General features: G+C 60.5%; 59 protein-coding genes and 1 pseudogene. 41 read left to right on the plus strand and 19 right to left on the minus strand.

The features are described from left to right. Positions 1-508: 508 nt before the first annotated feature. Entirely contained in the window at positions 509-1,675 is a 1,167-nt protein-coding gene (locus Q0G85_RS01750; protein WP_297154146.1) for a toxic anion resistance protein, read from the minus strand. Between the two features lie 61 nt (positions 1,676-1,736). Continuing rightward, positions 1,737-2,888 (minus strand): 5-bromo-4-chloroindolyl phosphate hydrolysis family protein, encoded by a 1,152-nt coding sequence (locus Q0G85_RS01755; RefSeq protein ID WP_297154147.1) that lies wholly within the window; start codon positions 2,886-2,888, stop codon positions 1,737-1,739. Positions 2,889-3,095: 207 nt separating this feature from the next. Here Q0G85_RS01755 and Q0G85_RS01760 point away from each other — a divergent pair, with 207 nt between their 5' ends. Next, complete coding sequence (locus tag Q0G85_RS01760) at positions 3,096-4,403, plus strand: amidohydrolase family protein (RefSeq protein ID WP_297154148.1); 1,308 nt, start codon at positions 3,096-3,098, stop codon at positions 4,401-4,403. Positions 4,404-4,571: 168 nt separating this feature from the next. Further along, positions 4,572-13,556 (plus strand): leucine-rich repeat protein, encoded by an 8,985-nt coding sequence (locus Q0G85_RS01765; RefSeq protein WP_297154150.1) that lies wholly within the window; start codon positions 4,572-4,574, stop codon positions 13,554-13,556. A 203-nt stretch (positions 13,557-13,759) separates the two neighbouring features. Here Q0G85_RS01765 and Q0G85_RS01770 read toward each other — a convergent pair whose 3' ends face one another. The 5 genes from Q0G85_RS01770 to Q0G85_RS01790 all read right to left on the minus strand — a co-directional run bounded on the left by Q0G85_RS01770 (position 13,760) and on the right by Q0G85_RS01790 (position 19,555). After that, positions 13,760-14,518 carry a hypothetical protein gene (locus tag Q0G85_RS01770; protein WP_297154152.1) on the minus strand — a complete coding sequence of 253 codons (759 nt, stop codon included), beginning with the start codon at positions 14,516-14,518 and terminating at the stop codon, positions 13,760-13,762. Between the two features lie 38 nt (positions 14,519-14,556). Continuing rightward, the gene (locus Q0G85_RS01775) at positions 14,557-15,402 is read right to left on the minus strand and encodes a DUF4405 domain-containing protein (protein WP_297154154.1); all 846 of its coding nucleotides are present in this window, start codon (positions 15,400-15,402) and stop codon (positions 14,557-14,559) included. A 39-nt stretch (positions 15,403-15,441) separates the two neighbouring features. After that, the gene (locus Q0G85_RS01780; protein ID WP_297154156.1) at positions 15,442-16,161 is read right to left on the minus strand and encodes a molecular chaperone; all 720 of its coding nucleotides are present in this window, start codon (positions 16,159-16,161) and stop codon (positions 15,442-15,444) included. A 95-nt stretch (positions 16,162-16,256) separates the two neighbouring features. Beyond that, positions 16,257-16,964 carry a 4Fe-4S dicluster domain-containing protein gene (locus Q0G85_RS01785; RefSeq protein WP_297154158.1) on the minus strand — a complete coding sequence of 236 codons (708 nt, stop codon included), beginning with the start codon at positions 16,962-16,964 and terminating at the stop codon, positions 16,257-16,259. Continuing rightward, positions 16,964-19,555, minus strand: coding sequence for a molybdopterin-dependent oxidoreductase (locus Q0G85_RS01790; protein ID WP_297154160.1), 2,592 nt, complete (start codon positions 19,553-19,555; stop codon positions 16,964-16,966). Before Q0G85_RS01790 ends, Q0G85_RS01785 begins: the two co-directional genes overlap by 1 nt. A gap of 322 nt (positions 19,556-19,877) precedes the next feature. Between Q0G85_RS01790 and Q0G85_RS01795 the strand changes: the two genes are divergently transcribed. From Q0G85_RS01795 to Q0G85_RS01850, 12 genes are all read left to right on the plus strand, one after another. Continuing rightward, entirely contained in the window at positions 19,878-20,687 is an 810-nt protein-coding gene (locus tag Q0G85_RS01795; RefSeq protein WP_297154162.1) for an MIP/aquaporin family protein, read from the plus strand. An 82-nt stretch (positions 20,688-20,769) separates the two neighbouring features. Then, positions 20,770-21,783 (plus strand): methyltransferase domain-containing protein, encoded by a 1,014-nt coding sequence (locus Q0G85_RS01800; protein WP_297154164.1) that lies wholly within the window; start codon positions 20,770-20,772, stop codon positions 21,781-21,783. A 269-nt stretch (positions 21,784-22,052) separates the two neighbouring features. After that, the gene (locus Q0G85_RS01805) at positions 22,053-22,634 is read left to right on the plus strand and encodes a hypothetical protein (RefSeq protein ID WP_297154166.1); all 582 of its coding nucleotides are present in this window, start codon (positions 22,053-22,055) and stop codon (positions 22,632-22,634) included. 3 nt (positions 22,635-22,637) lie between these two features. Further along, complete coding sequence (recQ, locus tag Q0G85_RS01810) at positions 22,638-24,572, plus strand: DNA helicase RecQ (protein ID WP_297154168.1); 1,935 nt, start codon at positions 22,638-22,640, stop codon at positions 24,570-24,572. A 441-nt stretch (positions 24,573-25,013) separates the two neighbouring features. Continuing rightward, entirely contained in the window at positions 25,014-26,345 is a 1,332-nt protein-coding gene (locus Q0G85_RS01815; RefSeq protein WP_297154171.1) for an MFS transporter, read from the plus strand. A gap of 251 nt (positions 26,346-26,596) precedes the next feature. Beyond that, positions 26,597-26,908: an Asp-tRNA(Asn)/Glu-tRNA(Gln) amidotransferase subunit GatC gene (gene gatC / locus Q0G85_RS01820; protein WP_294378822.1), complete on the plus strand. Its 312-nt coding sequence runs from the start codon at positions 26,597-26,599 to the stop codon at positions 26,906-26,908. After that, positions 26,908-28,398 (plus strand): Asp-tRNA(Asn)/Glu-tRNA(Gln) amidotransferase subunit GatA, encoded by a 1,491-nt coding sequence (gene gatA / locus Q0G85_RS01825; protein WP_297154173.1) that lies wholly within the window; start codon positions 26,908-26,910, stop codon positions 28,396-28,398. Before gatC ends, gatA begins: the two co-directional genes overlap by 1 nt. A 1-nt stretch (position 28,399) precedes the next feature. Further along, the gene (gene gatB, locus Q0G85_RS01830) at positions 28,400-29,977 is read left to right on the plus strand and encodes an Asp-tRNA(Asn)/Glu-tRNA(Gln) amidotransferase subunit GatB (RefSeq protein WP_297154175.1); all 1,578 of its coding nucleotides are present in this window, start codon (positions 28,400-28,402) and stop codon (positions 29,975-29,977) included. Positions 29,978-30,070: 93 nt separating this feature from the next. Further along, positions 30,071-31,780 carry a phospho-sugar mutase gene (locus Q0G85_RS01835; RefSeq protein ID WP_297154177.1) on the plus strand — a complete coding sequence of 570 codons (1,710 nt, stop codon included), beginning with the start codon at positions 30,071-30,073 and terminating at the stop codon, positions 31,778-31,780. 711 nt (positions 31,781-32,491) lie between these two features. Then, on the plus strand, positions 32,492-33,589 hold the full coding sequence (locus tag Q0G85_RS01840; RefSeq protein WP_297154179.1) for an ATP-binding protein: 1,098 nt from the start codon (positions 32,492-32,494) through the stop codon (positions 33,587-33,589). A 191-nt stretch (positions 33,590-33,780) separates the two neighbouring features. Continuing rightward, positions 33,781-35,295, plus strand: coding sequence for a sodium:alanine symporter family protein (locus Q0G85_RS01845; protein ID WP_297154180.1), 1,515 nt, complete (start codon positions 33,781-33,783; stop codon positions 35,293-35,295). 216 nt (positions 35,296-35,511) lie between these two features. Then, complete coding sequence (locus Q0G85_RS01850; protein ID WP_297154181.1) at positions 35,512-35,745, plus strand: hypothetical protein; 234 nt, start codon at positions 35,512-35,514, stop codon at positions 35,743-35,745. A gap of 166 nt (positions 35,746-35,911) precedes the next feature. Here Q0G85_RS01850 and Q0G85_RS01855 read toward each other — a convergent pair whose 3' ends face one another. Beyond that, positions 35,912-36,775 (minus strand): hypothetical protein, encoded by an 864-nt coding sequence (locus Q0G85_RS01855; RefSeq protein WP_297154183.1) that lies wholly within the window; start codon positions 36,773-36,775, stop codon positions 35,912-35,914. A 274-nt stretch (positions 36,776-37,049) separates the two neighbouring features. Here Q0G85_RS01855 and Q0G85_RS01860 point away from each other — a divergent pair, with 274 nt between their 5' ends. Then, entirely contained in the window at positions 37,050-39,734 is a 2,685-nt protein-coding gene (locus tag Q0G85_RS01860; protein WP_297154185.1) for a hypothetical protein, read from the plus strand. A gap of 35 nt (positions 39,735-39,769) precedes the next feature. Here Q0G85_RS01860 and Q0G85_RS01865 read toward each other — a convergent pair whose 3' ends face one another. The 7 genes from Q0G85_RS01865 to Q0G85_RS01895 all read right to left on the minus strand — a co-directional run bounded on the left by Q0G85_RS01865 (position 39,770) and on the right by Q0G85_RS01895 (position 46,528). After that, positions 39,770-40,108: a hypothetical protein gene (locus tag Q0G85_RS01865; RefSeq protein ID WP_297154187.1), complete on the minus strand. Its 339-nt coding sequence runs from the start codon at positions 40,106-40,108 to the stop codon at positions 39,770-39,772. Between the two features lie 58 nt (positions 40,109-40,166). Continuing rightward, a complete protein-coding gene (locus Q0G85_RS01870; protein ID WP_297154189.1) occupies positions 40,167-41,792 on the minus strand; it encodes a protein kinase domain-containing protein in 1,626 nt (541 codons plus the stop codon). Positions 41,793-41,842: 50 nt separating this feature from the next. Continuing rightward, entirely contained in the window at positions 41,843-43,126 is a 1,284-nt protein-coding gene (locus Q0G85_RS01875; RefSeq protein ID WP_297154191.1) for an OmpA family protein, read from the minus strand. Between the two features lie 10 nt (positions 43,127-43,136). Beyond that, a complete protein-coding gene (locus tag Q0G85_RS01880; RefSeq protein ID WP_297154193.1) occupies positions 43,137-44,090 on the minus strand; it encodes a hypothetical protein in 954 nt (317 codons plus the stop codon). Further along, positions 44,091-44,513 carry a hypothetical protein gene (locus Q0G85_RS01885; protein ID WP_297154195.1) on the minus strand — a complete coding sequence of 141 codons (423 nt, stop codon included), beginning with the start codon at positions 44,511-44,513 and terminating at the stop codon, positions 44,091-44,093. Between the two features lie 3 nt (positions 44,514-44,516). Further along, positions 44,517-45,239: a hypothetical protein gene (locus tag Q0G85_RS01890; RefSeq protein ID WP_297154197.1), complete on the minus strand. Its 723-nt coding sequence runs from the start codon at positions 45,237-45,239 to the stop codon at positions 44,517-44,519. A 125-nt stretch (positions 45,240-45,364) separates the two neighbouring features. Then, entirely contained in the window at positions 45,365-46,528 is a 1,164-nt protein-coding gene (locus tag Q0G85_RS01895; protein ID WP_297154198.1) for a hypothetical protein, read from the minus strand. 281 nt (positions 46,529-46,809) lie between these two features. Here Q0G85_RS01895 and Q0G85_RS01900 point away from each other — a divergent pair, with 281 nt between their 5' ends. The 18 genes and pseudogenes from Q0G85_RS01900 (at position 46,810) to hisI (ending at position 67,357) form a co-directional block, all read left to right on the plus strand. Beyond that, complete coding sequence (locus Q0G85_RS01900) at positions 46,810-49,308, plus strand: molybdopterin-dependent oxidoreductase (protein ID WP_297154200.1); 2,499 nt, start codon at positions 46,810-46,812, stop codon at positions 49,306-49,308. Between the two features lie 2 nt (positions 49,309-49,310). Beyond that, positions 49,311-50,057 (plus strand): 4Fe-4S dicluster domain-containing protein, encoded by a 747-nt coding sequence (locus Q0G85_RS01905; RefSeq protein ID WP_297154201.1) that lies wholly within the window; start codon positions 49,311-49,313, stop codon positions 50,055-50,057. Between the two features lie 108 nt (positions 50,058-50,165). Next, entirely contained in the window at positions 50,166-50,627 is a 462-nt protein-coding gene (locus Q0G85_RS01910) for a VOC family protein (RefSeq protein WP_297154203.1), read from the plus strand. A gap of 158 nt (positions 50,628-50,785) precedes the next feature. After that, positions 50,786-51,973, plus strand: coding sequence for a CynX/NimT family MFS transporter (locus Q0G85_RS01915; protein ID WP_297154205.1), 1,188 nt, complete (start codon positions 50,786-50,788; stop codon positions 51,971-51,973). Between the two features lie 557 nt (positions 51,974-52,530). Next, positions 52,531-53,115, plus strand: coding sequence for a zinc ribbon domain-containing protein (locus tag Q0G85_RS01920; protein ID WP_297154207.1), 585 nt, complete (start codon positions 52,531-52,533; stop codon positions 53,113-53,115). 205 nt (positions 53,116-53,320) lie between these two features. Then, positions 53,321-53,386 (plus strand): annotated as a pseudogene (locus tag Q0G85_RS10320) (zinc-ribbon domain-containing protein); the annotation flags it as partial. A 111-nt stretch (positions 53,387-53,497) separates the two neighbouring features. Continuing rightward, entirely contained in the window at positions 53,498-53,965 is a 468-nt protein-coding gene (locus Q0G85_RS01925; RefSeq protein ID WP_297154209.1) for a hypothetical protein, read from the plus strand. A gap of 33 nt (positions 53,966-53,998) precedes the next feature. Next, a complete protein-coding gene (locus Q0G85_RS01930) occupies positions 53,999-55,807 on the plus strand; it encodes a zinc-ribbon domain-containing protein (RefSeq protein ID WP_297154211.1) in 1,809 nt (602 codons plus the stop codon). Between the two features lie 56 nt (positions 55,808-55,863). Further along, positions 55,864-56,631, plus strand: coding sequence for a zinc ribbon domain-containing protein (locus Q0G85_RS01935; RefSeq protein WP_297154213.1), 768 nt, complete (start codon positions 55,864-55,866; stop codon positions 56,629-56,631). Positions 56,632-56,687: 56 nt separating this feature from the next. Further along, positions 56,688-59,483 carry an ATP-binding cassette domain-containing protein gene (locus Q0G85_RS01940; protein WP_297154215.1) on the plus strand — a complete coding sequence of 932 codons (2,796 nt, stop codon included), beginning with the start codon at positions 56,688-56,690 and terminating at the stop codon, positions 59,481-59,483. A 367-nt stretch (positions 59,484-59,850) separates the two neighbouring features. Further along, the gene (gene hisZ, locus Q0G85_RS01945) at positions 59,851-61,548 is read left to right on the plus strand and encodes an ATP phosphoribosyltransferase regulatory subunit (RefSeq protein ID WP_297154217.1); all 1,698 of its coding nucleotides are present in this window, start codon (positions 59,851-59,853) and stop codon (positions 61,546-61,548) included. 48 nt (positions 61,549-61,596) lie between these two features. Beyond that, a complete protein-coding gene (gene hisD / locus Q0G85_RS01950) occupies positions 61,597-62,922 on the plus strand; it encodes a histidinol dehydrogenase (protein WP_297154219.1) in 1,326 nt (441 codons plus the stop codon). 1 nt (position 62,923) lies between these two features. After that, positions 62,924-63,982: a histidinol-phosphate transaminase gene (hisC, locus tag Q0G85_RS01955; RefSeq protein WP_297154221.1), complete on the plus strand. Its 1,059-nt coding sequence runs from the start codon at positions 62,924-62,926 to the stop codon at positions 63,980-63,982. 12 nt (positions 63,983-63,994) lie between these two features. After that, positions 63,995-64,588: an imidazoleglycerol-phosphate dehydratase HisB gene (gene hisB, locus Q0G85_RS01960; RefSeq protein WP_297154223.1), complete on the plus strand. Its 594-nt coding sequence runs from the start codon at positions 63,995-63,997 to the stop codon at positions 64,586-64,588. 9 nt (positions 64,589-64,597) lie between these two features. Further along, a complete protein-coding gene (locus Q0G85_RS01965; protein WP_297154224.1) occupies positions 64,598-65,440 on the plus strand; it encodes an imidazole glycerol phosphate synthase subunit HisH in 843 nt (280 codons plus the stop codon). Between the two features lie 33 nt (positions 65,441-65,473). After that, positions 65,474-66,211, plus strand: a complete 738-nt coding sequence (gene hisA, locus Q0G85_RS01970; RefSeq protein WP_297154226.1) for a 1-(5-phosphoribosyl)-5-[(5-phosphoribosylamino)methylideneamino]imidazole-4-carboxamide isomerase — start codon at positions 65,474-65,476, stop codon at positions 66,209-66,211. A gap of 3 nt (positions 66,212-66,214) precedes the next feature. Continuing rightward, the gene (hisF, locus tag Q0G85_RS01975) at positions 66,215-66,979 is read left to right on the plus strand and encodes an imidazole glycerol phosphate synthase subunit HisF (protein ID WP_297154228.1); all 765 of its coding nucleotides are present in this window, start codon (positions 66,215-66,217) and stop codon (positions 66,977-66,979) included. A 48-nt stretch (positions 66,980-67,027) separates the two neighbouring features. Next, positions 67,028-67,357: a phosphoribosyl-AMP cyclohydrolase gene (hisI, locus tag Q0G85_RS01980; protein ID WP_297154230.1), complete on the plus strand. Its 330-nt coding sequence runs from the start codon at positions 67,028-67,030 to the stop codon at positions 67,355-67,357. A 103-nt stretch (positions 67,358-67,460) separates the two neighbouring features. Here hisI and Q0G85_RS01985 read toward each other — a convergent pair whose 3' ends face one another. After that, positions 67,461-67,622, minus strand: a complete 162-nt coding sequence (locus tag Q0G85_RS01985) for a hypothetical protein (RefSeq protein WP_297154232.1) — start codon at positions 67,620-67,622, stop codon at positions 67,461-67,463. Here Q0G85_RS01985 and Q0G85_RS01990 point away from each other — a divergent pair. The 8 genes from Q0G85_RS01990 (at position 67,621) to Q0G85_RS02025 (ending at position 75,398) form a co-directional block, all read left to right on the plus strand. Further along, positions 67,621-68,586: an undecaprenyl-diphosphate phosphatase gene (locus Q0G85_RS01990; RefSeq protein ID WP_297154234.1), complete on the plus strand. Its 966-nt coding sequence runs from the start codon at positions 67,621-67,623 to the stop codon at positions 68,584-68,586. The genes Q0G85_RS01985 and Q0G85_RS01990 overlap by 2 nt on opposite strands. 66 nt (positions 68,587-68,652) lie before the next feature. Further along, on the plus strand, positions 68,653-68,922 hold the full coding sequence (locus Q0G85_RS01995; RefSeq protein WP_297154236.1) for a hypothetical protein: 270 nt from the start codon (positions 68,653-68,655) through the stop codon (positions 68,920-68,922). Positions 68,923-69,526: 604 nt separating this feature from the next. Next, positions 69,527-70,414 carry a radical SAM protein gene (locus Q0G85_RS02000; RefSeq protein ID WP_297154239.1) on the plus strand — a complete coding sequence of 296 codons (888 nt, stop codon included), beginning with the start codon at positions 69,527-69,529 and terminating at the stop codon, positions 70,412-70,414. A 375-nt stretch (positions 70,415-70,789) separates the two neighbouring features. Next, on the plus strand, positions 70,790-71,071 hold the full coding sequence (locus tag Q0G85_RS02005; RefSeq protein WP_297154240.1) for a chorismate mutase: 282 nt from the start codon (positions 70,790-70,792) through the stop codon (positions 71,069-71,071). Continuing rightward, entirely contained in the window at positions 71,068-71,874 is an 807-nt protein-coding gene (gene aroF / locus Q0G85_RS02010; protein WP_297154242.1) for a 3-deoxy-7-phosphoheptulonate synthase, read from the plus strand. Before Q0G85_RS02005 ends, aroF begins: the two co-directional genes overlap by 4 nt. 244 nt (positions 71,875-72,118) lie before the next feature. Next, complete coding sequence (locus tag Q0G85_RS02015) at positions 72,119-73,486, plus strand: chloride channel protein (protein WP_297154244.1); 1,368 nt, start codon at positions 72,119-72,121, stop codon at positions 73,484-73,486. Continuing rightward, positions 73,483-73,905, plus strand: a complete 423-nt coding sequence (locus Q0G85_RS02020; RefSeq protein WP_297154246.1) for a potassium channel family protein — start codon at positions 73,483-73,485, stop codon at positions 73,903-73,905. Before Q0G85_RS02015 ends, Q0G85_RS02020 begins: the two co-directional genes overlap by 4 nt. A gap of 272 nt (positions 73,906-74,177) precedes the next feature. Next, the gene (locus Q0G85_RS02025; protein WP_297154248.1) at positions 74,178-75,398 is read left to right on the plus strand and encodes an LL-diaminopimelate aminotransferase; all 1,221 of its coding nucleotides are present in this window, start codon (positions 74,178-74,180) and stop codon (positions 75,396-75,398) included. 235 nt (positions 75,399-75,633) lie between these two features. Here Q0G85_RS02025 and Q0G85_RS02030 read toward each other — a convergent pair whose 3' ends face one another. From Q0G85_RS02030 to Q0G85_RS02040, 3 genes are all read right to left on the minus strand, one after another. Next, a complete protein-coding gene (locus tag Q0G85_RS02030; RefSeq protein ID WP_297154250.1) occupies positions 75,634-76,656 on the minus strand; it encodes a DUF262 domain-containing protein in 1,023 nt (340 codons plus the stop codon). Between the two features lie 325 nt (positions 76,657-76,981). Next, positions 76,982-78,763, minus strand: coding sequence for an allophanate hydrolase (locus Q0G85_RS02035; RefSeq protein WP_297154252.1), 1,782 nt, complete (start codon positions 78,761-78,763; stop codon positions 76,982-76,984). 73 nt (positions 78,764-78,836) lie between these two features. Continuing rightward, the coding region (locus Q0G85_RS02040; protein ID WP_297154253.1) for a 5-oxoprolinase/urea amidolyase family protein at positions 78,837-81,188 on the minus strand (2,352 nt) is incomplete at its 5' end.

The following is an 81,188-nucleotide window of genomic DNA, read 5'->3' on the forward strand; positions in this document are numbered from 1 at the left end:
GGTAGCATTCGCCTGGCAAGGGTGGCCGGCGGTTCCGGCGATGGCCCTTGATACACCACAAATCGGGACGCGATCTGTCAACGGTGGTTTAACATAGAGATCGGGGTGGCGTGGACAAAAATCGTTGATATGTGAGCCATTCTGAGGCGGAAAAAGCCATCGGCGGACTTGCCGTGCGCATTTCCGCAGGTCAGAAATTACAGCATGAAGTTTGCCGCCTGCAACTCCTCACATATCGAACGAATTTGTCCACGGCGAGCTGAAATCGAGAAAGAACGCCCGATGCGAATCGGTCGTTCTTGCCGGCTATGCTATTCGACTGGTTGTAGATCGCAAGCGTTGGTAGCATGGCGGATTCCGACGGCCATGCCAACCGCGCCCCTCGCCAGCAAGCTTCTTACCGCGAGGACGCGGGCAACGCAAGTCGCCTGCGCACGCCACCAACAAACTTCCTGCTGCGAGGGGCGGGAAACACGCGCTACCCGCGCCCCCTCGCATAGCCCTGACGTTACACGCGCGGGATTTCGAGCATCTTCTGCTTGAGCTCGACTTCCATCTCGCGCATTGCCGCTTCGGCCTCGGCGCGCTTCTGGCGGCCTTCCGCCTGAATCTGCATGACCTCGTCGAAGGTCTTGATGAGCGTTTCGTTGGTGTTCTTGAGCGTCTCGATGTCGACGATGCCGCGCTCGGACTCACGGGCGATCTCGACAGTCGAGGTGTGCAGCATCTCCGCGTTCTTCTTGAGCAGGTCGTTTGTCATGTTCGTGACAGCGCTCTGCGCGCGGGCGGCTTCGGCCTCGTTCGCAATGCCGAGCGCAAGCACCATCTGGCTTTTCCACAGGGGGATGGTGTTCACGATGGTGGTCTGGATTTTCTCGACAAGTGTGATCTCGTTGTTTTGCACAAGGCGGATCTGCGGCGCTGTCTGCATGGCAATGGTGCGGGTGAGGTCCAAATCGCCAAGCTTCTTCTCGAAGCGCGTGCACATGGCATCGAGGTCCTGCGCTGCCTGGGCATCCTCGGCGCGACCGGTGGCGCGGGCATGCTCAACAAGCTCCACCAGCTCGCCTTCGCGAACCTGCGCGAGCTTTTTCTTGCCCGCAAGCAGATACATCGTGAGCTCCTTGAAGTACGTGAGGTTCAGCTCGTACATCTTGTCGAGCGTCGCCGCGTCCTTCACGAGCGTCATCTGGTGGTCTTTGAGCTGATCAACGATCTTGTTCACGTTCGCCTCGGCCTTATCGTAGCGAGTGCGAAGCGACTGCACCTTGTCGACGCCGCGCTTGAAGAAACCGAAAAGCCCCTTTTCCTCGGTGGCGTTGAAGCCGCGCAGCTCGTTGACGACGCCGGTGATGAGGTCGCCAACTTCGCCTAAATCGTTCGTGCGCACGCGCTCAAGCGCCGACTCGGAGAAATCGGCCATCTTCTTTTGCGCCCCGGCGCCGTACTGCATGATTGCGGCGGAGTCGCGCACGTTGATCTGCTCGGAGAACGACTCGACCATCTTCTTCTCGTCATCGGAGAGCATGGAGTCGTCGAGGGCGAGATTGCCTTCGCTTTTCGCCAGCTCATCTACCGGTTGGGCGGAAAGAACAGGAGCGGGCGCATCGTCGAGCTCGGGAGTAAGCGTGAGCGTGAGCTCGGGCGTTGCCTTCGATTCGGTGCTGTTTTCCATGACGATACCTTTCTTTGGTTCCTAACGGACGTATGCTCGCCCGTTTTCGGTAATGATGCGGCTATCGCGCCTTGTCAAACGGGCTCTCGGTGAGCCCTTCCTGCGCAAGCACGGTGTTGAGCACGGTAATATCGGACGACACGTCGGTCGCCACATCGCGGAAGAGCGAGTCGAGCAGCTTCTCGAACGCGGTGCTCAAGCTGTCGAGCGCCTTCTCGATTTCGCGCTTCGATTCGAGGATGTTATCGCTTTGGATGGGTTGGGAATCAAGCTCGCGGTAGGTTTCGAGCAGCTTCACCGTGGTGGGCAGGTAGTAGTCGAGAAGTCTGTCGAGGTCATCGATAAGGGCGGGGTTGTCGGCCGCGGCGTCGAGGATGGCCGTGACCACGTGCTCGATCTGATCGAGCGTGCGCGAAGTCTCTTCGTCGGGGATGGCCTCGTTGCCCTCGCGGATGAGTGCGATGAACGCTTTGCCGCGGTCGAGCAGGTGCTGCTGCTCAGTTGTGAGCGGGGCGCTTTCCTTCGAGCTGGCAGATTGCACGAGCGCTTGCTGGCGTTCGGTGCGGCGCGCTTCGGCGAGCTTTTGCTCGTGGCTTTCGTACGCCTCGGGAGTCATGAGGAGCAGCCCCGATCCCTCGTCGAGCGTCGCCTGCTTGAACATGCCCTTCGCAAGCATCTTCCTCACGTTTTTCTGCACGTTCTCAACGCTCTCGGAGCTGCGCTGTGCAAGCTCCTTCACGCTGTATGACTCGCGCAGGCCGATGGTTTTGCGGTAGCGATCGAAGGCGCCTGCGAAGCGAATCTTGCGAGTGCCGGAGAATACCAGCGCCGCGCCGCATACGGCACCTGCGGCGATGAAGGGCACCGCGACCCCGACGTTGAGAAGAAGCATGATCAGCCCGATGAGGACAAGCGGAACGGCCACGACAACGCCCGCCACGACAAGCGCCACGCCACCGCCGCGCTGCGTCGTAGGGCTTGCATAGCGCAGGTTCATCAGCTCCTCTTGGCGCTTGCGCTCTTGAATGAGCGCATATTGTTCCTGACCTCGTCGAATGCCGTCGGAAGCCTGCGCGATCCCGCGGCCGATGCTTTCGGCGGCAACACCGGCAACGCGCTCGATGGTCGATTGGAGGTCGCTGAAATCGCTCGACTTCACGGCATTTTGCGCAGCGTTTGCAACTTGGTCGGCAATGTTATCTGAAGAAGCCATAGGGCTGCCTTTCCGTGAATCACTGTGTCGTTTCGATTGTACCCGAACGCCCGTGCTAAATACGGCACAGGTCAAGCCGTAAAACCATATTTTACCGAGCTGTAGGAAAGCGACGTAGAGGAAATATTCAACGAATGGGGTGAATTCGAGACGGCGCACGATACAATAGATATAACCTTAATTAAGCGCTCTCTTAAGGAGAATCTCATGGCCTACGTTTTCACCCACGCAACCGTCCTTGACGGCACCGCCGACATGGAGCCGCGTCCCAATTCCACTGTTGTCGTCAGCGACGAGGGCCGCATCACGGCGGTCGGTGCGGCAGAGGAAATCGTGCCACCTGCGAATGCGCAGGAAATCGATCTTAGGGGAGCTTACCTTGCGCCCGGCCTTGTGAACCTGCACGTGCATTTTTGCGGGTCCGGCAAGCCGACGAGCGCAGGTGCGGCGGGCGATCTTATCGACAAGGTGGTGGGAAACCCCATCGGCATGTGGTATCTGCGACGCATCATCAAGAAGCACGCACAGCAGCAGCTCGCAAGCGGCGTGACTACCGTGCGTTCGGTGGGCGACCCGGGCTTTGCCGACGTCGATGTGCGCGATGCGATAAATGCGGGCAAGTACCCCGGTCCGCGCCTTCTCACCTCGGGTGTGGGCGTCACGGTGCCGGGCGGCCACGGTGCCGGGCTGTTCGCGCATATCGCAGAGACGCCCGAACAGGCGCGCGAGATCGTCCGTGAATGCTTCGCGCGAAAGTGCGACTTGGTGAAGCTGTTCATCACGGGCGGCGTCTTCGATGCCGAAAAGGAAGGCGAGCCGGGCGTTTTGCGCATGTCGCCTGAAATCGCAGCCGCGGCAGTCGACGAGGCGCACAAGCTTGGCATGGCGACCGCTGCCCACATCGAGAGCGCAGAAGGCGTGCGCGTGGGACTCGAGGCGGGCGTCGACACCATCGAGCACGGCGCAGACCTTACGCCCGAGCTCATAGCTCTCTTCAAAGAAAACGGCGTCGGCCGGAAATCCTCGCTGACCTGCACGGTTTCGCCTGCGCTTCCCTTCGTCGAGCTTGACCCTGAAAAGACGCACTCGACCGAGATTCAGAAGGTCAACGGCAACATCGTCTACCAGGGAATCGTCCGCGCGGCACAGGCGGCGCTTAAGGCGGGTATTCCCGTGGGGCTTGGCACCGATTCGGCCTGCCCCTACGTCACGCACTACGACATGTGGCGCGAGGTCGTGTACTTCGAGCGCATCGTCGGGGCGCCGCGAAAGCTCGCGCTACACACGGCCACACTCGGCAATGCGCGCATCTTGGGGCTGGGTGAAGAAACGGGGTCGATCGAGGTGGGCAAGGCCGCCGATCTTATTGTGCTCGATGAGAACCCGCTCGACAACTTAGAGGCATTGCGCCAGGTGAAGATGGTCATGGCGCGCGGCAAGCTCGTAAGCGGGCTTTCCGTGAAGCATCTGCCCGAGCTCGACCGCGAACTCGACACGTTCCTACCGCGAGGTTAAGAGAAGATTGCCAGGGCAACGCCGTTTAGCTGCGCCAGAAAGTCCTGTTGCAAGACATTGCAAGTTGGTTTCGCGGGCTTCATTCGTTCGATAGCGTCCTGTACAATTAAAGCCGTGTATCACCGAGTGCCCTCCGTCCGCTGCGTGAAGGGTCGGGAAGAGGAGCCCATGAAAAAGAGCGCCCGCGGTTCTGGTATTTTCTTGCGTGTGTTTTTGTCTCTCGCGCTCGTAGTGTCGTTCGTCCCTATTACACGCGATGCGTCGTATGCTGCGGAGGATTACGCTGCGCCCATCGAGACCGTGAATGCCGATGCCTCGACCAGGGGCGACGCCGACCACTTCGAAGCTGATACCGCTGGTGGTGAAAGTGATGCGGGCGCATCCGATGGCTCAACAGCCGTGAGCTCACCGTACGGCGCCGCGCAAGCTCGTCCCATATGCGAATACGGCAAGCTTATGCCAGACGGCTCTGTGTACGAATGCGACGAATCGGGCAATCTCAAGGAGCCGATTGATAAATTGGACCCCGAGTCGCATTCCGTTAATCCAGGGGAAGTCAAAAACCTTATCGTCGATTCTCAAACGACTTCGATTCCCGAGAGATTGTGCTATAGCTCCACCTATCTTCAATCTGTGCAGTTTGAGGGGGTGGCCCTCAAATCTATTGGCGAGTACGCTTTCTTCAATTGCGAGAACTTTTCGTCGATAAGCCTGTCGGGTATGCATATCGAATCTATCGACAGGGACGCTTTTTCTTATTGCGAGAAGCTGGCTAGCCTTAACATCGAAGAGCCTGCGACCATTGAGTCAATCGGTTCCAATTGCTTTTACGGGAGCGGTCTTATCTCGACGGGCTTGGACCGTGTGGAGGGATTGAAGAGCATCCCCGTCGGCGCATATCAGGAGTGCCACGACCTCGTCGATACCGGTCTTGCTGGAAATCGCTCAGTTGAATCTGTCGGGGACTCCGCTTTCGCGCATTGTTATGATCTCGTCGACACCGGTTTTGGGGCGAATACGCATGTTACGTCTGTCGGTGAGTATGCTTTCATGAGGTGCGAAAAGCTGAACCAAACGGGACTTGCGACAAATACCCGAATCGCCTCCATTGGCGCCTACGCGTTCTTGGGCTGCAAGAGTCTTCGTCTTTCGGGACTTGAAACCAACACAACCGTTTCGAGCTTGGGGGAGCACTGCTTCGAAGAAGCCGACATGAGCGGCGGGCTTGTTTTGCCGCGTGGCTCCAAGATCACCATGCTTCCGAAATACGCGTTCGCCGAAACCAAGCTCAGCTTTGTGTACTTTCAGTGCGACCATGCGGTGCTTGTCGATTCCCAGACGTTTCCGAATGGCTTTATAAAAGTTCTCGTTCCTGCACGTTCGCTCGATTTGTATCAAGAGAGCGAAGTTCAACGTGATTGGGAAGCATGCAATTACGACTTGCCCTACGATGCTTCGAACTATCTGTCTATCAGCGTCGTAAGCGATCCAAACAGGCTTGTGTACCAAAAAGGGGACGCTGTTTCCCTTGACGGCATGCAAGTAAAGTTCAACTATGACGGTACGCAGCGCACTTTCGACTACGCCGACCTCGCGAGCAATTATGCGTTCAGCCAATTCTTCTCTTTCAGCCCCGATAACGGGTCAATCTTCCAGACTTCCGACAACGGCGCTCCCGTGCGCGTAACCTACAACGACGGCGACCATCTCCTTAGTGCCTATTCATCAGGCCTTTTGCAAGAAGAGGGGAACACGGCGTTTTCCGTGTACGTGGAGAGTCCGACCGCTCAGCTGGGGGAAACGGTGACGGGCGGCGGCCAGTTTGCTTTAGGCGATACATGCACGGTGAGCGCCGCAACGACGCTCGACGGCAGGCTCTTCGCTTATTGGGCTGATGAGGAGGGCAACGTTCTTTCCGAGAAGGAAACGTACGAGTTTTCCGTTGAGCGCTCTACCGTGCTCACTGCCGTGTTCGCCGACGAGATCGTGGTTTCCCCGAAGGCGCGGCTCAATCTCGCGAATGGGAGCGAAGTCGAAAACGTGACGTTCTCTATCGTTGCCGACAATTGCAATTATGGAGAAACGTTCGTCACATATCCCGGCAAGGTGGTGACGATCACATGCAACTACGATCCCTCGAAATGGTCAGTCGATCATTGGGTTTATTCAGATGGCGCTTACTGGATCGTCGGGAGCGAGAACTCCGCGACCGTTTCGTATGCCGTGGAGGGAAAGGGCGATCCCGTTGCTATCCTCAGGGAAAAGGAGCAGCCTGACCCCGACCCCGGCAAGCCTATCGACCCGGTAGTTGCGGTGCATGTCGATTACTCGCAGACGATCGATTTAGGTGGGAGAGCGCTTATGGAGGGCGTTGAGGTTCCGAGCGTTTCGGGTTCGAGGTTCCTCTTCGCTGGCCAATTCGTCGCGCTCGACGCCGAACGGCTCGGCATGATCGATGACGACATCGAGTTCCTGGGCTGGTATGACAAGGAAACGGGCGCGTGCTTGAGCGAGCGGCGCGTGTGCCTTTTCAAGCCGGAGATGAATATGAGCGTCGAGGCGCGTTTCACGCTGAAAGACGTTGCGGTTCGCATCAATCCGGCGCAATCGACCGACCGCTCCGAGGCCTACGCACATGTGATCCCGACGGTTGGCAACTGCTATCGCGACGCGGGCGAGACGGTAGCGCTTTCCGCTACCACCGACAACGCGCAATTCCGTGGCTGGTACGAAGGCCCCTCGGGTGCGCAAACCCTCATCAGCAGCGATCTTGCCTGCAATTACGAGGTTCCTAACTCGAATGGCGAAGCTTCTCAGGTTGAAGTCACGCCTTGGTATTGCGCCTGCCAGGCGAGCGTCGTTCTAGATGTCGACGGCACGACTGAAGACGGCAGCCCGCAAGGCTCTTTCATCAGCACGGGCCTCTACGGCGTCGGTTCGAGCGTTACGGTCGTTGCCATTCCCGCGCCGTATTACGCGCTCGACTACGTCACCGACGCGGCGGGCAACAAGGTTGACGTTGCCGAAAACGGTACCTACACCTTCACGCTTAAGGGAGATACCCAGCTCACAGCACATTTCCGCGCTGTTTCAGACAGCAAGGAGGCGTTCGAGATACTGCAGGCTGCCCTTATCACGGCGTTGGGCGTGGCGATAATAGCCGCGACCGCGTCCGGCATAGGGGAATTCGTCGACCCAATCGCCGTCCCGGCTATCGTCGAAGTCGGGGAAGCCGAAACCATCGAGGACCTCGTGGAGGTCGGCGGCAAAGCCCTCAAGGAAATCGAGGAGATATTCGAGCACCACAAGCACGATCGCGACCCCGATAAGCCCAAGGGCGATCATACGGCCACCATTATCGCCACTGCGCAGCCTGAAGCGGGCGGCATCGTAAAAGGCGGCGGCGTCCATTTCGAAGGCACCGTCTGCGAGCTCGATGCTATCCCGAATCCGGGATATCGCTTCGTCTGCTGGAAAGAAGACGGCGTCGAGCGCTCGACGTTGCCGCATCTGCAGATGGCGATCACCGATGTCACGCCCGACATCGTGAAGTTGACCGCCGTGTTCGAGAAGGACGTGGCGATCACCACCTCGATCAACGTTGAAGGGGCGGCCGCCGACGCGGTGACCGGGTGCAACGCCACACCTGATCGGCAAGTCATCAAAACGGGTGCAGAGGCGACGGTCATCGCCGTTGCGGGCGATGGCTACGAGTTCGCCGGTTGGTACGACGGCGTGGCCGAAGTGTCGAAGTCATCGACCTACTCCTTCCTCGCTGAAAACGATCGGCACCTCGTCGCGAAGTTCCAGCGCACCTGCAAGGTTGCGGTGACGGTGGAGCCTGCGAGCGCGCTTGCGGGTAAGTGCACGATCGCAGGCGACGGCACCTGCGTTGTTGGCAAGCCGACGGTGCTCTCCGCACACCTTGACGAGAGCGTGCGAGAGAAATACACCTTCAAAGGCTGGTACCGCGCCGGCGCTACGGGCGATGTGCTTATGGGCACCGACGAGACGCACTTGGAATTCATTCCCGAAGGCGACACCCATATTCGCGCGGAATACGTCGCGAAGATGTACACAATCAAAGTCGAGGTCGACGGCTTGCTTTCGGGCATCAACCCGCCTGGCGAAGTCTCGATCGTGGGCGATCCCGGCAAGGACTGGGTCGAGCTGCCCTACGGACGACATGTCACCATCAAGGCGAAGGCCGACGACAAGCATTGGTTCGCCTATTGGCAAGATAGCTCCGGCAAGCACTACACTGACGCCGAGCTGCGCGTATGCGTGACGAAGGACGAAACCTACACGGCGGTGTTCAAGAAGGGCCCCGAGGTTGTCATCGCCGCCGATTCGTGGTGGGGCGGAACGGTGACCTGCAACGGCACCGAGGTGAAGCCCGACACCGATCAATTCAAACTGGGGGAAACGCTTAACCTGAAGGCTGAGAACAATCCCGGCTGGCTTTTCTGGGGTTGGTACGAAAATGGGCTGCTCGTGAGCACTGAAAAGGAATGCACTCTGGTCGCGAAGAGCTCGAAGCTCAATTCCTATTACTGCACGATCACCGCTGCGTTCAAGCCGCTCGATGTGGTGTGTCTGCCGGTGGCGAGCCCCGCCGAAGGCGGCTCGGTTACGGCGAGCCGCATCTTGGCCGATCGCGGTGCCGTCGTCGAGCTGAAGGCGACGCCCGCGCCGGGCTACGCGTTCGTTGGCTGGTACACGTTTGAGGGCAAGCTCGTGTCGACAGAGCCCGAGTTCACCGACAGAGAGGCTCGAAGCCACGTCTACGTCGCGCATTTCAAGGAATGCTCCTACTCTGTTGCGGCGGCGGTGGCGGAGCTTGCGCCTCCGGGCGAGCTCGTGGAAAACGCAGGCGCGGGCTGGGTGGAAGGCGCGGGAACCTACGGCGCGAACTACCCGGCGACGCTTTCGGCCCACGCGGCGGAAGGCTACACGTTCAAGTACTGGGTCGATGATACGGGCACGCCGGTCAGCATGAGCGCCGAGTACCGCTTCATTCCCAATGAGAACGCGTCGCTTCGCGCGGTGTTCGAGGCGAAGCAGTTTACGGTGAACACCACGACTGCCGAAGGCTACGGTACGGTTTCGGGCGCGGGCACGTATGCGGCGGGGCAAACGGCTACCGTCACTGCAACGCCTGCAGAAAACGCGACGTTCATCGGCTGGTATAACGAGGGCGTATGCGTGAGTACGAGCGCCGAGTACCGCTTCACTGTGCGCGGCGACACCGACTTGATAGCCGTATTCGGGGCGGGGGAGTACACGGTGAGCGCCGTCGCCTCACCTGTCGAGGCGGGCTATACGAGCGGTTTCGGCTCATTTGCGCAGGGCGACCGCACGACGCTTTCCGCCTCGGCGAAGCCGGGCTTCACCTTCGATTGCTGGAAGGATGCTGAAGGCAACGTGGTGAGCGCTCTTCCCGAATACACGGTTGCGGTAACAGAGAGCGTCGCCTACGTGGCGTGCTTCACGCGCAATTCCTACTACGTGGAGCTCGACGCGAACCAGGAAGGTGCGGGCGTGCTTACAGGTGGGGGAACGTATTCGTTTGGCGACACGATCGAGCTGAACGCTCAGCAAACGACCGACAAGCGCTTCGTCTCCTGGCAGCTTGTGGGCGAAGGCGGTGAGAAGACGCTTCTCTCCACCGACGCGCACTGCTGGCTTGCCCTTGACGAGGAATTCATAAGCTCCCTTACCGATAACGTCGTCTCCATCGAGGCTCAGTTCGCCGATCCGTATGAGGTGTCGGTGTCGGCGAAAGTCGTCGTTGCGGGCAAGGTGGGCGCGCGCGGATGCAAGGTGAAAGGAGCAGGTACCTTCCAATCGGGGGATAAAGCTACGCTGCAGGCGGTTGCAGGTGAAGGCTACCGCTTCGTTGGCTGGAGCCTTGACGAGGGCGGGTTCAGCGTCGCGGAGACCTACGACGTGCTTTCCTTCGAGGCGTCGTCCGACATCACTTATTATGCGCAGTTCGAACCCGACCCCGCAAGCAAGGTCGACGTGGCGGTGACGCAGAGCTCGATATTCAGGGGTCTTGCATTTATCGCCGGTGCGTCGGGTGCGGGAACCTCGCTTTCGTGCAACAAGGGCGATGCGTTCGTCGCCATGGCCGTTGCCTATCCGGGAATGCGCTTCTCGCACTGGATCAACGATGCGGGCGCGATTGTGAGCTACAACGCCATCCATGCGGGTATTGCGCACGAGAACATGCGCCTGACCGCGGTGTTCTATGCGACGGGCTTCGACGCGCAGGTGGCGACGTACCCTGAGGGCGCGGGTTTCAGCATGGTCATCCCCGGAACGGGTTCGAGCTATATGTCGCCGTCGGCGATGATAACCATCCCGTACCCGGGATGGAAGTTCGATCGCTGGGTTGATGAAAACGGCGCGACCGTCGGGAAGAGCCCACTTCTCGTGCGCCCGGCGTATGCCAACCGCACCTTCACCGCGTATTACGTGCGTGATGCGATCGATGTTGTCGCCATCGATCCGCGCGAAGGCGGATACGTCGAGGGGTCGACCTTCTACGGCGATAGCGGCTACGCCGTGCAGAAGACGATAGAGGCGGGCGAAAGAGTCACGCTCGTTGCCGTGCCCGATGAGGGTTTCGACTTTGCGGGCTGGTACAAGTGCAACGATGAAGGCACGGTGGACGACGCGGAGCCGGTGAGCACCGACGTGAGTTGGACGTTTGCTCCCACGACGGACACGAAGGTGATCGCGCACTTTACCGAGAAGGCAAAGCTTCAAGTGAGCGCCACAGCGGAAAACGGCGCCGTTGAGCCTTCGTCGGTTGAGGTGACGCCCGGCGGGGATGCTGCGTTCGTGGCAACACCCGACAGCGGTTGCTATTTGGATTACGTAAGCGCGACGGAAACGGCCAACGAGGGCGGAAACGCGGTTTCGCACAACCTCGACATTTCCGATTATTCCGGCGGAAGCTATACCTTGACTTTGGAAAACATTGAGACATCGCAAGCGCTTTCGTTTTCGTTCGCAAAGGCGGGCACACCTGTCGTGACCGCACAACCGCAAAGTGCGACGGTTCACGAAGGCGATCCGGCCACGCTGTCGGTTGCGGCGGATGCAGCCTCTGACGTGCTCGCACATGAGGACGAATCGAGCGGAGCGGCGGCAAGCCACGAGCTTGCCTACCAGTGGTATCGCGTCGGCGCTGATGGCGATGGCGCTGCGATCGAGGATGCCACGTCGAGCTCGCTTTCCATTTCCAAGGCGAGCGAAAACGATGAGGGAACGTATTACTGCCGCGTTACGCAGAGGTATCTGGGTACGGAGATGAGCATCGATACCGAGCCTGCCGCTATCTCGCTTGTGCAGCCTGAGGAGCTTGTGTTCAACGCGTCCGAGTTGCCCCTTGCTACAGCGTGGCACGCCTATAGTGCGAGCATCGCGTCTGCGACGGGTGGCGAGCCGCCGTATACCTACACGCTTGCCGAGGGAAGCGCGCTTCCAGAGGGCGTTGCGGTTAAGGGGCTTGGCGGGAGCAACGAGCCGCTTTCGGTTGTGGGCGAGCCGCAGAAAACGGGCGTGTTCGGCTTCGACATCGTGTGCACCGACAGCAAGGGCACTGCGAAAACCGCGCATTTCGCCCTTATCGTGAAACCGCAGGTGGCGGAGCTTTCGTTCTCCAAACTGTATCGCGTGTACAACGGAGAGCCGCAAATGCCTGTGCTGGCGGGCGTGCCCGAGGGCCTTGCGGACGTGGTTGCCTATACCTACACGGGGATGGGCGATACGCATTATTCAGGTACCAAGGCGCCTGTCGATGCCGGCACCTACCGCGTGGTGGCGACGCTTCGCAGCAACGGCTACGTCGGTCGCGCAGAGACGGATTATCGAATCCTCGAAAAACCCGTGTACATCGCGCTTACCGCCGAAAACGCGACGTATGACGGCGAGCCACATGCCGCGACGGTAAGCGTGCCGAGTTTGGAGCCTTCCGATTACACGGTTGTCTACACGGGCGTCGATGGCACGGATTTTGGCCCCACGTCGACCGCCCCGTGCGACGCTGGCAGCTACTGCGTTGAGGTAACGGTGACCAAGCCGAACTACCAGGGGCGGAAGTCCAGGGAATTCACGATTTCGCCGGCGCCGCAAGAAATCACGGGCACGACTGAATACTCTGCTACCTACGGCGATGCCGGGTTCGCATTCGACAACACGGCCAAAACCCCGGTCACCTTTGAAGTTGTGCCGAGCAGTGAGGGCACACTAGCCCCGATTTCGGTACAGGGGTGCTATGCATCGATCGTGTCGGCGGGCACGGCGCGCGTCGTCGCTCATGCGGCGGCGTCTCGCAACTACCTTGCCGCCGCCGATGTGGAGCTCGTAGTTACTGTTTCGCCAGCTCAGATGCTCGTCATCGTGCATGATGCCGAACGATTCGAAGGGGAAGCGAACCCTGTATTCTCATCCGATTTGATTAGCCCTGCAGACACGAAGGGCGTGGCCGTTGTGTACTCGTGCGAGGCGGACGCGTCGTCGCCAGCGGGTGAGTACGCAATCAATGCAAGCGTTTCGGACTCGAATTTCACAACGACGGTGGAACCCGGTACGTTAACGGTGAAAGCGAAGTCGGTGCCTGACCCTGGCCCCGCTCCGGATCCGGGCCCTGACCCCAGTCCGGTCGACCCGGACAACCCACCGAAGCCGGATGATCTCGACCAGCCTGGCGGTCCCGATGAACCTGACAATCCCGATGAGCCGAGCCGACCGGATAACCCCAGCGACCCTGATGCGCCGAGCGATCCAGGCAATCCCAACAGCCCCGATTCATCTGATCAACCGAACGATTCGGATCAGCTTGATGAACCCGGCAACGCGAACGACCAGAACGCTTCAGGCGCGTCGTTGCCATCGGGCAACTCAAATGGCGTCGCCGTTGCAGCTGGTTCTTCGGCTGACAATGCTCGCATGCTCTCTGGGCAAAATGAAACGACCACTGAGGATTCGCAAGATGGGCAGGATAGAAGCGCGGCCTCCGCCTTGCTGCCCGACGAGGATGCTTCATCTTGGGTGAAGATACTCGTGCTGGGGACGGCGTTCATTGTCCTCATTGGCACCGTGGCGGGCGGCGTGATCGTGCATCGTCGTCGTCGAAAATAGGACCCAGCAAGGAAATGCGAGGGGGCAGCGCCGATTCTGCCTCGTATTTGGGATCGCCCCCTCGCTTCTGTAATTCTGCATAAAGGGGTAACATCCGTGCCTGGGGAATGACGCGAACCGGTTGACCTCTTCCACTCGATCGATTCGCAGGCGCACATTTGCCAGGCAAACCTTAAAGTCGCGCCACGGTTGCTTTGCAAGAGCTAGTCGTCGCTCAAATCTTCGTCCTGGTTGACCTCAATCGGGTCGTCCTCAATGTCCATGCCCTGCGTGTCGTTAGTCGTCACTTTGGTCTGCGCGTTTTCCTCCGTTGCGGTCTTCGTGCCGTCGGAAGACGTGGTCGCGTCAGCCGCTTGCTGCTCTTCGGTTGCCTTCAGGTCCTCTTCGAGCTTTTCCAGTCGGCGCTTCTCCTCTTCCTCCTCGGCCTTGTCGCGCGCGGCAGCGGTGGGATCTTCCAAGTTGTAGTAATACGTCTGCAAATCGAGCGTGGAAATCATGCGATTCGCGCTTTTGCCCTGGTAGGTGACATACCCGATCTTCCCATTCAGAAGAAGCGTCGCCGCGCTGAACTCCTCAAGATCGAGATGGTGCAGCACGCTTACGCCGCCATCGCCGAAAACCACCTTTAGATCGATGACGTATGTTCCGTCTTCGGTTGCCTGCTTGGGGACATAAACGATAGCATCCTCACCATCTTTCAGGTGCGCATCCGAGCTCATAAGGTTTGCGGAGAAGGACTCGTCGCCAGGGAGCTTCACTGACATGCTCACAACCGACTTCCCCGAGCTGTTCGAGAGCGCGACCGAATAGACGTCGCCTGCGTTCTCGCCGATTTCAAGGGTTTGCGGCTGCGCCTGCGCGACCGGCTCGTCAGTTGCGCAACCGGCAAGGCAAAGCGCAAGAAAGGCGCAAAGCGCAAACACGGTAAGGCGGCGCATGGTAGGTGAGGCAAGGTTTTGCATGGGAATCCTTCGCTGCGGTTGGGTCGAAAACGGGAAAGCTACGAGGCGATAAGCCCCGCGATATAGGGCTTGTCGCATTGCGGGTCGGAAAGCGGGCAGTGCTTGTGACACAGGGGGCAAAGCGATTCGGCATCGCCTTCCGAAGATTCGGCTTCTCCATCCCCGCTGTCGGCCTGGGCTTTTGCGGATTGCGCGTCGGCGGACGCACCCGACGCCGCGGCTTCGCCCCGAGACGCACCCGCACTCGACTGGCCGCCAGCCGCAGAAGGGGAAGAGGAACCGGACGCAGAGCCCCCCTTCGCGTCTTCCCGTGCGTCGTCGCCCGCACCCTCGCCAGCTCCTGCAAACAGCTCGAGGGAATTGAACCCGACGACGCCGAGAGCCACGACGCCGACGCAGGAGGCCGCCTTCACCCCCATACCGATCGCCTTGCGCCTGCTCGGGTCGAAGGGGATGTTCAGCTGCTTTAAGATGCTTGCCCAATGCATCGCAAGGTGCACGACGGCGAGAATGCACAATACAAACGCGCACACCTTGTGGACATCAAGCCACATGCTGCTCATGACCTTGGGCGCAAGTCCCACCTGATAGAGCAGGCGGCTGATCGGCACGGAACTTATGATAAGCGCCGCGCAGGTAATGCCTAGGAGCACCGCCACCACGAATAGCGCGAGCTGGCCTTCCTTTGCCTGCGCGTTCTCGACAAGGCCCGCGACCGTCTTCATCCACCAAAACGAGTTTACGAGATGCACAATGACAGCAAGCAGGAACACGACACCGATGATCTCGTGCGCAATCACGCCAGTGAGCTGTGCGAGCATCGATGCGATAAGCAATAGGGTCAGGGCACCATCGAGTGCCATGCGGGCTGATCGGCTCTTCATTACCTTCCTCGGTTCATCGCTTGCAACCATCCGTCGACTCTACACCGATGCCAACGTGAAGTCGACGAGCGCGGGGTAGAAGGCGTATTCCGTGTAGGTGTGGACCTTCTCGGAGAACTCGGCGCTCCAGCTGTCGAGGAATTCATGCTTGAAATCCTCGTACGCAAGCGCCATATCCTTGTTGCCCGTCTGCTCATAGGTGCGCGCGAGGAGCGCCATGAACACGAGCAGGTAGCGGATATGGTCGGGCATGTCGTGCTCGTCGGATTTGATTTCAAGCCCGAACTGGGCATAGAGGCCCTCAACCGCGACGGCGGTCGGCCCGAAGATCTGGTCTGCACCATCAACATAGTATGACGCGTAGGGCGGGGCATACATCTTGAACGACCCGATGAACAGGCGCGTATAGTCGAGCTGCGAGAGGTGAGCGCCCACGACTGTCTCCGTCGATTTCTCATAAGCGAAAAGCGCATCCTCAAGTTTGCCGAGTTCATCGGCGTATTCCCGAAGCTTCGGCTCCTGTTTCATGCGTGCAAGCTCTGCGCTTATGGAATCGCCGTTTTTGGGATATTCCCACAGGTGGGCAAGCCCCTCGAGAAGCGCTGAGGGTGCCACGTGGGGAAGGGGGCGCGCCGCGTAGGCTGCCTCGTCTTCCATATCGGGAACGCTTGCGGGCGCTTGGCATTCTACAGCCATACGCGCAGCCTCCTCGGGTGCGTCGTCGGCAAGCTCGTCGATTGCAGCGATGTCGATGCTCATGGGCCTTGTCCCTCCTGTGAGTCTGGACGATTTCGTGCAAAGGAGGCAAGAGCGCGAACGCCCCTGCCTCCTCACGGTAAGTGCAATGGTGCGGCTTACCAGGTTTTATGGAACTCGCGCATGTAGTACACGGCGGGCTCGGTGCCTTCCTCAGGCAAAAGCGTGTCCATCTTATAGGACTGCATCAGATCGTAGAGCGTGGAGTCGTACACGTTCTCCACATCGCCGAACACGCGGGCGCCCGCGGGGCAGGCGTCCACGCAATAGGGATTGTCGCCATTGTAGACGAGCTGCTTGCACATCTGGCACTTAAGCGGCGCGCCGACTTCGACCATCGGCAGATCGTAGTCGTCCAAGATGGGGTCGTGGCACGGATAAGCCGCGCCGACAGCTTCCTTCAACTCGGCGCCCGAAGCCGTGCACCCCTCGATCGCCGGCTCGACATCCGCGATATCGGACGCCGCGGTGTTCTCCGGCGCCGGCGTGATCTGCCCGTAGGGGCAGGCCGTCGCACACAGCCCGCAGCGGATGCACTTGTCGTAGTCGACCACGGTCAGCCCGTACTCGTCTTTGTGCATGGCGCCCGTCGCGCACGCCTCGACGCACGGCGCGTTCGTGCAGTGGTTGCACATCGTGATCTTGTAGGAGTACTTCGTCTTCGGGAACTTGCCCGTCGTGGAAGCGATATGATGGGTGAGGAACACTCCGATAGGAACCTCGTTATGCATCTTGCACGCAATCTCGCATGCGGCACAGCCAACGCATTTGTGCTGGTCGATGATCATGATATAGCGTGTCTTCATTACGCTTCCACCTTCTTAATGCTCACGCGGGTAAGGCCGCCATGACGGGCGGTCGATCCGCTCAAGCGCTCCCAGTCGCAGGGGAGGATTTCGTTGTTGTTGCCGCCGCGGGGCTTGTAGTTCTTGAAGTCGGCGGCCGCAACATGACCGAAGGCCCAATGTCCCTGGCCGTATGCCTTGATGACGACGCCCGGGCGCGTGCCCTCCCACGCCTTCGCATGGACGATGATGGAACCTTGCGGGGAAGTCACCTCAACGGTGTCCCCGGTCTTAAGCCCCAAGTCTTCCATGTCGGACGGGTTGATCTTGATGACGTCGTCCCAGGCCACGTCACCCGGGTCGGTGTCCTTGAATTCCTGATAGCCCACGCAGTTCGCGCTTCGGCCCTCAAGGTTTAAGCGCGCACGGTGCTCCTCGAAGATGTAGGGGTAGGTCTTCTCGTCGCCATAGCGAACGGGGGTCTCGTAGTGCGGCACGAAGGCCAGGCCGTCGCGCGCCTCGAAGCCCATGGACTCCACGACGGAGTTCACGTCGCACTTGTACTGGGTCGCCACCTGCTCGAGCAGCGTCTTCAAGCTTTCGGAGAAGAACTCGAACTTGCCGGTATCGTGGCCCAAGCTGCCCCAATGCTTCTTGTAGCCCATCTTCTTGGAATTGAAGCAGCCCTTCGAGCAGAAGTTGCGCCAGCTGCCGAGGTCGGTGCCCTGTTTGGCGTTCTTGCCGTTCCATGCGGGCGCCGTCATGATCTTCACCGCGATCTCGGCGAATTCGGACGCGCTCGTGGGGCAATTGCCCGTCTCGGGGTCGCAGAAGGCCTTCGAATAGTAGTTGTAGATGTTCGCGAAACCGCGCTCCTTGAGCTTCACGGCAAGCTCCCACGCGATTTCCGTCTCGTCGGTCTTGGTGTCCCACAGAGGCGTGATCACGGGCTGCTGTACCGAAATGTAGGAGTAGAGGCCCTGGCTTGCCTTCATGAAGCCCCAGCGCTCGAACATGTAGTGCTTGGCCGGCAGGAGGATGTCGGCGAACATGGCGGACTCGGACGGCATCGTCGTGATGTTCACATAGAACGGTACCTTCGCGTATGCCTTGTCGAAGCGTTGCGCGCCGGTGGAGCTGAAGCAATAGTTGCACCAGTAGCTGATGAGCATCTTGATCTCGTAGCTGCCGTCTTCGTAGTGCCCGTCTTCCTGCAAGATAACGTCGGCAAGTCGGCTCGAGGTCTCATTGGAGTGGATCGCCTTGCCGTTGTAGTTTAAGAAGTCCTTGCGGATACGCCCGTCGATCGCCTTCATCTTGGCGGCCTTGCGAGCGTTGCTATCGCGGAAATGGTTGTGATCGGGCAGGCTCGCCGTCGAGGCGGAAGCGCTTCTAAACACGCCGCCCTTCGTTTCGATGGAGCCGACCAGGCCGTTGAGCGCGTTCGCCGCCATGGCACCGTACACGCCTCGGACCTGCATATTCGTGCCCGGGGATTGCCACGAGCAGCTCGCGTCGCCGTACTTGCCGAACTGCGTGGCGACCTCGGTGATGTCCTTCGCCTCGATGCCGCAGATGTCGGCCGCCCATTCGGGTGTGGCGTCCTTGAGCGCCAAGTTCCACCAACGCACAAGGCCATAGCCCTGGTTGTGCTCGAACTTGGACTCGTCGACGGTTTCGCCCGCCTTGAACAGGTTCGCCTTGTTGTTGTAGTTGTCGGTGAGCTCGTAGTTCCAAGGGCCCTGCTTGAAGTCGCCCACGAACTTCTTGTTCCAGAGTCCCTTCGTCAGGATAACGTGCGCAATCGCGCAGGCAAGCGCGCCGTCGGTGCCGGGGATGATCGGCAGCCATTTGTCGGCCTTCGCTGCGGTTGCGGACAGGCGCGGGTCGATCACGTAGATCTTCGCACCGTCCATGACCTTGCCCCACACGCTCGATGCCCAGCCTGACATGCGGTTCGACGAGATGGGGTCGGTCGACCACATGAGGAAGCACTTCGTGTTGGTAAGGTCGTAGTTGTGGTACGAGAAGGTACCTTCGGTCGCCCAGTTCGCCATCTTCTCGGCTTCGGCGCAGATGTCGCCGTGACCGAAGTAGTTCGGGGTGCCGAACAGGATGTTGAACTTCTTGTAAAGGACGTCGCCGACGCCGGTGGAGCGGCCCTTCTGGAAGGCGAGCTTCTTCGTTTCGCCGTTCTTCTTGAGCTCCATGAGCTTATCGGCGATGGTGTTAAGCGCCTCGTCCCAGCTGATCGGGACAAAACCAGGGTCGACGCCGCGCCCCTTCTCGGGGTTGGTGCGCTTCATCGGGGTTTTGATTCGATCGGGGTCGTATACTTGCTGAATCGCGAGATGCGGCTTCGGGCAGATCTTGCCACCTGTCGCTGTGCAGTTCCAGTTGCCCGTGATGCGGAGGATACGCTTGTTTTGCGTATAGACCTTCACGGGGCAAGAGGCAGTGCACCCTTGACAGGTGGTTGCGGTCCACTTGCCGGTTTGGTTCGGCTTGTGGGACTCATCGGCTACGGCGGTAAACGGCGTCACCCCCGTCGCTGCCACCGCAGCCAACCCCAAGGCGCTCGCCTTGAGGAATGAGCGTCTATTAATGTTCACTTCTATTTACCCTCTCTCTAGGGCTTCGATTCCCTGCATACCAATGCAACAGCATCGTTTCCCCTGCTACTGCTGTCATTTGAGGGATTAAGCAGTAGAAAACGAGAGAATGCGTATGGAATTATAGCGACGTTTTGGTAAAAGTCACGTAAAGTCAAGCATATATTCGACGAGGTGCAATAATTTCTTGTGCCTAATTAATTTATTGGCTAATACTTGACTTCGTCATATACTTGCTCAACAATACGCACCCGAGGGATTGCGCCCAAAGTGGGCGTTGCTGTCAGGATTGCATTCAAATAAGACGAAAGAGAAGAAACTCATGAAATTCGCAAGGCAATTCACCGGTGAGCTCATCGGTACCTTCCTTATGTGCTTCCTCGGTATCGGCGCTGTTGCCGTGGCAACGCTGTTCGGCGCGCTTACCGGCCCAGGTCAAGTTGGACTTGTATGGGGCCTCGCCATCGCGATCGGCATCTACGTGACACGCAACCTCTCCGATGCGCACTTCAACCCGGCGGTTTCGATCTCGATGATCCTCGCCGGCAAGATGAAGGTTCGCGACCTTCCCGCCTACCTGCTCGGCCAGTGCGCCGGCGCCTTCCTCGCTGCAGGTTCCCTCTGGGTCCTCTTCGGCGATTCCGTGGCGAAGAACCTTTCCAACAACGGACTCACCATGTCCACCAACTCCATCGGCAGCGCGGCCACCATCTGGTGCGAAGTGTTCCCGAACACCGCGAACGGCACCGTGCCCATGATGGTCGGCGCCTTCGCCGAGGGTTTCGGCGTCTTCCTTCTCTGCCTTGTCATCCTGAGCCTGACCTCCGATGAGAACAAGGGCAAGCCGAGCTCGCTTATCGCGCCGCTGTTCATCGGTCTCACCATCACCGTGCTCATCAACGTCATCGGCCCGCTGACCGATGCTGGCCTGAATCCTGCTCGCGACATCATGCCTCGTCTGTGGGCTGCCTGCGTGGGTTGGGGCTCCATCTGCTTTGGCAACAACATCATGGACACCATCTGCGTGTACGTTATTGGCCCGTTCGTTGGCGGCATCGTCGCGGCTCTCGTTTACCGCTACATCTTGAAGCCGATGCACATCAAGAAGAACGACGACGAAGTCGAGGCATAAGTCATTCGACGAGCCCACGGCCGCAGCAGCTACGCGACTCGCTGCGACCTTTTTGTAAACACGCCAAGAGAAGGGACGCGCAATGAACGAGATCATTCAAACGATCCGCGACTATTACGCAGAGAAGAAACTGGGCGACATCATTTCCGTCGAGGGGCTTGCTCCTTCCGACGAGGCGGCCGAGGCGCTCGCGCTTCTCCCCGAGGATATGCGCGAGAACAAGATGCTTCTGGGCTATCCGTTCCCGCCGATGCTTGAGGGCTGCACCGTGCTGGTGCTCGGCGCTCGCAACGGGCGCGACGCTTTCGTCGCCTCGAAGCTTGTAGGCGAGTCTGGCAAGGTCATCGCAATCGAGGGCTGCGCACACGGCGTTGAGAAGGCCGATGGCGTCAAAGAGGAAATCGCCCAAGCGTTCGGCTATGCGAAGTCGAACGTCCATTTCGTGAACGCGGGCATTGAGGACCTTTATGCGGCAGGCATCGCCGACGACTCGATCGATGTCGTCATCGCCAACTGCGCCGTATCGCATAGCCCCTTCAAACTCGAAGTGCTCTCGGAGGTCTACCGCGCGCTAAAGGAGGGCGGCGAATTCTATGAGTTCGACGTTTTCTGCAACCGCCGCCTCGATCCCGAGCAGAAGGCCGATCCCGCCATCGCGGGCGGTCTTTTGGCCGAAACTGGCTATGATCAGGATTTCCGCCGCACTATGCGCAAGGCTGGCTGGGAAGACTTCCGCCATATGAGCTTCCATGCAGTCGAGGTGACCGACGAGGCGGCGGCGAAGGCGAAAGGCGAGGGCACCACCTACGAAGGACGCTATGTTCGCGCGGTTAAAAGCCAGGTCATCGAAGATATCTGCGAGCAGTACGGCCAGTATGCCACCTACGACGGTCAGATCGCGGGCTGTCCAGACTATTTCGATTTGGACGACCATCATCGCTTCTTCACCAATGAGCCGATGAGCGTCTGCAGCAACTCCTGCAGCATGGTCGCCGATACCCGCTATGGGACCCACTTCAAGGTAGATGGCAACCTGCGCCACCACTACGGCGCATTCGGCAAATGCGGTAACGTCGAGCGCATCGTCGAGGAATAGCGGGCTCACCACCCGTTTTCCGAAAGCCCCTTGCAGTTCACACCTGAACTGCAAGGGGCTTTTGCTGCTCTAAGATTATCCTCGGGCGTAGGGTGAGCGCGATGTGGGGGTCTTCCGCTCGTCCTATCTTTGGCTCCAGGGAGATCACCGACCGCCCGTTACACCCCGTAAACAAAACACACGCGGGCGGGGAAATACCTGCTATCATGCCCAAAGGCTCCCATTGTGGGGCCTTTCTTGATGGACTTCGTTTACGGGAAGGTGGGTTCGTGAGACGGCTTGTTAACTTTGCAATCGCAGTGTGCCTTGTGTGCTGCGCGTTGCCCCTCGTCTCATGCAAGGCGCCCGCCCTTTCCGATTGCGACCTGCAGCTTTTCCAAAACGCCTCGGGCACAGGCGATACGCGCGACATCGTCTCGGGCGTGGTGAGTCTGGGCGGCGTGTACCGACAAGGGGACACGGCGGGGCGCGTGGTCTGCCTCAACATCGGCATGAGCGAGACGAGTCCCTGCGATTCGATTTCGATCGAGTCGCTCACCGACGGCGTCCGCGTGGGGAAATCGAGCGGCTCCTGGGAAGACACCGCCAATTACCAGCTTGGCGAAATCGCAAGCGGGGGATACGTGTATTTCGCCGTGCCCGTCGAGCAGGGCGCCGACGAGACGGCTGACGTGGCGGCGTATCGCGCGTTCGGCGGCGTCGAGTTCTGCGTCACGTTCCACAACGGAGAAGACCAGATGAGCTACACGTACCGCATCGTGCCGACCGATAGCTACCTCACATGGGTGAAAGACCCGAAGGGCAACACTTTCGACGGCGCGCGCTTCGAAGTGACGCGGACGGGGGAGTAGGCCGTGGACGAGGATACCGGTTACACCCCACCAAGCGTCCCCGACGCCTTGCCGGCGCCGACGCTCGATGACGCCCGCCGCGCGCTGAGGGACTGCTTCGGCTACGAGGACTTCAGGCTGGGGCAGAAAAGCGTGATCGAGGCGATTCTCGCCGGACGCGATACGCTCGCCGTCATGCCGACGGGCGCAGGAAAGTCGCTGTGCTACCAAATCCCCAGCATCGTCTTGCCCGGGGTCGCGATCGTCGTCTCGCCGCTCGTGTCGCTTATGGGCGATCAAGTCCGTGCGCTCGTGCAGGCAGGAGTGCATGCGGCGTACCTCAACTCGACACTTTCGCCTGCGGCCCAGGGCCGCGTGATCGAGCGCGCGCGAGCAGGCGAGTTCGACATCGTATATGTAGCACCCGAACGGCTCGAAGATGTGCGCTTCGTCGATTTTGCGAGCCACGCACGCATAGCGCTCATCGCCGTCGATGAGGCCCATTGCGTGTCGCAGTGGGGCCAAGACTTCCGCCCTTCGTATCTGCAAATCGGCGCCTTCATCGCGAAGCTGTCGGCGCGCCCCGCCGTCTGCGCGCTCACGGCGAGGGCGACCGAGCGCGTTCGCGATGACATCGTGCGCCTGCTCGGGCTGTCCGACCCCTACCGTATCGTCACCGGGTTCGACCGTCCGAACCTGCATTTCGCTGTCGAGCGCGCGGAGCCCAAGCGCAAGCTCGCGAGGATCGCCGCCTACGCCTTAGAGCACGCAAGCGATTCGGGCATCGTGTACTGCTCGACCCGGAAGGACACCGAGGTCGTATGCGATGCACTCGTGTCGGCAGGCGTGCGCGCAACGCGCTACCATGCCGGGCTCCCCGCTGCCGAGCGCGCAGCAAACCAGCAGGCATTCATCTGCGACGATGCGCCCGTCATGGTCGCAACAAACGCGTTTGGCATGGGCATCGACAAGTCGAATGTGCGCTACGTGCTCCATCACAACATGCCCGCCTCGATCGAGGCGTATTACCAGGAAGCCGGCCGCGCGGGACGCGACGGTCTGCCCTCGGAGTGCCTGCTCTTCTGGAGCGAGAAGGACCTTTCCACCTGCCGCTTCTTCATCGAGCAGGAATCGGCCAATGAGGATCTTTCGCCAGAAGAGGCCGAGGCCGTGCGCCAGACGCGCCGGCGCATGCTCGCAGCGATGGAGGGCTACTGCATGACCTGCGGCTGCCTGCGCGAGTACCTGCTTCACTACTTCGGGGAAGAAAGCGAGGCGGACGGCTCTGTGAGCTGTGGCAACTGCGGCAACTGCGAAGGCGGATTCGAGCGCGTCGACGTGACGGATGAGGCCCGCGCGATCATGCGCTGCGTGCAGGAGCTTCGCGGCGAATGGGGCAAGGGAATGGTCGCCGATGTGCTGCGCGGCTCAAAAAGCGAGAAGGTATTGTCGTTCGGGCTCGATCGCGCGAACGCCTACGGCACGCTTTCCCACGCGTCCGCAGCGCATGTGAAAGACGTGATAGAGCTGCTCGTCGCAGGCAGGTACCTCGACATCTCGGAGGGGAAGTTCCCCAAGGTGGGGTTCGGCCCGAACTTTCGCGCGGCGGCGGCGCCCGAGTTCTCCCTCTTCATGAAGCGCACGGCACGGAAGAGCGGGCGGGCTAGCGCAGGCGGCGGGCATGCGTTCGGCTCGAGCGGCACAAGGAGCACAGGCACTGCGGCGGACAGCGGGTCCAGCGAGCTTTTCGAGCGCCTGCGCGCGCTGCGCAAGCAAATCGCGAACGAGCGGGGATGCGCGCCCTACATGGTCTTCTCCGACGCCGCGCTGCGCGACATGTGCGCCCGCCTTCCGCAGACCGAGGACGAATTCCTCGAGGTGAACGGGGTGGGGCAGACGAAGCTTCTGCGCTACGGGGAGGCGTTCCTCGCCGAAATCGCCGCCTTCGAGAACCGCTAGGCCGCAAGCCCTCTCGGCATTCACCGCACTCGAAAAGTGAAGGGTCTGTGACGAAAAGGGTCCATGCATTGACTCTTGGGCGAGTTGGACGATGATAGATGCCGCTGGCGAGCCAAAGGGGCGCGCAGCAAGCGGGCATCAAGGGATGTCCCAACAAAGGAGATACGTTGACCAGCACGAACATGCATACCATTCGAATTATGAGCCTGATTATCTAGGGCTCGGGTTGCTTGTTTGTTAGCTGCCCGAACCCAAATCGGGCAGCTGATGGTGCATTGAAGCCGGAGGCTGTTTGAGAAAACGCCTCCGGTTTTTTATTTACTCCGCAGATGCTCATCATTCGCACCCTTGCGATTTTCTACCGTCGTTTTCCCAAACAGCCGCCCGCTTTCAAGCAATTTGCGTATCAAGGACATGCGAGAGAAAGCGAGCGAGCAGATCATGTCAAGCACGGCAACGGCGAGCGCTCTGCCCTTCGGGGCAAAGCCTCAGGAGAAAAAGAAGAACTCGACGGCGGAGGTCGTCGCGGCGTCGATGGTCGGCACCGCAATCGAGTTCTACGATAACTACTGCTATTCCATTGCGGCGGCGAGCTATTTCGGCCTCATCTTCTTCACCGACGTCGCGAAGTCGAACCCCGTCTTAGCGACGCTGCTCGCCTTCGTTACCTTCGCTGTGTCGTTTCTGGCGCGTCCGTTCGGCTCGCTTTTGTTCGGTCACTTCGGCGACAAGCTCGGACGCAAGAAAACCCTGGTCGCAGCACTTATGATGATGGGCATCGCGACGTTTGTCGTCGGCCTTTTGCCAGGGTATGACGTCCTTGGTCCCGCATCAGTCGTCCTTTTGTGCGCCTGCCGCGCGTTCCAGGGCGTTGGGCTTGCCGGCGAGTGGTCGGGCGCGGCGCTCGTGGCGACGGAGAACGCGCCGAAGAGCAAGCGCGCGCTCTACGGCAGCTTCCCGAACCTCGGCGCTCCGATCGGATTCTTCTGCGCTTACGGCGTGAACCTCGTGCTCGACACCGTGCTCACGACCGATCAGATGGTCGCGTTCGGCTGGCGCATCCCGTTTTTGCTTTCCATCTTCCTCGTCATCGTCGGCCTCGTCGTGCGCCTGCGCATGGCCGAGACGCCCGTCTTCCAGAAGGCGGCCGCCGAGGACCGCGTCTCGAAGACCCCGCTGCTCGACCTTCGCCACCATTGGAAGCGCGTCGTTTTGGGCACCTGCGCGGTGAGCATCACCTACACGCTGTTCTACCTGCTCGGCACCTGGTCGCTTTCTTACGGCGTCTCCACGCTCGGCTTCTCTCAGCCGCAGTACCTCGGCTTCGAGCTTATCGCTGTGTTCTTCTTCGCCGCGTTCATCGTGGTGGGATGCCTGTGCGCCGACCGCCGCGGCCGCAAGCCGGTGCTCGTGGTCGCAACCGCAGCAACGCTTATGTTCTGCCTGGTGAGCCCGCTGCTTCTCGGAAGCGGCACCGTTGCGGGCGTCATGGCGTTTCTCTGCGTCGGCTTCGTGTGCATGGGCGCGGTGTTCGGCCCGTGCGGGTCGTATCTGCCCGAACTGTTCCCCGCGAACGTGCGCTACTCGGGCGCCGGCCTTTCCTACAACCTCGCCGCGATCGTGGGCGGCGCGTTCGCCCCGACCATCGCAAGCGCGCTCGTCATGAACTTCGGCCTGGGCGCCGTGGGCCTCTACCTCGCCGGCATGGCAGTGGTCTCGCTCGTCGCGCTCGCATTCTTCAAGGAAAGCCGCAACATGGACTACGAGCGCTAGGGAATCCCGAGTGGGGCAGCGCAGTCGCAGGGTGTTGCAGCCGCGTTGCCCCACCGCTTACCGCACGGGTAATTCACCGCTTGCACCCCGGTGGGCAGCGCCCCTCGACGAGGCGTCCTGCCCGCCAAACGAGACGACAGGCGCCCCTTGACCGCCGCGGCTGTTAAGAACGGGTGACTTCGCGTTCTTGCCAGCCGCAACGGGGCTGTCCTTTGCTATCATTTCGGAGATATGCACGAAAGGACGCTTTCATGACCCAACATCTTACCGAACGCGATGTGCGCGATATCGCCACCTACGCGCGCATCGGGCTGACCGACGATGAGCTTGTTCAGATGACAACCGACCTGAACAACATCATCGACACCTTGAAGCCCATCACCGAATTCGACCTCGACGGCGTTAAGCCCACCTTCCACCCGATTGGAAGCCTCTCGAACGTCATGCGCGAAGACGTCGAGCGCGAAAGCTTCACGCAGGAAGTCGCGCTGGAAAACGCACCCAAGCAACAGGACGGCAGCTTTCTCATCCCGTCCATCTTGGGCGAAGGGGGCGATCGCTAATGGGCTTCACCACCGACATGGGCATCGCCGAGATTCAGGCAGGCCTGCGCGCGGGCGACTTCACGGCACGCGAGGTCGCAGAGGCAGCACTTGCGCACGTGAAGGCCGCCGACGAAAAGATCCACGCGTTTCTCGAGCTCACCGAAGAGGCCGCATTCGCCGCAGCCGAGCGCGTCGACGCTGCGATTGCCGCGGGCACCTTCGACGAACTCGGGCCGCTCGCCGGCATTCCGTGCGGCTTCAAGGACAACATGAACCAGGAGGGCACGCACACCACCTGCGCTTCCCACATGCTCGAAAACTACGTGTCCCCTTATACGGCCACGTGCGTGCAGCGCGCGATCGACGCGGGTTGCATCCCCTTGGGCAAGCTCAACATGGACGAGTTCGCCTTCGGCAGCTCCACCGAGTCCTCTGCTTTCGGCCCCACCCACAACCCGTGGGATCTGGAACGCGTGCCGGGCGGCTCCTCGGGTGGCTCGGCTGCGGCGGTCGCTGCGGGCATGACCTGCGTGGCGCTTGGTTCTGACACGGGCGGATCGATCCGCCAGCCCGCAAGTTTCTGCGGCATCGTCGGCGTGAAGCCCACCTACGGCATGGTCTCGCGCTACGGGGTGGTGGCCTTCGGCAGCTCACTCGACCAGGTGGGGCCCTTCGCGCGCAGCGTGGAGGACGCGGCGGCGGTCATGGACGCCATCTGCGGCCACGACGAGCTTGACTGCACCTCGCAGCAGGTGAAAGCCGATTTCCGCGCCGCCTGCAAGCAGGGTATCGAGGGCATGCGCATAGGCATCGTGAAAGAGTTCATGGAAGCGGACGGCCTCACGGCTGAAGTCCGCGAGCGCACGCTCGAAGCCGCCGCCAAGCTCGAAGCCGCCGGCGCTGAGCTTGTCGAGGTCGAGCTTCCGCACGTCGACGCCGCTATCAGCGCCTATTACGTGCTCGGCCCCTGCGAGGCGTTCTCCAACCTGGCTCGCTTCGACTCGGTGCGCTACGGCCTGTGCGACGAGGGCCACAAGGATTTGGGCGGCCAATACGAGTCGAGCCGCGCGAAGGGCTTCGGAGCCGAGGCGAAGCGCCGCATCATGTTAGGCAGCTATCTGCTTTCCGCGGGCGTGTACGAGAAGTACTACTATCCCGCGCAGCAGGTGCGCACGCTGATCACGCAAGACTACACGCGCACCTACGAGAAATGCGACGTCATCTTGGCGCCCGCAAGCCCGCGCACGGCATTCAAGTTCGGCGAGATTTCCGACCCGACGACGATGTATCTCTCCGACGTGTTCACCATCTCGCTCAACATCGCTGGCAACGGCGGCATGAGCATGCCTTGCGGACTCGGTCGCGAAACCGGCCTGCCCATTGGCGTTCAGCTGATGTCTCCCCAGTTCAAGGATGAGAACATGTTCCGCATCGCGATGGCACTTGAGAAGGAATATGGCACCGCCCCCGTGGCGCCCGCGTTCGCGAACGGAAAGGCAGGGGAGTAACGTGAAGAAACTCGAGCAAGTACTGCAAGATTGGGAAGCGGTCATCGGCCTGGAAATCCACACCGAGCTCACCACCCTTACCACGAAGATGTTCTGCGGCTGCAAGCTGGAGTTCGGCGCCGCGCCCAACACGCACACCTGCCCCGTGTGCCTGGGCCTGCCGGGCGCCCTTCCCGTGCCGAACAAGGCAGCCATCGAGTCGATCGTGCTCGCAGGCCTGGCCACAAACTGCGACATCGAGAAGCACTCCATGTTCTACCGCAAGAACTACATGTACCCCGACATGGCGAAGAACTTCCAGACCACACAGGGTCCCGTGGCATTCTGCATGCGCGGCCATCTCGACCTCGACGTCGATGGCCCGGCGGCGAAAGAGCGCACCGACATCGCGGGCCTTGGCGCTGGTGACACTTATGAGAACGTCACCGTGACCGACACCGGCTACACGGCGCACGTGGGTATCACGCGCATCCACATGGAAGAAGACGCGGGCAAGATGATCCACATCGGCGGTGACGAGGGCCGCATCGCGGGCGCCACGCATTCCCTTGTCGACTACAACCGCGCGGGCACGCCGCTCATCGAGCTCGTCACCGAGCCCGACCTGCGCACGCCCGAGGAGGCGCGCCTGTTCATGCAGAAGCTGCGCCAGATCTTCCTTGCCATCGGTATCTCCGACTGCTCGATGGAGGAAGGCTCCATGCGCTGCGACGGCAACGTCAGCCTGCGCCGCCGCGGTTCGACCAAACTCGGCGTGAAGACCGAGCTCAAGAACATGAACTCCTTCAAAAACCTCCACGATGGGCTTGCATACGAGATTTGCCGCCAGGCGGAAGTGCTCGAAGAGGGCGGGCAGATTTACCAGGAAACGCGCCACTGGGACCCCACGATGAAGCACACCATCGTCATGCGCGTGAAGGAGACGGCGGACGACTACCGCCTGTTCCCCGAGCCTGATTTGGCACCTTACGACCTCTCCGATGAGTTTATCGAGGGCGTTCGCGCCAAGCTGCCCGAACTGCCCGACCAGAAGGCGGCGCGCTTCGCCGAGCAGTTCGGCCTGTCGTCCTACGATGCCCGTCAACTGGTGGAAGGCGATGAGACCGCCGACTTCTTCGAGAAGTGCATGGAGGTCGCGGGCGAGGACGCCGACAAGCTCGCCAAGCCTGTCGCCAACCTGGTCATCAACGACATCGCTGGCTGGCAAAACGCAAACGAGAACGCCAATCTCACCGAAAGTCCGCTTTCACCTGCGCGCGCCGTCGAACTCGTTAGGCTGCTCGCCGAGGACACCATTTCCTCCAAGCAGGCCAAGGAGGTTTTCGCAGCCGTCATGGACGAGGACAAGGATCCTGCGGCCATCGTGGAAGAGCGCGGTATGAAGCAGGTGTCCGACACCGGCGCGATCGAGGCGGTCGTCGAGGCGGTTATCGCCGCGAACCCTGACGAGGTCGCGCGCTACAAAGACGGCAACACCAAAGTCATCGGGTTTTTCGTCGGCCAATGCATGAAACAGATGCGCGGCCAGGGCAATCCGAAGGTCATCAACCAGCTTCTCGCGAAGAAGCTCGCTGAATAAAGCCTCCGACCAGGGGCTTTCTAGAAGAACACATTGATTCGCCGCGCCCAGGGGCTTTCTCCTCGGGCGAGACACGTACTAAAAGGAGCAAACGTGAACGCGCGCGATATGCATGCCGAAATGGCGCGATGGATAGAAAATGTGACGGAGCCCGAGCTTGCCGCCGAGCTCTCGCGCATGGCGGCGGCGGCAAAGGCGGGGGATGAGTCCGCGCTCACCGACGCCTTCTTCCAGGACCTCTCCTTCGGCACCGCGGGCCTTCGTGGGACGCTCGGCGCCGGCACGAACCGTATGAACGTCTACACGGTGGGTCGCGCGACGCAGGGTTTCGCCGATTACCTGAACGCGCATTTCGAGAACCCGAGCGTCGCCATCGCGCGCGACAGCCGCAACAACGGGGAGCTCTTCGTGCGCACGGCGGCCGCGATCTTTGCGGCAAATGGCGTGCACGCTTACGTGTATCCGCGCATTTCCCCAGTTCCCACGCTTTCGTGGGCCGTGCGCGATTTGGGCTGCTCAGGTGGCGTGTGTGTCACGGCGAGCCACAATCCCGCAGCCTACAACGGCTACAAGGCCTATGGGCCCGACGGTTGCCAGATTACGAGTGAGGCCGCCGCGGCTATCTCAGCTGCGATCGAGGGCACTGACATCTTCTCTGAGGTGAAGTCCGTCGACTTCGATGCGGCTCTTGCGGCGGGCGACATCACGTGGATTGATGACGCGGTCCTCGAGCGCTACTTCGACGCGGTTCTTTCGAAATCGGTAAGCAACCTAAGCGCCGACGAGGTCGCGAAAGCGCCCTTGAAGCTTGTATACACCCCGCTCAACGGCACGGGGCTCGTTCCCGTGACAACGGTGCTTAAACGCGCGGGCATCACCGACATCACCGTCGTGCCCGAACAGCGCGAGCCCGACGGGAATTTTCCGACCTGCCCGTATCCCAACCCTGAGATCCGAGAGGCCATGCAGAAGGGGATCGAACTTTGCGAGCGCGTGCACCCCGACCTATTGCTCGCGACCGACCCCGACGCCGACCGCGTGGGCGTCGCCGTGAAGGATGGCGAGGACTACCTGCTGCTCACCGGTAACGAGATGGGTGTCCTGCTGCTCGATTACATCTGCCGCATGCGTGCTGAGCGCGGCGAGGACCTTTCCCAAAAGGTGGCCGTCACCACGATCGTTTCGTCCGCCATGGTCGATGCGCTTGCTGCAAAATACGGCTTTGAACTGCGCCGTTGCTTGACCGGCTTCAAGTACATCGGCGACATCATCACCGAACTCGCCGACGCGGGGCAGGCCGACCGCTTCATCTTCGGCTTCGAGGAGAGCTACGGGTATCTTTCAGGCGACCATGTGCGCGACAAGGATGCGGTGAACGCGAGCTTGCTTATCTGCCAGATGGCGCAGGATTACAAGCTGCAGGGGAAAAACCTCGCGGATGCGATGCGCGACCTGTACGCCGAGCACGGGTATTGGCTTAATCGTACCGTTTCGGTGTCGTATCCCGGTGCCGAGGGGGCAGCTGCTATGGCGGCGATCATGGAGCGCTTGCGCGCGGAGGAGCCGGGCGAGATTGCCGGCCTTATGGTAGAGGGCGTCGTCGACTACCAAGATGCGGGTACGGGGCTTCCGCCCGCGAACGTCGTCGAATTCCGCCTGGCGGGCGGTAACAAGGCCATCGTGCGCCCGAGCGGCACCGAACCCAAGATCAAGCTTTACGTGTTCGCGAAAGACACGACCCGCGAAGGGGCTGAAGCACTGCTCGACAGCATCGAAGCTTCAGGCCGCAAGCTGCTTGCATAAGGCCGCAGCAGGGAAGGCGCGATGCAAGCTCGCACGGGGCCGAAGCGGGGAAGGCGCGGAGCCGCAAATTGCTTCACTGCGGCCCTATGCAGCGACAGAGAACAAGCTGCTCGCACGGGGCCGCAGTGAAGAGGAGACGCGGAGCTTCCCAGTCCGGAGCACGCTTGCCACAAGGGCTGCTGCCCCTGCGATCGCTTCGTTTTGGGGACGCCATCGGGCTCTCTCCCTTCAGCCCATCTCGCCGAAAACGAGCCCGTCGTGGACAAATATTGTCGATATGCGAGGAGTTTCCTACTACTAACTTTCTTCCATCAATTCCGACCTGGGCAAACGTAGGGCGAAGAGAGAAGGGTCCTCCCCGCCGTCAGATTTCGACTCACATATCGACGCTTTTTGTCCCCGACAAGACGTTTTCAGCGAGACTTGCATGGGGAATCGCTCCCCGGCACCGCGTCTCAAAAATTTTCGGAGGCCCATGCCGTGCGCGAGGAGAATAACACCGATTGCGCTGCACCTCCGTACGCTCGACTTTAGGCATATTCCTCAATAAGCTAAGTCGAATCTCCTCTTTTCATTTTTGATAGGTAAGGCTATCATTTTTGCTAGATTTAGCTAGCAAAAATGATAGATAGGATGAATATGTTCAGGAGAGAGCTATCGCGAACACTCGAAGAACGACTCCGCGAGCCTCGCTCGTTCATCCAAGTCGTTATGGGGCCTCGGCAGACCGGCAAAACCACGGCAATCAAGCAGGCCGTCAAAGCGACGGGATTGCCTGTTCGAGTTGCGAGCGCGGACAGCGCAATCGAGCTAGGAGCCGATTGGATCGAACTGGAATGGCGCCAAGCGAGAAACATGGCAGAGCGTGGCACAAAAGCGGTACTCGTCCTTGACGAAATACAGAAAGTCGCCCAGTGGTCGCAAACCGTCAAGCGGCTGTGGGATGAGGATAGCTGGAACGATGCTCCGCTTTTGGTGATTCTATCAGGCTCATCGAGCTTGCTTATCGGCAGTGGTCTTTCCGAGTCGCTGGCAGGAAGATATGAGCTTCTGCGTTCAACGCATTGGAGCCTGTCCGAAATGTCCGAAGCGTTCGGCTACAACCTTTCCGACTATCTCGAATTCGGCGGATACCCTGGTGCCGCGATCCTTAAGAGCGACGAAGACCGCTGGCGCGAATACATGCGAGACTCCATCGTCGAGTCGACGATTTCGCGAGACGTTTTACAGATGGAAAACGTAAGAAAGCCTGCGTTGATGCGCGCGCTTTTCGAGCTCGGAGCGCAATACTCTGCGCAAGAGCTGTCGTATCGAAAGATACTCGGCCAGCTCGACGACAAGGGCAACACCGACACCATCAAGCACTACCTCGACCTTCTGTCAGGAGCAGGAATGATAAGTGGCCTACAGAAGTTTGACGACAAGCCTATAAAAGCAAAAGCCTCTTCACCACGGTTGATGGTTCACGACCCCGCGCTCATGACCTCGATGTGGCACGGAAAAGGGAGTCTTCTCGAAGACCCGGATCTCTACGGACATCTCGTTGAAACGGCGGTCGGCGCATACCTTATCGCACGCTCGGCGATAGACGGCTTCGACCTTTACTGGTGGCGCGATGGTGACTTGGAAGTTGATTTCGTCCTAAGGCGAGCGCGAGATATCACCGCAATAGAGGTGAAAAGCGGGCGCGTAAGCAAAAGCGGCATGGGCGCATTCTGCAAAGCCTATCCGAAGGCGAGCCCGATAATTGTTGGCGATCGGAATACTCCCCTCGAAGACTTTCTGCGGGGGAAAGTGCCTCTCTTTTAAGGTTGAATCGCAGGAGCAAAGCCCGCAGGTGCCTTGCGCACAATCCGCGCGTTGCGCCTATTCGCTGTCGCAAAACACCTGACGTCGTCGCATACTTTCGCGTGAAATTGCAGTATTATGTAAATTTGCATTGCGCGGCGGCAACCAAGCCCGCGCGATAACTTGGTTGGGATTTCAGGGGAAAGGCACCTATGGACTTCAACGCTTGGCTCATTAAAGCCAGTGGGCAGATTGACGGTTTTCTGTACACCTACATCTTGCTCGCCCTGCTCGTCATCGTGGGCATCTACTACACCATCCGCACCAAGGCGGTGCAAATTCGCTACATCAAAGACATGTTCACACAGATCACCGAGAAGAAACATGTCGAAGGGAAGCGCTCCATCTCGTCGTTCCAGGCGCTCATGGTGTCGACCGCGAGTCGCGTGGGCACGGGTAACATCGCAGGCGTCGCCACCGCGCTTGCCACTGGCGGCCCGGGCGCCGTGTTCTGGATGGGGCTTATGGCCATCGTGGGCGCGGCTTCCGCGTTCATCGAGTCTACGCTCGCGCAGATTTGGAAGGTTCGCGGCAAGGACGGCGAATTCCGCGGCGGCCCCGCATACTACATCCATCAGGCGCTCGGCAGCCGCAAGCTCGGCGTGCTGTTCTCCGTGCTCTTAATCTTGTGCTTTGCTTTCGGCTTCAACGGCTTGCAGGCCTTCAACGCCACAAGCGCGCTTGAGTACTACCTGCCCGGCGAGGCTATGCCGAAGGCGGCGATCGCGTCGGGAATCGTGCTCGCAGTGATGACCGCCGCTGTCATCTTCGGCGGAACGAAGCGCATCAGCGTCATCACGTCAATCGTGGTTCCCATCATGGCCATCGCCTACATCGCCATCGCGCTCTGGACGACCATCACCAACATCACGTGGTTGCCCCAGGTCTTCGCGCTCGTCTTCTCCTCGGCGTTTGACTTCCAGTCGATTTTCGGCGGCTTCACGGGCTCGGTCGTCATGCTCGGCATCAAGCGCGGCCTGTACTCCAACGAGGCCGGCATGGGCTCCGCGCCGAACGCCGCCGCCACCGCAAGCGTTTCCCACCCGGTCAAGCAGGGCCTCGTGCAGAGCCTTTCGGTCTACATCGACACGCTGCTCATCTGCACCTGTTCGGCTATGATGGTGCTCGTATTCTACGTGCAAGACCCTGCCGCGGCGGCAGACCTCAACGGCATGCCGCTCGTGCAGATGGCCGTGAACAACTCCGTCGGCGAGGCGGGCATCCACTTCATCACATTCGCCATCTTCGCGTTCGCGTATTCGAGCCTCATCGGCAACTACTTCTACGCCGAAAGCAACCTGCGCTTCATTAAGGGCGACAGCAAGATGCTACTCACGGTGTTCCGCATCGTGTGCCTGCTCGTCATCTTCTACGGCGCGACGAACAACTTCGATCTCGCGTGGAACTTGGCCGACATCTTCATGGGACTTATGGCAATCATGAACCTCGTCGCCATCCTGTTGCTCGGCAAATGGGCGCTCGCTGCACTCGACGATTACTCCGCACAGCGCAAGGCCGGCAAGGACCCCGTATTCGTCGCCGACGACATTCCCGGCATGCCCAAAACCGACTGCTGGCATCTTGAGGAGGTGCGCGACTTCGGCGAGCCGCCCGTGAAGGAATACCTCGACGAGGCAATCGAGACCGACTACGTGGGCCTGAAGTAGAAGGCGGGAAAGAGGCAGAACCAGAGGCTGAGGCCAACATCGAAAGAGTAGCCGAGACGGAAGTCGCTGCCGTGGCAGCGGCAGAAGCCGAGCCAGAACCCGAACCAGTAGGTTGTTCCCGAACTACGGTTATACAGAAACATCCTTAAAGGAAAGAGCGGAAGTTCCTATAATTTAAGGCACATATTGCTCGCGCCGTATCAAGGGAGGCTGACAATGGATCGTGCAGAATTCATGGCTCTGGAATCCTCGAAAAAGGCCGATGTGCTCAACGCGCTTATCGACGAGGGGAAAAGCCAAAAAGAGGCCATGGGCGCCGTCGGCGTCACCATCAAGGACCTCATGGTAACGCAGGTTTTCTTCTCGAAGACGGAAGGTCGCTTCAACGCGAACGCCGTGGGCGGTTACTCGAATTTCCACAGCGACTCGACGGGCGAAGCTGCAAAGTAGCTCATCGCACGGTACAATCTCATTCAGACCGAAAGCGGAGGCTGCCGCACGATGTGACAGCCTCCGCTTTGCATATTGAGCGAGAAACCATGGGTCTTCCAGAACGGGAAGGGGACGGGGATGCTGCACGAGCTGCGGCGTCCCGGGCGCCAGCTTGCAGCCAAGGCTAGATTGCAAGCTGCATATAACTCATGCACAAAGGCTCCACGCCGAAGGTGATTTCGCGCGCGATGTAGGGTGCGATATCGCAAACGAGCGCGGCGGTAGCCCCAATGGCTGCGCCCCATAATGGTCCGGTAAGTATGCGCGTGCAGGCGACGTTCTCGTCTTCGCAGTCGCTTACCAGGGACGACACAACCGTGAGGGCTGCCCCCGCGCCAATACCAAGCAGGGCCCCGGTTATGATGTGCACGAAAACGTCGGCATCCGAGCCATGAACCGTACCTGCAGTAATGATCTCTATAAGGGCAGGCAGGCACGCGATCACGACCGCTGACAGGGCGTTGGCGGGGCATCTCTCGGAAACCGCGCAAACAACGAGCACGGCAAGCGACACGGCGAAAGCAAGCGCGTTGAGCTCGCAGAGCGCGTCCGCGTCGACGAACACCGCGCCGATAACGCGCGTGCAGACAAGGAGCGCAATTGTAACCGCAGTAAAGTTGGCGCACCCCATCGAGCGCGACATGAGCATCCCGAACAGGGCTTCGGTTGCATGCGAGAGGCGGGCCTCAATAGCATTCAGGCCCCTGAAAAAACGCTCCATCTCAACGTCGATTTCGTCATCGCGTTCGTCGTAATCATCGTCGAAGAGGCTATCGAATATGCTGCCGCGAGAATGGTAGCGGGTGCCGCCCATGCCACCCGCACCACTGCGACGTCTCCCGTCACGTTCGTGTTCGTCCTTGGCGGGGTTGCCATCATCGCGAAATGCCTCATCACTGCAAGTTTCGTTGCCCGTGCCGCCGCCCTCATTGCGAAATGCGCCATCGCTGTAAGATTTGTCGCAGGTGCCGTTTCTGAAATCGCTCATAGCTTTCCTTTCGTTTTCGGGGCTTCTGCCAAACACATGGAAAACAAGCGAGGGTTTTTCTGGAAAACGAAGGGCGGGACGGCTAGGGGAAATGCACTGACGAGCAAGTCGTGTCGTAACGAGGGAATGACCTGATGAGTGCAGGGGCATCGTGAAGAAACGCCTCTTTTCAGCGACGTGTCATGGCGCGAGGCGAAAACGTGCGCCATTCCGCCCTTCGCGCAACGTACAATGAGCCATGCGATAGTGAGGGCTTTGCGGGAAAGGTACTGCCGTGCCAACAGATGAGTTCGCCGAGCGCGAATGCGACGTTAACGACGGAGGTGCTGCTGGCGAAAGCGCCGCCGATGAAGCCAAGGCTCGACGCCGTGCTGAGCGGGCGGCTCTTCGCGCCCAGCGCAAACAGCAGAGCGTGCGACGGGGACGCCAGGACGCCGAATGGGATGGCTTGCCTTACTCGGATGCGTTGCTGCAAGAGGGCCTTAATCATGCGCGCACAATCGCCGAGAAGCGAATCAAGGGTGAGCCCCGTGGCGCTAACGACTGGCTCGACAACGACACAGAAGTGAAGCTTGCGCTGCTCGCCAAGGCGGGAAAGCTCGCGCGGGAGTGCCTCATCGAGGCGCATCTCGACGCCGCGTATGCCGCCACCAGGGGATACAAACGGCTATTCGAAGCGCATGATTTGGGCGCCGAGTATCATCATGCAGTGCGACTCGCCGTGGAGGACTCGATCGACAAGTTCAACCTGACGCAAGATCACGTGCTGAACAGCTGGGTCTCGACGAACAAAAAGCCTGTGGAGCGCCGCTTGTGCGAGTGCTATGCGCAGAAGACGGCGCTTCGAAGCGAACATGAGGCGCGGAAATACTTCGCGATCGTCAAGGCATATCGAAAGCTCGAGGATTCGCTGCAGGGCGCGCGCAAGCCAACTGAAGAGGAGCTGCTCGGTGCCCTTGCGGCGCATACCGCAACGAGGGGGATGGACCGCGAAACCATGCTCGATATCCTCGACCGAGGCTCGGATGGGGTGCACAGGGTGACGTTTTCCGCCGCAGCACCGCGCGGGTGCGAGGAAGGTGCCCCGAGAAAGCGCGCGGGCGTTGTTCCCTTGGCGAAGCTTGCGGCGAGTGATTCGGGTGCTGCGCGCGTCATCGATGTTGCAAGCGCCACGAATCCGGCGAGCTCCGCAGCGCTCGAAAGCCCCACGGGCGCGACAAGTACTGCGAGCTGCGCAAACGATGCGCGCGACGCGTCAACCGCAGCTAGGGTGTCGCCCGTAGCTGGAGCATCGCCCGCCGACAAGGCCGCCGCCCGCGATCCCGAGGCGCTTCTCTTCCGAAATGGTGTCGAGCAGGACATGACGCCCGTCGAGCGCGCCGTGTACCGGGCGCGCATAGCCCCCATTATCGACGCCGACGCTCGCGCGCAAACCCTTGCGAAAACGGCCGAGCAAATCCGCTTGTCATGTGGGCTTCCGATGATGCAGGCCGATCGCGTGCGTCGCATCGAGCTGCGCCTGCGAGAGCGATTCGTGCTCGGCGGCGAGCTCGGCGTGTACTCGGGCGCTGAAACTTCCACCTGGTTGCGCCAAGAGCGTTCGCGCTTCCATAGCGATTACTGGCTTTTGGACCTGCTCGCGCTACGTCTCGCCGAGGTGCTTCCCAAGCATTCATCAGGCCCCAAAGCAAAAAGCGGGGAGGAATCGACACCAGACAAACGCGCCAGGGGCGTCACGCGCGACGACTGCTACAGCATGCTGCTTGCTGCGACCGTGAAGACGGACGACTTGTCGGGCAAAATCACAAACGGCTACGCAAAGGCGCTTCGGGAGAACAGGAAGCTCTCGGAGGATGCGGCGAGAAAGGAAGGCCGACTTCGAGCATACGAGGAATACCTTTCCGACCCGCTCGCCGTCGTGCGCGGCAGCATACTCACTCAGGTTCCTAAGGATGCATTCCCCGACGATGACCCCTGGCGGGCGTTTCTGTGGTATTTCTTCTTCGACGAGGCGACCGATATCGAAATTGAAGAATTCGCAACAGCGCTGAAAGATGCGCTCATCCACGATGCTGCCGTCACTGGCGCAAGCGAGTATGTCGCCTCGACGGCGCGCGCGTACGTGGCGAAAAGGCTGCTCACATCGGCGGCATCGCGCGGTGACGGATGGGCTCGCACGCTCGAGCACGCGTTTGACCTCATGCTGTGTTGGATGCTCGACATCGATCGCGCCGACGATGAATCGGTGGCGCTTGCCCACGACGGCCTGCTCACGGGCGGCGGCGAGGCGCCCTTGCCAAAGAAGCCGAAAGCGGGTCGGGTGCTTTCGTTCGATGCGTACCTTGCAGACGGCGTGGTGAACTCCGAGATCGAAGAGGGCCGCGAGCTGCGCGTTCATCCGTGGCTTCGCCCTCGCATCGGCATCGGGCACGCGTTCGAGAAGAACGAATGCCGCCAACTAGGGTGCCACCGCGAAGAGTTCGCAGGAGAAGAAGCCTGGGGCGTCATGAACCTCCCAGGGCAGCAGGAAAGCAAGGCGCACGGTGCCGACGGGCGCGCACAAGACCCCGTTTCCCGGGAACACTCCTTGTTGCTGTACGCGGGAAGCGAATCGCGAGCAAGAGAAAACAGGTGGCTCGCCTTCGACCTGGCATCTTCGAACGGCACGCTTATCGTGCGCTCGAATGCCAATGGAAGCGTCACCAACGTGATCGTCGGCTTCGGGGCGAACAACTACCGCGATGCGCGAGCGCTTTCGTTCGGCGCAACGTGTTCGGATGACGAACAGCTTCTGCGCGAGACGGCCAAGCGGACAGGTGCTGCGATCCAGATGCAGGGTGCGCCTATCATGCCTGGTGATATGCTTGTTTTCGGCTTTGCCATCCTCGAAGACCCCAGCGGCGCGGTTTCGTTCGGCGCGAGAAACGGCGCGCTGTGCCTGCGCGTCCGCGATGCCTAACGTGTGCAAGGCCTCGCAAGCGCACGATCGGCACGCTAGCGAATCGAAACGTTTACCCAGCCCGAATGCGGCGAGAGCGCGATGCGGCTTCCTTCGACGAGCGCGCAACTGAGGCCCGGGCGCAGCTCAAACACGTTCGTGGTCGAAAAGCTCGGTTGCTGCACGTAGAGCGAGCGCTTACCTCGGTTCGTCGCGATCCAGCGATCGCGGTCGCTTTCGTCGGGACGCACGTCAAGGCTGCCGAGCGCACGGTGATCGCAGGTGCGGGCATCGTGCGCGTCAATGCGCGTCTCTGCATTGCAGGTATAGAGAATGAGGCAATTTGCGCATGTGGGGGCACCGCCTGCACGAGGCGTGTTGCTGACGTATTTCATAATAGCTTCCTAAGCTTTTTCTGCGAGGCTGTTGACTGGCGAAGGGCTGCGCCGCCGTTTATGCAAAGCCGTTTTCCCGAAGCCATACCTTGGCAGGTGGAAAACCTTCCTTCTGGCGTGTCTCGTCCCTTTCAGCAGATTTCCTGATGAAGGAAAGCCCAAGCTCGCGGTTTTCCTCGACGCGATGAATCGTACCCTGCGCGACATACGACCCGGAGTACAGAGCACGCCCCAAGAAGAACTGCGCCACCACAGCGCCCTTCGCCGCCGCCTCGCCCATGAACAACATGACGTCGACTTCCGAATACTTGATCGAGCTGCCGCCGAGATTGTCGCGCGCGCAAATGGCCAGGTAGTACAGCGCGCTCACGCAGCCTTGGCGTGCGAGGCGCTCGAAGACGCCGACGGCCTGCGCGTAACGTCCGGAGTTGAAGTCATCGAGCGCTTGCGCGAGCGTGCCGCCCTCAAACGACGGCGCATCCTGCGCGAGAATCCGCCCGCCACCGAGCGCCGCATTCAGTCCCAGCAGATGGAGCTCACGGTGATACGAAGCCCTATCGCGCGGCAGAGCGTTTTGCAGCTGCGAGGTGGTCGGACGCCGCGAGGCGTCGATCGCCAAACACGCGCCGAGTGTCACGCGAAGCTTCGCGTCGAACGCGTCGAACGCCGCACGCACCGCCTTTTCAATCGCGGCAGGGGGCTCCTCGACACCATAGGTGGAGCGCAGCGTTTCGGCGATGTCCCTTTTCAGGAAGGCAACTGTCTCGGTATCGTGCGAAAAGTCGTTTAACGCGTCTTCGGCGAGGTAGATGCCCAGCTCGCGCCCCTTCTCGATAAAGCCAGGGGACGGCACGACCGACTGCTCGTGTGCCGTGCGCTCGCGCTCGTCGGTCCAAGCAGGGTCGTAGCGAAGCGTGCCGTCGCTTTGGGCAACCGCACCATACGCAGGCGGCTTGTTCTCGCCAGCAAGAAGCGCGAGCAGCGTGGCCGCAAGCGAATACGCGTCACCACCCGGGCCGGCGTCCCGACTCATCGGAAAGCAGCTTTCCGGAGACGAGAATCCCTGCGTGCCCCATCCGAGATGCGCCTGGCCACGCGAGCTTTGCGCGATGCCGAAGTCGATGAGCCGCGTGTTTCCCGTCGAATCGAGGAGAATGTTGCTTGGCTTGACATCGCGGTGAACGACGCCCTCGCGAAGCTCCGACTCGGCCGTGGCAAGAAAGCCGACAATAGGAGAGAGGGTCGAAAGCGCTTCTTCAACCGTCATTTTCCTTCCCATGCGGCGAAGCTTTTTCGCGAGGGTGTCACCCTCGAGCCACTCTTCGACGATGCAGCTTTTCTCGCAGGTGCCGAAGGGGGACGGGGTGCAAACGGTGCCGTGCGCGAGCGCCTGGGGAAGCACGCGGAAGTTCGAGAATCGCGCAAGGGTTCGCCATTCGAGGTCGCATTCCTCGCTGTTTTCGAACACCTTCACCGCAACGGGAATCCCGTCAGGCGTACGCGCCTTCACGATGGTTGCTTGTCCGCCGCGGCTTGTCACCTCCTCGAACGCGAGGTTTTGCGGAGCTTGTCGAATGTCGTTGCGCTCGGGAGGCGCTGGGGTGAAGAGCAGCCCGGATGAGGGGTCGATACGGGATTCCGACTCGGCGGCAGCGCCCGTTCCGGTGAGAAGTTCTTGGCTCATGGTCAACCCCTTTTGCGCGCGGCCTGCCCTCGTTTTCGGCAGCTTTCTTACTACGCTAAGGATAGCGTAACTACCACGCGACGGTCGTTCTTGGCGGCGCTTTCGGAAAAGACGCCCGTATCCATGGAGGTCGCGCCCTCATCGCCGTGGCCGATCGCCTCGATGAAACTGGGGCTGACGCCCGCCGCGACCAAAGCCTCGCGCACGGCTTCGGCGCGACGCTGGCTCAGGTCGACGAGCTCATCGCTTGAGAAGGCGGGGGATGCGGCGGTGTACCCCTCGACAAGCACGGTGGCGCCGTGGTTGTCCATGATGGTGCTCGCGAGTTCGGCAAGCGTCGCCGTTGCTTTGTCGGGGTCAATGAACTCGGCGGAGTCGCCCACAAAGGCAAGCACCGTCTCGTTGAGCACGACCTGGGCACTTTGGTTGTGCTCAAGGTGCGGGAAGGTGAGCGAATCCTGCGCAAAGTCGACGGTCAAAACGTTAGGCAGCTCGGAGTCGCAGTTAAGACGCGTGAGCACGTCGGGCTCGACGATGGCCACGCCGCCGCCTGCTTCAACGAGGGTGGGGTAGAGGCTTTGGAGCTTCGCCGCGACGGAATTCGGGATAACCTGCTCGCCGCTCGATTGGCCAAGCCCATAGAAGTGCACCGTGATGTCGGCGAAGTTCGCAAGAGCGCCCATGTTTGCCAGCTGGCTCGCGATGTCGTTGGCATCAGCGTTCACAAGGTCGCTCGATCCCACCAAAAGTCCTGTGGAATTCAAGCCCGAGCTGACCACGTTGATGACCATCTTCGAGCCGTTGTTGTGGGCGCGCAACTCATTGGCAGCATTGTTGAGCGCGGAAAGCAGGTCGACCTCACCAGTTTGGGCGCGGGACGCGCACACGCTTGTGAAGTAGTCGGCCAAGAAGGAATCGATCTCTTTCTCCTGTCCTGCCTGGGAGTTCTTCGTCGTGGCAAAGGTCTTGCCACGTGGGGTGGAACCAGCATCGCACGTGAGATACCCTGCGTAATTTCCCTGTTCAATAGCTGCCTTCGGGTAGGCGAGGCACGTTGCGGGAATGCGGAAGGCGCTGTTTTGGCTCGCGGAGGTGACGACCATGCAGCTCACCGGTTCCGCGATGGCGGACGCATCGACCCCCGCAGGATCGATCGCATAGCTTCCAGGAACGCTGCTCTGAGCGCCGGTTGAGCTTTCGGATGCGCAGCCCGTAGCGAAGGTTGCGATGAGGAATGCGAGCAAAAGCGATGCTGCGATGACTGCCGCGCGGGCGGGGAAGGTGCTCGCGATGTTGGTGGCGCTCTTTGCGTTCGTACTGTTCGTGGTGATCATGGCTTCTCCTTTACGCTGCTTTGGCCTGATTGGAAAGGGGGTTTACTGGGTTAGTCGCGCCCTCGTCGGGGGCTTCGGCGCGCTCGGCGCTCGCAACGCCGTCAGCGGCAGGGCCGACATCAACGCGGTCCGCGACGTCGGTTCCCGCACCAGGAGTCGCGACGCCAGCCCCCTCGTCAAGGGTCGCACCCGCCGCCTCACCCGCCGCAAAGGCCTTCTGCCCAGCGACAACTGCACCAGGGAACTTCTCACCGATGCGCGCCTCGAAGCTGTGGGAAAGCGCGGCGAACTTGTCGCGCTCGGCCTCGCGCTGGACCTCGATTTCGTCCACGAAGCCAATAAAGCTGTTGTAGCTGTCGTCGGATTTCGCGACGAGCTGCTGAAACACCTGCTCGCACGACTCCTTCGCCGCCGCAATGCTCTGGTGTCCGGCAGCGAGCGCGGCGCGGGCGGCTGCGGAAATGGCTTCATCGATGTGATTCTCAATGATGTACATGCGCTCGATTTCCGCCTGCAACGCTTCGGCTTCCGCACGAATGCCAAGGCTCTTGATGAGAAATGCCGCGATTGCCTCGCCAAGCGCGATACCTGCCATGATCAGGACGAACGCCATGCCGTCGATCGAGAGGCCGGAAACAACTTCCCCCGAGACGCTCGTTGTGGTCGAAGCGGCCTCGGTGGTCGCGCGCAAAAAGGCGCCAGCCAGAGCGACGAAGAGCGAGCCTGCCAGAGCGCACGCGGTGGCGCCCTTCTCGCCGGCAGCAAGCTTCTCAGACGCCACCCAGGGGAGAATGATAAGCAAAAGGCTTTGGGCAACGGCGACAAGTCCCGCAAAGAAGTTGTTCGGCGTGAAGGTGCCGAACGGGTCCACATCGAGGAACACGCACACAGCCGAATAGTCGAGGCCCGCATTGGCCAGCGCTAGCATAAGGAGAAGCGCCGTGCTCGTAATCTTGTTCACCATCTACTCCTTCTCGGGGTTCTTGCGCGATACGCGCGGTGCACGCGTCCCTCGGGACGCACGCTTCGGGGAAATGCGCTCCAAGCGCTGCTCAGCCTGGATAATCTGGCAACGAAGGGCCGCGCGGTAGGTCGATTCCATCGTTTCGGCGTAGCGCGTGAGGGCCTCTTCGATTTCCGCGAGGTGCCTCTCGGCGGTGCAGGCCGTTTCGTGGCAGAAAAGCCCCTCGCCAGTCTTGAAGAAGGTGGCGTAGCTATCGGAACATGCCAGCTGGCGGCCGCGCTGCTCGTCGTAGTCGGGCGCATCGGGAATGACAAGGCCGATGCTTGCGGCCGGGTCGCCGATTTCCTTCTTCGAAGCGGACGGGGAGACCGACATGCGAGCGGGGCCTTCTGGCAGCGTGGTCTTCTCCTTGAACAGGCTCATCTCTTAGCCCTCCTTCTCGGTGACGTCGATGTTTCGCGTGCCTAAAACGCCGACGAGGTTGTAGGGCGGCTGGAGGTTGCCGCGGCGGGCTGCCCACTTGATGTGCGTGTCGCTGAGCACTTCGTAATTGCAGGCGGTGAAGGCATGGCGCGCTTCGAGGGCTTCCGACGTGCGGTTCACCATGCGATCTGCACGCGTCTTCATGGAGCGCCAAACCGACAGCTCGCCCTCGGCACGGCGTGCGACCGCTTCGCGTTTTGCCAGCTGAATGGCCTTATCGTGCTGTTTGATCGCCTCGCGATCGGCTTCGGAGAGCGAGGAGATATTGCGATCGTCGACGTGGACGGGCGCATCGATCGCCGCGCGGGCTTCACCGACAGCGCCGTCGAGGCGGGCACACATCTCCTCGCATACCGCCTGCACCTCTTTCGCCGTGTTCATCACGCGGCTTAACTGGATTTCTTGAAGATTCTGGTCGCTGCGCGCGGATCCTTCGAGCTTCGAGAGAAAGGGCGAATTGCAAACGTGGTCGGATGCTTTCTGTCTGACCTGCTTCGACCACAGAATGCCGCTGATGGCTGTGGTCCACTTCTTCGGCGAGAAGATCGCCCTGTTCGTGATGCGAATGTTGCGGTCGAGCTTGTCGAGCTCCACATCGATCCACTCCAAAGCCTCCTCGCACTCTTTGATTGTCGTGATCGACGTCGGCTTTTTGACTTTGCCCATAGCGTGCTCCTTCCAGTAAGGGCGCTTGTCGAATGAGCCGCTTTCGCGTCTCGCCCTTAACATGGAAAACGAGCACAAGTTTTTCTGGAAAGTTGGGAAGGGTGGGGAGGATATCGCCCCGAGAGCTATTCGTCGGCCTCCGAAGCAACTTCGCCCATCTTCTCCAGGCTTTCCACGAAATCCGCGATGAGCGCGGCGGACTGATCGCACACAAAGACGCGCTCGCGGTTGTCGATGGCAACTTCCTTTACGATGCCCGCCTTGACCAGCTGGCGCATCGCCTCGTTCGTGGCGCCGTAGCTCTTCCCGATGCAGCTGGCAGCATGCCGCGTGGCCAGCTGGGGAATAGCCAAGAACAGATCGAGCAGCTTGTCGGTCGCCGAGTTTGCGGGAATCTTGAGCCCGCACGACCTCCAGTTTTCGCGCAGCTTGCTCACCTTAGAGAGAAACATGTTGGCGATGACGACGCCCATCGAGGTGTTGCGCGCGTTGTAGGCGGCCCACTGCTCCTTGTACACCTTGTGGCTCTCGCTTGTGAGCTCCTTGCGGCTTGCGTCCTTTAAGGTCCTACGGTATTCCCGTTCCAAAGAGGCGCCCCAGCAGATGGGGACCATAAGCTCGTTCGCGAAGAGGCCGCGCCTGAACATGGGCATGAACGCGAATAGCAAGCCGGTTCGGTCGATCATGGCGTCGAACGGCACGATGCGCTCGAAGGCATGGTGAATCACCGACGCTTGGCCTAAGGGGGAGAAGTAATCGCCGTTGCAGAAGTCGCACAGCTTCTTGATCTCGCGGGGAATCTCAAGGGGGACCGACCCTTTCTTGTACGGCAGGTAGGTCTTCCGGAAACCGTGGCCGTGCTCCTCGGAGTTGATGCCGTAAAGCAGAATCTCGTTGAGCCTCACGATCGTTTCCGGGGTTGCAGCAAAACCCGGTTTCGAGATGCGTGAAATCCACTCCAAGGCCTGCATATAGTGGAGCGCCTCAATGGTCGCCTCGCCCATTTCCTCGGGCAGGCGCAGCATCGATCGAGTTGTGGCGAGGCACCGCTCGACATCGTTTTCGTACCTCCACTCCGCAACGCTGGAAAGAACGATCAGCGGAACGGGAGGAAGCGAAACGTCGTGCGCCATGCGAACGGCGAACACTGCATCGATCGCAAGCAACGTGTTCTTCAGAAACTCGGCATGCGGCAGCTGCGCGGCGCGTTCCCCAAAACGGATCATCTCCGCTTCGGCGTTGAAGAACGCCGCCTGAGTATCAGCCGAAAATGGCTTTAAGTAGTCCATGATTTCCCCCCTCGAAATCATGTATATCCCCTGTGGAATTACTATAACAGCTAGCGCATGCGACGTGGGGAAATTAGTACTTGCTGTCTCAAATGAGGGACATGATTGTCCTGAATTCCCAATATTCAGAACTATTCCACGACCGAAAAGCATCCGCCTTCGCGATAAACGGAAACACTCTAGGCACTTCACCGACAAGCCATGCAGAATCGTCTTGGGAGCCGCGCATTGAGGACGCGGCAGCTCCAAGCGAGCTAGTTTCCTATGGAGAAGGAGGGGCCATGTCAAGAGATTCGTTAGTCGAGAAGTACAGCGAGCGTCACGAGGGTGTCGAATACTTCTACACCACGTGCCACAACAACGGCTGCTGGGATGCCACGTGCTTGATCAAGTGCGGCATCAAAGACGGCAAGGTTGTCTCGATCGAGCCCGATGATTCCGTGAACGCGGGCATCGCGCGCGAAGACGATGACGAGAACGCCGTCCAGACCGGTATGCTGCAGGCCCGCGCGTGCCCGATGGGCCATGCGTGGCGCCAAGAGCTCTACTCCGAGAACCGCCTGCTCTATCCCATGAAGCGCGTGGGCGAGAAGGGCAGCGGGCGCGGCCACTTCGAGCGCATTTCCTGGGACGAGGCGCTCGACACCATCGCCGAGAAGATGCGCGTCATGGCGAAGGAGAACCCCGACCATCCCTGGCTGTACTACTGCTACTACGTCGCGTTCGAGAGCTCCGACTTCCCGTTCGCGTCGTATATGCCTGGCACCATCACCGGCTGGGGCGACCACTCCACCTCCGGCAGCGCCGCCGCAGAAGACTTCCATCTGGGCGTTCGCCTGACGGACTGCCTGATCAAGGGCACTTCCGACGCTTACCCGGGCTTTGAGGCGCCTGACCTTTTGAACTCCAAGCTCGTGGTCCTGTGGGGCTTCGACCCGATGGTCTCCTGGTTCGGCATGGTTCCGTTCTACATGAAGCTCGCGCAGGAGCGCGGCACTAAATTCATCCTCATCGACCCCGTATACAACGTAAGTGCCGAGGTCTTGGGCGCCCAGTGGATTCCCATCCGCCCCGGCACCGACACCGCGTTCGGCCTGGCCGTGGCTCACGTTCTCTACACCGAGGACCTCTACGACCACGACTACGTCGCCAAGTGGGTCGAGCCTGACGGCTTCGAGGAGTGGCGCAAGTACATCGTCGGCGAGGTCGATGGCATCGTGCACGATCCCGAGTGGGCAGAGCCCATCACCGGCATCCCCGCCGAGACCATCCGCGAATTTGCGCGCTACTACGCGAAGATGAAGCCCGTCCATCTCCACCAGATGTACGGCGTCTCCAAGCGCAACCTGGGCGACTACGCCGCAGCGGTCGCGATGCTGCTCCAGGCGATGACCGGCAACCTGTCCATCCCCGGCGGTTGCGAAGGCGGCGGCGCCAACCTGGTTACCCAGCCGCGCATCTTCGCACCTGTCCCCAATACGGGTCATATCCCGGGTGATGTCGTCAACCCGATCACGAACAACAACAACAAGGTGACCGAGCTTATGCATTGCCAGAAGCTCTACGCGGCCGGCGAGATCGCCGAAGACGAGTTCCGCCGTCGCATCGGCTGCCCGCCCGACAGCCCGCTGCCGTGCCTGAAGATGGCCATCATCCCCAACAACTACATCAACAACCAGCACAACGTCTCCAAACGCATGAAGGGCTTCGCCAACATGGAATTCTCCTGGGGTTGGCAGTACTTCAACGATCAGCCGTCCATGGAGTTCCTCGACATCGTGCTGCCCTCGCCGATCATCCAGTTCGAGTCGACCGATATGCACTTCTTCGGCATCAACCGCTTCTGGGGTTCTCCGTCCGGCATGATGAACTACTTCCTGTTCGCCGGCAAGGGCGTGAACCCTCCGGGAGAGATCCGCTCGAAGGACTGGGTCTGGATGGAGCTGGCGCGCCGCCTTGGCTTCGCGGACAAGTACAACCCCAAGATGCTCGACGTCACGGATTGGCGCGAATGGGACGAGCAGGTCATTGAACGCATCTACAAGCCCGCCTACGAGGAGTGGGCGAAAGACGAGACGGGTATTCTCGCCTACAACGGCATCGAGCCGCGCCCGTGGGAGGAGTTCGTGAAGCTGCCGATCGTGCGCGTTCCCGGCGAGCCCGGCGAATGGTTCTATCCCTTCAAGAACACCGTTGAGTGGGATCGCTCGCCGTTCAAGACGCCGTCCGGCAAGATCGAGTTCGAGAGCTCGTATGTCAAGAACAACGACCTCACCAAGACGCGCTACGGCGGACTCTACGACGCCTACCCGCGTTGGCAGCCGACCTACCAGGACCTTCCCGCCAACGACAGCTACTATCACCCCTGGACGCAGAACTACCCGCTGTCCATGGTCACGCCGGTTTCCACGTATCGTCAGCACTCCGCCAACGACCAGAACCCCTGGCTTAAGGGCGACTGCTACGAGCACATGGTCCGCATGTCCCCGGCAGACGCCGCCGATCGCGGCATCAAGACGGGCGACCGCGTGCTGGTCTACAACCAGTTCGGCGAGGTCGAGATCACGGCATACGTTTCCTCCAAGCTGCTTCCCGGCACGGTTTCCATCGCCCATGGCGAGTGGTCCAAGTTCGACCACGTCCGCAAGACGAAGCTCATGCCCTACGGCATCGACACCGCGGGCAACTGCAACTTGCTCATCGGCGACACCCATCTGCCGCACATCGTCGGCGCACTGCTGACGGCCGGCTTGGTTGAGATCAGAAAGGTAGGGGAATAACTATGACCCAGTACGGATTCTTCTTTGACCAGAGTCGCTGCTATGGCTGCAAGGCATGCTCCGTCGCATGTAAGGACTGGTACGACATCGCGCCCGGCCCCGAGAAGTGGATGAGCGTGTACATGTGGGAGAAGGGGCGCTTCCCCAATCCCTCGATCGGCATCCTCGCTTTCAACTGCGGCCACTGCGACAACCCCGTTTGCGCTGCGGCATGCGACAACGGTGCAATCTTTAAGGAAGACAAGTACGGCGCCGTGCTGGTCGACCAGGATAAGTGCAAAGGCGATCGCCACTGCTTCGAAGCCTGCCCCTACGGCGCGCCCAAGTTCGCGAGCGACGAGCCGGGCACGAAGATGAGCAAGTGCACCATGTGCATCGACCGCTTGGAGAACGACCAGCTGCCGCTCTGCGTGGCATCGTGCCCCATGCGCGCTCTTGACTTCGGCCCGATCGATGAGCTTCGCGAGAAGTACGGCAACGTGAGCCAGATCGAGACCATGCCGAGCCCGACTGCGACCAAACCGAACTGGGTCGCAAAGGCCAATCCGCCCAAGGAGCAGCTCATTCCTTACGACGCTGTGAAGGCCATCGAGCTGACGAAGCCGCGCAACAGCACTGACGACGTGTTCGAGGGCGATCTCGCAAGCGTCACCGAGTTCGATGCCGACGTCGCGTGCATCTCCGAGCTGCGCATGAAGAACGCCACAGTTGCCGAGGTCATGGCAGCCACCTCCAGCGACCAGGGTTAGTCCCCCTTAAACAGCGGCGGGGTGCGCCTCGGGGCGTTCAGGGCGCACTCCCAAGCCGCCGATCGATTGCCGCCCGCCTTAACTTCGGGCGGCGGAATGGAGTTAAAGATGGAACTGACACTCCAACATGCAGGCATCTACTGTCGCGACATCGACGAGTCGATCGCCTTTTACGAGGACGTCCTCGGCTGCAAACTGCTTTTCAGATCCGATGCCATGGAAGGCGACAAACCGCTCAAGATGGCATGGATGAAGGGCATGGGCACCGCGTTCGAGCTGCTCGAGTGCGAGGACAAAACAACCTGTGACAAGGCCGCTGAATGCCTGAACCACCTGGCGCTTCGCGTTGCGGACATGGACGAGTTCGTCGCTTTCCTGGGCGAGAAGGGCATAAGCATCGAAGCCGGCCCGTTCGACCCACCGCTCGAATTCGACCGACCACTCGGCGCAGATGACGACAGCCTGTTCACCGTGTACGGCGATGCCGGCACGCAGCTGCGCATCATGTTCTTCCGCGGACCTGGCGGCGAGCGCTTTGAAGTCCTCCAGGACAACATCAAGCCACTCTAACCACCGGCGGAGGGCGCGCACCGCGAGCGGTCTCGCCCTCTTCCTCGATTCCCTCCTACCAAGAACCCCTATTAGACGTTGGGCCAGGATAACTGGACCTCGATAAGCAAAGTTTGCGCTATCTTGGCCCAACACTTCTCACAGAGAAGGGAATTATTATGGACACTAACAAGAAATATGCGAATTGGGCACTCATAGCCGTAGCCATGCTGCTGTTCGGCACAGCCATCGCAACGGTTCAGTACAAGGTCCCCGTCGTCATGGGCGACATCATGACCAAGATGAGCATGGACGCAGGGTCCGCCTCGTGGCTCATGTCGATCTTCACCTTCGTGGGCATCATCTTGGCGCTTCCCACGGGCGCGCTCGCCAAGAAGTTCGGGCCGAAAACGATGCTGCTCGCAGCAGCCGTCGTCGTGGCGATTGGCTCGCTCATCGGCGCCTTCGCGGGCAACGGCACTATCCTCATCGTTTCCCGCGCAATTGAAGGCGTGGCGTTCATCTTCGTCACCATCTGTGGCCCTCTGGCCGTGCAGAAGTATGTCGCCCCCGACAAGATCGGTTCCGCGACGGGCATCTGGGCTTTGTGGGTATGCCTCGGTTCCGTGCTGGGAGGCGTTCTGACCCCGACGCTCTACGCTGCTACCGGGTTCGTCGGCGTGTGGGTGATCTATGCAGCCGTCGCCGTCATCTTCGCAATTGTCGTTGCCGTCATCGTCAAGTTCCCCGGCGGCGAGACAATTGAGGCTCCTAAGGTCGATACCGCCGAGGAGAAGGCGAGCTACTCCGAGCTCGTCAAGCCGAACATCTTGCTGTTCTTCTTCGCGTTCCTCGTGTTCAACCTGACGCTGCTCGCCGTTTTGGGCTTCGCACCGACGTTCATGCAGCAGCAAGGCGTCGACCCCACGCTCTCCGGTTTTGTGAGCACCCTGCCGATGCTGCTCGCGGTTATCTCCTCGCCGCTGTTCGGCTCGCTTTCCGACAAGATGGGCCGCTGCAAGCCGCTGTATCTGCTCGCCATGGTCGTCATGGGACCGTGCACGCTGATTCTGCTCACCCAGACCGGTCCTTTGATGTGGGTTGGCGCTATCGTCATGGGCCTTGTCGGCCTCGGCGGACCTGTTATGTGCCTGACCTCCTACATCAACGTCCTCGGTCGCCCCGAGCTGATGTCGATCGGCATGGGCGTGCTCATGCTGGTCCAGAGCTTGGGTCAGTTTTTGGGCACGTGGCTGGTTCCCATGCTGCTCGGCCCCGAGATGTCCTCGTGGATGTTCGCTGGCATCGTAATGTGCATCATCGGCCTCATCGGCACGGGCGCCCTCGCCCTGTGCAAGTTCAAGTAAGGCTTGGGAGGTGCCTTGGGAATCTCTCACTATACAGGTAGAACCTAACCGGTGAGAGATTCAGGTTCCAGGCAATCAGTGCGAGCGACCGCATCCCCGCACAGGTTGAATCTGCCACGGCTCGCCCGACGATTCCGTTTGCCGAGCGAGCATCCCCCGCACGCAGGTCGAGCTTGCTCCCAGCGCGAAAAAATAATCCAGCGAGACTCCCCTAAATGCTTGCGCCTGAAGCGCCCGTTGCGAAATGCAGCGGGCGCTTCGACGTTTTAAGGTGGGGCAGGCAAGCGGGACAGCTCCCCATCATCAAAGCGTTGCGCAACAACTGCTTCCGAAAGGAAGATAAAATCGTAGATGCCTCCCCTTTGAAGCTCGACCCCAGTCGAGTTTAACCAGGTAAAACTCTCTTTTCAGGTCGGATGCAACGCTTTGCCGCCCGGCACTTGACTCATTGAAGAGGGATTAGTATTCTTCCATGTTGATTAGGCAACAAATCAGTATCAAATGAGGTTGACCAGCATGAAGCTTGTTGGCCACAAACTCAAAAGGGAGAGCAGAGCATGGGCTTTCTTGACAGTCTTCAGGGCACGTTGAACCGCGGCACTGCGGCGGCGGAGCGAGCAACGCGCACCCTGCGATTGAACCAGCGTGTGAACGACATCAACAAAGAGCGCCAAAAACTTGCCGCCCAGCTAGGGGCAAGCCTTTATGAAGCAACCAAGGACGATGCATCGTTTCGCGCGGGGCGCGAGGCTCTCTTCGACGGCATCGCGAATCTCGATGCCGAGCGCGAAAAGTGCCAGCTAGAAATCGCTTCAATCGAGGCCGAAGCCGCTGCCGCGCGAACCTACACGTGCACGCACTGTGGCGCGAGCGTTTCTGCGACCGATCTGTTCTGTAGCGGCTGTGGCACCGCTATCGACGTGATCAAACAAGAAATCGCCGAGCAGAGCACTGCTGCTGCAGACTCTGCAGCGAACAGTAATCGAGTTTGTCCCTCGTGTGGCGCGGCCATGGGCGAGGACGATATGTTCTGCATGTCATGCGGCACCAAGTACGACCCTGCTGCCGAGAGCCAAGCGCAGGCAGACGAGGAGCCCGCAACCGATGACGCATGCGCGTCAAAAGAAACGGGTACTGAATAACTCCCCCCGATAACACCCTTTCTGCCTCATTCGAATTGCGCCGAGTCGGAAAGGGCTCCTTTGTGCCGCTTGTCCGTCGATTCGCAATTGTCGCGCAGCAAACGTCACGGAAAAGCAACGATTATCTCAATCAACGTCAGGAAATAAACGAGGTTGCAAGTAAGCCCAGAGTCGAAATTCTTTGCGCTCAAAGATAGGAGTCTACATGTTTTGTCCGAAATGCGGGAACCAGGTGCCCGAAGGAGGCAAGTTCTGCGGAAAGTGTGGTCATCAGCTCGGGAACGCGCCGGCGGCTACTACCCAGGCCACAAAACCTTATCGCCCTGCACCACATCCAAGCGCGCAATCGAAGATAAGCTCCCAAGCAATCATTTCGCTGGTCATGGCAGCCATTGCCGTTATTCTCACGTTCCAGCCATGGATAACCTTCAACAGCTACCTCACATCGCTCGTGAACGGCGTGGGCGGCGTGGCGAAGGCCCTCGGCAGCTCAACTTCATATGCAATTCAACCGACGTACTCGCCCTGGACGTTTTTCCAATTATGCAGCACCCCAGGTTTCGAGAGCGATGGTGCTGCGCTCCTCCTCGTTATCACCGCGGCCGTCGTTATTGCGTGCATCTTGATTGTCGCTGGCGCCATAAGCACGATATCGGGCAAGAAGAAAACGGCGCGTTTGCTATCTATTGGCCTTATCGTGCTTGCCATTACGGCAGCCCTGTTCGCCATTATATATCTTACGGAAAGTGACGGCACGGTTCTCGTCGGCGGCCCCACGTTCCCGTTGCTATGCGCACTCTCGTCGCTGATCGGTGCCATCGTCGGATTCATGGCGAAGAAGGCTCAATAGCCCCATCCCCCTTCCCAAGAAAGGATATGCCCGATGTTCTGTTCAAAATGCGGAAACGAGATACCCGATGGAGGCAAGTTTTGCAATAAATGCGGGTCCAAGATACAAGCACCCGAGGGACAAGGCTTAAACGCCGAAGCTGGCGATGCCTCTCCTGATGTCCCCGCCGAATCCGCCTCTTCCAAGCCCATCGCCGAGCAGCCAGTTAAAACCAACGGGACAGAAATAAAGCCCAAGGGCAAAAAGCCCCTCGTCATCGGTATCGTCGCGGCGGTCGCGGCGGTCGCCGTCGGCTTCGGCGTATACCAAGCGTGCTTTGCGCCCTACAACATCGACAGCAAGACGTTTCCCGATGCTGCCGTGAGGAACGCGATGCTCTTACAGGTTGACACCGACCATGACGGCAAGGTCTCCCGCGAGGAGGCCGACGAAACCACCTTGCTCACCATCATAGATTCGAACGTGTCGGATTTTACCGGTGTCAACAAACTGAAGAACCTGGAAACTCTCACGATCACATATAGTAATGGCTTCGGCGAGCTCGACTTGGCGAGTTTTCCCAGCGTCAAGAGGATATACGCCTCAGGCTCGTCGATAACGTCGGTGAAAAACGCGGGATCCTCCAAAGTGGAAATCTTCGACGCGACAGACACCCCCATTCAAGAGGCGGACTTCTCCGGCTGCGAAACGCTGAAGGAACTGCATCTCTCTACGGACAATTACAATGAGGACACGCTCTCGTCGGTTAACCTCTCCGGTTGCAAATCGCTCGAGACATTCAGTGCGGCAAGTCGCCTCAGCCTTCTCTCAGTCGATGTGAGCGACTGCGAGAATTTATCGAATCTCGACCTTCGATATTCGACCGCAGTGGTCGGCTTGGACAAGACAAACCTCGAGGCCCGCTACTACGTACATTCATGGACGGAAAGCGACTCGACGAGTTACTCGGGCTTTACGAAGACGACGTGCAAACGCGATGAGCAAGGACGCCTAATCGAAGCCGGTGATGAAAAATATACGTATGACGATGCGGGACGCATAGCTTCAATTAAATCGGGGTCGTCGCGTTACAGCTCCGAAACGAAATATGCCTACGACGAAAAAGGGCTATTGAAGTCGACCAACGGCAAGGACATCAAGGCGGAATACGACGAGCAGGGCCGCGTCGTCTCTGATTCCGACGGCAATCAGTACAGTTATGACGATTCTGGGCACGTCGTTAAAATCAGCTTCGATTCCTCCGCGATGGCCGACAACACCTTCACCTACAGCGATTCTGGGCTACTGACGCAAGCGAATTTGGCAACGGGATATTTTAAGGATGGTGATGTCTATGCGTGCACGTTCGACTACGACGATGCGGGCCGCTGTACGCAAATGGTAGTCAGCTATCCCGACAATTCAGGTCAGACGGTCTTCACTTTTGCCTACGATGATAAAGGCAACATCGTTTCGGCCGAGAGAACGGATTCATCGAGCTCCAACACGAGCACCATTTCGACCGCAAACGAATATGATTCCTACGGAAACCTGTCAGAGCGAACGGTAACGTACAGCAGTGGCACACTGCACATTACGACAACCTACTATCTCACGAATGGGCGCCTGTTCGTCAGCAAAGACTCCGCCCCCGTTGGAGATGCGATCTTCCTGGGCAACCAACAGTTTGGCCCGATGGCGTCCGCAGGCAATCCCTACCTCGATAGCCAGACATACTCCCTGGATAGAATGATTGAGTGGAATTTCGGTAAAGCTTGCGCCGTCATGTTTGCTCCTTCTGATTACCACCACCCTTACTACGGCGGCCTTACGTACGACCAATGGAAAGCCACCCAGGCATAACGACATGCAAATGCACACAATGCCCGCGGGCGCGACACAGGAAAAGGAGCGTTGAGATGTTTTGTCCCAAGTGCGGAAAACCAAATGCCGACGACGCAGCGTTCTGCTCGGAGTGCGGCCACCAGCTTAATGCCGCAAAGTCGGCGGTTGGTCCGGCAGGCGCAATATCGAAAAAACGCGCCGGCAAGAAAAAGACAGCCATCGTCGGCGTCGTCGCAGCAATAGTCGTCATTGTAGTTATGGTGGCGGTCTCGGGTATATTCGGCGATCGTCCACTTCCTTCGCACATGCGAATCGCTGCCGGCTCTGGTGGCCAGATCATCAATTCCAAAGGCGGCACCTTCGATCTCACGGTGCAAAACGACAATAGCGCCATTCTCTCGCTCTCGGGTGCTCAGTTTCAAGGGAAGTTCGAAAAGCTCGAGAGCAACAGCGACGGCGTGGTCTACCAGATGAAAAATCCGATTCTCAACGATCTGAATCGCAATATTTCTTCGGAACTGATGCAGCAGCCCATCGACCTGAAACTTCAGCTTCCGAAAGGCTCCAAGGACTCCGTTACAGGAACCTGGAAAATCCAGATAAGCTACTACGACATCACGAACAGGGTCAACTATACGGGCGCTTATATGAAGGTGAACGATGGCGGAACGGGCGTCGGAACAGCAGGCACTTCAACCGATATTTTCGCAAAAGACTTCGACGCCTCGAATGACAGCTATCTCACACCACTCATGTGGGAAAAGGGAGACAAGAACGCTGGATACGCCGCGCAGTTCTCGTTGACGGATTCCGATACTTTCTTTCAGTTCACCCTCTCCTAATTCGGCAATTGATCGCAAGTGCTTGTTTGATGTTTCGAGGTTGCAAGGAGAGCGGCATGAAAACCTCTGGGTCCTTGCTTAAGCTCAAGCAGATAACAAAGTCCTACGATGAGGGCGCGCAGCGCAGGGTTGTCCTGAATAATCTCGACCTCGACCTGTGCTCGCCCTCGTTCGTCGCGATTTTGGGGTCGAGCGGATGCGGGAAGACGACCCTGCTTAGCATCCTCGGCGGCCTCGATAGCGATTATCATGGCTCGTTCGACATAGCCAGCGCCGATGCGGCAACGCTTTCATCGGAACAATGGGACGCCTATCGCGGACGTCACGTTGGGTTCGTCTTCCAAAACCCGCAGCTCATCGACTATCTTAGCGTCGTGGAAAACGTCAAGCTTGCTCGGGGCCTGTCGGGGACGGCAAGCAGCGTCACGTCCGACGGCGAATCGGTCGCACGGGCCTTGAGGCTTGTCGGCATGGACGATTATGCCGAGGCCATGCCAAACGAGCTTTCCGGAGGTCAAGCACAGCGCGTGGCCATTGCCTGCGCAGTGGTAAAAGACCCAGGCGTTATCCTTGCCGACGAGCCGACCGGCTCGCTCGACGAAGCCAACAGCCAACAGATTATGCAGCTCCTTGCCGACTTGTCGCGAACTCGTTTAGTGGTCGTAGTGACTCACGACGAGGAGCTTGCCCACCGCTACTGCAATCGAGTGCTGCGGTTGGCCGATGGCGTCATCGAGGAAGACCGACTGTCCAGTGCGGCGCGCCCGCAAGAACGAGAATCGCCTCTCCCGACGCCAGCAACTGCTCGAACCACGGCCGATTCACGCGATGCGGACAAGGCCCTGAGTATCTCAGGCGTGCTTAGCGCTGACGCACCAGCTCGCACGGCGCGACGCCAGAACATGCGCAAAGTGGCTTGGCGTCATGCGCTGCGAAAGCGACTGCGAACGATTATCTCCCTTTCCGCGATAGCGTTAAGCGCGTTTGCGCTGCTCGTCTCCCTCGCTGTGTCTTCAGGCTTGCAGCAGTATCTCGACACCTTGAGTCTCTCGTTCACCCTCGATCATCCGATGAAGGCACAGCCGAGATCAGTAGGCGCCGTCATTGATTCGTCCTCATCAGGCAAAACAGATTGCTCCCCAAGCGATGGCATCGCAGTAAGCAATGCGGGCGCCAAGGCTCTTTCGAGTTCTACTATCGGGGAAGATGCCGCCTTAAGTTCCCTCTACTCTTATCTGACAAGCCCGCAAACGGGCATTTTAGGCGACGCCTTCGACATTCAGCGCGAATACTCGTTCGAGCTGAATCTCTACACCGCCGACGGCAAGCAAGCCGTCAAGGCGGGGCAGGCGTCTTTGAGCGATTCCCTGAAATCCAGCGGCTTGCCGGACGAGGCGCGTCAACAGGTTTCCGATGCCCTTGGCCGAACGAGCATTGTGCGCCAAATCGTCAGGAATGAGCAAACGGGGGAGTCTCCCTATACGGTACTGGCCGGCCGGGTGCCTAACGCGAGCAACGAGGTCGCTCTCATCACAGACAAAAACGGCGATGTGCTTGATCTTTTCGCCTATTCGATGGGGCTTCTTGAAGAGGGAGACCTTCTCGATTCGCTTACCGACGATGCCGAAACCGAAGCGGAGCAGGTCTTGCTGCCCTACGATGCGATTCTCGGCACGCAATACCATGTGGTTCCAACTGCCAAATATTACTATCGCGATGGCGAATCGTGGGTCGACGGGAGAAACGACGCAACGTATATGGAAAGCGTGCTGTCTTCCTCCCGGACGCTTACGGTAGTAGGCGTGCTGCAGCCCGACGCTGCGTATGTGGGCGATGACGAGGTCGGTTCGATTGCGTACACACGAGACCTGCTGCCCCTGCTGATCGACGACTCATGGAAATCCAGTATCGTCTCTGCGCAGTATGCTAATCCTTCGGTGAACGTTTTTACGGGAAAGAGCTTCTCGGAGGAACAGGCAACCCCTTATTCGCACGCCGTGGATAAGAACGATGCGCTCGACCTTGCAAGACGTCTCGATCTCTCTCAGAGAAAGATTGCCCTCATCGGCAGCCTCAACGACCAGCAGCTTGCGGCATTGGCGCAGCTTTGCGAGGTCGACCCGTCCTTCAGCGCCCTCGATATTTCCGAGGACCAGGCGAAGCAATTACGGGAGATGAGCGACGAAGAATTTTCCGACATGATCGATTTACACGCGCCGGCTTCGCTGAATGCCGGCTATGCCCAAAATATGGAATGGCTCGGCGCCGCGAACGCCAACGAACCCGATAGGCTTGCAATCTATCCCAAGGGCAATTTCCAGAAAGAGCGGATTGAAGCCTGCATAGATTCGTACAACCAACTGACGACATATACGAACGTGCCCGTAGCCTGCGAAAGCGATATGCAGCAGTGGCTTGACCAGCAATCCGAAACAATCGAGGTCGTACAGCGGATTTTAGCCATCCTCGTTGGGGTCGCCGCGCTGCTCGGCCTGTCCTTCACTCTATCGACGGCGCTCGTGTCGGCATTCGAGCGACGTGGGGAAGTTGCTCGAATGCGCGCAATGGGCGCTACGCGAAGCGACGTCCGGCTGTTGTTCATTCACGAAAGCGCTTTTGTAGGAGCGCTTGCTGGAGCTGTCGGGGCTTTGCTCGCCATGCTGCTCGCCCCTACCATCGATGCCGCATTGGCTCAATTTACGCAGCAAAATGGGCTTATCTCAATCTCACCTGGGATGATCGCTCTTGCCATTGCCGTCGGCTGTGCCGTCTCGGTTCTGTCGCACGCGATTCCGGCGCATAAAGCCGCAAGCAGCGACCCCGCCGTCGTACTCCACGCTGGATCGCTATAGGTTGCTCGCGTGAGCGATTATCATGTTTCGCTCCCATTTCTCCTGCAACCGCTTAAAAATTAATTTCTTGCTTTATCACTCTACTGTGATAAAGTGTGAGCCGTTCGAAAGAGGCGTGCGAGGAAACCACAAGGCCTCGAAAGGATGCAAGTAACGTGAACGCAACATCCGAGAGGCTGCAAGCGTTTACAATGAGTTGTCGCACGGCACGCGGAAGGCGCTCGCTGCCAGCTGCACAGCACGCGGGCGGAAGCTGATCGCAAGCAGCCGCGAAGCAGAACGGGGAGTGCAATCCGACCCGTCGCAGCACGCGGATGGGAGACGCTCGCCAAACTTGCCGCACGATGAAGAAGGAGAAGGTACGACCGTGAATTACACAACGCCCTCGGGGTTTCGCGACATTCTCGCCGATGAGGCAGCACGCCGCGAGGAAGCCGCGTTCGAGGTGCAACAACTGCTGTCGAAAAACGGCTACGTCCCCGTGGAGACGCCCACGCTCGAGATCATGGACGTTATGAACGCCGGCGGGCGCGTGCCGGGAACCCCGTTCAAGCTCTTCGATTCGCGCGGCGACCTGCTGGCGTTGCGTCCGGACGTCACGCTGCAGATCGCGCGCATGTGCGCAACGCGCCTTGCTGGTCAGCCAGGTCCCTTCCGCTTCCGCTACCAGGAGCGAGTTTTCCGCGAAGCAGAAGGCCGCCCGCAAGCGGAAGCGCGCGAGATGACGCAGGTGGGCGTCGAGCTCATCGGCGAGGCTGGCCCTGCCGCAGACGCCGAGGTCATCGCCCTGCTCGCCGAATCACTTGAGCAGATCGGGGTGGGGGATTTCCGCATCTCGGTCGCCACGGTGGGCGTGCTGCGGGCCCTGCTCGCAGGTTGCGGCGCCAGCGACGCGTGGAAGTCGGGCGTGCTTTCCGCCTACCACGCGAGCAACTTCGTCAAGCTCGACGAACTCACGGGGAAAGGCGCGCAAGAAGCGGGGGTTGCACCCGTCTTCGCGCAGGCCATCCGCGCGCTCGCGAATGTTCGCGGCGGGCGAGAGGCGGTCGCGCGCGTACGAGATCTGGTAGCGCCGCTCGGTTGCCAGGACGGCCTGGCCGACCTCGAACGGACCCTCGAGCAGCTCGACGAGAAGGGCCTGGCCGATCGCATCTTCGTCGATTTCTCGGTCATGAGCTCGTTTGACTATTACACAGGAATCGTGTTCGTCGCCTTCGCCCCCGAACTCGGAGCGCCCCTTGGCTCCGGCGGACGCTACGACAACACGATCGGCGCTTATGGCGAAAGTCGCCCCGCAGCAGGATTCGCCTTCTACCTCGACCAGGCGCTTGCCGCAGCCGCGACCGAGCAGCAGGCGGGCGCGCGCCCGCTGCGCATCGCCGTGCCCAAAGGCTCGCTTAACCCCGACTCCATCGCGTGCCTGACCGCTTGCGGCCTCGACACGACAGGCCTCGCCGACCCAGGACGCCAGCTCATCATCCGCAACCCTGGTGTGGAATACATCATCGTGCGCCCCTCCGATGCCCCGGTGTTCGTGGAACTCGGCGCGGCCGACTGCGGCATCTGCGGCGAAGATTCGCTGCTCGAAGCCGCAACGGGCACCGTCGAGCTTGTGGACCTCGAATTCGGCGCCTGCCGCTTCATCGTGGCCGAGCCCGAAGGGGCATCCGAGCGCGTCGCCGAGCACTACCGAACCTGCGGCTCCATCCGCGTAGCCACGAAGTACCCGCGCATCACCGAGTCCTATTACGCAAGGAAAGGCGAGCAGGTCGAAATCGTGAAGCTTCACGGCAACATCGAGCTCGGGCCGCTTACGGGCCTTTCCGAGCGTATCGTCGACATCACGGCGACAGGCCGCACGCTTCGCGAGAACAACCTGGTCATCGTGGACGAAGTCCTCTCATCGACGGCGCGCTTCTTCGCGAACCCGTGCGCGTTTCGGACCGACCCGCGCGTGGTCGAGCTCGCGGACAAGCTGCGAGCGGGCGCCGAGGCGGGCCTGTGGGACGCGACCGTCATCGCCGGAAGCGACCAACCAGGTGCGAGCGTAAGCGCAAGCGCGTAATCAACCATTCAATCACTAAGACGTTTCGACATAAGAAGGGAACACATCATGCGTCGAGTCATTCTGAAGGAAGGCGAGCAATTCAAGAGCTCGCAGATCAACCGCACGGGAGCGTTCAATGCGGGCGCCATCGCCGCCGCGACCTCGATCATCGAGGAAGTGCGCGAGCGAGGCGACGCGGCGTTGCGCGACTTCACCGCCAAGTTCGACGGCGTCGAGGTGCAGGACTTCCGCGTGCCGCAGGAGACGATCGATGCCGCCGCAGCCCAATGCGACGAGAAGACGGTCGCCGCGCTTGAACACGCCGCCGAGCAGATCCGCGAGTTCCACGAGCGTCAGAAGCAGCAAAGCTGGATCGCGACGCGCGAAAACGGGGCGATCGTCGGTGCGAAGGTGACCCCGCTCGAATCCGTAGGCATCTACGTTCCCGGCGGACGCGCGCTCTACCCCTCAACCGTTCTCATGAACGCCATCCCCGCATCGGTCGCTGGCGTCGAGCGCATCGCCTGCGTAACGCCCCCGTCCAAGGACGGCTCGCTCGATTCCGCCATCCTCGCCGCCTGCAAGATCGCCGGCGTGACCGAAATCTACTCGGTCGGCGGCGCCCAGGCAGTCGGCGCGCTCGCTTACGGCACCGAAACCATCGAGCCAGTCGCAAAGATCACCGGTCCCGGCAATGCCTACGTTGCCGCCGCGAAGAAGATCGTCTCGGGCGATGTGGGAATCGACATGATCGCAGGTCCCTCCGAAGTGTGCGTCGTCGCAGATGAGACGGCAGATCCCGCGCTCGTCGCCATCGATCTTATGGCCCAGGCCGAACACGACCCCTTGGCCGCCTGCTATCTCGTCACCTTCTCCGAGGAATACGCCGACAAAATCGAGGCCGCCATCGAGCGCCACGTGAAGCACTCCACGCGCGCGGAGATCACCATGGCATCGCTCAACGACCACGGCCTGATCACCATCTGTCCCGACCGCAAGGCTGCCGTCCAGGCGGTGAACGTGATCGCCCCCGAGCACCTGGAGCTGCATGTGGAAAGCGCCATGGACCTGCTCGGTTCCATCAAGAATGCGGGCGCGATCTTCTTGGGCGAATGGACCCCGGAGGCTGTCGGCGACTACGTGGCCGGCCCCAACCACACGCTTCCCACCGGTGGCACCGCGCGCTACGCAAGCCCGCTTTCGGTCGAGGAGTTCGTGAAGAAGTCGTCCATTATCCAATACACCCCCGAAGCACTCGCGGCCGACGCCGATTCGGTCATGACGATCGCGCGCCACGAGGGCCTGTGGGCGCACGCGATGAGCGTCGAGCTGCGCTGCAACGAGCTCGCTGGCAAGCCAACCGAAGTCGACGCAGGTGAGAGCGTTGAATAGCGTGCGTCAATCCGCCCCACAGCTGCAGGGGCTTACGCCTTACGACCCGAAATACCTCCCCGCGAGGGCGTACCTTTCGGCGAACGAGAACCCGCGCGACGTGGAGACCGAAATCCGCCAGAAGATCATCAGCGCCATCCGTAAGGTGCCTTTGAATCGCTACCCTGATCCGTTAGCCAACGACCTGCGCGACATGATCGCCGAAGCGAACGGGCTCGACCGCGACCAGGTGCTTCTGGGCAACGGCGGCGACGAGCTTTTGTTCAACATCGCGCTCGCCTGGGGAGGGCCGGGACGCAAGTTCCTAAACCTGCCGCCGACATTCTCGGTGTACGCCGCCAACGCGCGCCTCACGAACACCGAGGTCGTCGACGTGCCTCGCCTTGCCGACTACTCTATCGACGAGGAGGCGGTGCTCGAACGCGTCGGGCAGGGGGACATCGACTACGTCATCGTGGCAAGCCCGAACAACCCAACCGGCAAGCTTGCGAACGAGGAATTCCTCGTGAAGCTCCTCGACGCTACCGACGCGCTTGTCCTCGTCGACGAGGCATACTTCGAGTTCTCCCGCACGACGATGCGCCCCTACCTTGCGACGCACAAGAACCTTGTCATCCTGCGCACGTTCTCGAAGGCGTTTTCGCTCGCGGGCGTCCGCATGGGATACATCCTGGGAAATGCCGAGGTCATCCGCGAATTTCTGAAGGTGCGCCAACCGTATTCAGTCGATGCCGTCTCGCAGGCGATTGCGCGCGAGGTGTTCTCGGCGCGCCAGAAGTTCGAGCGGGGCATCATGGCGATCATTTCCGAACGCGAGCGCATGCTGCAAGAGCTGGCGAAAGTGCCCGGCACCACCGTGTATCCTTCGGATTCGAACTATATCCTCTTCAAGATCGAAGGAGCCGACAAGGTGTGGGAGACGCTCTACGCGCGCGGCATCCTCGTGCGCGACTTCTCCCATGCGCCGATGCTCGAGAATTGCCTTCGCGTATCGATAGGCACCGAAGAGGAAAATGACGAGTTTCTTGTCGCACTGCGCGAAATCGCGACAGGCAAGTAGGAAGAGGTCCACATGAGCGAGCGAACCGCGCGCATCGCGCGTACGACGAAGGAAACCGACATCGAGCTGTCGATCGACCTCGACGGTACCGGCACGACCGACGTCGACACCGGCATCGGCTTTTTCGACCACATGCTCACCGCCTTCGGGCGCCATGGGCTGTTCGACCTGTCGGTACGCGCCGAGGGCGACCTGGAGGTCGACGGCCATCATACGGTGGAAGATGTCGGCATCGTCGCAGGTCAGGCGTTTGCGCGCGCGCTCGGCGACAAGCGTGGCATCAGGCGCTTCGGCTCGATTGCGCTTCCCATGGACGAGGCGCTCATCTTGGCGGCAGTCGATATCTCGAGCCGCGGCCAGCTTTTCTGGGAAGCCGATGTCCCCGCCGTCATGGTGGGCTCCTTCGATGCGACGCTCGCCAAGGAATTCTTCATCGCCTTCGCGGCGAATGCCGGCGTCACGCTTCACATCCGCGAGCTTGCCGGCGAGAATACCCATCACGTGATCGAGGGCATGTTCAAGGCCGTGGCGCGTGCGATGCGCCAAGCGGTCGAGCCCGACCCGCGTATGGGCGATGCACTGCCAACGACCAAAGGCGCCCTGTAGGAGATGCACATGATAGCGGTAGTCGATTACCAGAAGGGCAACCTGAAGTCGGTCGAGCGCGGCCTTATCGCAGCAGGTGGCGAGGCCCATATCACAGCAGATGCGTCCGAGATAGCCAAGGCGCGAGCCATTGTTTTGCCGGGAGTCGGGGCATTCGCGGATGCTGCGGCGACGATGTGCGAACTCGGGCAAATGGACGTTATCCGTGAGCGCGTTCGTGCAGGCGTCCCCTTCCTGGGGATTTGCCTTGGCGAGCACCTGATGTTCGAACACGGCGTCGAAGGCGCGCCCAAGGGAGACCCCGCCTGCGGTCTCGGCCTTCTGCCGGGCACCGTCGTCGCCATGCCGCGCTGCGATGCGCAAGGCAAGGCGTTCAAGGTGCCCCATGTTGGGTGGAACACGATCGAGATCCCTGCGCGGGGAGAAGGCGGGGAAGATGGGGGAGCAGCTGAGCTCCCTCCGCGCGGCGGAGTCGGGGGAAATGCCGTGCTCAAACAGTCCTCGCTTCGCTGCGGAACTGCGCGCGGCACCTCCCCCGACTCCGCCGCACTGCTCGATGGAGAGTCGACGACGGCCACCTTCCCCGACTCCACCCCGCAACCAGAGAACTCCCTCGCCTTCTCCTGCCCGCTCTTCGATGGCGTAGCACCTGGTGAGTACTTCTACTTCACGCATTCCTACATCGCGCCGTCAGGTTCCCACACCATCGCGCAAACCACTCACAGCGTGCGCTTCACCAGCGCCGTTCAGTATGGCGAACGCGCTTTCGGCGTGCAATTCCACCCCGAGAAAAGCTCCGACGCCGGCGCGCGCGTGCTCGCGAACTTCGTTGCGATAGCCGCCCGCGGCTAAGCACTCTCCGTATTGAGAAAGGAACGCAGAGACATGTACCTTCTCCCTGCAATCGATATTTTGGAAGGCCGCGCCGTGCGCCTCGCCAAGGGAGACTATTCCCAGGTGACGGTTTATAACGACGACCCCGTTGACCAGGCGCGGAAGTTCGAGGCTCAAGGTGCCACTTGGATTCACGTGGTCGACCTCGACGGCGCGCGCACAGGTGTGCCCGAAAACATCGCCATCGTCGAGCGTATCGTCCGCGAGACCTCGCTTTCCGTGGAAATCGGCGGCGGCATCCGCACGCTTAAGACCCTCGAACGTCTCGCGGAAATCGGCGCCGCACGCATGGTACTCGGCACCGCGCTAGTGAACGACCCCGAGCTCGCACGTGCAGCTGTGGAGTGCGTGGGGGGCGACAGACTCACCGCCGGCATCGACGCAAAGGGCGGGGAAGTTGCCGTTTCCGGATGGATCGAGGGGTCGGGCGTCGCTGCCTGCGACTTGGCCCGCGAGATGGGCAAGGCGGGCTTTAAGCACATCGTCTATACCGACATTGCGCGCGACGGCATGCAGACCGGACTCGACGTGCAGGCATATGTCCAGATGGCGGAGGCGTTCGGGCATCCTGTTATCGCAAGCGGCGGTGTGGCGAGCGCAGCCGACATCGAACGCCTTGCACCGGTTGCCGCATCCATCGAGGGCGTCATCACCGGGCGCGCCGTATACGAAGGAACCTTAACGGTTGAGGAAGGCGTCGCAGCCTGCGCTGCGGCCACTAAGGAGTAGGCCATGCTTGCCAAGCGAGTGATTCCCTGCATGGACGTGAAGGACGGGCGAGTCGTCAAGGGCGTGAACTTCGTAAACCTGCGCGACGCGGGCGACCCGATCGAGCTGGCGCAGCGCTATGACGAGCAGCGCGCCGACGAGGTGATATTCCTCGACATTACCGCAACGAGCGACGATCGCGCCACCACGGTAGAACTTGCGAGCCGCGCATCCGAGCAGCTGCACCTGCCGTATTGCGTCGGCGGCGGGTTCCGAAGCGTCGCCGATATCCGCCGCATGATCGCCGCGGGTGCCGACAAGGTGTCGGTGAACTCGGCGGCTGTCGCAAACCCCGAGCTCATCACGCAGGCAGCAACCGCGTTCGGCACGCAGGCGATCCTTTGCGCGATCGACGCGAAGCAACGGGCGGACAACCCCAACAAGTGGGAAGTCTATGTCCACGGCGGCCGAAAGGCAACAGGAATCGACGCTGTCGAGTGGGCGCAGGAGGCAGCGCGTCGCGGTGCGGGCGAGATCCTGCTCACGAGCATGGACCGCGACGGCAGCCGCGACGGTTTCGACTGCGCCCTCACGCGGGCCGTGGCGCGCGCGGTCAATATCCCCGTGATTGCCAGCGGCGGCGTCGGCAAGATCGAGCACTTCGCCGAGGGTATTCTAGAGGGCGAGGCCGACGCCGTGCTCGCGGCAAGCGTGTTCCACTTCGGCGAGATGACCGTGCGCCAGGTGAAGGAATACATGCGCTCGCAAGGCATTCCCGTGCGCCTGTAACGCGGCTATCGCAAGCGAGTTGCGTAAACCGAAAGGACACTAACGAATATGGCAGCAACCGAGAACATTCCCGAGCTTACCTACAACGATGCCGGGCTCATTCCCTGTATCGTGCAGGACGCGAAGACGCGCGAGGTGCTCATGATGGCGTGGATGAACGAGGAATCCGTGCGCCTGACGCTCGAACAAGGCACGACCTGGTTCTTCTCGCGCAGCCGCCAAGAGCTGTGGCACAAGGGCGGCACATCCGGCAACACACAAGCGCTCGTCGAGCTTCGCTACGACTGCGACGCCGACTGCCTGCTCGCTTTGGTGGAGCCTGCGGGTCCCGCCTGCCACACGGGGAACAACACCTGTTTCTACCGCGTGATGGGGTAGGGCAACAAGGGAACGCCTTCGCCGTGCGAGCGGCCGCACGCTCGCGCACCACCTCTGCAACCGCGCGCTCGCAGAGTGACGCAGTGCGACTTCAACCTATAAGCTACACTGCCTCCTGATAATCGCCATGCATGCAGAAAACCTGCGGCAGTCGTGTGTGCGCTTCCTGCTGTTTCGCCGCGCGACGGGCAACCTTCGGTAGAATCGATAGGTCATATCCGCGCGCGACGAGTTGCATATCGCGCATGCACGAAAGCTCATACATGATTATCGAAATCCTGAAAGCCCTGCTCGAGGGCATAGTTGAGGGCATCACCGAGTGGCTTCCTATCTCGTCGACCGGACATATGATCTTGATCGACGAGTTCGTGAAGCTGCAGGTATCCGACCAGTTTCTCGCCCTATTCCTCGTGGTTATCCAAATCGGCGCAATCCTTGCCGTTATCATCATGTACTTCCACAAGCTCAACCCCTTCAGTTTCAAGAAAACCCCAGCTCAGCGCAAGAGCACGTGGCGACTGTGGGGCATGGTCGTCATTGGGTGCATCCCGGCGGCGCTCTTCGGCTTCGCACTTGACGACTGGGTGAACGAGCACTTCTACAACAAGGTCTGCGTTGCCGCGATGCTCATCCTGTACGGCATCATCTTCATCGTGCTCGAGCGTCGCAACCATCGTCGTTTCCAGGAAGCCCGCGCAGGGCTTGCGCTCTCTGGCCCTCGCCCGCGCGGAAAGCATGCCCGCATCGACGCGCAATCGCACGCAACAAGCGAGCAACTCGACGCGCGCGCGGAGGAACAGCTGTTCAAGATCACCGACGTCGACGACATCGACTGGAAAACCGCGCTCAAGATCGGCTTTTTCCAGGTGCTTGCCATCATCCCGGGAACGAGCCGCTCGGGCGCCACGATCATCGGCGGCATGCTCACCGGGTGCTCGCGCACCGCAGCTGCCGAATTCACGTTTTTCCTGGCCATCCCTGTGATGCTTGGCTGGGGCGCGGTGAAGGCCGCGAAATTCGTGCTCGCCGGCGTTGCCATGACGACGACCGAGATTGCCGTGCTTGCCACGGGCGTCGTGTCCGCGTTCATCATGTCGATCATCTCGATCAAGTTCCTCATGGGCTACATCAAGAAAAACGACTTCACGGCGTTCGGTATCTACCGCATCATCGTAGGCGTGCTCGTCCTTGCCTACTTCGCCTTCGAGACCATGGGCATGCTTCCGTAAAGCCGCGCCGTGCAGTCCGAGCAAAACATCCCTCGCGTCACTTATACGCCCAAGCTAGCAGCATACATGCGCAAGAAAGGATGGCGCCATATCGCCATCGAACACGCAAGCGCATGCGGCTGTTGCGTCGACCTGTCGGAAGTGGCCACGCGCTTCGTGGACGATGCCGCGGCAGACAAGCTGCGCGCGAAGGGATGCGTCGAGCTTCACGGAGAGCTGGGGAGTATCCTCGTTGCGCGGGGAATGGAATACGACGACGCGGTCGAATTGGGGCTTCGCAGCTTCTTCGGAGCGAAGGACATCACCGTCCGCGGCATCAGGTCATGGAGCTTGTAGCATACTTGGGGGCTTGCTGCACGCCTTTGAGCCTGCAGCAAGCCCCCAAGTTGGTTGTGAGATGAAGCGCGACCCTGAGTCTGCAGCGCACCCGCGAGTTGGCGGCGGGATGGAGCGAAACCGCGAGTTGGCAGCGAGATGGAGCGCGCCTTCGAGCTGGCTGCGCGATGAGGTTGCCAACACCCGAGCTAGCATCGGGATAGGGCGCACCCCCGAGTTTGTGGTCAATTGAGCGAGTTGTGCGACGTTATTTTGCTCGATGGAGCCCTTCGCGACTGTTTAGAACACCCTCTGAAAAGAAAACCCCAGGTCAGCGAAAAGAGAATTGGATTATTCTCAAAAATGGCAGCGCACAACTCGCTCAATTGACCACCAACTAGGGGGTGTGCTCCGGAAAGCACCCCACCGTGGACAAACATTGCCGATATGCGAGCATGAAAGGAGCGGTGGGCTTATTACTCCTTGCGTGCGATCGCGAACATGGAGCACAATGAAGCGGGACTGCCGCGGGAACCTGACGGGTAGCACGCCACCGCGGGAAACCAGGAATCGGCCGCGAGCTGCCGCCGAAAGCCGCAAATCGCACAGAAGCAGGGAGGACCTTATGCATTACGTCGAATCGCCGCATCGTTTGCCCTACGAGATGGCATCGGAAATCCTTCAGGTTGAAATCGGTTGCTCGTACAACCGCTGCCGCTTCTGCTCGCTGTGCCGCAAACCAGGGAAAGACTATCGGCCCGCACCGCGCGAGGTGGTGGAGGCCGACCTCGACGAGCTCGCCTCCTACGTGCGCAGACCCTCGCGTATCTACCTCTATGGCGGAAACCCCTTCGGCATGCCGCGCGACGTGCTCATTCCGCTGCTCGAACGCATTCACGAGAAGCTGCCCGAGGTGAAAACAATCGGAGGCTTTTGCCGTGTCGCCGACGTGAAAGCCGCAACCGACGAGGACCTCGCAACGTGGGCGCAACTTGGAGTCCAAGGACTCTCCATCGGTGCCGAAAGCGCCTACGACCCCGCGCTCAAGTTCATGCGCAAGCCCCACACCGCGGCTGACCTGGAGCAGCAGTGCGCTCGCCTTGACCAGGTTGGCATCGACTACACACTCTTCTACCTGGCAGGCATAGCGGGTGCAGGGAAGTGCGCCGAAGCTGCACGCGCATCTGCCGAGGTGTTCTCGCGCATCAACCCGCTGCGCATCAACATCATGACGCTCACCGTGTTCGACAACGCAGACCTCGCGCAGGATGTGGCATCAGGCGCCTTTGTCCCCGCAGCCGAACGTGAAATCGTGCTTGAAATCCGCGACTTCATCGCAGGGCTTTCGGGATGCACGTCCTTTATCGAAGCCGGGCACGATACCAACATGGTGCATTTCGACGGCGTGCTTCCGCGCGATCAGGAGAAAATGGCTCTCTACCTGGAGCAGCGTGCCAATATCATGAACGAGGAGCACATGAGGCTCCTTCGAAGCCGCTTCCGCGCGCTCTAGCGGAGGCACGCGAGAAGGCGGCGGGCCTTCGTGCGACCGAGGACTGCAGGCGACACGGTTTCACGGGCTTCAGTATGTTCGTCCTCGCGCATGGCGCAAAGCTTCGGGTCGTGTGAGGAATGGGAACGAGTCAAGCCACCGTATTCCTGGAAATCCCAAGGTAGCAAGTGCCTGCTTGAACAGGCGAGCCCGCACGCGGCCGAGGAGCACAGGCGACAGGATGCCTATCCAATTGATATGGATTTACCGCCTGCAGCTTCTTTTCGTTAGCTTTCGGGTTAGCCGCGGCTTCGCTTTTGCTATCATGTCAGGCACACGAGTGGCCCTATCAGGGCAGATTCTCGTTAAAGCATTGAGGCATGAGAGGAACTATCGATGCCAGAAGAAAGCAAGTCGCTTGCGGAAATCGAAGCGCACCGCGCGAAGATCGACGAAATCGACCAGCAAATCGTTGCGCTTCTGAACAAGCGCGCAGGTCATTCGCTCGTGATCCGCGGACTCAAACCGGGCGCCCACATGGGGCTCTACGACCCCAAACGCGAGGAGGAAATCTTCGCTCGCGTCAACTCCTATAACGAGGGACCTTTATATAACGAGAACCTCCGTGAAATCTACGAGGCAATTCTCAAGGTTATGAAGGAGACCCCGTCCGTATGAGTGATGTCAAACCCGTATCCCAAAAACTGCCCGACTACGGAACACGAACTGACGAAATCACAATCTTCGCCGGCCCATGCTCGGTAGAGAGCGAAGAACAATTCAACGAAGTCGCCGAATGCATCGCAAGTCTTGGCCTGCATTGGATTCGCGGCGGCGCGTTCAAACCCCGCACTAATCCGCACAGCTTCCAGGGCCTCGGCGAGGAGGCGCTGCAGATCATGAAGGCCGGGGGAGATAAGTACGGCCTGAAGACCCTGACGGAAGTCATGGACTCCGAGCACTGCGAGATGGTCCACTCCTATGTGGACGGCCTGCAGGTGGGCGCCCGCAACTTCCAGAATTTCAGCCTGCTGAAGAACATCGGTAAGGTGACGAAAGATTCCCATAAGATGGTGCTGTTCAAGCGCGGTTTCGCTGGCACCATTGCCGAATGGCTCGCCGCAACCGACTACATCACGATGGCGGGCAACAACAACGTCGTGCTCTGCGAGCGCGGCCTGCGCACCTTCGAGACGGCGACGCGCTTCACGCTCGACATCTCGGCCGTGCCTGTCATCCACAAGCAGAGCCTCTATCCCATCTGCGTGGATGTCTCGCACCCCGCCGGCGTTCGCGACCTCGTGCCCGCACTCGCAAAGGCGGCGGTTGCGGTTGGCGCCGACTCCATCATGATCGAAGTGCACCCGAACCCACCTGCGGCCCTCTCTGACGGCCCGCAGCAGCTGACTCCCGCCCAGTTCGCCGACCTCATTGCCGAACTGCGCGAAATCGCCGCTGTCTTCGGAAAGAAGATCGTGTAGCGTATCGGACGATTCGCGCCATCAGCGCAGGAAGGCCGCCACCCGAGCGGCCTTCCTGCTATACGGAAGCAAACCGCAGGGATATCCTCGAAGCGAGCAGGCCGCCGAGCCCGTCCCAAACCGAGCACCACCAGCGACCCCTCGACAGGAAAGCGCCTTCCAAGCCATCAGCCGCTCCCGCAAATCGCAGGGGTGCTACAATGGCACGCGTTCGCCCACGACGCCCTCGACGATTCGGAGCTCAATGCCCAACTTCTCCAAACCCATTAACCGGGTGCTCTTCTTGCTTTGCGTCATCGCAACGGGATCTATCGCCGGTGCGTTCGTGTGGGCGTTCTTCTTCTTAATGGACAAGGGAATCACATTCTTCTGGGCCACGCTGCCCACGCTCATCGGTCAGGCAGCGGACACCCATCTGCCAGGACTTGCCGAAGGGCCGTTCGGCTTTTTGCCGTATCCGATTCTCGTTTGCGTCGGCGGCGGGCTTCTCATCGGGCTTTTCGACAAGAAAACGGGCGCGCGTCCCGAAGAGCTCACCACCGTCATGGGCAAGGTGAAAAAAGACGGCCGCTACAACTACGAGGGCATCGGCAAGCTTTCTCTCGCGGCGCTTCTGCCGCTGCTCTTCGGTGGGTCAATCGGCCCTGAAGCTGGGCTTACGGGCGTGATCGCGGGGCTTTGCACCTGGGTTGGCGACCGCATGCGCCGTTTCGGAGCCGACTTCCGCGCGCTTACCACCATCGGCACGCAAGCCGCATTGACCGCGCTGTTCACCGCCCCCTTGTACGGCTTTGTGGCGCCGCTCGCGGGCACGGCGGATGCGCCCCAAAACGCTCAGGGCGAGGTCGACATCAAACTGCCGCGTGCGCAGAAAACCTTCGTCTACCTGTGCGCCATCGCGGGCGCGCTTGCGACGTTTCTCCTGCTCGGCGACTTGTTCGGAGGAGGAATGGGCCTGCCGCGGTTTGCCGGGATGGAAATAGGCGCCCTCGAAGCCGCCCTCGTCATTCCCGCCGCCCTCATCGGGTGCGCCGCCGGATGGGCCTTCCACACGTCGTCTTGGGCATCGGGGAAGCTGGCACGTCGCATGGGGGAGCGCTCCGTCGCGAAATCAGTGCTTGGCGGAATCGTGCTCGCGGCATGCGGCATGGCGCTGCCCTACACCATGTTCGCGGGCGAGGCGCAAACGCATATGCTGATGGATAGCTACCTCACGATCGGCGCGGGCGCGCTTATCACGACGGGACTTATAAAAGCGGCGCTCACTCCGTTTTGCATCGAGATGGGCTGGCGCGGCGGGCATTTCTTCCCACTCATCTTCGCAGGAGTGAGCATAGGGTACGGGTTTTCCCTGCTCACCGGCGCGGATCCCGTGACCTGCGTCGCCGCGTGCACCGCAGGCTGCATGGGAGCTGTCATGCGCCAACCCGTGATGGCGGCGCTGCTTCTGATCATGTGCTTCCCGGTGAAGGGAGTTGTCGTTACGATCGCGGCTGCAGCCATCGGGGCTGCCATTCCCCTTCCGAAGGCAATCGCACCCGCCAAGCTGCAAGGGAACGCCCCAACATCGCCGCACCGCACAAATCGAGAAACCAAGGAGGCCGACGCATGATCAATTTCCGCATGCTCATCGATGTTTTGAGGCACTCGGGTTTCGGGCCGATCACCTGCGTATTCGCAGCCGCTTTCCTCATCTGCTCGACCGCCGTGTGGCTTGCCGACCCCCAAACCCTCACCTTCGGCGACGGGGCCTGGTTCTCGTTTGAGGTGGTATCGACCATCGGCTTCGGCGACGTGAACGCGTCGGGCCCGGTCGCGCGCGTGACAGCCGTTATTCTCAGCGTCCTAAGCATTTTCTACATCGCACTTCTCACTGGCGTCGTGGTGAGTTATTGCACAACCGCCCTCAAAGCGCGTCAAGAGGGGACGCTCGCCAATTTCGCCGCCAACCTCGAGCGACTCGACGAGATGACCCCCGAGGAGCTCGCCGCGTTCTCCAAGCGAGTGAAGGAATACCGTCGCACGCATTAACGGCGGAGCGCGTATCGCGCCGAGCTGAGCCGCCGCGATACGCACACAACCTCAAAAGTCCCCAAAGGAGCATTTCATCCCCCGTGAGGGACACGAACGGGTCCGTCTCTGCGCCCTTCTGATGTTAAATCACTGGCGTTAACGTTAAATTGTGCGCGCGTTCGTGCAATCTGGGGCACAATGAGGGGCGACACAGAAACGCGAGCAAGAAGGAAGGCTCGCGGGCGCGGCATCCGCCGCATGCAGGAAACGAAACGACAAGGAGCACTTTCGTGGCTAAGGTTAATCCGAATTACCAGATACTTCCGGGCAGCTATCTCTTCTCCGAGATCGCCCGTCGCACGGCGGCCTATTCCGAGGCGCACCCCGAGGCAAAGCTCATCAAGATGGGCATCGGCGACGTGACGCGCCCGCTCGCACCTGCCGTCGTCGAGGCTATGCACGCAGCCGTCGACGATATGTCGAAGCCCGAAACCTTCCACGGCTACGGCCCTGAGCAGGGCTACGACTTCCTGCGCTCAGTCATCGCGGAGAAGGATTTCCACGCTCGCGGGGTCGACATCGCCGACGACGAGATCTTCATCTCTGACGGCGCCAAGTCCGACTGCGGCAACATCGGCGACATTCTCGACGTCGACAACGTCATCGCCGTTTGCGACCCAGTGTATCCCGTGTATGTCGATTCCAACGCGATGGCCGGCCGCGCGGGCGACTACGATGCCGAAGCCGAGCGCTGGACGAACATCACCTACATGCCCACCACCGCTGAAAACGGCTTCTGCCCTGCGCTTCCCGAGGGCAAGGTCGACGTCATCTACCTCTGCAGCCCCAACAATCCCACGGGCACGGTGCTTACCGCCGAGCAGCTGAAGGTGTGGGTCGACTACGCCAACGCCAACGGCTCGATCATCATGTTCGACGCCGCCTACGAGCGCTTCATCACCGAAGAGGGCGTGCCCCACTCCATCTACGAGGTGGAGGGCGCCAAGACTTGCGCCATCGAGTTCCGCTCGTTCTCGAAGACGGCAGGATTTACCGGTGCGCGTTGCGGCTATACGGTGGTTCCTAAGGAACTCGAGCGCGACGGCCAGAGCCTGAACGCCATGTGGAACCGCCGCCAGTGCACGAAGTTCAACGGCGCGAGCTACATCATCCAGCGCGGTGCCGCGGCAATCTACACCGAGGAAGGCGAGCGCCAGATCGAGGAGACGCTTGCGTACTACCGCAACAATGCGCGCGTGATCAAGGAAGGCCTCGAAGCCGCCGGGTTCACCGTGTACGGCGCTGTGAACAGCCCTTACATTTGGTGCAAGACCCCCGAAGGAGTTGGCAGCTGGGAATTTTTCGACAAGCTGCTCACCGAGGCGAACATCATCACCACGCCGGGCGCGGGCTTCGGTCCCTCGGGCGAAGGCTACGTGCGCCTGACCGCCTTCGGCGACGCCGACGCCACGGTGGAGGCCATGGAGCGCATCAAGAAGCTCATGGCGTAGCGGCGCTCGAGTAGCATAGCGAGCCCCATGCGGTGGGAAGAACACTGCCCGCCGCAGAGCGCGCTCTTCCCACGAAAGAGCTTAGGAGCAAAACTAAAAGGAGCCTCGAGCATTGTGCCCGAGGCTCCTTTCTTCTTGTGCGGCCAAACCGAGCGAGCGGCCGCGCTAGCCCTCTGCGTGCGCCGACCCCAGAATCCGCGCACGCTATCGCGTCGACCCTAGCTCCGCGTCAGCCTTAGAATCCGCCTTGGCTTGCGCGCTCGGGGACGAGCGTGCGGCGCTTTCCCTTCGCCCAGTTCATGCTGCGGAACTCCTTCACCTCGTGGAAGTTGTAGTTCTCAGCCCACATGAAGCAGAAACCGCGCAACTCGTCGAGCAGCTCCTCAGGCGTGCCCGCGTGTTCGTCCTCGATGTAGGTCTTGAACACGGAGTACGTTTCGCTCTTGTCGTGGATGCGCACCTTGGGGAAGCGGATGGAAAGCCACGTGCGGATGGCGGCGTTGAGCTTCTCGGCACCAGGGTCGTCGCCGAACATGACCTCGATCGGCTCCCAGTATTCCTTGTACAGGCGCGTTTGCTCGTCGTGGTCCATTGCGATGAGCAGGTAGTTGCGCACCAGGTCGGCCGTCGTCAGCGGCACGCCGCGCGCGTTCAGACTCTCAAAGATAAGCTGCGGGTTGTCGCCACGGTCGAGCTCCGCGTCGATCACCGTGAGCACCTTCATGCCCGCCCATAGCACGTCAGCGTCGAAGTCGCTTTTCTCCATCTCGCCGTAGAAGTAGTCGAGGTTTTCGGTGATGCGCTCGGAGGGACGCTCGGGCATCGGCGTTGCGTTCACCACGGCTTCAAGCGTCGGGCAGTCGTTGAGCGACAAGATGAGCTTCGCCGCTGTGCCGCCGCCCGTCTTCACGTGGAGGAATGTGCCGGAGATGTCGTCGGCGGTAAGGCCATCGGCGGTCGAGCCGTGAGCGCGCAGGTACTTCACGAGCGCGGCGATCACGATGGTGAGCGTGGTCATGCGCTGCTGGCCGTCAATCACGTCGAGCTGGTGTTGCGCCGTTTTCGCGAAACAATCGGGCGAATAGAGCACCGTGCCAATGAAATGCGCGTTGCCCGTGCGGCCCGAGCGGTTGATGTCCTGCCACAGCCCCTTGCATTGCTGTAGGCCCCAGGAGTACACGCGCTGGTACACCGGGATGACGAACTGGGTATCTTCTGTTCCCAAAAGGTCGAGGAACAGCTCTTGCTTGGTTTGCATGCGTAAAACTCTTTCCCATATCGCGCGCGAGGAGTCGCCCTCGGCGCGGCCTTCATCTTGCACCCGAAGCGTCGCCGCGGGTGCGGCCCCAAAAAACCGTGAAGGATTATAGGACAGGCGCCTATGGATGAGTAGATGCTCGAATTCGATTGAGTAGGAGAATCCGCAATTCGCGCACAGTGGATAACCTGACGGCCAGGAGCGACGAAAGGGGGCAGGCATCCAGAAGTCCTTGGAGTTTGAAATGGCACTCCCGAATCAAGGACACAGCGGCCGTGACAAGAGCGTGCACCAGAAACGTTTCTCTATGCCAGTCGCGAACACCCTAGCGCATGGCGTCCATATAACGTGCGAACGAGCCGATTTCCGTAATCTCTGCCACCCCGGAAACCGCCGCTCCCTCGCCATCCATAACTGCAGACGCCTCGACCAAAAAGCCCTTCACGACCTCGCCGTCTTCTAGCTCGATGCTCCCGAAACCAAGGGGTGCGGGAACGGATGCGACAAGCGAGCCGAACGCCGCAGCAGACATACGGTAGAGCTCAACCTCGATGCCCGCGCCACCTTCGACACTGCGCAGAAGCCCCGGCTTCACCGGGTCGGTGGAAAGCGCGAAGAGGCGATAGGTAGGGGCGGTTTTCGCTGCCCCCAAAAACTCGGCACCCAAGTCCTCCAATTGAGGATGCAAAGCAAATCCACGCATATGCTGACCGCAGACGGCAACTACGATCTCCCTCGGTTCCGCGAACGCGCGAGCAGCCGACAGAAGCACGCCCTGAGAAGCCGCCGCCGCAAAAAGAGTAATCCCAAACGGATGCTTTTCAGATGCTTCACCTGCAGGAACATCAACAGCAACCAAATCGCACAGATTGCAGTGGTTGGTGTAGAGGCCCATGAGCGAGTTCGTGCGAATAGGATCGGCGCGAACCTCGTCGCGCGTAAAGGTACCGCCTGCCGTGGGCATAACGAGGACTGCGTCGGCGAAAAGCGCGCGGGCGCGGGCGCGGGCGGCGAAAACGGTATGGTACGCGGCAAACGCGTCGGCGGCGGAAAGGTCCAGTCGATTGCCGCTCTCCAGAATCGTGCGCGTCACAGGGAAGACGTCGTCGGCATGCTCTGACACAAACGACCCCAGATCGCTCCAACGCTCGGCGACCCAGGCGCCATCGTAGAGGATCGACGCGATGTCAGAGAGCCACTGCGTGTCAATGCGCTCGAAGCGGGCGCCGTTTGCCCGCGCCACATCCTCGAGCCGATCGAGTGCGCGACGCCACGCGGCGCGATACTCTTCGGCAAAGCTGCCATAGAAATTCGGCTCGTCGCGAGGCACATAAACCGTGCGTGGGAAGGCGCCGACCGCTGAGCGATCGAACTCACGCGACCAGGCGCATGCTTCGTCAGGACCGCTCGCCACCGCATCGACCGCTTCGCAATCGTCGAGCGTACGAGCAAACACGGTCACGCAATCAAGGCTTGCGCAGGCAGGAACCACGCCAGCCGTCGACCAGGACCCCAACGGCGGCTTGAAACCGACAAGCCCGTTCAGCGCAGCGGGCACGCGGCCAGACCCTGCGGTATCGGTCCCAAGCGAAAAAGCCGCCATGCCGAGCGCCACCGCAACCGCCGAGCCCGAAGACGAACCGCCGCTGATAAGCGCAGGATCGAGCGCATTCTCGCATTCGCCGTAGGGGCTTCGCGTGCCGACAAGCCCCGTCGCAAACTGGTCGAGATTGGTCTTGCCAACGGGGAAGGCGCCTGCATCGATAAGCTTCGCGACAACAGTTGCGCTCTGCTCGGGGGTGTAGGCGTAGGCAGGGCATCCGGCAGTTGTTGGCACTCCCGCAAGGTCGATGTTGTCCTTCACGGCAAAGGGAATGCCCCACAGCGGCTTCTGCGCGCGCTCCTCATCTTCCATGCTTTCGAGCGCTTCAAGATATGGATTCACAAAATCCCAGGTAGGTGCCACAATCCATGCATTATGAGAAGCGTATTCCCCCGCGCGGGCAATAATCGCCTTTGCAACATCGCGAGGGGAGAGGTCCCCCTTCTCGAAGGCGCGGTGAAGACCCGCTATCGTAAGGTGGTCGGGAACGAACTTGCTATCCATGAAATTCTCCTTAGGAAACGAAGATTGACGGGGCGAAAGGGGGAGGGCGAGGGGGGGGCGAAACGCATCGCCTCTAGTCGGGCCTTACAGCCGCAACCATCTGTCCTGCAGTGACGAGCGACCCCTGCGCGACGACGAGCTTCTCGACCGCGCCCGCGCACGGCGCGCAAACAGGAAACTCCATCTTCATGCTCTCGAGCACGACGACCTCGTCGCCTGCTTCCACATGAGCGCCCGCGTCAGCCACGACCTTCCACACCGCGCCCGAGATCTGCGCGCTTACAGGCTCGCACCCCGCAGGAACCTCATCGTCGGCGAACGTCGCCTCTGCCGGCTCGTCGGAGACGAACACATCGAGCCCCTCTTCGACCCAGCGATCGTGCTCCGCCTGGAAAGACGCCTCCTGATGGTCTTTGAAGCGCGCGATGGACTCTTCGTTCTCCTTAAGAAAGCGCAGGTAGTCTCCGAGGTTAAACGTCGTCTCCTCGATTTTTGGATTGAAGCGCCCACGCAAGCAGTCGCGACGCAGCTTGAGAATCTCATCCGCCCCGACGGGATAGAAGCGCAGCTGGTCGAAAAAGTCGAGCAGCCATGGCTTGCCCGGAGCGAACGCGGCAGTCGGTTGCACGGGATTCCACATCTGGGTGGTGCGGCCCACGAATTGGTAGCCACCGGGACCCTCCATGCCATAGACGCACAGGTACGCGCCGCCGATGCCTACCGCGTTCTCGGGCGTCCAAGGGCGGGCAGGATTGTACTTCGTCGTGACCATGCGATGGCGCGGGTCGACAGGCGTGGCCACGGGCGCACCCAGGTACACGTCGCCCAAGCCGAGCACGAGGTAGTCGGCATCGAAGACGATGCGCCGAACATCATCAACGCTGTCAAGACCATTGATGCGCCTGATGAACTCAGGGTTCGAAGGACACCACGGCGCATCGGGGCGCGTGGTTTCCTGGTAGCGGCGAGCAGCGAGCTGCGTTTGCGGGTCGTCCCATGAGAGCGGTAGGTGCACGATGCGCGAGGGCACCGTGATGTCCTCGAGGGCGGGAAGGGCGGCGTCTATCTGCGCTACACGAGCGCACATGTCGGCCATGCTGACCTTACTCGGATCGAAATGCACCTGCAGCGAACGGATACCGGGCGTAAGGTCGATCACATCCAGGTCGCTCTTCTCGATATGCTGCATGAGAACATGCACGCGGAATCGCAGCGCGATATCGAGCTTCATGGGGCCGTATTCCACCAGGAGCGCGTCCTCGCCCGACTGGCGGATGCAAAGCGCCTCGTCGCCTTCGCCCCGCTTAAGCAAGATGGCATCCTCGGGGACGAAGGGGCTCGCCTCGGGCAAGGAAAGTGCCAGGTCGAAGATCCCTTCGCACGCCTTCCCGCCAGCAGCGTCGGGCGCTATCGCGGACTCACCGCACGCTGCCGAGCGCACAGTTGCGATGGCGTCCTCCATGCGTTCGCGCAGCGCGGCGGCCTCGCCAAGGGAAAGCACCTGGAAGCGAACCTCATCTCCTGGGCGCAGCTGGCCTAAAATCCAGCGCTGCGAGAGGGCGACGACCACCGGGCAGACAAATCCGCCCAGGCTCGGACCGTCAGGCCCCAAAAGAATCGGCTGATCACCCGTCAAATCGAGCGCGCAGATGGAGTAAGGGTTGTCGTGGATGTTCGACGGATGCAGGCCAGCCTCGCCGCCGTCCTCGCGCGCCCATTGCGGCGCGGGACCGTTCAAGCGCACGCCCGTACGGGCCGAGTCGTAGTTCACCGTATAAACGGCACTCGTGAGCGTGTCGAAGAACTCAGGGCGCAGGAACTCACCGTCGGAAAGCGGCCCCACGATGACGCCGATCGTCCAGGAATGCCCGAACGAGGGCACGCTTTGCGCGGCGACGGAAAAGCCCATGCACAGGTCCGCGGGCGCGGGCGCGGGCGCGGGGGCGGGAGCGGGAGCGGCAGCTGCGCTCAACAACGCATCGTCACCCTCCGCATCCTCGAACAACGCGAGCACATCTCCCGAGCGCAGGGCGCGACCGTTCACCCCACCGAAACGCCCATCGACGAACGTCGAGCGCGAACCGAGGATAACAGGAACATCAATTCCACCTTTGACCAGCAAATACGCACGCATTCCATCGGAGGCGGCCCCGAAACGCAGAACGCTTCCCCGCTCGGCGCGCACTGCAGTCAAGCGCGCAACGGGCTCGCCGTCGAGCGTTGCCGCCATATCGGCGCCCGCAATGCAGAACCAGCATGCGCACCGGAAGCGGTACGCACCGCCGCGCATGGTGAGCTCGAGGCCTGCCGCCCCTTCATCGTTGCCGAGCACCGCGTTGCCGAGGCGAAAGCTGTAGGAGTCCATCGGCCCCAAAGGAGGCACGCCAACCGCCCAGTACCCCACCATGCCGGGGTAGTCCTGCAC

The sequence above is a fragment of the uncultured Ellagibacter sp. genome (assembly GCF_934617235.1).
In the GTDB taxonomy this organism is placed as follows: domain Bacteria; phylum Actinomycetota; class Coriobacteriia; order Coriobacteriales; family Eggerthellaceae; genus Ellagibacter.

What these genes read in the sequence shown, in the direction of transcription:
- Q0G85_RS01750 (WP_297154146.1), bottom strand. Translation starts at nt 1,675, where the DNA reads ATGGAAAACAGCACCGAATCGAAGGCAACGCCCGAGCTCACGCTCACG.
- Q0G85_RS01755 (WP_297154147.1), bottom strand. Translation starts at nt 2,888, where the DNA reads ATGGCTTCTTCAGATAACATTGCCGACCAAGTTGCAAACGCTGCGCAA.
- Q0G85_RS01760 (WP_297154148.1), top strand. Translation starts at nt 3,096, where the DNA reads ATGGCCTACGTTTTCACCCACGCAACCGTCCTTGACGGCACCGCCGAC.
- Q0G85_RS01765 (WP_297154150.1), top strand. Translation starts at nt 4,572, where the DNA reads ATGAAAAAGAGCGCCCGCGGTTCTGGTATTTTCTTGCGTGTGTTTTTG.
- Q0G85_RS01770 (WP_297154152.1), bottom strand. Translation starts at nt 14,518, where the DNA reads ATGCAAAACCTTGCCTCACCTACCATGCGCCGCCTTACCGTGTTTGCG.
- Q0G85_RS01775 (WP_297154154.1), bottom strand. Translation starts at nt 15,402, where the DNA reads ATGAAGAGCCGATCAGCCCGCATGGCACTCGATGGTGCCCTGACCCTA.
- Q0G85_RS01780 (WP_297154156.1), bottom strand. Translation starts at nt 16,161, where the DNA reads ATGAGCATCGACATCGCTGCAATCGACGAGCTTGCCGACGACGCACCC.
- Q0G85_RS01785 (WP_297154158.1), bottom strand. Translation starts at nt 16,964, where the DNA reads ATGAAGACACGCTATATCATGATCATCGACCAGCACAAATGCGTTGGC.
- Q0G85_RS01795 (WP_297154162.1), top strand. Translation starts at nt 19,878, where the DNA reads ATGAAATTCGCAAGGCAATTCACCGGTGAGCTCATCGGTACCTTCCTT.
- Q0G85_RS01800 (WP_297154164.1), top strand. Translation starts at nt 20,770, where the DNA reads ATGAACGAGATCATTCAAACGATCCGCGACTATTACGCAGAGAAGAAA.
- Q0G85_RS01815 (WP_297154171.1), top strand. Translation starts at nt 25,014, where the DNA reads ATGTCAAGCACGGCAACGGCGAGCGCTCTGCCCTTCGGGGCAAAGCCT.
- gatC (WP_294378822.1), top strand. Translation starts at nt 26,597, where the DNA reads ATGACCCAACATCTTACCGAACGCGATGTGCGCGATATCGCCACCTAC.
- gatA (WP_297154173.1), top strand. Translation starts at nt 26,908, where the DNA reads ATGGGCTTCACCACCGACATGGGCATCGCCGAGATTCAGGCAGGCCTG.
- Q0G85_RS01840 (WP_297154179.1), top strand. Translation starts at nt 32,492, where the DNA reads ATGGGGCCTCGGCAGACCGGCAAAACCACGGCAATCAAGCAGGCCGTC.
- Q0G85_RS01845 (WP_297154180.1), top strand. Translation starts at nt 33,781, where the DNA reads ATGGACTTCAACGCTTGGCTCATTAAAGCCAGTGGGCAGATTGACGGT.
- Q0G85_RS01850 (WP_297154181.1), top strand. Translation starts at nt 35,512, where the DNA reads ATGGATCGTGCAGAATTCATGGCTCTGGAATCCTCGAAAAAGGCCGAT.
- Q0G85_RS01855 (WP_297154183.1), bottom strand. Translation starts at nt 36,775, where the DNA reads ATGAGCGATTTCAGAAACGGCACCTGCGACAAATCTTACAGCGATGGC.
- Q0G85_RS01865 (WP_297154187.1), bottom strand. Translation starts at nt 40,108, where the DNA reads ATGAAATACGTCAGCAACACGCCTCGTGCAGGCGGTGCCCCCACATGC.
- Q0G85_RS01870 (WP_297154189.1), bottom strand. Translation starts at nt 41,792, where the DNA reads ATGAGCCAAGAACTTCTCACCGGAACGGGCGCTGCCGCCGAGTCGGAA.
- Q0G85_RS01875 (WP_297154191.1), bottom strand. Translation starts at nt 43,126, where the DNA reads ATGATCACCACGAACAGTACGAACGCAAAGAGCGCCACCAACATCGCG.
- Q0G85_RS01880 (WP_297154193.1), bottom strand. Translation starts at nt 44,090, where the DNA reads ATGGTGAACAAGATTACGAGCACGGCGCTTCTCCTTATGCTAGCGCTG.
- Q0G85_RS01885 (WP_297154195.1), bottom strand. Translation starts at nt 44,513, where the DNA reads ATGAGCCTGTTCAAGGAGAAGACCACGCTGCCAGAAGGCCCCGCTCGC.
- Q0G85_RS01890 (WP_297154197.1), bottom strand. Translation starts at nt 45,239, where the DNA reads ATGGGCAAAGTCAAAAAGCCGACGTCGATCACGACAATCAAAGAGTGC.
- Q0G85_RS01895 (WP_297154198.1), bottom strand. Translation starts at nt 46,528, where the DNA reads ATGGACTACTTAAAGCCATTTTCGGCTGATACTCAGGCGGCGTTCTTC.
- Q0G85_RS01900 (WP_297154200.1), top strand. Translation starts at nt 46,810, where the DNA reads ATGTCAAGAGATTCGTTAGTCGAGAAGTACAGCGAGCGTCACGAGGGT.
- Q0G85_RS01905 (WP_297154201.1), top strand. Translation starts at nt 49,311, where the DNA reads ATGACCCAGTACGGATTCTTCTTTGACCAGAGTCGCTGCTATGGCTGC.
- Q0G85_RS01910 (WP_297154203.1), top strand. Translation starts at nt 50,166, where the DNA reads ATGGAACTGACACTCCAACATGCAGGCATCTACTGTCGCGACATCGAC.
- Q0G85_RS01915 (WP_297154205.1), top strand. Translation starts at nt 50,786, where the DNA reads ATGGACACTAACAAGAAATATGCGAATTGGGCACTCATAGCCGTAGCC.
- Q0G85_RS01920 (WP_297154207.1), top strand. Translation starts at nt 52,531, where the DNA reads ATGGGCTTTCTTGACAGTCTTCAGGGCACGTTGAACCGCGGCACTGCG.
- Q0G85_RS01925 (WP_297154209.1), top strand. Translation starts at nt 53,498, where the DNA reads ATGGCAGCCATTGCCGTTATTCTCACGTTCCAGCCATGGATAACCTTC.
- Q0G85_RS01930 (WP_297154211.1), top strand. Translation starts at nt 53,999, where the DNA reads ATGTTCTGTTCAAAATGCGGAAACGAGATACCCGATGGAGGCAAGTTT.
- Q0G85_RS01935 (WP_297154213.1), top strand. Translation starts at nt 55,864, where the DNA reads ATGTTTTGTCCCAAGTGCGGAAAACCAAATGCCGACGACGCAGCGTTC.
- Q0G85_RS01940 (WP_297154215.1), top strand. Translation starts at nt 56,688, where the DNA reads ATGAAAACCTCTGGGTCCTTGCTTAAGCTCAAGCAGATAACAAAGTCC.
- hisD (WP_297154219.1), top strand. Translation starts at nt 61,597, where the DNA reads ATGCGTCGAGTCATTCTGAAGGAAGGCGAGCAATTCAAGAGCTCGCAG.
- hisB (WP_297154223.1), top strand. Translation starts at nt 63,995, where the DNA reads ATGAGCGAGCGAACCGCGCGCATCGCGCGTACGACGAAGGAAACCGAC.
- Q0G85_RS01965 (WP_297154224.1), top strand. Translation starts at nt 64,598, where the DNA reads ATGATAGCGGTAGTCGATTACCAGAAGGGCAACCTGAAGTCGGTCGAG.
- hisA (WP_297154226.1), top strand. Translation starts at nt 65,474, where the DNA reads ATGTACCTTCTCCCTGCAATCGATATTTTGGAAGGCCGCGCCGTGCGC.
- hisF (WP_297154228.1), top strand. Translation starts at nt 66,215, where the DNA reads ATGCTTGCCAAGCGAGTGATTCCCTGCATGGACGTGAAGGACGGGCGA.
- hisI (WP_297154230.1), top strand. Translation starts at nt 67,028, where the DNA reads ATGGCAGCAACCGAGAACATTCCCGAGCTTACCTACAACGATGCCGGG.
- Q0G85_RS01990 (WP_297154234.1), top strand. Translation starts at nt 67,621, where the DNA reads ATGATTATCGAAATCCTGAAAGCCCTGCTCGAGGGCATAGTTGAGGGC.
- Q0G85_RS01985 (WP_297154232.1), bottom strand. Translation starts at nt 67,622, where the DNA reads ATGTATGAGCTTTCGTGCATGCGCGATATGCAACTCGTCGCGCGCGGA.
- Q0G85_RS01995 (WP_297154236.1), top strand. Translation starts at nt 68,653, where the DNA reads ATGCGCAAGAAAGGATGGCGCCATATCGCCATCGAACACGCAAGCGCA.
- Q0G85_RS02000 (WP_297154239.1), top strand. Translation starts at nt 69,527, where the DNA reads ATGCATTACGTCGAATCGCCGCATCGTTTGCCCTACGAGATGGCATCG.
- Q0G85_RS02005 (WP_297154240.1), top strand. Translation starts at nt 70,790, where the DNA reads ATGCCAGAAGAAAGCAAGTCGCTTGCGGAAATCGAAGCGCACCGCGCG.
- aroF (WP_297154242.1), top strand. Translation starts at nt 71,068, where the DNA reads ATGAGTGATGTCAAACCCGTATCCCAAAAACTGCCCGACTACGGAACA.
- Q0G85_RS02015 (WP_297154244.1), top strand. Translation starts at nt 72,119, where the DNA reads ATGCCCAACTTCTCCAAACCCATTAACCGGGTGCTCTTCTTGCTTTGC.
- Q0G85_RS02020 (WP_297154246.1), top strand. Translation starts at nt 73,483, where the DNA reads ATGATCAATTTCCGCATGCTCATCGATGTTTTGAGGCACTCGGGTTTC.
- Q0G85_RS02030 (WP_297154250.1), bottom strand. Translation starts at nt 76,656, where the DNA reads ATGCAAACCAAGCAAGAGCTGTTCCTCGACCTTTTGGGAACAGAAGAT.
- Q0G85_RS02035 (WP_297154252.1), bottom strand. Translation starts at nt 78,763, where the DNA reads ATGGATAGCAAGTTCGTTCCCGACCACCTTACGATAGCGGGTCTTCAC.